Source organism: Luteibacter sp. TLI7-4A (assembly GCF_056754745.1).
The window spans coordinates 2218294-2332898 of record NZ_JBPGWO010000001.1 but is presented as its reverse complement, the minus strand read 5'-3'; the positions used below and the strand labels follow the sequence as shown (position 1 = coordinate 2332898).

The window sequence follows — 114605 nt, the reverse complement described above, 5'->3', positions numbered from 1 at the left end:
GGGCTTCGTCGCCGAGGGCACGGGCGTCGTGCTCAACGACGAAATGGACGACTTCGCCCTGGTCCCGGGCCAGCCCAATGCCTTCGGCCTGCGCGGCGCCCTGGCCAACGCTCCGGAGCCGGGCAAGCGCATGCTTTCGTCGATGTCGCCCAGCTTCGTCTTCGGTGCCGATCGCACCGCGGTGATCGGCTCACCGGGTGGCTCGACCATCATCACGCAGGTGCTCGAAGGTATCCTTGCCTTCATCGACGGCAAGAGCGCTTCCCAGATCACGGCGCAGAAGCGCTACCACCATCAATACCTGCCCGATCGCGTGGACGTGGAAGCGGGGGCGTTCGACGAGGCCACGGCCAAGGCGCTCACGGACATGGGCCACGTATTGAGGAACCGGTCGCCGTGGGGTTTCATGAACGTGGTCACCTGGGATCACCGGACCAACACGCTGGATGCCGCCACCGATCCGCGCCGTCCATCGGGCCTGGGCAAGGTCGGTGCGGTAAAATCCGTCCCATGAAGCTCTGGTCACTGATCGGCAATTCGCAAAAGCTCGACGGCGGCGCCATGTTCGGCAATGCGCCGCGCGCCATGTGGGCGCGCTGGATCGAGCCGGACGAACAGAACCGGATTCCGCTGGCCTGTCGTTGCCTGCTCGTCACCGGGCTGGACGGCCGCAACGTGCTCTTCGAGACGGGTATCGGCGCGTTCTTCGAGCCTGCGATGCGCGAGCGCTACGGCGTGGTGGAGGAGAGGCACGTGCTGCTCGACTCGCTCGCCGAGGCGGGCCTGGGCCATGAAGACATCGACGCGGTGGTGCTTTCGCACCTGCATTTCGACCACGCCGGCGGCTTGCTCGCCCCATGGGCGGAAGGCGAACCGGCACGGCTGCTGTTCCCGAACGCGCGCTTCCTCGTCGGGGCGGCGCATTGGGAACGCGCCAGGGACCCGCATCCGCGCGATCGCGCCTCTTTCGTTCCGGACATCGTCCGGTTGCTGGAAGAGAGCGGCCGGCTGGAACGGGTGGAAGAGGGCAAGCCATCTTCGCTGGGCGAGTCCGTGCGCTTCGAATTCTCCGAAGGACACACGCCGGGGCTGATGCTTGCCGAAGTGGGTGGCGTGGCGTTCTGCGCCGACCTCATTCCCGGGCGCGCCTGGGTGCACCTACCGGTGACGATGGGATACGACCGCTGGCCAGAGAAGCTCATCGACGAGAAAAAGGCCTTCCTCGACGACAAGATCGCGCGTGGCGTGAAGCTGTTCTTCACGCACGATCACGACTGCGCGCTGGCGAAGGTGGAGAAAGACGATAAGGGCCGCTACAGGGCGGCCGATACGCTTGGGCGACTGGCCGGGCTCGATGTCTAGGCGAGCAGGGGATGGGGGCAGGATGTCATCGAATTACGGGATGAACCAGACGGGGATGGCCTTGGGGACCCGGCTGGCCGGCGCCGTGTTGCTGCTGGCCGGCCTGGGCCTCGTCGCGTGGAACGAACGCCGCGTGATGGATTACACCGCCGCGCTGGCCCGGCACGGCTCGCCGGTGCTCGACCTCGGCGCGGAGGGGCGTCCGGCGTCCGGGCAATACGGTGCGCTCACCCGTGTCAGCGGCATGCCATTGATCGTCGAAGCACCACGCGACCCGGAATTCGACATCCGCGCGGAATCGCCGATCCTCATCCGCCACGTGGAGATGTTCCAGTGGCGCGAGATCACCGTGGGTGGCGCCTCCCACTACGAACTCGACTGGGTGGACCGCCCGGTCGACGCCACGAATTTCGCCAAGCCAGCCGGGCACGTGAATCCGGGCGCCTTTCCGATACAGGGCAGGCAATTCGAAGCGGGCGAGGTGAAGCTGGGTAACTTCAAGCTGTCCGAAACGATCCTGCGTGCGTTCCCGGGACGCGTGACCGTTCCGCCGGACGAGAAGAAGCTGCCGCCGAACCTCGCCGCCACCTTCCAGCGCGCCGGCGATGCGTTGGTCACGAGCGCCAAGCCGGCCAATCCCCGCCTGGGCGATCTGCGCGTCAGCTGGGAAGCGGTGCCTTTGCAACCCATGACCGTGCTGGCCCGCATCGACGGCGATAAGTTGGTGCCGGCCGCCAGCCGCGATGGCGACGATGGCTTCGACGTACAGGTGGGCGAGCGCAGCCTGCTCGACGTACTGCCCGCGCTGCCCGAACCGCCGGGCGCCGTCATGCTCGCGCGCGGGGGTTCTTTCGTGCTGGCGATACTCGGCTCGCTGCTGCTCGCTTGCACCAGCCGTCTACGTAACGACGTGCTGTTCGCCATCGGCATCGGTGCGGTGGTGGTATCCGCCGTCGCCGGCGTCATGTGGCTGGCTGGCGACGCGATGACGGCCAGCGTCTGGTTGCTGGTGGCCGTGCTGGGCGCGGGGCTCGCGATCTGGCGGGTTCAGGCCTCGGCTTCGACGGCCGCCGTGCCATCGGCGAAGGAGTAGACGTGGTCGGCCCAGTTCGCCGCCTCCACGTACATCGCCGCCATCGTATGCACGTGTTGCTCGCGTAGCGCCGTGTCGCTTTCCAGTTCGCCCTGTTCCCAATGGCGAATCTGGTCGAGGATCGGGGCGAACGGGCCGGTTCCTTCGAGCAGGGCCTCGCGGATCTCGATCGCCAGCGGCAGGTGTTCGAGCACGTAGGCCATGGACACGTTCATGAGCGTGTCCAGCAATGAGAACAAGCCGGCCGTGAAGGCCATTTCCTGCAGTTCGGGCTTGATGGCTCGCGCGAGCTTCTCGCACATGTGCGCGCGGATCAGGGCAAGGCGGAGCAATTCCGGCGGACGCTCGTCCATGCCCGATACGGCCATGGTGAAGATCCAGTTGCGCATGCGGTTGACGCCGAAGAACACCGCCGCCTGTTCCACCGACTTCAGCTGGCGGGGCAGGGCGAAGTACGCGGAGTTCACGCAACCCAGCAGCTTGTAGCTGAGGATGGCGTCGTCGCGGATGATCTTGCCGAGTTCGACGGGGCCGTTCTCGGGATCTTGCAACGCACCCATGAGGCGAAGCACGCCGAGCTTGCTCGGGCTGAGCCGTGGCATGTCGACGCGTTCCGGGCGGAGCAGGTACTTGCCCTGGAAACCGTCGACGTCCTGGTCGGCGTAGTCGACGAAGGTTTCGTGCGTATCGACGCCGGTGACGATCACCTTCACGCCGAACGCGTGCACGTAGTCCATGTGCGCGCGGGCGGCCACGGGGTGACGATGGTCCACCGCCACCTTCGCGAATTGTACGATGCGCAGCAAGGCATCGACGCCGGCCCGGTGTTCCGGATCGGCGGGCAGGTTGAAATCCTCGAGCATGAAGAGGCAGCCATGGCCTTTCAGTTCGCGGAGTTTCACCAGGAGTTGTTCGTCGGTGCCGACATCGGCGCTGATGCTGGCACCGAGCCGCGCGTTGTGGCGCAGGATATCGGCGTGCTGCAACAGCAGGTCGCGCGACATGTGCAGGAACGCGCGGTTGTCGCGAACGAGGCGCTTCAGGCTGCCGTCGGCGATCGCGCTGAGCGTCGCTTGTGTATGGGCGAGCGAGGCGGCGTCGATATCGCTGCCGATCGGCCGGGGGAAGAGCAGTTCATAAGCGAACAGGGACTGCTTCTTGTCCAGGATGGGCACACGGACGATGGGGAGGATACCGTCGTCGTTCACCGCTGCCGGCTGGGGATGTGCTGCCATTGCTTCCTTCTTGCGCCGTCTGGGTGAGCCTTGAGTGTCGCTGCTTCGTTCCGGTCAAACCTGTGCAAGGGTCGCGGAACGAAGATTCACTTTCGCCACGCCGTTGCGACCGTAGGTCGAGCCGACCGGCGATTCGCCGGAGATCAGGGCGAGTGCCTGGCGGACGTGGCCCATTCGCTGGGCGACGATACGGCCGTTCACTTCATTGAGCCGCCTGCATTCGCCCAGGCGCTCGAGGGTGTGCAGCCAACGCGGGTCGAGGAGGCTGTCGATGCCGGCCGCATCGCCCAGCTGGCGACGCTCCACGTCGAGTTTCTCGATCCGGTCGAGCAGCTTGCCTTTCGCCCGGCCGGCGGCTTCCAGCGCCTGCGGATCCGCCTGGCCAAGCGCCATGCGCTCTTCGACCAGGCTGGCATGCAGGGTGTCGACCTCACGGGCGAGGTCGCCCATGACCGCGACGAGCGCGGCATCGAAGTCGGGGCCGAGCGGGCCGGTCATGCCTTGCCACCATCCATCTGGCCTTCCAGCGCGAGGAACTTGCTGGCGATGGCCTGGGCGTCGGGCTTGTAGGTGCCATCGGCGAGGCGGGAGCGGATCTCGTCCACGCGCTTCGTGTCGATGTCGTCCCCGCGGCTCGCGGCGTCGAGCGCCTTGGCCGAATCCGTGATCTTGACGCTGTCGTCGCTCGGGCGCACCGAACCGGTGCCCTGGGTCGAACCGGCGGAACCGGCGGCCGGGTTCTGGGTGCGGAGCTGCACCTGCGGCTGCGGGGCCTGGAGGCCGGGTTTGATGGTCGTCGTCATGGGTGTATCCCTCGGATCATTTTTTCCGTCAGACCTTTATCGGCGGTCGGCGGGCGAACTTTAGCCGGCCCCGGGCCGTGAAGTGTGACCTGGTTCGGATTTCGTTCACGGCAGGACCGCGACCGTGCCGGGGCCGCTCACGATCGCATCGAGCACCTTGCCCGACGAGGCGTTGCGGACCTTGAGCCGCGCGCCGGTATCGCCGGCACCCATGGCCACGCCCTCGGCGTGGATCGTCACGCCATCGACGCTGGCTTCCATGCTGACGGCGTCTCCGATGCGCACGGCCTGGCGGCCGGCGAGCATGCCGGGGGTGAGCACGGTGCCCGCGCCGAGCGGCCGGGCCAGCGAACGGCCACCGATCTGCTCGAGGTCGGCCACGTAACCGTAGGCGAGCGTGGCGACGTCGCGTTCTTCGGCATGGACGTCGCCGGCACCGATGCCGTCACCGCGGGCGAGCGGCCTGCTGGTGACCAGCACGTTGGTGAGCATTTTCACCCGCACGGGCACGCGCACCGTCCAGCCGCCAGGAACGGGGCAACGGACCGTCACGCTGACCCGGGCGCCGAGGGGGCGATTGCCGGGCAGCGACGCGTCCAGCGGTGCGGTGCATTCGGCCAGGCGCAGCCGGCTGTCCAGGGTGCCGGCCTCGGCGATCATGCGGGCGCCGGGCAGGTTGCGATGCTGTTGCAGCCAATCGACGGCGGTGCCGCGTATCGCGTCCAGCGATTGGCCCGCTTCCGCGGACGGGGGAAGGACGACGAGCGCGGCGAAGGCGAGGCCGGTGGCGAGGACGCGATGGATCACGCGGCGCGTTCCGCCAGCGACGTGGAAAGGCCCTGGGCGATGGCGTCCAGCTCCTTCACGAGGCCCGGCAGCATGTGTCCGGCATCGGCGTGGCGGCCTTCGCCCAGGGTGATGGCGTACTGCGAAGCGAGGACGGAGAAACGCTCGCCGGCGGTGCGGATGGCATCGGCGGCATCGTCGGGCCGGCGCGCGCGGAACTGGTCGATGCAACGCATCATCGGCGTGGTGTCGAGCCAGCGGCGGTCGAGGCTGGACGGGTCGCGCGACGCGAGTTCGAGGGCATAGCGCAAGCCCTGGCTGGCTTCGCGGATCATCTGGCTGAGGCTGGCGGCATCGAGGTTGCCCTCGGTTTCCAGCTTCGCGAGGCTCAGGCGATGGGCGAGGACGGCGGCGCGTGCGGCCGCGTCGGCCTGGCGCCGCGCGTCGTTGCCGATACGGCCGAGCGAGCCTTGCGTGGCCTGGATCGCGGCGATGCGGCCTTGCAGCGCACCCATGCCTTCGCGTGCGGCCTCGAGGCTGCCGCGCGCCCCGCGCACGGCGTCGTCGACGCGTCCGAGCGAGGCCTGCATGCCGGCGATGCCGGACTGGGACTGGTCGAGGCGGCGCAGGCTGGTCTGCACGGCCTCGTCGAGATGCCCGGAGAATTCGCCCACCGCCTGGGTGACCTGGTCGATCTCGGCGGTCGCCTGCGTGGTTTTTTCCGCCAGTTGCTTCACTTCGTCGGCCACCACCGCGAAGCCACGACCGGCTTCACCGGCACGAGCCGCCTCGATCGCGGCGTTCAACGCGACGAGATTGGTCTGATGGGCGATGTCCTGCACCGCGGCCGTGAGCTTGCGGATGGCGGTGAAATAATCGGCGAACTGGGCATGGTTGCGGCTCATCCCCGACAAGGCGCTACGCAGCAGGCGCAGTTGGCCGTCGAGTTCGGCCGACGTGGTTTGTCCCTGGTTGCCGGCATCGGCCATCCCGGCGACGCCGGCATGGGCCTGGTCGATCGCCGTCGAAATCCTGGCGCTGGCCTCCGTCAATCGACCGGCGGTATCGCGCGCGCCTTCGACGGCGGTGCCGAGTTCCTGAAGGGTCGTGCCCAGCGCCTGGGCGTTGGTCAACACCATGCCCTGTTGCTCGATCGCCTGGATGGTCGTCGCCGCCGCGGTACGTGGCTCGGCGGGCTTGAGCAGGGCACCCAGCGCGCTCGCGGCCGCCGGATACTGGGCGGCGAGCGCCCGCACGCGCGCGGCGTCACCGCTGGCGGCGGCGTGGGCTAGGAGGCGGACGTGCTGGCTCCAGAGGAGGGTCATGATTTCGCTTTCGCTTTGTTCGGGTGGTCGCCTCACTACATCGGTAGGAAGGCCGGCTTCTTGAGCCAAGCAATCGTCGTGCCATGAGGCGCGCCTCAAGCTCGCCCGCCCCCGGCCGATACGTTTCGCGACATCTTCCGTAGACGCATGCGTACCCATGGCCCGACCGCTCCTCGATACCGTGGAAACCTTCACCCGCCTCGCGGGCCATAACCGCGTGGCGATGCTGCTGTTCCGGCTGGGCGACGGCCAGGCCTTCGGCATCAACGTGTTCAAGGTGCGCGAGGTGCTGCGCCGGCCACGGCTGGAGCGGATGCCCAGCATGCACGAGCTCGTCGCGGGCAGCTTCGACTACCGCGGCAGCACCATCCCGGTGGTCGATCTCGCCGCGGCCATGGGCTACCCATCGCTCGCCGCGGAGGACGGAGCGCATCTGATCGTGACCGAGTTCAACCGGTCGGTGCAGGGTTTCCTTGTCTCCGACGTGGACCGCATCGTCCACGTGGACGGCGGCAACCTGGCGGCGCCGCCCGCCGCGTTGGGCTACGGCCCACGTGTGAACGCGGTGACCCGGTTGGACGGCAACCTGATGGCGGTGGTCGACGTCGAGCAGGTGTTGGCCAGCGTCGATCCACGCGTGGCGGAATTGTCCGAACGCGTGCAGCAGGCCGCCCATGTGCAGCAGGCGTCGAATCGCCGCGTGCTGGTGGTGGACGACTCCCTCGTCGCCCGGACACAACTGGTCGAACTCTTCCGCAAGATGGACCTGGAGTGCGTGGTGGCCAAGGATGGCAGCGAAGGGCTCGACATGCTGCGCAGCCTGGCGATGGGGCCGGCCGCCGAGCGGATCGCCCTGGTGGTGTCCGACATCGAGATGCCGGCGATGGACGGGTACGCACTCACCCGCGCCATCCGCGAGGACACCCAGCTGCGTCACCTCAAGATCCTGCTGCACAGTTCCCTGAGCGGCGTGTTCAACGAGGCGATGGTGGAACGGGTCGGCGCCGATCGCTTCATCGCGAAGTTCCAGCCCGACGTGCTGGCTACCGCCGTGCTCGAGTTGTTGCCGGCCTGATGGCGGCCGGCGCCCTGTCAGCGATGTGACGCAGGCAGGCGCCGGAATTCCGACACGGCACCGCGCGGACCCGGCCACCCATCGTTGAAAACGGCGCCACGACGCCGTTTCACCCGCACCTTCCTCGCGTGGCACGCGAATTGCTCAACCCCTCGGGCCAAGGTCACGAGAGGGCAGAGCCCATGATCGACAAACCCGATGCGCTGTTCGGCGTTCACGCCCAGGCCCTTGGCCTGTGGCAGAGCCGTGCCGAGGTGATTTCCTCGAACCTCGCCAACGCCGATACCCCGGGCTTTCTCGCCCGCGATCTCGATTTTCGCAAGGTGATGGCCGCCGCCACCGGCGCCGTCGACGGCAACACCCTGCAGATGACCGCCACGGAGGCAGGACACATCGGCGGCAATCCCGCCATGGCCCTCGCCGATGCGCAGAAGCTCGCCTACCGCGTCGAGACCCAGCCGACGATGGACGGCAACACCGTCGATACCCAGGTGGAGCAGGCGCAGTTCGCCGCCAACGCCATCCACTACCAGGCGTCGCTCGGCTTCATCAACGGGCAGATCCACACCATGCGCCTCGCCATCACAGGGTCCAGTTCATGAGCCTGCTCAAGATCTTCGACGTCGCCGGTTCCGGCATGGCCGCGCAATCGGCGCGTCTCAACACCACGGCCAGCAACATGGCCAACGCGGACAGCCTCGCCAGCAGCGAAGCCGGAGCCTACCGGGCGAAGCAGCCGTTGTTCTCGGCGGTGCAGCGCCAGGTGAACGGGCAAATGGAAAACGAAGGCGTGCGCACGCTCGGCGTCACCGAAAGCCAGGCGCCGGTGCAGTCGCGCTTCGAGCCGTCCAACCCGCTCGCCGATGCCAATGGCTATGTGTATTCGAGCAACGTCAATCCGGTCGACGAGCTGGTCAACATGATCTCCGCGTCGCGCTCCTACCAGAACAACGTCGAAGTCATGAACAGCGCCAAGCAGCTCATGCAGAAGACGCTGGACCTCGGCAAGTAAGGATTCCCATGGCAGTCGATACCGTCAACGGCAGCTCAACGCCCACCACCCAGTCTTCCTCGGGCCAGCTTCAGCAGCAGACGCTGAGCCAGTCGGATTTCCTCAAGCTGATGGTCACCCAGATGACCAACCAGGACCCGACCAAGCCCATGGACTCCACCCAGATGGTGGCCCAGATGGCGCAGTTCTCCCAGGTGGCCGCCACGCAGGAACTTCAGCAGTCGTTCGACTCGCTGGCCACGAACCTCAGCGGCGACCAGTTCGTGCGTGCCGCGGCCCTGGTGGGCCAGGAGGTGCTGGTGCCGTCCACGGCCGGCAAGCTCACCGACGGCACGTTCGGCGGTGCCGTCAATGTCGGTACGTCGGGTACCTACGTGAACGTGCAGGTCAAGGATTCGGCCGGGAACGTCGTCCGCACGATATCGCTGGGCCAGCCCGACGCCGGCCTCGTCCCGTTCACCTGGGACGGCAAGTCCGACGACGGCACGCAGCTCGCCGATGGCGTCTACAAGATATCCGCTACTTCCGGCGGGACCGCGATCGATACCTTCGTTCGCGGCAAGGTGGAAGGCGTCGGCGCCTCGGGTACCGACGGAACCTACGTGCAGGTGGCCGGCTACGGCGGTGCCCTGCTCAGCCAGATCGCACAAATCCTGTAATTCCAGCGAGGAAACCCACCATGCCTTTCGACATCGCCCTCAGCGGCATCAACGCGGCGTCTTCCGACCTGGAAGTCACCGCCAACAACATCGCCAACGTGAACACGGTCGGCTTCAAGGGCTCGCGCGCCGAGTTTTCGCAGGTCTATTCCGTCGCTGGCGAGAACCTCTCGGCCACGGCCGCCGGCAGCGGCGTGCGCCTGACCAACATCGCCCAGCAGTTCGGCGACGGCAACGTCACCCAGACCGGCAACTCCTACGATTTCGCCCTCAGCGGCGCGGGTTTCTTCACGCTCCGTGACGGCGCGGGTTATTCGTACTCGCGCGCAGGCAACTTCCATCCCGACGAGAACGGCAACATCGTCAACGCCACGGGCCAGTTCGTGCAGGCCTACCCGCCGACCGCCGCGGGCGGCTTCGACATCAGCAGCCTCACCGACCTCAAGATCACCAACGGCTCCAGCCCGGCCAAGGCCAGCTCCGCCATCGGCCTCACGGCGAACCTGCCGTCCAACGCCACGGCGCCGACCGGCGGCGCGTTCGATCCGACGAACGACCAGACCTACAACAACCTGTCGACCTTCCAGGCCTACGATTCGCTCGGCGCCTCGCACACGGTCAACCTGTACTACGTGAAGGACGCGACCGCCGCGAACACGTGGAACGTGAGCATGACGGTGGACGGCACGCAGGTCGGCACCCCGCAGCAGATGGCCTTCAATTCGGGCGGCGCGCTGGTGCCGACCAACGGCGGCAAGCTGAACTTCGGCGCGGTATCGCCGAACCCGGGCGCCGCGCCGATGGACCTGACCATCGACATGAACAAGGTCACGCAGTTCGGCAATACCTTCGCCACCACGGCCGTGCTCAACGACGGTTACGCGGCCGGCACGTTCTCCAAGATCGACGTGGCGAAGGACGGCACCGTCTCGGCCATCTATTCCAATGGCGTGTCCACGCCGCTGGGCCAGCTGGCGATCGCCACCTTCGCGAACAACCAGGGCCTTCGCCAGCTCAACGACACCAACTGGGTGCCGTCGTCGGAATCGGGCCAGCCGATCCGTGGCGTCGCCAACTCCGGCGATGTCGGCACGATACAGGCCGGTTCGCTCGAATCGTCGAACACCGCCGACCTGACCGCCCAGCTGGTCAACATGATCAAGGCGCAGCGCAACTACCAGGCGAACGCGCAGGTGATCTCGACCGACGACAAGCTGACCCAGACCATCATCAACATCCGCAACTAAGCGCGCCCGCGCCCGACGGCTTCCGAGGACCACCATGGACCGCTCCGTATATGTCGCGATGACCGGCGCCACGCAGATCATGCGTGCGCAGGCCGAGGTGGCACACAACCTCGCGAACGCCAACACCGCTGGATTCAAGGCGGAGCTGTCGGCCTTCCAGAGCCTGCCCGTGCAGGGCGACGGCCTGCAGACCCGCGTCAACGGCGTGGCCCAGGGCACCGGTTGGGACATGACCGCGGGCAACCAGATGCAGACGGGCAACGACCTCGACATCGCGGTGCGGGGCGACGGCTGGATCGCGGTGCAGACGCCGGACGGCACGGAAGGCTACACCCGTGCGGGGAACCTGCGCATCGATGCCGACGGTTTGTTGACGGACATGCGTGGCAACGCCGTGCTTGGTGGTGGTGGCCCGATCACGATCCCGCAGGCTTCCAGTGTGAAGATCGGCTCCGACGGCACGATTTCGGTCGTGCCCCTCGGCGAAACCCCGGCCACCGTCGCCACCACCGACCGGATCAAGCTGGTCAACCCGGGCAACGACCAGTTGGCGTACGCCAGCGATGGCCTCATGCACATGAAGGACGGCACCCAGGCGCCTGCCGATGCCAACGTGCGTGTCGATGCCGGCGCGCTGGAATCCAGCAACGTCAATCCTTCCGGCGTGCTGGTGAAGATGATCTCGCTGTCCCGCGAGTTCGAAATGCAGGTCCGCTCGATCAAGACCGCCGACGACAACGCCCAGTCGGCATCGAAATTGCTACAGGTGGGGTAACCACCGCCGGGCGACGCAAAACCGTCGCCGGCATGTAAAGCGCCCGCGCGCAGGAGTCAACGATGTTCACGTCCCTCTGGATCGCCAAGACCGGCCTCGATGCGCAGCAGACGCGCATGGATGTCGTATCGAACAACCTGGCCAACACCAACACGACCGCGTTCAAGCGTTCGCGTGCCGAGTTCGAGGACCTGTCCTACCAGAACCGCGGCCAGGCCGGTGCGCAGACGACCGAACAGACCCAGTCCCCCACCGGCTTCATGCTCGGCACGGGCGTGCGCGTGGTCGGCACGCAGAAGATGTTCGAGCAGGGCGGCGTGCAGCAGTCGGACAATCCACTGGACATGCGCATCGAAGGCCGTGGCTTCCTGCAGGTGACCCTGCCCGACGGCACCGTCGGCTATACGCGGGACGGTGCGCTCAAGCAGGACCAGGACGGCCAGATCGTCACCAACGACGGCTACCCGCTGGAGCCTGCGATCACCATTCCCGCGAATGCGAAGACCATCAGCATCGGCACGGACGGCACGGTCAGCGTGACCACGGCCGCCAACGCCACGTCGCAGCAGATCGGCACGATCCAGCTCGCCGATTTCGTCAATCCGGCGGGCCTCGAACCGCGTGGCGACAACCTCTACCTGGAGACGGCCGCCAGCGGCGCGCCGCAGACGGGTACGGCAGGCCTCAACGGCCTCGGCACCATCGAACAGAACTCCCTGGAAACCTCGAACGTCAACGTGGTCGAGGAAATGGTGAACATGATCGAGACGCAGCGCGCCTACGAGATGAACTCGAAGGCGATCTCCGCGGCGGACCAGATGCTCCAGTTCATCTCCAACAAGACCTGAGAAACGTCATGAACCGTTCCCTCGTCCGCCTTCTCGTCGCCACCGTGCCGCTCGCAATGCTCGGCGGCTGCGCCATCGTCCCGCCCACGCCCAAGCCGATGTACACGGCGACGCTTCCCGTCGAGCCGGCGGCGCAGCCGCAGGCCACGGGTTCCATCTACGCCGACCAGCAGTCGATGGAACTGTTCGCCGACCCGCGTGCGCATCGCATCGGCGACATCCTGACCATCACCCTGGTCGAGTCCACGCAGGCCAGCAAGAAGGCCGCGACCAGCACGAACAAGAAGAACGGCAACACCATCTCGTCGCCGACCCTGCTCGGCCAGGGCCTGCGGATCGGTGGCAAGGCCGCCGACAGCTCCCTCTCCAGCAGCAACGCGTTCGCCGGCGACGGCTCCAGCGAGCAGAGCAACCAGCTAACCGGCGAGATCACCGTCACCGTGGCGCAGCGTCTTTCCAACGGCGCGTTGGTGGTTCGTGGCGAGAAGTGGCTGACGATCAACCAGGGCGAGGAACTGGTGCGTATCTCCGGCATCGTGCGTCCGCAGGACATCGGCAACGACAACATCGTCGCCTCCAGCCGCGTGGCCGACGCACGCATCGAGTACGTGGGCAAGGGCACGCTGGCCGATGCGAACACGCGTGGGTGGCTGTCGCGCTTCTTCGATTCGAAGTGGATGCCGTTCTGATGAAGACCGCGCATCGCCTCCGCATGCTCCTTCGCAGCGCCGCCGCCGTGCTGGCCCTGGGCATCGTGCTGCCCGTGCAGGCCGATCGCATCCGCGACCTCGTGCAGGTGGGCGGCGTGCGCAGCAACCAGTTGATCGGTTATGGGCTCGTCGTCGGCCTCGACGGCAGTGGCGACCAGACCAGCCAGGCACCGTTCACGACGCAGAGCCTGGAGAACATGCTGCAGCAGTTCGGCGTCAACGTGCCTTCCAACGTCCGTCCGCAGCTGAAGAACGCCGCGGCCGTGACGATCACGGCCGAACTGCCGCCGTTCGCCAAGCCCGGCCAGCGCATCGACGTGACGGTGGCCTCGATCGGCAACGCCAAGAGCATTCGCGGCGGCGAACTGCTGATGTCACCGCTGAAAGGCGCGGACGGCCAGGTGTATGCCATCGCCCAGGGCAGCGTCGTCGTGGGCGGCGTCAGTGCCCAGGGCAAGAGTGGCTCCAGCGTGCAGGTGAACATCTCCGCCAGCGGCCGTATTCCCGGTGGCGCGAGTATCGAGCGCAGCGTCGCCTCGTCCTTCGACAAGGGCGGCGACCTCATGCTCAACCTCAACACGGCCGACTTCACGACCGCCTCCCGCATCGCCCAGGCGGTGAACCAGAGCTTCGGCGCGGGTACGGCCAACGCCATCGATTCGGCTTCGGTCGCCGTGCGCGCGCCGCTGGACCCCTCGCAGCGCGTGTCGTGGCTGTCCACCATCCAGGCCCTGGAAGTGACCCCGGGCGACGCTCCGGCGCGGATCATCGTCAACTCGCGTACCGGCACGGTCGTGATCGGTTCCGACGTGAAGGTGGGCGCCGCCGCGGTCGCGCACGGTTCCATCCAGGTCACCATCAGCGAGCAACCGCAGGTCAGCCAGCCCGGCGCTTTCAGTCGTGGCCAGACCGCCGTGGTACCCAGCAGCCAGGTGGCGGTGAGCGAGGAAGGCGGTCACATGTTCAAGTTCGGCCCGGGCACCAGCCTGGATGCCATCGTGCGTGCCGTGAACCAGGTGGGTGCGTCGCCGAGTGACCTCATTTCGATCCTGCAGGCGCTGAAACAGTCCGGCGCGTTGCACGCGGAACTGGTGGTGATCTGATGGCCGCCGCCGTCGACACCCAGAGGCTCGGCACTTACACGGACATGTCCGCGTTCGCCGGACTGCGGTCGGCCGCGCAAAAGGATTCCAAGGCGGCCCTGCCGACCGTCGCCAGGCAGTTCGAGTCCATCTTCACCCAGATGATGCTGAAGTCCATGCGTGACGCCAGTGCCGCGATGGGTGACGACATCATGGGCTCGCAAGCGGTCGACGCCTATCGGGACATGTTCGATCACCAGTTGTCGCTCACGCTGTCGCAGGGCAGGGGCATCGGTATCGCCGACATGCTCATCCGCCAGCTGGGCGGCAGCCAGGTGAAGGACGCGTCCTCGAACGACCTGTTTGCCGGCGTCACCGGCGACGCCAGCACCGCCGCCGCCGTCTCGTCGCCTTCCGACCAGGACAGCGGCCTCATGGATTCGCTGGAGCGCATGCTCGGCCGTGCGGGGAAGGCCGTGGGCGATGGAGCGAACGCCGTGGCGGGCGCGGTCGGCAAGCTGTCCATCTCCGGTCCGGAGGACTTCGTGCAGAAGCTCGCGCCGCACGCCATCGAGGCGGCGAAGAAGCTCGGTGTCTCCGTGCGCGCGCTGCTGGCGCAAGCCGCCCTGGAAACGGGCTGGGGCAAGCATCTCCCGGCCCAGGGTGGCACCACCAGTTTCAACATGTTCGGCATCAAGGCGGGCAGCAGCTGGGATGGCAAGCGGGTGAACGTGCCGACGCTCGAATACGAGGACGGCGTGGCCGTGCGCCGGAAAGACAGCTTCCGCGCCTACGACTCGCCAGCCGACTCGTTCGAGGACTATGCCGACCTAGTCGCCAACAGTCCGCGCTATGCGGCGGCCGTGGGGCGTGGCGACGACGTGGCCGGCTTCGCGCATGCCCTCGTCAAGGGCGGCTACGCCACCGACCCGAGCTATGCGCAGAAGCTCACCGATATCGCCAACGGCCCGGTGATGAAGCAGGCGCTCGACGCGCTGAAGCACATCGCCGCGGACCTGTAAGACACGGGCCCATGAAAGACCACAAGGAATAACAGCGATGGCCGACCTGCTCTCCACCGGCGTCTCCGGGCTGCTTGCATCGCAAGTCGGCCTGTCCACCGTCGGCCACAACATCAGCAACGTCAACACGGCGGGCTATACCCGGCAGACGACCACGTTCAATGCGCGTGCGCCGCAGTACAACGGCGGCTACTACGTGGGGCAGGGCGCCGATGCGGTAAGCGTCCAGCGTGCCTATAGCCAGTTCCTCACCCAGTCGGTGTGGTCGGCGAATTCCGGCCAGAGCCGCGCCACGCAATATGCCAGCCTCACTGCTTCGGTGAACAACGCGGTCAGCGGCTCGGCCAACCTGCAGAGCGCGCTCGACGGCTTCTTCGGCGCGGTGAGCGACCTGGCCAACGCTCCGGTCGACACCGCGAGTCGCCAGGCCTTGATCGGCAAGGCGAGCACCCTGGTTTCCACGTTCCGCTCGCTGTCGTCGCAGTTCCAGCAGATCGACCAGCAGACCAACCAGGAAATCAGCAACTCGGTCGACAGCATCAACAGCCTGGCGCGAAGCATCGCCGACCTCAATGGACAGATCCAGAAAGCCTACGCGGGCGGCGCCGCGCCCAACGACCTGCTCGACGCGCGTGACCAGGCGATCTCGCAGCTGTCGCAGGTGGTGGGGGTGAACGTCACCCAGGGCAGCGACCACATGGTCACGGTGTCGGTCGGCAACGGCCAACCCCTGGTCAACGGCACCGATGCGACCAAGTTGAGCACCGCCGCCAACCCTTACGATTCATCGCGCATGGAGGTGGTCGGGCCGGGCGGCTCCGTCATCAGTGGCCAACTCGGTTCGGGATCGCTCGGCGCGACATTCGATTTCCGCACGAACGTGCTCGATCCGGCGCGCAACCAGCTCGGCCGTTCGGCCATCGCCCTCACCGACGCGTTCAACAAGCAGCACGCGCAGGGCATCGACCTCAACGGCGACGCGGGCGGGGACTTCTTCACCATCGGCGATCCGGCGGTGTTCAACAGCACGGGCAATACGGGCAACGCCCAGGTCACGGCGACCGTGACCGACGTGGGCAAGCTCGGCGGCGCCGACTACATCATGCGTTACAACGGAACCGGCTGGTCGGTGACGACGACGGCCGGTGTCACCGTGCCTTCGACGGGCACGGGTGCCGCGGGAGATCCCATCCTCATCGACGGGCTCGCGATCTCGGTGCCGAGCGGCACGCCACAGGCCGGTGACAGCTTCCAGATCCAGCCGACGCGCAACGCCGCGTCCACCATGAGCGTGGCGATCAGCGATACCAGCAAGATCGCCGCATCGGGTCCGTTGGCCGCGACCAAGGCTTCCGGCAATACCGGCAAGGCCACCCTGGGCGCCCTCACGGTCACCAATGTCGCCGATCCGGCGTTCAACACCCCGGTCGACATCGTCTTCACCTCACCGACCACGTACACCGTCAATGGCGGGGCTCCGCAAACCTATGCGGATGGAGACACCATCACCGGCAACGGGTGGACGCTCAAGCTTTCCGGTGTCCCTGCCGCTAACGATACGTTCACCGTGAAGCCGGCGGGTTCCGCCAGCGGTGACAACGGCAATGCGCTTGCGCTCGCGAACGTCGCCAACAAGGGCGTCCTCGACAACGGCGTCACCACGGTGGGCAAGTCCTATAGCCAGCTGATCGCCCAGGTGGGCACGGCGGGCGCGCAGGCGAACACCGCGCTCGACGCCCAGCAGAGCATCCTCGACCAGGCCATGGCATCGCAGCAGAGCCTTTCCGGAGTGAACATGGACGAAGAGGCGGCCAACCTCCTGCGGTTTCAGCAGGCCTATGCGGCATCCGCCCAGGTGATCAACGCGGCGAACACCATCTTCGACTCCCTTATGACCGCCGTGCGGGGCTGACGACCATGCGTATTTCCACTTCCTGGGGCCAGCAGCAAGCCGTCGACTCGATGCTCGACAGGCAGTACCAGATGTCGCAGACCCAGCTCGCGCTGGGCAACGGCAAGGCGATCCAGACACCCGCGGACAACCCCGCGGCCGCCGCGCGCGCCGTCGACACCAATTCCGCCAGTGCGCAGAACGACCAGTACACACGCAATATCCAATCGGCCACCACCCGCTTGTCCGTCGAAGAGCAGGCGCTTTCGTCGGCGGGCGATATCCTCGATCGCATTCGTTCGCTCACGCTGGAAGGCATGAATGGCACGCAGACGGACGAATCGAGGCAATCGATCGCGACGGAATTGCGACAGACACTGCAACAGCTGGTCGCGCTGGGCAATACGAAGGACGGGCAGGGCGAATACATCTTCGCGGGCAACCGTACCACCACCCAGCCCTTCACCATCGACGGCCTCGACGTGAGCTATGGCGGTGACCAGGGCCAGCGCATGGTCGCCGCGGCGGCGGGCCTGCAGGTCGCCACCGGCGACAACGGCGCCGATGTCTTCATGTCGATCCGCGGCGGCAACGGGACCTTCGTCACCAGCGCGGGTGCCACCAATACCGGCACGGCCGTGGTGGGCGCCACTTCGGTCACCGATGCGAGCGCCTGGGACGGCGGCAGCTACAGCATCACCTTCACCTCGCCCACCGACTACGAGATCCGCGACGTCAACGACCCCACCAATACGGTCATCTCCACGGGAACGTACACGGGCGATACCGGCACCATCGCTTTCAAGGGTGCGCAACTCAATGTCACAGGCAATCCCGCCACGGGCGACACCTTCGCCGTGGGCCCCTCGTCCTCGCAAGACGTCTTCTCCTCGGTGGCCGGCATCATCAACGCCTTCGAAGCACCGGGTGGCGGCGCGGCGATGAACAACCAGATCAACGCGCAGTTGCAGAACCTGGACCAGGCCGCCACCAGCTTCCTCGATACGCGCACGAAGATCGGTGCGCGCATGAACACGCTCGATCAGCAGACGCAGATCGGCGCGGACGTGAAGTTACAGTACGCCAGCACGCTCTCCGACCTGCAGGACCTCGATTACGCCAGCGCCATCAGCAAGTTCACCCAGCAGCAATCCGCGTTGGACGCCGCGCAGCAGTCGTACGTGAAGATGCAGAACCTGAGCTTGTTCAACTACCTCAAATAAGAAACGCGTCAATCCCGTTGAAGTGCATGGGAGGCGGCCGCGAGGCCGCCTTTTTTTTCTTGCATCGAGGCCTAAACCCGGGGCCGCACGTGCCGATAAGGAACCCTGACAGCGGCCGGCGAGGCGTCTTTGGCGGGTGCTGATCAAGAAAGTGGTTGACAGGTAGAAAAAGTTCTCAAGTTTCTTCCCGGCGTGCCGTAAACCTCTCTGAGGCGGAAGGCTTCCCTAACGGAACCCCGCCGGACTACGCCGCACAACCTCCGGCATTTCGGTTCCGCTTACAAAGGATCAATCCCATGGCTCTGACCATCAACACCAACATCATGTCGCTGAATGCTCAGCGTAACCTGAGCACCTCGCAGACGAAGCTGTCCTCGGCCATCGAGCGCCTGTCTTCCGGTATGCGCATCAACAGCGCGAAGGACGACGCCGCCGGCCTCGCCATCTCCACCCGCTTCACCACGCAGATCAACGGCCTGAACCGCGCCGTGCAGAACGCCAACGACGGCATCTCGCTGTCGCAGACGACCGAATCGGCGCTGGACGAAGTCACGAACAACCTGCAGCGCATCCGCGAACTGGCCGTCCAGTCGACCAACGCCTCCAACTCGGACAGCGACCGCGCCGCGCTCGACGCCGAAGTCCAGCAGCGCCTGGCGGAAGTCACGCGTATCGCCACGCAGACCAACTTCAACGGCATGAAGGTCCTCGACGGTTCGGCCAACTCGCTCAGCTTCCAGGTCGGTGCCAACGTCGGTGAAGTGATCACCGTCGGCCTGAACCAGGGCATGAAGGCCAACCAGGTCGGCCAGCTGGCCTCCGGTTCCGCCTCGCTGGCGTTCACGGCCACCGCCGCCTCGGGCGCCGTCACCACGGCCGGCCAGGCCCTGGCCACCGCCGACTTCTCGACCGTACCTGCCAACTTCACCGTCAACGGCACCGCGGTCAGCCTGACCACGGACCTGACGAACGCCGCTGGCGTCGCCGCCGAAATCAACACGCAGCTGGGCGCCGGCGCCACGGCCACGGCTTCGGTCAACGCCACGACCGGCCGCATCGAGTTCACCAGCACGGCCACGGGCAACACCGCGACGGCACCGGTCATCGGCGGCGCCAATGCGTCGATCTTCGGCACCACTTCTTCGACTGCTGGCGTCAGCATCGGCGACAAGACTCCGGTCACGCTCGCCGCCGGCGCGGTCACCCTGCAGGTCGGTGACAACGCCTCGTTCGACCTCGCCGGCACGTACAACTCGGCGCAGGACCTGGCCGACGCCATCAACGCCAAGTCGGGCCAGGGCATCAATGCCTACGTCGGTTCCGACGGCGCGGTGAAGTTCGCTTCGGCGAAGGCGATCACGGTGGGTGGCACGGCTCCGGCCGACGCTGGCCTGACCGCCGGTACGCTGGCGGTCTCCACGACCGACACCCTGGCCAACTCCTCGGTCAAGACGGTCGACGGCGCCAACCAGACGATCAACCGCATCGACGCGGCCCTGCAGTCGGTCTCGGACCTCCGTTCGGACCTCGGTGCAGTGCAGAACCGCTTCGAGTCGACGATCTCCAACCTGCAGAACATCTCGCAGAACCTGACCTCGTCCAAGTCCGCCATCACGGACGCCGACTTCGCCCAGGAAACGGCGAACATGTCCTCGGCCCAGATCCTGCAGCAGGCCGGCGTCTCGGTCCTCGCCCAGGCGAACCAGGCCCAGCAGATCGTCTCCAAGCTGCTCCAGTAACAGGCTTCAAACCGCCAGTCCCGGCCAAGGCCGGGATTGGCAGGGTAATTGCTTAGTTGTCGGCGGTTGGCACTCGAAAGGGAGCCAGCCGCCGACAAATTGGCGCCCAGGGCAGTGAGGCGTCCTCCAGGAGAGCTTCATGGCCACCAATCCCATCACCCTCGGTTCCAGTTCCATCGACGTCGCGAGCATCGTCACCAACCTGACGAACAACAAGCGCGCGGCGACGGACAGCTCCCTGGCTGCCCAGGTAAGCGCGAACACCACCCAGATTTCCGCGATCGGCAACTTCACCTCGTCGCTGACGAGCTTGCAGAACGCGATGAAGGCACTGACGGACGGTAGCGCGTTCACGACGCAGAAGACCTCCGTCGGTGACTCGACGATCCTTTCCGCCACCGCGGACGCGGATGCCCAGCCGAACACGTACAACATCGTCGTCGGCAAGCTGGCCACCTCGCAGAAAACCACCTCGACGGCCTTTGCCACCAGCAAGACCCAGGTGGGCACCGGCACGCTCACGATCGCCATCGGCGGAAAGTCGATGAGCCTGAACGTCGCATCCGGCGCGAATTCGCTGGAGAACATCCGCGATGCCATCAACAAGGCTTCGGACAATCCCGGCGTTACCGCCAGCATCGTCACGGGTACCGATGGCGCGCACCTCGTACTGACGTCCACCTCCACCGGCGCGGCCAACGCCTTCACGGTGAGTTCCAGCGGTGGTGACGGTAACCTGTCGCAGTTGAACTTCGATCCGTCGACGGATTCCGCGACGGTCAAGGCGCAGGACGCGGAGTTCACGATCGATGGTCTTCCTGCCACGAGCCCGTCGAACACCGTGGCCACCGCCATCGATGGCGTCACCCTCGCCTTGTCCAAGACGGGTACCAGCACTGTCACCATCGCCAACGACCCCACCGCGGTGTCCACGGCCATCACCTCCTTCGTCGCGGCCTACAACGCTTTCGTTTCCACCTACCAGACGCTGACCAAGTACGACGCGACCAACCAGCAGGTCGGCGCCCTCATCGGCGACGCCACGCTGAGCTCGATCAAGAGCCAGATCACCTCCCTGGTCGGCTCGCAGTCCACCGGCACCGGCGCCGGCCCGAAATCGCTCAGCGACCTCGGCGTGGCTTTCCAGATCGACGGCACGTTGAAGTTCGATTCGACCAAGCTGACCAAGGCGCTCGCGACCAATCCCAAGGAAACCCAGGGCCTGATCAGCGGCAGCGATGGCATCGCGTCCAAGCTGGACAAGCTGATCACCAGCTGGACCTCGTCCAGCGGCATCCTGACCCAGCGCACGGCCAACCTGAACAAGAAGGCCAAGGATCTCACCCAGCAGCAAACGGACTTCAACGTCACGATGAAGGCCTATTCCGACCGCCTGACCAAGCAGTACACGGCGCTCGACACGATGATGACCAAGCTCAGCAACACCAGCAGCTTCCTCCAGCAGCAGTTCGACGCGTTGACCACCAGCAAGAGCTGACGGCTTCTCCAGGAAAAGACTCATGGCACTCGGATATTCCCAGGGCGCAGGCGCCTACAAGCAGGTCCGTACGCAAGGCGGCATCGAAACCGCCGACCCGCACGGCCTTATCACCATGCTGATGGACGGTGCGCTGGAGAAGATCCGCTTCGCCCTCGGACACATGGTGACCGGGAATGTGGCCGGCAAAGGCGAGGCCATCTCGAAGGCCATCGAAATCGTCGGCGCGTTGCAGTCGGCCCTGAACCACGAGGTGAAGTCGCCGCTGGTGGGGCAACTGGATAGCCTGTACGACTACATGAGCCGCCGCCTCTTGCACGCCAACCTGCACGACGATGCGGACGCCCTGGACGAGGTGACTCGCCTGCTCGGGCAGATCCGCGAGAGCTGGATCGCGATTCCCGTCGAGGCCCGTCAACCCGCCGGAGTGGGCGCGTGACCGGCGTCGTCTGGTGCGACCTCGACCGCGCCCTTGGCCTGACCGAGGCCATGCATGCCGCGGCCAGCGAAGGACGTTGGGACGAGCTGGCGGAACTGGAGGCCGAGCGCGAGCCCGTCCTCAGGGGCGGCAGCATGCGTCCCGCGCCGGAAACCCTGGAGTCGTTGAAGTCCATCATGTTGCTCGACGGCCTCATCAAGGATCTCGTCTCCGTGGCCCGCGACGAGGTTTCCGTCGCGTGGGACGCTTCCCGCCGGGTACGCCGGGCCGTGGCCGCGTATAGTTCCTTCTGAGCGTTGATCTTCGGCAGGGGGTGGGGCGGATGAGCGGCGAAGACTGGCAGGCATTCTCCGATCGCGTCGCCTGGGACGCGGCGTTCCACGCCACTTGCGATGCCGTCGAGCGGCCGGACGCCGCCGCGCTGTCCCTCATCAACGACCGCAACGCCAGCGTCCTGGTCGCGGTGTCGGCGCTCATGGATCGTCGCAGCGATCCCGTCGAGGACGACAGTCCGCTTTCCCAGGAAGTGGCCCGGCTCGACGCCAAGCTCAATGTCCTGATGGAGATCGTGAACCGGCTCCTGCTTCCCCAGTCGGGCTTGCCGCCACGCATGCCGCTGCGTTTCAACGCGGCCGGTGCCGTACTGCCCTGGCACGGTTTGCCACCCGTAGGTCAGCCTGTCCTGCTCAAGATCCATTTCGACGTATGTCGCGCACTGCCTCTGGAACTCCCCGGCGTACGCCTGGCCGGCCCGCAGGACGGCAAGGGATTCATCGGTTTCGAGGGCTTGTCCGAAGCCGTGCGGGATGGCCTGGAGCGGCTGGTTTTCCGCCAGCACCGGCGGCAGATCGCCGAAGCACGGGCCCAGGCCCGCCCTGCGGAAGGCGCCGCGGACGCGATGTGACCTTTTACGTCACGTGACGTCCGAACGTCGCGTGGCGTCCCGCGTCACATTCGTGACGCCTATCGTCACGATTGACACCAGGCGCCCTCCCGCTCGTCCGGCAGTGATCGAAAGGGATTCCGCGTACATCCGGAAGGGTCGCGGTAGCACATGCATTTCAGCCGTCGTGCGCCGGATTTCCGACGTTGGCACGCTCTTTGATTGATACCTTGCAACGAGGTCGACGGAATTCCATCGCGGAACCGTTTCCAGACCTTCGACCACACGTCATGCGAGGTACTCCAGGTGAAGTCTTCCAATTTTCTCGTTGTCGAATCCGACACCGCCCGCGCCGACAGCATCGTTTCCGCGCTGGCCTTCCTCGGCTACCGTCCGGTGCTGGCCAAGCAGATGCAGTTGGCCGAAGCATCGGAAAACTGGCGCGGTGCCTATGTGGGCATGGTGGACGACGAGAACGAACTGGAAGGCTACCTTTCCTTGCTCGGGCGTGGCGGCCGCCAACTGCCGCTGCTGGTCGCGGCGGATTCCCCGCTGGCCACTTCGCTGATCGCCGATGACGTGCGCAGCCAGCACGTGGAACTGGTGGACATGCCGCTGCGTTACGAGCGCCTGTCCGAAGCCTTGCGCGCCCTGCAGTCGCGCATGGAACCGATGCCGTCCAGCCGCCGCTTCGTCGGCCAGTCCGGTCCGATGCAGCGCGTGAACGCGCTGATCCGCCAGGTCGCTCCATTCGATTCCAGCGTGCTGGTGCTGGGTGAGTCCGGCAGCGGCAAGGAGTTGGTCGCCCGCACCATCCACGATTGTTCGCCGCGCCGCGACAAGCCCTTCGTCGCCATCAACTGCGGTGCGATCCCCGCCGAGCTGCTCGAAAGCGAACTGTTCGGTCACGAGAAGGGCGCCTTCACCGGCGCGATCAGTACCCGCAAGGGCCGTTTCGAAATGGCCGAGGGCGGCACGCTCTTCCTGGACGAGATCGGCGACATGAGCCTGCCGATGCAGGTGAAGCTGCTGCGCGTGTTGCAGGAGCGCGTGTTCGAGCGGGTGGGCGGGAATCGTCCGCAGCGTTGCGACGTGCGCATCATCGCCGCCACCCACCGCGACCTCGAGGACGCCATCGAGCGCGGCGGCTTCCGCGAAGACCTCTTCTATCGCCTGAGCGTGTTCCCGCTGGAGATGCCGCCGTTGCGCCAGCGCCTCGAAGACCTGCCGGCACTGATCTCCGAATTCAACCAGCGCCTGGTCCATCGCGGGCTATCGTCGATCCGCTTCTCGCCGAGCGCCATGGGCGCCCTGTGCCGCTACGGCTGGCCGGGCAACGTGCGCGAATTGTCGAACCTGGTCGAGCGGATGGCCATCCTCATGCCGCACGGCGAAGTACGCGCGGCCGACCTTCCGGAGAAGTACCGGGGTGTCCTGCCGGTCGAGGAAGTATCGGGCGCGGCGCTCATCGCGATGATGGAAGCCGGGCCGGAAATCGCCGAGACCTTCGGCTATGCCGGCGAAGGCGACCCTTCGGTCCTGCCCCAGGGTGGCCTGGACCTCAAGGATCACCTTGCCGGCATCGAGATCGGCCTGATCCGCCAGGCGTTGAACTCCGCCAACGGCGTCGTCGCCCACGCGGCCAAGCTGCTCCGCGTCCAGCGCACCACGCTGGTCGAGAAGTTGCGTAAGTACGGCTTGTCCGAGACGGTCCAGGCCGGTTGATCCCTCGACGCTTGGCACAGGTCGTGCATCGGGTGACGCAAAGCCGATAACGCGTTGGAAAACCGTCATGACCACGATCGACGTCAACAGCCTCCTGCTCCAGATGCGCCGTATCAGTGCGCAGACCGAGATGCCCGCCCTGCGCGGCGTAGGCGAAGCCGCCCCAGCGGCGAAGGGTTCGTTCGGCGACTTGCTCAAGCAATCGATCGACGGCGTGGCGCAGAGCCAGGACAAAGCCAGAAAAATGGCGACGGCATTCGAGCGCGGCGATCCGGGCGTCGATCTCGCCCAGGTGATGATCCAGGGGCAGAAAGCCGATCTCTCGTTCCGCGCGATGACCGAAGTGCGCAACAAGATGGTCGATGCCTACAAAGAAATCATGAACATGTCGATCTGATTCGGCATGAGCGCAATGACAGGATTCGAGTCGAACCATGGCAGATAACGGCGTAGCCACCACGGACAGCCATAACGCGTCACGCATGGACTCGCTGAAGTCGCTGGCGCAGACGCCCGCGGCGCGGCAGATCTTCATGCTGGCCGGTATCGCCGGTGCCGTCGCCATCGGCATCGCCGCGGTGATGTGGTCGCGTGCGCCGAACTACGGGCTGCTCTACGGCGGCCTGGAGCAGAAGGATGCCGCTGCCGTCACCCAGGCGCTGCAGGCAGGCAACACGCCTTATACGCTGAGTTCGGACGGCAGCTCGATCTTCGTGCCTGCCGCCGATGTCGCCGGCGTCCGCCTCAAGCTCGCTGGCCAGGGACTGCCGCAGGGCAGCGCCGCCAGCGCCGTTCCGCAGGCCGATTCGCCGTTCGGCATGAGCGACATGGCAGAACGTTCGCGCTACCAGTCGCTGCTCGAGAACGACCTGTCCAATACGATCGCCGGCCTGCAATCCGTGCGCGCGGCGCGCGTGCACCTGGCCTTGCCCAAGCCGTCCGCCTTCATTCGCGACAACAAGCCGGCCAGCGCCTCGGTGGTCGTCACCTTGTATCCGGGCCGGCAACTCGACCAGGGCCAGGTGGCCGCCATCGTCCACCTCATCGCCGCCAGCGTGCCCGACCTCGATACTCGCCAGGTCTCGGTGATCGACCAGGGTGGCAACCTTCTCACCGTGAGCGATCCGGACAGCGCCTCGGCCATCGGCGACAGCCGGCTTCGCCTGTCCAATCGCATCGAGGCCACGTACACGCAGCGCGTCGAAGACCTGCTCACCCCGCTCGTGGGCGCGGGCAAGGTGCGCGCCCAGGTCTTCGCCGACCTCGACTTCTCGCAGACCGAGAAAGCCAGCGAGACCTTCAACCACGACAATCCGGCGCTGCGCAGCGAGCAGACCAACAGCGACACGCGCACCGAGCCGGCGAACAACGGCGGCGTACCGGGCGCGTTGAGCAACCAGCCGCCGAACACCGGCGCCAACGCGACGGCGGCCAATCCCGCCGCGGGTGCCGCCAAGCCCGGGACGCAGGCCGCAGCCACGCAGACCGCGCAGACGCCGACCCAGCAGACGCAGAGCGCCACGCGCAATTACGAACTCGACCGCACGGTAAGCCATGTCACCGATCCGGCGGGCAAGGTCGCGCGCCTCTCGGTCGCCGTGGTGGTCGACAACAAGCAGGTGCCCGACAAGGACGGCAAGACCAAGAGCGTGCCGTTCACGCCGGAGGAACTGTCGCGCCTGACCGAACTCACCAAGAACGCCGTGGGCTTCAGCACCGAGCGTGGCGACAGTGTCAGCGTGATCAACGAACCGTTCCATGGCGCCACCGCGGAAGAAGCGCCGGTCAGCGCGCCTTTCTGGGAGCGCCCGGGCATGCTCGACCTGATCAAGCAGGGCCTGGGCGTGATGATCGCGCTGCTGGTGGGGTTCTTCGTCCTGCGTCCGATCCTCAAGGGACTGTTGAAGCCCACCCCGCTGGCCATGAACAACGTCGCGCTGGCGGGACCGATGCCGAGTGTCTCGGTGATGGTCGATGACGACGACATGACGCCCGACCGTGTCAGCACATCCCACGCCCAACTCGGCTCGCCCGCGTTGCTGGCCTACGAACAGAAGGTGGGCCTTGCCAAGCGCATGGCCGCCGAAAATCCGAAACAGGTGGCGCAAGTCGTGAAGAGCTGGGTGTCCGACGATGGCGGCTGAACAGAAAGAGGCCCTGACGGGCGCGCAAAAAGCGGCGATCCTGCTTCTCACCCTGGGTGAGGAAGACGCGGCGTCCATCCTGAAACACCTCGGCGCGCGCGACGTGCAAGCCGTGGGCACGGCGATGGCCGCGTTGAAGAACGTGACCAAGGAACAGGTGGACCTGGTCCTCACGAAACTCCAGGAAGACGTCGGCCAGCACACGTCGATCGGCGTCGGTACCGAGGAGTACATCCGCCGCATCCTGGTCAACGCATTGGGCGAAAACAAGGCCGGCGGCCTCATCGACCGTATCCTCCTGGGCCGAAGCAGCAAGGGCCTGGAATCGCTGAAATGGATGGAAAGCCGGGCCATCGCCGAAATGATCGGCCAGGAGCATCCGCAGATCATCGCGCTGGTGCTGGCCCACCTCGAGTCCGACCAGGCGGCGGAAGTGATCGGTTACCTTCCCGTGCGCACGCGCAGCGACGTGGTGATGCGCATCGCCACGCTCGATGGCGTGCAGCCGCACGCCTTGAACGAACTGGACGAGATCATGGAGCGCCAGTTCTCGGGCAATTCGAACAAGCTAAAGTCGGCGAGCGTGGGCGGCCTCAAGGCGGCGGCCGATATCCTCAACGCGATGGAAACCTCGCGCGAAGCCGAGCTGATGGCCTCCATCCGCGGCATCGACTCGGGTCTGGGCGAACGCATCGAGGAACTGATGTTCGTGTTCGACGACCTCGCCGAACTGGACGACCGCAGCATGCAGACGCTGTTGCGCGAGGTTCCGTCGGCACGCCTCATCACCGCGCTCAAGGGCGCGGAATCGGCGATCCGTGAAAAGATCTTTTCCAACATGTCCAAGCGTGCCGCCGACATGCTGCGCGACGACCTCGAGGTCAAGGGTCCCGTGCGTCTTTCCGAGGTCGACGCGGCACAGAAGGAAGTACTGGCCACGGCGCGGCGTCTCGCTGACGCGGGCCAGATCAACCTTGCCGGCGGCGGCGAAGAATTCGTCTGATGAGCCTGACCTCCATCCTCGCACGCGAGCGCGTGGGCCAGTTCGAACGCTGGGAACTTCCCGTCGTCGGCGCGCCCGATGTGTCGAATGCGCGCGACGAAACGGCGGACGAAGGCCCGCAGCGGCCGACCGTCGCGGAGATAGAGGCGATAGAACGGCAGGCGCGCGAGGAAGGCTTCAATGCGGGCCTGAACGAAGGCCGCGCGATGGCGAAGCGCGAACTCGCCGCACAGGTGGCGCGACTCGACGCCTTGTTCGCGGCGGTGGAACGGCCGTTCGCCGAGCTGGATAGCGACGTGGCAGGCGACCTGGCCATGTTGGCCACGGTGATCGCCGAGCGCGTGCTGGGCTACGAGATAGCGACGCGGCCGGAAAAGATCCTCGACGTGGTGCGCCAGGCGGTCGATGCACTGCCGGCGGCCACGCGTCACCTGAAGATCCACCTGAACCCGGCCGACGCCGCCATCGTGCGCGAGCACCGCTCGTCGCTGGACCACGAAGGCACGGTGGTCGACGACCCGGCGCTGGAACGTGGCGACGTACGCCTCGAAAGCGAGCACTCGCGACTGGATGCCCGCGTGCGCACCCGTCTCGCTGCCGTGGTCGACAGCGTGCTGCAGGGGCAGGGCGATACCTCCATCGATGACGGGGCGGCCTCGCCGTGAGCACGGCCGACCACGTCGCCGCGCGCAACGCGCGTTGGCGCGAATCGCTGGCGGCCCAGCGTGCCAGCGCCGAGCACGTGCGTCCGTTGCAGGCCGAAGGCAAGCTGCGCCGTGTCGTCGGGCTGACGCTTGAGGCGGTGGGTTGCGAGGCGCCGGTCGGTGCCCGTTGCATGGTCGCGGGCGCCGACGGCAAGCAGCTGGAAACCGAGGTGGTCGGGTTTTCGGACGGACGCCTGTTATTGATGCCCACGGGCGAAATGCACGGCGTGTTGCCGAACGCGCGGGTCATCCCGGTGGCCTCGGTCTCGGGTATTCCGGTGGGCGATTCGCTGCTTGGCCGGGTGATCGGGCCGGATGGCGTTCCGCTGGACGGGCAGGGTCCCTTGCTCGCGCGCGAACGCGCGCCGTTGCGTCGCGATCCGATCAATCCCATGCTCCGCCAGCCGATCGACACCCCCCTGGATACCGGCGTGCGGGCGATCAACGCCCTGCTCACCGTGGGCCGCGGCCAACGCATCGGCCTGTTCGCCGGCTCGGGCGTCGGCAAGTCGACCTTGATGGGAATGATGACCCGCTTCACCAACGCCGATGTCGTCGTGGTGGGCCTGATCGGCGAACGCGGCCGCGAGGTGAAGGAGTTCGTCGACCATACGCTGGGCGAGGAAGGCCGCCGTCGCGCCGTCGTCGTCGCCGCACCGGCGGATGCCCCGCCGCTGTCGCGCCTGCGTGGCGCGCAGGTGGCCACCGCCGTCGCGGAGCACTTCCGCGACCAGGGCAAGCGCGTGCTGTTGCTCATGGATTCGCTCACCCGTTACGCCCAGGCGCAGCGTGAGATCGCGTTGGCCATCGGTGAGCCCCCGGCCACGAAAGGTTACCCGCCGTCGGTGTTCGCGATGTTGCCCGCACTGGTCGAGCGGGCAGGCAACGACGCGGAAGGGCGCGGCTCGATCACCGCGTTCTATACCGTGCTCACGGAGGGCGACGATTACCGCCACGATCCGATCGCCGATTCCGCGCGGGCCATCCTGGATGGCCACATCGTCTTGTCGCGCGACCTGGCCGAGGCCGGACACTATCCCGCGATCGATATCGAGGCATCGATCAGCCGCGTCATGCCCGCCGTGGTCGGCAAGGAGCACATGCGGTCGGCACAGCGCTTTCGCCAGGTGTATTCGGCGTATCGCCAGCAGCGTGACCTGATTGCCGTGGGCGCCTACCAGAAAGGTAGCGATCCGCGTACCGACGAAGCCATCGCGCTCTATCCGCGGCTTTCGGCCTTCCTGCAACAGGAGACCGAGGTGCCGGTGAACCTCCAGGAGGCCGAAGCAGGCCTCGCCGAAACCACGGAGGCCGGCTGATGGCCTCGCGCGCCGATCGCCTCCAGCCCGTCGTCGACCTGGCTACCGAGCGGGCCGAGGACGCCACGCGCGCACTGGCCGTGCAGCAGCACGCGCTCGCCGATGCGGAGCGCCAGTTGACGGAACTGCGTCGCTACAGGAACGAGTACGCCGAGATGCCCGATGGCATCGGCGTGAGCGCCTTGCTCAACCGGCAGCAATTCCTGCAGAAGATCGACATGGCCATCGTGCAGCAACTGGGTGAGGTGCAGCGCCGTGAACGCGCGCTCGAACGGGCGCGCCTGGATTGGACCGAGGCGCGTGGCCGTGCCAAGGCACTGGATTCGGTCACCACGAAATATCGCGAGCAGGAACGCAAGACGCAGGACCGCCGCGAGCAGGAACAGGCCGACGAACGCTCGCAATATCGACGCCAGCCACGTCCATCCACGCCGACCGATGTGAACGAGTAATCCGTATGAACAACGCCACGCTCACCCTCAACGTTTCCCGTCCCGCCGCCCCGGCCGTTCCACCGGCAGCCGGCCGTGACGCGGACGGTACGCCCCCGTCGAAGCGCTTCGATGCCGCGCTGGACGCCGCGCACGCCGGCGCGCGCGATTCGCACAAGCAGGCGAAGGAACCCGCGGCAAGTGACGATGCCGCACCGGTGGCGAAGGCCGCCACCGCGAAGGACGCCATGCGCGACACGGATGAACCGCCGGCGAAGAAGGACGACAAGCCCGCGGACGACGTGTCGATCGCCGCCACCATGCTGTCGCTGATCGGCGTGCCGCCGAAGGTGACCGACGTGGCGACGAAGGCGCTCGGTACGCTGAAGGATGGAGCGGCCGTCGCTGGCGAGGCGCTCGGTTCGGCCGCCGCATTGGCCGGTGCCTTGCCGGGAACGGAAGCGGCGATGGATGAAGCGGCCGCGCTGAAGGACGGCGCCCAGGCTCCGCTCGGTGCCGCCGCTCCGGCGGGCTCCTTCGGTGGCGGCGTGGCCGCCGCCATCGCCTCGCCGTTCGCTTCGCTGCTGGCGGCATCGGGCGATGCTCCGGCGGTGAAGGACGATGCTTCGCCGGGCTCCGATGCCGTCAGTCCCATGCCCCTCGCACATGCGCAAGGACTCGACCAGGGCGGCATGCCCGCCGTGCAGGTGCAGGCCACGCAGCAGGCCACCTCGCCGCAGTTCGCCCAGGAACTCGGCGAGCAGATCGCATGGATGGGCTCCGGTCAGGTCAAGGAGGCCCGGATCAAGCTTCACCCGGAAGAACTCGGCAGCATGGATGTACGTGTCAGCCTGGAGGGCGGCAAGGTCAACGTCGCGATCCTGGCGCAGCACCCGGCGGCGGTACACGCTGTCCAGCAGACACTGTCGCAGTTGGACAGCATGCTCGCCCATCACGGTCTTTCGCTGGGACAGGCCAATGTCGGCCAGCGCCAGGCGGAACACGGTGGCGAGAACGGGGGGCAGGGCACGGCGGGTCAGGCCAACGACACCGAGGCGATCGGTGTCGCCGCCACGGCGGTCACCTCGCGCGTTTCCCGCGGACTGGTCGATGAAGTCGCCTGACGCGCTGTCGACGTAAAGCCGACGAGCGTCAAATTGTCGACCTGATTATGAGGGGCGCCGCCCGGCGAATCGCACCACGGCGCCCTGTATCGGTTTGAAAGACGGCTCGTCCGGATGGCACGCCGTTTGCAACACCCGCATCATTGACGGTACGTCCCAGGGCGTCATCGTCACAGCATTCCGTATCGAGAGGTTTTTCACGCATGGCCGCAGCACCGAAAGAAGCCGAAGGGACTCCCAGCAAAAAGAAGAAGGGCAGCCTGCTCCTCATCGGCGCGCTCGTCGTCCTGGCCGCCGGTGGCGCCGGTGGCTGGTTCATGCTGAAAGGCGGCCATGGCAAGCCGGGTGAAGATGCCGCCGAGGCGGCCAGGTCGAAGCCGGCGGTCTATCTCCAGCTCGATCCCGCCTTCGTGGTCAACTTCCAGGACGAGGCGGCGCTGCGTTTCCTCCAGGTGGGCGTGAATGTGATGTCGCACGATCCGGAAGCGATCGCCGCCGCCAGGCAGGCCGACCCGGAGATCCGCAACGCGTTGCTGATGCTGTTCTCGGCCCAGGACATGAAGTCGCTGTCCGACGTGAAGGGCAAGCAGAAGCTCCAGGCCGCCGCACTGGCCGAGATCCAGCGCGTGCTGAAGGAAAAGATCGGGCGCCCGGGCGTGGACGCGGTCTATTTCACCAGCTTCATCATGCAGTGATGGGAACCTCGCGGCCATGACGGACATCCTTACCCAGGACGAAATCGATGCCCTCCTGGCGGGCGTGGAAGGCGGCGCGGTCGAGACCGAGGTCGATCTTCCGCCGCCCGGTGGCATCCTCGACTACGATTTCACCCAGCAGGATCGCATCGTCCGCGGTCGCCTGCCCACGCTGGAAATGGTCAACGACCGTTTCGCCCGCTACTTCCGCGCCAACCTGTTCAACGTGCTGCGCAAGTCGTGCGAAGTGTCGGTCCTTGGCGTGAGGATGACCAAGTTCAACGAGTACGTGCATTCGCTGGCGGTACCGAGCAACCTCAACCTCATTCGCATCAAGCCCCTGCGTGGCACCGCCCTGATGGTGTTCGAGCCGCGCCTGGTCTTCACCGTCATCGACAATTTCTTCGGCGGTGACGGCCGCTACCACGCCCGCATCGAGGGTCGCGACTTCACGCCGACCGAGAACCGGGTGATCCAGATCGTGCTCCAGGAGGCATTCGGCGCCATGGCCGAGGCCTGGGCACCGGTATTGAAGATGCACTTCGAGTTCCTGAATTCGGAGATCAACCCGCAGTTCGCCAATATCGTGAGCCCCACCGAGACGGTGGTGGTGTCGCGGTTCCATATCGAACTCGACGGCGGTGGCGGCGAAGTGCACCTGACCCTGCCGTATTCGATGGTCGAGCCGATTCGCGAGCTGCTCGACGCGGGCGTGCAGAGCGACCGCGCCGAACGCGACGACCGCTGGATCCAGAACCTGCACGAGGAACTCCTCGATGCGGAAGTGGAGGTCACCGCCATGCTGGCCGAGGCGCGCCTGACCATCGGCGACTTCCTGCACCTGCGCAAGGGCGACATCATTCCGATCAACCTGCCCGAGACGGCCACGGTGTTCGCCGAGGATGTACCCATCTTCCGTGGCCGCATGGCCAATTCCAGCGGCAACAAGGCGATCCAGTTCGAATCGCTGCTCCGCCGCACGGCCCCCCGTTCGACCACGGTCCCCACCCCGCCAACCACCGAACCGGCCTGACACCGTTGTGGGAGCCGCTTCAGCGGCAATCCGCCGGCAGGCGGCATACCCCTCATGCCGCCAATGGTCCGTCACGGTGACTAACTGCCGTCGAGCGTCAGCTTTCCGTCTGCCGCTACAGGTCACTCGCTTACCGCGGTCCCGACTTCACCACTAAGTACCTGATCCGTCTAGCCAACATCACCGTTCCACCGTCATCCACCGCATGGCACGCGGCTTGCTTCACAGGGCTTCGAACCCCTCTGTAACGCAAAACACTGGAACGACATGAACGCCACGCTCGACGAAATCGAAAACGCCAACGATGCCACGCTGGCCTCGTCCATCGGCCTCGGCAACGAAGTGAACCTCGACGTCATCCTCGACGTCCCGGTCACCATGGCCATGGAAGTGGGCCGGACCAAGATCAGCATCCGCAACCTGCTCCAGCTCAACCAGGGTTCCGTCGTGGAACTCGACCGCGCCGCCGGTGAACCGCTCGACGTGTTCGTCAACGGCACCCTCGTCGCCCATGGCGAAGTCGTCGTCATCAACGAGAAGTTCGGTATCCGGCTGACCGACGTTATCAGCCCGGCCGAGCGCGTCCGCAAGCTTCGGTGATTCCCATGCGCCGTACCGTCGCCGCCTTCGCCGGTGGCTTCCTTCCCTGCGCCCTGATGGCGTCCCCGGCCGCCGCCCCGGCGGTCGATTCGGGCGCGGAATGGCTCCGCGTGCTGGTCAGCCTGATCGGCGTCGTGGCGCTCATCTTCTTCGTCGGCTGGTTCGGCCGCCGCGCCCAGGCGCGCGTGCGCCCCGGTGGCCGGAAGATCCGTGTCGTCGAATCGATGCCGGTCGGGATCAAGGAAAAGGTCATGCTGCTCGAAGTCGGCGGTACGCAACTCCTGGTCGGGGCTTCCCCCACGGGCGGCCTGCGTACGTTGCACGTCCTGGCCACGCCGGTGCAGGACGATGCGCCTTCTTCGGCGACGCCGGTGGCGCGTGGTTTCCGTGACGTTCTTGCACAGTGGAAGCGCCCATGAAGACCGTGGCTATCGCGGACGGGGTCCGCGCCCACCGGGCAGGACGAGGGGCTGACGGGCGGTATTCCCACCGTGCCGGGCGGGCGCGACGTTGGTCGTGGCTGGCGGTGCTCTTCGTGTTGTTCGTGCCCGCCGTGGCGTTCGCCGCCGAGCCGCCGGGTATCCAGCTGCTGAACGTGCAGCCGGGCGCCAATGGCTCGCAGACCTGGTCGCTGTCGATCCAGATGCTGGCGCTGATGACGGCCTTGACCGCCTTGCCGGCCATCCTGCTGATGATGACCTCGTTCACCCGCATCATCATCGTGCTTGGGTTCCTTCGCCAGGCGCTGGGCACGAACAGCACGCCGCCCAACCAGGTGATCCTCGGCCTGTCGCTGTTCCTCACCCTGTTCGTGATGACGCCCGTCATCAACAAGGCCTACGACGCCGGGATCAAGCCGTACATGGACGGCCAGATGAACGTGCAGGAGGCACTGCCGCTCGCCGCCGCGCCGTTCCGTCATTTCATGCTCGAACAGACCCGCGACCCGGACCTGCAACTGTTCACCAGGCTCGCCGGTGAGCAGCCATACGCCGACAAGGATGCCGTCCCCTATCGCGTGGCGCTGCCGGCGTTCGTGACGAGCGAACTGAAGACGGCTTTCCAGATGGGTTTCCTGCTGTTCATCCCGTTCCTCATCATCGATCTCGTCGTCGCCTCCGTGCTGATGTCGATGGGCATGATGATGGTCTCGCCGATGATCATCTCGCTGCCCTTCAAGATCATGCTGTTCGTGCTGGTCGATGGTTGGACACTGCTGCTGGGGACGCTTGCGGGGAGCTTCTTCCCATGACGCCGGAAACGGTCATCGGCTTCGGCCAGCAGGCCCTGCACATCGCGATGCTGATCGGCGCGCCACTGCTGCTCACCGCGCTGGCGGTAGGCCTCCTCATCGGCATGATCCAGGCCGCCACGCAGATCAACGAACAGACGCTTAGCTTCATCCCGAAGCTCATCTCCATGGCGCTGGTGATGATCATCGCCGGGCCCTGGATGTTGCGCACCCTCGTGCAGTTCACGCGCACGCTGATCGAGAACCTTCCCCAGGCGGTGCGTTGATGCCGATCGACTTCGGCCAGCTCGAAGCATGGGTCGGAGGGGCGTCGTGGGCGCTTGCCCGCGTCTCGGGCCTCCTGCTCGTGGCGCCTGTGCTGAGCGCGACGATGATCCCGGTGCGCATCCGTCTCGGCCTGGCGCTTCTGCTGACCATGGTCCTGGCCCCCTTGGCACCGCTGGACATCCGGCCGATTTCCGCACAGGGCGTGGCCACGCTGGCGCAGCAGATCCTGGTGGGTGCTTCATTGGGCTTCGTCCTCAAGCTCGTGTTCGAGGCGGTGTCGTTCGGCGGCCAGCTCGTGTCGCAGGCGATGAGCCTGGGTTTCGCCGAGACGGTGAACCCGGGCGTCGGCGGCACCACGCCGGTGCTCAGCCAGTTCTACACGATGCTCGTGACCTTGCTGTTCCTGGTGATGAACGGCCACCTGCAGCTCGTTTCACTGCTGGCCGACAGCTTCCGCACGCTGCCGGTGGGCGAACAGGGCATCGGCGCGAACGGTATCTGGGGCGTGCTCACTTTCGCCAGCCATCTGTTCGGCGGCGCCGTGCGCGTGGCGCTGCCCGCGCTCACCGCGACGCTCGTGGTGAACCTCGGCTTCGGTGCGATCAGCCGTTCGGCACCCTCGATGAACCTCTTCGCGGTGGGCTTCCCCATCACGATCTGCCTCGGCCTCCTGGCCGTATGGCTTGCGCTGCGCGCCCTGCCGGGCGCGTTCGATTCGCTGCAGACGGCCGCATGGGACACCATGCGCCAGCTCATGGGGAGGTGACACGCCCATGAGCGAGACCGACAAGGAAGACCGCACCGAAGCGCCTAGTGAAAAGCGCCTTCGCGAAGCGCGCGAGAAGGGCGACCTGCCGCGTTCGCGCGATCTTTCCACCGCCGTGGTGGTGCTCGCGGGCGTGACGACGCTGATCGCCGCACGCGACCAGATGTCCGTGCACGCGGCCAATATCATGCACGTGGGCCTGCGCTACAGCCGCGACGACCTGTTCGCCAGCAATGGCGTATATCGCGCACTGGCCACGGCCGCCCTGGAAGGGTTCAAGCTGCTCGGTCCCGTGTTCGCCGTGACCGCGGTCGCCGCGGTCGCCGCGCCGGCCCTGATGGGCGGGTTGAATTTTTCCGCCCAGGCGCTCGCCCCGAAATTCGACCGGCTCGACCCGATCAAGGGATTTTCGCGCCTGGTCTCGGTGAACGGCCTGGTGGAGCTGGGCAAGTCGTTGCTCAAGCTCGTGCTGATCGGCGGCGCGCTGGTCTGGTTCCTGCTTCGCTCGACGAGGGACATGTACACGGTGGGCACCGGTCCCGTCAGCGTCGGCATCGCCCAGGCCTTCGCCATCTTCGGCCAGGCCTCGCTCGTCTTCGCCTGTGCGCTCGGTGCCATCGCGCTGGTCGATGCGCCGTGGCAGAAATTCAGTTTCACCAAGAAGATGAAGATGAGCAAGCAGGAAGTGAAGGACGAGCACAAGGAAAGCGAGGGCAGTCCCGAGCTGAAGTCGAAAATCCGTCAGATGCAGCACCAGATGGCGCGCCGGCGGATGATGGAAGACGTTCCCACGGCGGACGTCATCGTGACCAACCCGACCCACTTCGCCGTGGCCCTGAAATACGACGAGAACCGCATGGGAGCGCCCCGCGTGGTGGCCAAGGGCGTGGACGTGATCGCCCAGCAGATTCGCGATGTCGCGGGCGGGGCGAAGGTTCCGGTGGTGGAAGCACCGCCGTTGGCACGCGCCTTGTATCACACGACGGAAATCGGACGCGAGATCCCCGCGGCGCTGTACATCGCCGTGGCCCAGATCCTGGCCTACGTGTTCCGGCTGAAGCAGGCGATCGCCGTGGGCGATCTCCCGCCCGATCTACCCGAGCAGGACATCGATCCGGATTTGCTCGGCCCTTACCGCATGGATAACTGACGATGGCAGCTTCCTCCAACTTCATGGGCACGTTCCGGCAGATCGGCCGCCGTGGCGTCGCCGCGCCGGTGGCGATGCTGATCATGCTCGGCATGATGATGCTGCCCTTGCCGCCGTTCATGCTGGACTTGCTGTTCACCTTCAACATCGCGTTGTCGCTGGTGATCCTGTTGGCCACCATGTACGTCATGCGACCGCTGGAACTGGCGTCGTTTCCCACCGTGGTGCTGTTCGCCACCTTGCTCCGCCTGGCCCTGAACATCGCGTCCACGCGCGTGGTGCTGCTGCATGGCCACAATGGCCCGGGCGCCGCCGGCAAGGTGATCGAGGCCTTCGGCGAGTTCGTCATCGGGGGCAACTTCGCGGTCGGCTTCGTCGTGTTCGCCATCCTCACCATCATCAACTTCGTGGTGGTGACCAAGGGTGCGACGCGCGTGTCCGAGGTGACCGCCCGTTTCACCCTCGATGCCATGCCCGGCAAGCAGATGGCGATCGATGCCGACCTCAACGCCGGCCTGTTGACGCAGGAGCAGGCCCGCGAGCGGCGCCAGGAAGTGCGCGAGGAAGCGGACTTCTATGGTTCGATGGACGGTGCCTCGAAATTCGTCCGCGGCGACGCTACCGCCGGCATGCTGATCCTCGCGATCAACATCATCGGCGGCTTCTTCATCGGCATGTTGCAGCATGGCCTTTCCGCCGCCGAAGCCGCACGCACCTATACGCTGCTGACCATCGGCGACGGCCTGGTCGCACAGGTGCCGGGACTGATGCTCTCGATCGCCACCGCGGTGATCGTCACGCGCGTGTCGAAGTCCCAGGAAATGGGCAAGCACGTGATGGGGCAGCTGTTCGGCCAGCCGAAGGCGCTCGGCGTCGCGGCGGCCGTGCTGGGCACGATGGGCCTGATCCCGGGCATGCCGAACATCCCGTTCCTCATCCTGGCCGCGCTCGCGGGCTTCGCCGCGTGGAAGTTGAGCCAGGCCAAGCAGGAGCGCACCGCCGCCGCGGCCGGCACGGGGGCGCCCGGCACCGAACTCGCGCTGGACTCGGCGCCGCCGGCGGAACGCCTTGAGCTTTCGTGGGAAGACGTGGCCCAGGTGGACACGATCGGCCTCGAGGTCGGCTACAGGCTCATCCCGCTCGTGGACAAGGCCCAGGGCGGCGAACTGATGGCGCGGATCAAGTCCGTGCGCCGCAAGCTGTCGCAGGAACTCGGTTTCCTGGTTCCCTCGGTACACATCCGCGACAACCTGGACCTGCCCCCGCATGGCTATCGCATTTCCCTGATGGGCGTGCCGATGGGCGAGGCGGAGATCCACACCGAGCGCATGCTGGCGATCGATCCGGGCCGCGTGCACGGCACGATCAACGGCATCGCCACGCGCGATCCCGCCTTCGGCCTGGATGCCGTGTGGATCGAGCCGGGCATGCGCGAGCACGCGCAGACCCTGGGCTACACCGTGGTCGATCCGGCCACCGTGATCGCCACCCATCTTTCGCACATCCTGCAGAACCACGCCCACGAGCTCATCGGCCACCAGGACGTGCAGCAGTTGCTCGATCGTCTCGCCCAGCAGACACCCAAGCTCGTCGAAGACCTGGTGCCCAAGCGCCTGTCCCTGGGCGTCGTGGTCAAGGTCCTGCAGAACCTGCTCGCCGAGCGCGTGCCCATCCGCAACTTCCGGGGCATCGTCGAATCGCTGGCGGAGCATGCGGGCCAGAGCCAGGACCCCGGCGTCCTCGCCGCCGCGGTACGCGTCACCCTCGGTCGACAGATCGTGCAGGAGATCGCCGGCCTGGGTACGGAAGTGCCTGTCATTACTTTGGCGCCGGAGCTCGAACAGATCCTGCTGCAGTCCCTGCAAGGCGGCGGTCCCGCCGGCGCGGCGGTCGAGCCGGGTCTCGCGGATCGTCTCCAGCAGAGCGTCGCCGATGCGGCGCGCCGCCAGGAAGCGGCGGGTGAACCGGCCGTGCTGCTGGTGTCGCCGGCACTTCGTCCGTGGCTTTCGCGCTTCACCCGGCATGTGGCCCAAAACCTGCATGTACTTGCGTACAACGAGGTTCCGGACAACCGACGCGTCAAGCTGGTGACGGCCCTCGGGCGATAGGAACGAGACACCGCGCGGGGCATCGCCGCGTGGGCCGAACGAACGAAGACAGGATCGAACGCATGAAAATCAAACGATTCGTTGCTCCCGATATGCGCCAGGCCATGCGCCAGGTTCGCGACGAACAGGGTCCGGACGCCGTGATCCTGTCCACGCGCCGGCTGGACGACGGTATCGAGATCATCGCCGCGCTCGATTACGACGAAGCGCTGGTGCGCGAGGCCGGTTTCGGTTTCGACGCCCCGGCCCGCGAGGAAGCGCCGATCCGCGCCACGCGCGATGAAGCCGAGCGCGCCGCCCGCATCGACCAGGCCCGCGCCGCCACCGCCGCCGCGGTGGAGCGCGCGACGAAATCGGGCATGCCGCCTGCCACGAACGCGCCGCAGCGCCAGTCGAGCGCCGCGCTCGCCGCCAGCGTCGCCGACGTGGTCCGCGCCGCCACCGCCACGCCGGCCAACGATGCCGCCGTGAATGGCGTGCGCGCCGAGATCAACAACCTGCGCGAGATGCTCGAAGTGCAGCTCTCGACCCTTGCATGGAACCAGATGGACCGCGAGCAGCCGCTGCGTGCCCGCGTGCTGCGCGAGATGACCCGCCTGGGCATCGACGGCGACGTGGCACGCGCGCTGTGCGCGGAATTGCCCGCCGACATGAACGTCGAGCAGGCGCGCTACCTGCCGCTGGGCATGCTCTCGCGCAACATCCGCACCAGCGGACGGAATTTCGACACGGTCGGCGGCGGCACCACCGCCCTGGTCGGCACCACGGGCGTGGGCAAGACCACCACCATCGCCAAGCTCGCCGCCCGCGCCGTGCTGCGCCATGGGGCATCGAACGTCGCCTTGATCAGCGCCGACCAGTACCGCATCGGTGCCGGCGCGCAGCTGGAACATTACGGCCGCTTGCTCGGCGTGCGCGTGTTCAACGCCCACGACGCGACCAGCCTGCGCAACGTGCTGCTCCAGTTGCGCGGCAAGCACACCGTGCTGGTCGACACGGCCGGCCTCGCCGGCAACGACCCGAAGCTGCAGCAGCAGTTCGAGACACTGCGCGCCACGTCGGACGTGCGCGTGTGCCTGGTGCTCGCCGCCAATGCGCAGGCCCAGGCCATCGACAACGCGATCCGCGCTTACGCGCCGCTGGCGCCGCAGAGCGCGATCCTCACCAAGCTCGACGAGGCACCGCTGATCGGCGGCGCGCTCTCGGCCCTCATCCGCCACCGGATGCCGCTGGACTACACCACGGATGGGCAGCGCGTGCCCGAGGACATCGCCTCGGCCGATGCGCGCAAGCTGGTCTGCCTCGCGGCCCAGTTGCTCAAGCAGCGTAACGACGAACCGGACGACGCCCTGCTCGCCGAGCGCTTCGGCATCGCCGCGCCGGCCCTGGCCTGACCGCGCCCACCCTTTTCCCGGCAACCGCAAACACTTACGGCAGTGACTTCCTTCATGAGCACACACGTCGATTCCACCCAGGCCGCCGGACTCCACTGGCTGGCCGACCGCCGTCCCACCCGAAGCATCGCCGTCGCAGGCGGGAAGGGCGGCGTGGGCAAGACCACGGTGGCGGTCAATCTCGGCATGGCGCTCGCGATGGGCGGCCGTGACGTCGTCCTCCTCGACGCCGATCTCGCCATGGCGAACATCGACGTCCTTCTCGGCCTCCAGCCCACCCGTCACCTCGGCCACATGCTGGAGGGCGAGTGCGGCATCGAGGACCTGATCCTCCAGGCCGCCCACGGCCTGAAGGTCATTCCCGCCACGTCCGGCACGCGCCGGATGGCGCAGCTGCCGAACATCGAGCACGCGGCCGTGATCCGCGCCTTCGACGAATATCCGCTGCCACCGGAATACCTGATCGTCGACACCGCCGCCGGGATTTCCGACAGCGTATCGATGTTCGCCGCCGCCTCGGACGAGGTGGTGGTCGTGGTCTGCGACGAGCCCGCCTCCCTGACCGACGCCTATGCGCTGATCAAGGTCATGAGCCGCGAGTTCGACGTGAATCGTTTCCGCATCGTCGCCAACATGGTCCGGCACGCCCAGGAAGGCCGCCAGCTGTTCGAGAAGCTGTCCCGGGTGACAAACCGCTTCCTCGACGTGTCCCTGGATTTCATGGGCATGGTTCCGCACGACGAGTACCTGCGCCAGGCCATCCGCCGCCAGTCGGCGGTGGTCGACGCCTGGCCGAGCAGCCGATCGGCGGTCGGATTCAAGAATCTGGCCAGGTCGGTCGATACATGGGGTGAACCCGAACCCCGGGCACAGGGCCGCATCGGCTTTTTCGCCGAACGGTCCCATCTGGGGGAGGGCTGCCACTGTGAGCGTCGCGACCGAATATCTCGAGATCACGCGTATCCCGGCGGATCAACTAGTCAAGAACCACGCGCCGCTGGTGCGCCGGATCGCCTATCACCTGATGGGCCGGCTGCCGCCAAGCGTGGATGCGAACGACCTCATGCAGGCCGGGATGATCGGACTGCTCGAGGCGGCAAGGAATTATTCGCCGACTCGCGCGGCCAGCTTCGAAACCTATGCGGGCATCCGCATACGTGGCGCCATGCTGGACGAACTGCGCAAGACGGACTGGACCCCGCGCTCCGTCCACCGGAAGTTGCGCGAGGTCGCGGAGGTGACGAGGCAGATCGAGAACGAGACGGGTGGCGACGCCGAAGACGCGGAAGTGATGAAGCGGCTGGGCATCGACGCCATGGAGTACAACCAGATCCTGGCCGACGCGGCGAGCGCGCGGTTGCTGAGCCTCACGGCGCCGGAAGGCGACGAAGGCGCCGCGATCGACGTGGTCGACCCGGATGCCGCGGGCCCGGATGGATTGTTCGAGCAGCAAGGCCTGCGTGACGCGCTGGCGCAGTCCATCGACGGGCTGCCGGAGCGCGAGAAGCTGGTCATGTCGCTGTACTACGATGAAGAGCTCAACCTGAAGGAAATCGGTGCGGTGCTGGGGGTGAGCGAATCGCGGGTGTGCCAGATCCATGGCCAGGCCCTCATTCGACTCCGCGCACGCATGTCGGGTTGGAAAGACAAGCATTGACGAACGCGCGGTAGCAAGGCGGAGACGAGTTTTGGACAAGAACATGAAGATCCTCGTGGTGGACGATTTCTCCACCATGCGACGCATCGTGAGGAACCTCCTGGTGGAGTTGGGATTCACCAACACCCTCATCCAGGAGGCGGAGGACGGCAACGCGGCGCTCGCGCTCTTGCGCGCGCAGCCGTTCGACCTCGTCGTGACGGACTGGAACATGCCGAACATGACCGGCATCGACCTGCTCCGGGCGATCCGTGCCGACGCGGCGCTGAAGGCCATGCCTGTACTGATGGTCACGGCGGAGAACAACCGTGACCAGATCATCGCGGCGGCGCAGAGCGGCGTGAACGGCTATGTCGTCAAGCCATTCACGGCGGTCACGCTGAAGGAAAAACTCGACAAGATCTTCGAACGACTCGCCGCGGCCGCGGGCTAAGGAATGACGATGAATACCATGCTTTCCAGCGGCCACGATGTGGCTCCCGAACTGCGTGCACTGCTCGACGCCGACGACAGCGTCTCCTTCGAGCAGGCGCTCGACCAGCTGCTGCGTACCCGTGAGCAACACCTGTTCATGGCGCTCGGCCATCTCGCGCGCGACCTGCACGAGTCCGCCCGCCGCCTCGCCGCCGATATTTCGCACGACGGCGTGCCAGGCAACATGAGCGATGCGCGCAAGCACCTGCGCGACGTGCTCGAGATGAGTTCGCAGGCCGCGCACCGCACGCTCGATTTCAGCGAGAAGCTGCGCCCACAGGCACAGGCCCTCGCGCGCCAGGCGGACGAGGTGCTGGTGCTCGACCACGCCGACCCGGCCTTCGCCACCCACGCCACCGCGCTGGCCGTGCGCGTGGGCGATTTCGCGCAGAGCTGCGACATCGGCTTCGGCGAGATGGTGGAGGCACAGTCCTGGCAGGATCTCTCCGGCCAGCGCGTGGCCCAGGTTGAGGCTTTCATGGCCAAGGTCGAATCCTCCCTGGTGGAACTGGTTCGCCTGACCGGTTCGCTGGCGGGCGGTGCCGCGCCGGCCGCCGACAAGGTCAGCCAGGACGAAGTGGATCGCCTCCTCAGCGAGTTCGGGTTCTGAGCGCCGTATGAGCGTGGAGCTGGACAACGAGCTGCTCAACGTCTTCCTGATCGAGGCGCGGGAGTTGCTTGAGAGCCTGGGCGAACAGCTCGTGGATCTCGAGGCGTCGCCGAACGACATGGAACTGTTGAACGCGGTCTTCCGCGCGTTCCACACCGTGAAGGGCGGTGCGGGCTTCCTCGGCCTCAATCCGATGGTCGAGCTCTGCCACCGGGGCGAGGATCTCCTCAACGAGGCCCGCAATGGCTCGATCGTGCTCAACGCCGGCTTCATGGACGCGTTGCTGGAGTCGCTGGATCTCCTCAACGACATGATGCGCGCCGCCGACGGCGGCTTGCCGATCGAGGCGGCGCCCCGTTCGCTGCTCGACCGCCTGCTGATTCCGGGCCGTGCGGCCTCCGCGCCGCCGGTGGCCCTGGCCACGCCCGCCAGCGCGCCAGCCGCCGCTCCCGCGCAGGCGCGGCCGTACGACCCGATCGAAGACGAATTCGAAGCGATGCTCGACGCCGCGCGCAGCGACCGCGAGCCCGCTTCCGTGCCGTCGGGCACGATATCCGACGACGAGTTCGAGGCCCTGCTCGATTCGCTCTATGGCACGGGTGCCCCCGGTGCCGACGCGACGGCCGACACTCCATCCGTTTCCGACGTGGCCGCGCCTGCCGTCGCGGGTCCTGCACCGGTCGTGGCCCAGGCAGTCGCTTCGCCCGCCGACGGAAACGCGATCAGCGACGACGAATTCGAAGCCTTGCTCGACAGCCTCCATGGCACGGCGGCCCCGGGCGCCGCAGGTGGCCCCGCCATGGCGGGCTCGACGTCCTCCGCATCGGTCGCGCCGCCCGCCGCCTCGTCCAAGCCTGTCCCGGCAGCACCCGCCGCGCAGGTCGCGGCGAAGCCGGCCCCGGCGGCTGCCGAGAAACGCGGCGCCTCCACCGCCGACACCACGGTCCGCGTCGATACCCATCGCCTCGATGGCCTGGTCGATGCCGCGGGTGAGCTGGTACTCGTGCGCAATCGCCTCACCAGCCTCGCCCCGCGTGGCACGAACGACCCGATGGAACGTGCCATCGGCGAACTCGAGCGTGTGGCGGAAGACCTGCAGAACGCCGTGCTGCGCATGCGCATGCAGCCGGTAGGCAAGTTGTTCTCGCGTTTTCCGCGTATCGTCCGCGACCTCGCCCGGCAACTCGGCAAGGAAATCGAACTGGTCACCGAGGGCGAGGAAACCGATATCGACCGCACGGTGGTGGAGGCGCTTGCCGATCCGTTGGTGCACCTGCTACGCAACGCCGTGGACCATGGCATCGAGATGCCCGATGTCCGCGTCGGCGAAGGCAAGTCCCGCGCGGGCACCGTGCGCCTCGCGGCCGGGCAGTACGGCGACCGCATCGTCATCACCGTCACCGACGACGGCAAGGGCATGGACCCCGAGGTCCTGCGCCGCAAGGCGGTGGAGAAAGGCCTGATGGACGAGGACCAGGCCGCGCGCCTCGACGAGCGCGAGTGCTACGAGATCGTGTTCCGACCGGGTTTCTCCACCGCCAGCCAGGTCTCGGATATTTCCGGCCGCGGCGTCGGCATGGACGTGGTCAAGACCAAGATCGTCGAACTCGGTGGCACGCTGTCGATCGATTCACGCGTGGGCCATGGCAGCACCGTGCGCCTGTCGGTGCCATTGACGCTGGCCATCCTGCGCGTGTTGATGGTGCGCGTGGGTAATCGGCTGCTGTCACTGCCGCTATCCAACGTGGCCGAGGTATTCGAACTCGTTCCCGGCAAGGTCCAGGAGCTCGACGGCCGCATCGTCGCGGCGCATCGCCAGCGCGCGCTGCCGCTGGTCGATCTCGGCCGCTGGGCCGGTTCGGCGGGGAAGGGCGGCCACGTGGTCGTGGTGCAAATCGGCCACCAGACGCTCGGTTGCCTCGTCGACGAAGTGCTGGGCCGTGAAGACGTCATGGCCAAGCCGCTCGGGCCTTTCCTGAAGGATGTCCCGGGCGTGGCCGGCGCGACGATCACCGGCGACGGGCGGATCTCGCTCGTGCTCGACCTCGCCGGCCTTGCCGACGACAACGGGCAGGTGTTGCCTACACTGAGGATGGCGGTCTGACATGGATATCGTGAGCGTCGTCGGAACGATCCTGGCCTTCGTGGTCATCATCGTGGGTACCATCCTGAAGGGTTCTAGCCTCGATGCCCTGTGGAACCCGGCCGCGTTCGTCATCGTCTTCCTCGGCACGTTCGCCGCCCTGCTGGTGCAGACGCCCGGCGCCGTGCTGAAGCGCGCCTTGAGCATGTTGCCCTGGGTCTACCGTCCACCGGACATCGAATCGGAAAACCTCGTCAGCCGCATCGTCGGCTGGAGTGAAATCTCCCGCCGCACCGGCCTGCTCGGCCTGGAACCCGCGATCGAACGCGAGTCCGACCCCTTCATCCGCAAGGGGCTGCAGCTGTTGGTGGACGGCACCGAGCCGGACGCGATGCGTTCGGTGCTCGAAGTGGAAGTGCTCGCGCGCGAGCACACCGACATCGAGGCCGCCAAGGTATTCGAGAACGCCGGCGCGTATTCGCCGACCATGGGCATCATCGGCGCGGTGATGGGCCTGATGTCCGTGATGCAGAACCTCGCGGAGCCGAGCAAGCTGGGCCATGGCATCGCCGCGGCCTTCGTCGCGACGATCTACGGCATCGGCCTGGCCAACCTGCTGGCGTTGCCGATGGCATCGCGTCTGAAGGGCCTGGCCCGCCGCCGTTCGCAGATGCGCGAGATCCTGGTGGAAGGCCTCGTCTCGATCGCCCAGGGCGACAACCCCCGGCACATCGAGAGCAAGCTGCAGGGGTTCCTCTCGTGAAGCGGCGGCATCACGAAGAACACATCAATCACGAACGCTGGGCGATACCCTACGGCGACCTGATCACCTTGCTGCTCGCGCTGTTCGTGGTGATGTACGCCGTTTCCGCTGTGAACGAGACCAAGTTCCGAGTGATGGCGCAGTCGATCAACGAGGCGTTCAACGGTACCGGCAAGGTCATCGAACCGATTCGCGAAGCCACGCCAGCCGCCCAGGTGCCGTTGCCGAACCAGTCGCGCGCGCCCACGGCGGCGCCGATCGCCAAGATCGAGGTACCCATCCCGCCGCGCAACCTGCCACTTCCCGGCCACGAGGGCGCGGCGCCGGATCGCCAGGAAGCGGCGAGCATCAACACGGCCACGGCGGCCAACACGGCCATCGGCAAGACCGAGGCCGCAAGCCTCAGCCAGATCGCCGATGAAGTGCAGCGTGCGATGAAACCGCTGATCGACAAGAACATGGTCAGCGTGCGCAAGACCCCGGACTGGCTCGAGATCGAAGTGCGCACGGACATCCTGTTCCCCGTCGGCGTGGCGAAGTTGCAGGCGCCCGCGGAGGATGTGCTGCGCAAGCTCGCAGGCATCCTTTCGCCCTTTCCGAACGCCATGCGCGTGGAAGGCTATACGGACAACACCCCGATCGCGACGGCCACGTTTCCCTCCAACTGGGAGTTGTCGGCCGCCCGCGCGGCCACCGTGGCACGCCTGCTCACCACGACCGGCGTCGACCCGCATCGTGTCGGCATCATCGGCTGGGGCGAATTCCGGCCCACGGCCGACAACGCGACGGACGAGGGGCGCAATCGCAATCGCCGCGTACTGATCGTGGTCATGAGCGACAAGGCCGCGCCGGCGCGCTTCTACAGCGACGCCGACCGTGTCGATCTCTCCGCCGTGGAAGCCCGATGATGCGGGTCTGGGCCATATCCAACCAGAAAGGCGGCGTGGGCAAGACGACCACCACCGTCGCGCTGGGCAGCCTGATGGCGGAATCCGGCAGGCGTACGCTGCTGGTCGACATGGACCCGCATGCATCGCTGTCGGGATACATCGGTGTCGAGGGCGCGGCACATGGCAGCGTGTACGACCTCTTCGGCGTCGGTGGCAACCCCCTCCCCGTACGCACGCTGGTGCACGCGACACCATGGGATCGCCTCAGCGTGTTGCCCGCGTCGGCCGCGATGATCACCCTCGACCGGCAGATCGGCACGCGTCCCGGCATGGGTCTTGTCCTCACCCACGCGCTGGCCGAACTCGCGCCGGATTTCGACCACGTGCTGCTCGATTGCCCGCCGACGCTCGGCGTGTTGATGGTCAATGCGTTGGCGGCCAGCGACCGGCTGCTCGTGCCGACGCAGACCGAGGCGCTGGCACTCGCCGGCCTGGAGCGCATGCTGCGCAGCCTGTCGATGATCGAGCGCTCGCGTGGGAAGCCCATGCCGCGCACGATCGTGCCTACGCTCTACGATGCACGCACGCATGCCTCGCGGGCCTGCCTTGCACAGCTGCGCGAGCAGTACGGCGACGCCGTGAGCGAGGCCGTGATTCCGACCGACACGCAGATTCGTGAAGCCAGTGCCGCCGGCGTCCCCCTGGCGTCGTGGCCGGCGGCGCGGCGTGGCGGACTGGCCTACCGCCGGTTGCTCGACGAGTTGCTGGCGCTGCCGGTGTCGTCGATGACGGGAGCCGCCGCATGATGCGCGCCATACATGAAGCGGAGCAGATCGTCGCCGACTACCTGGCGGAGTTGCTGACACCGGCGCCTGCCAGCGCGGTGGCACCGGCGGGCGCGATCCAGGTCATGTCTTTCGAACCCTGGCGCGCCATGCCCGTTCCCGAGGCCGCGCGCGCGGGCGATCTTCGCTACCTGCTGTGCCTGGCCGCCGGCGTGAGGTTGGCCGTGCCCATGGTCGACGTCACCCATTTGCTGCCGATGCCGCCGCTCACCTCGCCGCATACCACGAACAACCCCATCTGCCTCGGCCGCTGGCGCCATCCTAGCGGCGAGGCACGCGTGGCCGATCTTGCCGCGATCCTCTCGCCCGACATGGCCGGTGCGGCGGCGACCACCCTGGTCATCCTGCGTGACCGTACCTGGGCACTCGCTTGCGTGGTCGACGAGGAGCCAGTCGAGCTTCACGCGGATGCGATCCAATGGCGCACGGGTGCCGCGACACGTCCGTGGCTGGCAGGCATGTCGCTCGAACCCAAATGTGGCGTGATAGGCACCACGGCACTGATCGAATGGCTGGAAAAGGAACTGGGCACATGACCGATACCCCCCGCGACGGGCGAGGCGCCTGGCTCGGATTTTCATTGAAGGGCCAGCGCTACGCGCTATCGCTCACCAGCGTGCGCGAAGTGATCCGCCCCGGCGACATCACGCCGGTGCCCGGTGCTCCGGACGATGTCCTGGGAATCGTCAACCTGCGCGGGCAGATCGTTCCCGTACTGGATGGCCGCCGCCGCTTCGGCCTCGATGGCGTCGCCGGCGCCGACGAGGAAGACGCGCAGCGTGTCATCGTCTTCGACGACGGCGGCACGGTGGTCGGCATGCGCATCGACGTCATCGGCGACATGCTCACCTTCAATCCCGACGAGATCGTTCCCCCGCCACCGGGCCGTGCCGAGCGCCGCGACGATCCCGTCAGCGGCGTGATCACCCGCGAGGACGGATTCATCGCCCTGGTCGACGTACAGAAGCTCTGCCGCGCCTGAACTCCTGACGGACGGGCAACCGGCAGAAACTCGAAGACATGTGGGAGCCGCTTCAGTGGCGATCCCGCGCCAGCGGGCACGCTTGCCGCGACCATCCATCGCCGCTACCGTGTAGCGCGAATCCACGGAGTCCTTCCCGCATGAACGCCGCCATCGGATACGTGCTGATCGCCTTGGCCATCCTCAACCTGGCTGGCCTGCTGTTCCTGTTTCGCCGTTTCGGCGCGGCACCGAGGGCGCCGAATCAGCAGGCCCCCGCTTCCATCGCAGAGGCAACGCAGCCCTCACCGGCAGCATCGTCCGAGCCGGCCATCCCCAGTGAAGCGCTCGCCAGCATGCTCCGCCGCCTCGAAAACCGGCTGGGCGACATCGAGGACCAGGTTCGCCGCGGCCCGACGGTGACGATGCCGAACGAGCCGGGCGGCAATACGGATCGCGCGCTTGCGCTGGCGCAGCGACTCGCCCGCCAAGGGGCATCCGCCAAGGACATCGCGGAGACCTGTGGTATTTCACTTACCGAAGCGGAGCTCCTGCATCGCCTTCATTCGGCGCGTTGACTGCCGATGACGGCACGACATGATTCCAGTCATGCCATGAAGTCGGTCAATCGGTAGAGAATGGGGTCGTAGCGGCACTATCGCTCCAACCGGTAATTGAAGCTCGCCCGGCTGAAATCCGTGGCGTTCTGCGCCTCGAAATTCCACTTGCGGCTGAACAGATAGCGCAGCGTGATGACCTGGCCAGGATCGAACAGTCCGACGCCGTAACTCAGGTACAGGCGCGGCGACAGGTACTTGCCGACGGTGAAGGCGGAGGTGCCACCAAGCGCGTCGTTGTTGCTGACGCCGATATCGTCGATACCGATCTTCGAGCCCACGCTCTTCGCCAACAGGTCGCCCGCCGCGGAGCCGAGCGCCTGGGCCGCGGCACCCACCATGTTGCCTTCGCCGCCCTTCACCTGTGACAGCGGCTTGCCGGTGACGAGATAGGAGAGGGCGTCGGACTGTTCCATCACCGGGTTCGAGAAGACGGTGAGGATGGGGCGACGCGCCGTACCCGAAACATAGAGGCCTACTTTCTGGCCGTCGTCGATGGTGGCGTTGGGATTCAACGTGCGCGCGGCGCGGATGTTGAGTCCGGGGTTGTCGATCGGCGTGCTGGCGAACAGCAGCTGGCCCTGTTCGATACGCAGGTCCTGCCCGTAGGCCTTGTAGGTGCCGTCCACGCCGATCTGGCCCTGGCCTGTCGTGGCACGGCCGGGGCGTTCGCGAACGTCGAGTTGACCGGTGATACGGCCGTCGATGCCAAAGCCGACGAGGTGCACCTTGTTGCCGAGGTCGACGCGGATATCGGCGGTGATCGGCGCGGATTCCTCCGCGGCCTCGCGTTGCTTGTCGTCGATCACGACGACGTCGGGCGAGGCCTTGGTCGCGCCGGCACCGGGCAGGCGCTCGACATCGACGTCCGCCATGTCGACGTTGAGCTTGCCGCTGACATTCATGCCCTTGGCATCCTGCACGACGGTCAGGTCGGGCGAGATGACGGCCTTCGCGGCGGGAATGTCCACGGCCGTGAACTTCGACCCCTCGATGCCCAGGCGCATCTGCGCACCGGTGCCGAGGGCCGCGTTGCCCTTGATCGACAAGGTGCCGTCGCCGGAACGGATCGTGCCGTCGACGAGGTAGTTCTTCGCATCGGTGGTGTCGATGCTGATCCGGCCGTCCTTGAGCTTGAGCCCCGCACTGGGCACTTCCGCGGCGAAACCGCCGACGATGGCCTGGCCGGTGATCGCGGGCGCCGCCACGGTGCCGCCGAGGTTGAAGTTGGCGTCCAGCGCGCCTTTCACCTCGGCGAGTTCGGCGGTGAACAGCTCGATGACGGAGAGATCCTTCAGGTGCAAGGCGACGGAACCGCCGAGCGCCTGCTGTGCCCCGCTGAGCGATACGTTGCCGTCGAGCGATCCACCGCCGTTCAACGAGGCACGCAAGGTCACGCGCTGGTTGTCGGGCGCGAGCTGGGCATTGGCGGAAAGGTTGTCGTAGACGAGCAGCGGACGGTCGTTTCGGTCGACATAGGCCACCGAGCCGTGTGCGGACGTGACATTCGCCTGTCCCGACAACGCGCCGGCCGCCGTGCGCCGGATGTTGCCGTCGCCTTCGATGATGCCCTCGGCCCGCATGGGGCTGTCCGAGGCCTCGGCCGCCGTCATCAACAACGCGAGGGGTACGCGGCGCAGGCGATAACTCGCATCGAGGTTGCCGGCCTTGTCCTGCCTGGCGGCGACGCAGAGGAGGGGATCGCCGGCGGTGAGGCAGAGGTCGCCCATGCTCGCCGCGCCGTCCTTCCAGGCCATCGCGCTGGGGCTTTGCAGGTGCCAGGGCGGCAACCCCTGGTAGTCGATGTTCAACGTGGACAGCGTGCCGTTCCAGGCGCCGTTCTTGAGCGATCCGGTGAGCAGCAGGTTGGCGGCGAGCGGCCGGCCCTTGGCGTCGACGCTGAGCTGGTGGCGTTCCTGGCTCCCCTGGGCGGCGACATCGACGCGGCTGAAGACCAGCCCTCCGCTGACCAGGCCCGTGCCGACGACGTCGAGCTTGCCGCCCGGCGTGCTGATATCCGGGATATCCGCGTCGACGGAAATCGCCTCGACCTTCTGGTCGGCGTAGACGATGGTGCTGCCGCGCAGCTTCGCCTTCACCGCCAGCTTCGGCAGGTTGCCCTTGGCCGAGACGTCGCCGGTGACCCTGCCACCCGCGTCGGGCAACCAGTCGCCTAGCGAGGCGATGGCGAGCTTCAACGTGGCGTCGTTGGCGGTGTCGCCCTTGGCGTCCAGGCGGATGGTGCTGCCGCCGGATGCGAGATCGAGGTTGCCGTTGATCACGTCGCCGGGCTTCAGCGTCAGCTTGCCGTCGCCACGCAGTGGACGCTTCCGGAGCGTGCCGTCGAGCTTGCGCAGTTCGAGCGAGCCCAGCGGCTTGTCGTGCTCCAGTCGCCCCTCGGTCGAGAGATCGAGATCCAGGGCGCCCGGCCACTCGGCGAGGACCTGGCCCGGATCGAAGCGATCGCCCTTGATGTCGAGCTTCCACGCCAGCGCCGGGCGCAGCGTGAGCGCGCCACTCGCGACGAGGCTGCCGGTACGCTGTTTCAGCTGCACGGCGTGGAGGGTCACCCGATCCGGCGTGCCGTCGACATCGAGGGTGAACTTGCCGATATGGGCGGGTGGCCCGATGTCGACATCGCCTTCCGCGCGATAAGACTCGGCGCTGCCCTTGAAGGTGAGCCGGCCGGTGCTGGCGAGGTCCTGGCCGGCGACGGTGGCGGGGACGAGCACGTCCTTCCAATCGAGGGCTAGGTCCGCCGACAGCGGTTGCGCGGCGAGCTCGACCGTCCCCCTCGCGGTGAGCGATCCCTTGACCTGGGGCGATGCGATCGTCAGTTCGTCGAGTGTCAGGCGCGTGTACTCGTGGTCGAACGCCGCCTTGACCGGCGCAAGTCGCACCCGGTAATCGCCGAGGTCGACGTCGCCCACAAGCCGGGCACTGTATCGATCGCCCGTTCCTTGCAGCGCCAGGCCGAGCGATGCCAGGCTGTCATCGCCGAGCAGTGGCTTGGGATCGAAGCGTGGCGCGTCGATCTTCGCCGTCCAGGCGTAATCGCCGCCTTGCACCAGGTCGGCATCGACCTGGGCCACGAAAGGCAGCCGCAGTTTCACGATCGCGTGGGCTTTTGCGCCATCGCTATGCGCCTCGATCCCTCCCGCATAGTCCACGTCGCCGACCTTCCATGCGAAGGAGGCCGTTCCATCGCCTTTGTAGCCATCGCCGACGGCGAGCGTGCCACCCAGGTCGGCCTGGCCATCGGGCGCGCGCAAGGCGAGGGACTTCAGCGCGATGCCGCTGGCGGTCCACGAGCCGGCGAGATCGAGCGAGTTGGACTCGAACAGGGGCTTGCCTTCCTGCGTGACACGCACATGGCCGACCGTCACCTTGTCCAGCACGATGTCCAGTGGTGGTTTCAGGGAGAACGGCTCCGGCGGCGTATCCGGTTCCGGTTCCGCGGGACCGAGCGCGACATCGATGCCATCGGCGCGCAACTCGTGGACATGGGCACGCTTGCGCAGCAAGGCGCCGATGGAAAAATCCAGATGTGCCGTGGCGACGCGAACGTCCATGCCCTTGCCATCGCGATAGCGAAGGCCGGAGATATCCAGCGGACCGGCGAGCCGGCCTTCGGCCTTCTCCACCGTGAGTGCGTTATCGGTGAATGCCTGGGCTCGGGCGAGGGCGAAACGAAGGCCGGATGCGCTGCCGACCAGCCACCACACGCCGAGCATGGTGGCCACGAGCAGGACACCCAGCGCGGCACCGATGCGGATCAACCATTTCATGCCGGTGCTCCTCACAGGTCGGGCCCGATGACGACATGCAGGTGAATGCCGTGTTCGTTCTTGTCGCCGACGGGGACGGCGATATCGGCGCGGATCATCCCGACGGGTGACAACCAGCGTACGCCGAGGCCTGCGCCGACGCGCGGGCTGTAATCGGTTCCCGTGAACGCGTTGCCCGCGTCGACGAAGGCGGCCATGCCCCAGTTGCGCGTGAAGTAATGCTCGACCTCGGTGCTGCCGACCAGCAGGCCCTCGCCACCGATCACGCGGTCGTAGGCGTTGCGCGGGCCGATGCTCTGGTAGTCGTAGCCGCGCACGGAGCGGTCGCCACCGGCGAAGAAGCGCAGCTGCGGGGGCAGGTCGCTGAAGTTGCTCGTCCACAGCTTGCCGGCGCTGCCGCGCAGGATCAGGCGGTTGCGGCCCCAGAACGTCTGGATCCATTTCACGTCGCCGATCACCTGCGAGAAGCTGGCATCCGACAGGAGCGGCCCCGCGGTGCTGCGCGCGGTGAGCGTGAGGGACCAGCCGCTGCGGACAAAGGTGGGGTTGTCGCCCTTCTTCCGGCTGAGCGTGATCTCGGGATACAGCAGGGTACTGCGGCCGCGTTCGAGCCCCTCGGCGTTGTCGCCTTCACCACCGCGCTTGCCGACGGTGAACGTGCCCGACAATGCGTTGATGCCGATGGTGCGCTGCCAGCCATGCCACAGGCGGGTTTCGTTCGCGACCAGTTGCAGCGTACGCGACTGCGAGGTGACGGTGTCGGCATCACGGAAGTTGGCGCCGAAGTTGAAGCTGCGCTGGTTGGGGCCGGGCATCGGGATCTGGTACAGCGTGGAAAGGGTCTTCAGGCGTTGCGCGAGCACCAGCTCGTTCTTCCACTTGTGTCCGCGATCGTTGATCCAACGCTTCTCGATGCCGCCGCGCAGGCCCGCGCCCGTGTCGGTACCGAAGAAGGGGCCTCCGGTGTAGATCGTCCGCTTGGCCGGCGCCAGTTCCACCGCGATGTCGATCGTGCCGTCCTTCGCGTTGTCGGTATCGGGTATGACGTTGACCACGGCGAAGTAGTCGGCGCCGTTCAGCGCTTGCTGCAGTTCGAGCAGCTGGTTCTGCGAGAAGTAGTCGCCGCTCTTGAAGGGCACGTAACGGTCGAGGAAGCCGTCGCGGAACTGCGAGTTCTTGAACACGATGTGGCCGTAGCGATAACGCCGGCCCGCGTCCCACTTGAGGTTCACCACGGCCGAATGTTCGGCGCGGTTCACTTCCACCTTGCGGGTGACGAGGCGTGCGTCGAGGAAGCCGGTGGCGGTGAGCGCGCCACTGACCGCATCGCGCGCACCGTCATAGGTACCGTCGTTGAGCGGCTTGTCCTTGAGGTTTTCCACCCCGCGCACGGCGCGGCGGATGGCCGGTATCTTCGCCGCGTCCTGATCGACCTCGACGTTTACCGCGGTCACCTGCACCGGCGTGCCGGTCACCACGTGCAAGGTCACCTGCCAGTCGTTGCCGACCTGCTTCAGGTCGCCGGTGGCCGTGGCCTCGTAGTAGCCATAGGGCCGCAGGGCCGCCTGGACTTCGTCAGGTGCTTTTTCGTAAAGCCGGCGCACCTGCGCCGCGGTGACGTCGCGCTTGGCGTACTGGCTCAGTTCGACACCGGCGACGACGGCGTTCCTGAGGTTCTCGTCGACTCCGTCGACGTTGAGCACGATCCCGGCATGGGCGATCGAGGGCATGAGGAACCACGGCAGAAGCAGCAGTCCATGGCGTCTGGTAAGGCGCATGAGCGTCCCGTCCGGTCGTGATCCAAGGCCGTGTGACACGGCCGCTAGCGGAGATGCATCCAGCACCCCCTGACGTCAGGTCTTGGCGTAACTTACCTCGCGAGACATGCAACGTCGATATGCAAACGTGAACGGCTGCCCGGCTTAACCCGCTTCATCGCCCGCGCGATGCGCGATCCAGGCACCCACCAGCGCCGATACATAAGGGATCGACTGTGCGCCGAGGATGAACATCCACAGGACGCTCTCGACGTAGCTGGTGCCGTAGTGCAAGCCCATGCCGATCACCGCCAGGAGCAGGGCGATGGCCATGAGGCCTTCCTCGCGTACCGGTGCGAAGGCCGCGAAGCTGCTGCCGCCCATGCGGCGGCTCTTCGCGGTGACGACGAAGGCCGTCTTTTCGCGCGTGAGGCCGTGCAGGATGCCGCGGGCGATGGCATGCGACAGGCCCATGCTGGCGACCGAGGCCATCAAGGTGTCGTACCAGCCGCATGGCACGCGCGCGCGATAGAGCACGATGCCGAAGATGGCCTTGGCGAAGAAGAAGCCGATCACGGGGATCAGGAACAGCTGCATCGGCAGGTTGAAGTATTCGGGCGCGTAGATCATGCCCGCGGTCCAGAGCAGGCCCATCATCGTGAAGACGAAGTGCAGGGCATCGGCGAACCAGCTGAACCAGCCGGTGAGGAAATGGAAGCGCTGGCCGGCCGAGAGCGGGCCCTTCCGGGTCATCCAGCTCCAGCGGCCCTTGAGGATCTGCATCGCGCCGAAGGCCCAGCGATAACGCTGGCTCTTGTATGCCTTGAAGTCGGCCGGCGTGAGGCCCTTGCCCATCAGTTCGTCGACGTAGACCAGTTCGTAGCCCGCATGCATCAGGCGCAGGCCGAGCTCGGCGTCCTCGCAGATGGTCCACTCGGACCATCCACCGGTGCCTTCCAGCGCGGAGCGGCGGACCATCGTCATGGTGCCGTGCTGGATGATCGCGTTGCGCTCGTTGCGATGGTGCATGCCGATGCGGAAGAAGCCGTCGTATTCCCAGGCCGTCATCCGGCGGAAACGATTCTTCTCGAAGTCGCGGTGCGCCTGCGGGCACTGCACCACGGCCACCTTCGAATCGTGGAAGTAGCCGGTGAGGGAGGCCAGCCAGTCCTCGCGCACGACGTAGTCGGCGTCGATCACGGCCACCACTTCGGCGCGCTCGTCCGTGGCGGTGAGGCCGAAGTTCAGCGCGCCCGCCTTGTAGCCCGGCCACGGCTCCAGGTGGAAGAAGCGGAACCTGGGCCCCAGCTTCTTGCAGTATTCCTCGACCGGCTGCCACACGGCAGGGTCCTTGGTGTTGTTGTCGAGGACGAGGACTTCGAAGTTCTCGTAGTTCAGCGCGGCCAGCGAATCGAGCGTGATCTGCACCATCTCCGGCGGCTCGTTGTGGCAGGCCAGGTGGATGGAGACGAACGGCTGCTTCTCCACCGGGTCGTGCGGCAGCATGCCGGCGTGACGTACCCAGCTGCGCCGCCACAGCACTTCGGTGAACTCGAAGCCGTTGATCAGCAGGATGCCCAGGATCGCGATCTGCGCGGGGAACAGCAGGATCAGCATCGCCCAGTCGAACGGGCTGAGGTAGAAATTGAAGGGCAGGGTGGCCGACCAGACGATCAGGCCGCAGGCGAGCTGGATCAGCGCCATGAAGAAGAGGCGGCCCATCAGCTTGAAGCGGTTGAAGCGGATGCCGAACCAGAGCATCGGGAAGAAGGCCAGGACGGATGCGGCCAGCGCCTTCCACGGCCAGCCCACGTCCTCGGTGACGGGACCGGTGAAGGGGAACTTCAGCTGGCGGTCGGCGTTGAACATGCCCCAGTACGCGCCGGTGCGCCCTTCGCCGAGGTTTTCCTTCCAGGGCTGGTCGATGGCCTCGAGAACGTAATAGTCGTCGATGCCGTCGGCTTTCGCGGCGTTGAAGAAGGTACGCAGGAAGATCGCCTCGTTGGAGACGCTCGGGTACGCGTACTTGTAGCGATCGCCGTTGGAAGGCCAGCCGATCTCGCCGATGACGATGTGCTTGCCCGGGAACTGCGCGCGCAGGGCCTTGTAGCTTTCAATGGAATCGGTGACGCCGGCGCGTGCCTCGATACCGTTCCAATAGGGGAACAGGTGGACGGTGATGAAGTCGACGTGGTCGACCAGCTCCGGGTTCTGCAGCCAGATGTGGAACGGCTCGGCTACGGAGACCGGCTGGCGCACGGCGGCGCGCACGCGGTCGAGGTAGGACATGACCTGCTCGGGCTTGAGGTCGCCGCGGAAGAGCACCTCGTTGCCGACGATCACCCGGCTCACGGTCTTCGGAAAGCGGTGGGCCTGCGCGATCAGGGCTTCGATCTCGCGCTCGTTGTTCTCGAGGCGGGCATCGATCAGCGCGCCGGCCATCACGTCGAGGCCTTCCTTGTCCGCCAGCCGTATGACCTGGGGGTTTTCCAGCATCGAGTAGGTACGGATGCGTGGCGAGTAGCGCTTGATCAGGCGCAGGTCCGCATCGATTTCCGGATCCGTGGAGACATCGCCCTTGATCGGGTTCTGGTAACGCTGGTACGCGGTGAACGCGAAGCCGGGAATGGGACCATGCCAGTCACTGGGACCGTTGGGCAGGTTGGCGACGAGCCACAGCCCGAAATTCAGGGCCGCCACGAGGATCGCGAGGATCAGCGCGGCAAGGATGGGGTGGCTTCGTTCGGTCGTGGTGGCAGCGCTCAAAACAATCCCCGGACCGGCTGGCCCCCGAGTGGTATCAGTGAGGTAACCCGGGGAGCTTAACGAACGGTGCGTGGCGGCTCAACGCATGGCGGGCCGACCGGTCAGGCTGAACTCAGAGTAGGGGTCCGCGGCGGAAGCGTGACCAACGGAGTGGAGCGGTCTGAAATGGGGCAAAACCTCAAGACGGAAGCGGCCCGGGAAGCGGCCTTGATGGGAAGCAGGGTCCTGGTGGGAAGCGGCCTTGGCCGCGATGGGCCTTGCCGGGAAGCCTATCGCGCGCGAGCGCGCTTCCCACCCCGATACCCACCCATCCCATCCGGGCTTACTTCAGCAGCGAGCGCAGCATCCAGGCGGTCTTCTCGTGGTCTTTCAGGCGGCCGGTGACCATGTCGGCCGTGCCTTCGTCACCCACGGCCTCGGCGGCCTTGATGGTGTCGCGCGAGGTGGCGGCGGCGATCTCGTGGCCATCCACCAGCTGGGCGACCATGTCCTTCCACTCCGGTACGCCGGCCTCTTCCTTGATCGAGGTGAGCTTGGAGAACTGGCTGTAGGAGCCCGGGGCGAAGACATCGAGGATGCGGATGCGCTCCGCGACCTCGTCCGCGGCCAGCCACAGGGCGTTGTACTGGACCTCGAACATGGCGTGCAGGCTGTTGAACTGGGGGCCCGTGACGTTCCAGTGGAAGTTGTGGGTCTTCAGATAGAGCGAGTAAGTGTCCGCCAGGAGCTTTGAAAGCTGCTTGGCGACCGCTTCGCGGTCCTTCTTGGCGATACCGATATCGATGGCCATGTGGCGACTCTCCTTGGGGTTTCTTCGATCGTTGGAGCGAAATCTTAACGGCCTCCCAGGTGCACGTGAAATGAAACCTTCCGATGCCGCCGATAGGCCCACGCTATCATTGGCGTTCCCATGAGCACCTCCACACGTCCCGTACGACCTCCTTCCCCCGACCCGCGCCTGCGAGAACTGCGCGACGCGCTGGCGCAGGTGACCAGCCGCGACTTCGGCCGCCTGCTCGGCCGTTGGCGCGCGCTGTCGCGCAAGCCCGATCCAGCCAGGGTCGAGGCGCTGGCGACCGATATCGCGAATTCGACAGCCCGCCGGGCCGCCCGGGCGGCCTCCAAGCCGCCGATCACGGTGGATGCCTCGCTACCGATCGCCGCACGCGCCGACGACATCGTCACGTTGATCCGCGAGCACCAGGTGGTGGTGATCGCGGGCGAGACCGGCTCGGGCAAGACCACCCAGTTGCCGAAGCTGTGCCTCGCCGCCGGTCGTGGCGAGGCTGGGCTGATCGGCTGCACGCAGCCTCGCCGCCTCGCCGCCCGTTCGGTGGCCGTGCGCGTGGCCGAGGAACTGGGTACGCCGATCGGTGACAAGGTGGGCTTCCAGGTCCGCTTCACGGAAAAGGTCTCCGACCAGGCCCTGGTCAAGTTCATGACCGACGGCATCCTGCTCGCCGAGACGCAGTCCGACCCCTGGTTGTCCGCCTACGACACCATCATCATCGACGAGGCGCACGAGCGCAGCCTCAACATCGATTTCCTGCTCGGTTACCTCAAGCGCCTCGCCGCGCGCCGGCCCGAGCTGAAGATCATCGTCACCTCGGCGACGATCGACACGGAACGTTTCGCGGCGCATTTCAGCGACGCGCCGATCGTGACGGTCGAGGGACGCACGTATCCTGTGGAGGTCCGCTACCGTCCGCCGGGTGAGCGCGGCGAGGGCAACATCTCGCAGCAGATCGCCGATGCGATGGACGAGATCACCCGGGAAGACCCACGCGGCGACGTGCTGGTGTTCCTTCCCGGCGAACGTGAAATCCGCGACACGCACCTGTTGCTGTCGCGCAAGCAGTATCGGGAGACCGAGGTACTGGCGCTGTACGCGAGGTTGTCGGCGAACGAGCAGGATCGCGTGTTCCGGCCGGGAACGAAGCGGCGCATCGTGCTGGCCACCAACGTGGCGGAAACCTCGCTCACTGTGCCACGCATCCGCTATGTCGTCGATTCGGGCACGGCTCGCGTGAAACGCTACAGCCAGCGCGGCCAACTCGAGCGCCTGCACGTCGAACCGATCTCGCAAGCCGCGGCCAACCAGCGCAAGGGCCGCTGTGGACGCGTCGGCCCCGGCATCTGCTACCGCCTGTACGACGAGGCGGAGTTCGTCCTTCGGCCCGAATACACCGATCCCGAGTTGCTGCGTTCCTCGCTTGCCAACGTCATCCTGCGCATGCTCGCGCTCGACCTGGGCGAGGTGGAGGATTTTCCGTTCCTCGACGCACCCGATCCGCGCGTCGTGGCGGATGGCTACCGTCGCCTCGCGGAGATCGGAGCCATCGACGACGACCGCCGCCTGACCGAGGTGGGACGCACCGTGGCGCGCCTGCCGATCGACGTCCAGCTGGCGCGGATGCTGGTCGAGGCGCGACGCCTGGGCTGCTTCGCCGAGATCACGACCATCGTGGCGTTCCTGAGCATTCAAGACCCGCGCGAACGACCGCCGGAGGCGCGTGGGCAGGCCGACGCGGCGCATGCGCAGTTCGCCGATCCAAAGTCGGACTTCGTCGGCGTGCTGAACCTGTGGAAGGGTTATCTCGACAACGCCGAGGAACTCACCTCGTCCAAGCTGCGCGACTGGTGCTCCCGGCACTTCCTGAGTTTCATGCGCATGCGCGAATGGCGGGAGCTGCATCGGCAACTGGTGCTGGTCATCCGCGACCTCGGCTGGTCGACCGCGACGGCGCGAGCCGAGTCCACTTCGTCGGAAGAATCCAGCTCGATGGGAGCGGACCCTGTCCGCGATGGAGGTCGCCGCTCCGCCCGAATCGCGGACAGGGTCCGCTCCCACCAGGCTGGCAAGCCTGAAAAGGGAAAAGTTGCACCCGCGTCGCCCCCCCAGGGTGACGCCCTGTTCGAAGCCGTCCATCGCAGCCTGCTCGCCGGCATGCCCACCCAGGTCGGGCACAAGGACGAGAAGGGCGTGTTCCGCGGCACGCGCGAGCGACGTTTCCAGGTCTTTCCGGGGTCGGCCCTGGCCAAGGCTCCCCCGGCCTGGGTATTCGCCGCGCAGATCATCGATATCGGTGGCCGCATCTGGGCCATGATGTGCGCACGCATCGACCCCGCGTGGGTCGAGACACAAGCGGCGCATCTGGTCAGGGCCACCGCGCGCGATGCCCACTGGTCGCGCAAGCGCGGCACCGTGATCGCGTACGAACAGGTCACCCTGTTCGGCCTGGTCCTGGTCGAGCGCCGGCCGGTGACCTTCCACAGGCAGGATCCGCGGCTGGCCCACGAGATCTTCGTGCGCGAGGCGCTCGTGCGCGCGGACATCGACAGCCGCGCCGATTTCGTCCGTGCCAACGCGCGCGTGCTGGAACAGGCCCACGACATCGAGGCGAAGCAGCGCCGCGCCGGCCTGTTGCGCGCGGACGAGGCGCTGGCCGCCTTCTTCGACGGCAAACTGCCGGAGGAGATCGCCGATGCGTGGGCGCTGGACGCCTGGTATCGCAAGGCCTCGCCAGGCGAGCAGGCGGCGTTGCGCTGGACCCTCGCCGACGTGATGGACCATGGCGCCGGCCTCGACCCGAAGGCTTTTCCGGCTTCGCTCGACATCGGCCAGCATCGCTACCGTCTCGAATACCGTTTCGTGCCGGGCGATCCCGCCGACGGCGTCACCATCCAGGTGCCGTTGGCCTTCCTCAACGCCTTGCCGGCGGCACGGGGCGAATGGCTGGTGGGTGGACTCCTGGCCGACAAGGTAGCGGAGCTCATTCGTTCCTTGCCCAAGGCGCTGCGCCGCAACTTCGTTCCCGCACCCGATTTCGCGCGTGCCTTCGCCGAAGCGGAGGGCCCTCGCGACGAGCCACTGGCCAGGGGCTTGGCGGCCTTCCTCAAGCGCACCACGGGCGTGGAGGTGGATGCCGCCGCGTTCTCCGCTGCCGAACTGCCTCCGCACCTGCTCATGCGCTACCGGGTGCACGACGAGGATGGGCGCACGGTGGCCGAAGGACGCGACCTGGGCGAGATTCGTGCGCGCTGGGAAAGCAAGGCTCGCGAAGCCTTCTCGCGCAAGACCGACGTCGAACTGACCCGCGAGGATATCGTCGCCTGGGATTTCGAGTCGATCCCGCGGGAGGTTCGCTCAGAGGCGGGCCTGAAGGCCTACCCCGCGCTCGTCGACCTGGGCGAGGCCGTGGCCCTGCGCGTGTTCGAACGCGCGGACGAGGCCGCGGAGGCGCATCTGGCCGGCGTGGAACGATTGCTCCGGCAGGCGCTCGCGCCCGAGTTCAAGCGTGCGCGGCGGCAGCTGCCCATCGCCAACGCGTTGTCGTTGAAGTACGCCCCCCTGGGCAGCATCGACGGCTTGCGCGAGGACCTGGTCGAAGGGGGATTCGAGGATCTCATCGCGGACCGCCGGCTGGATGCGCGAACACAGGGGGAGTTCGAGGCCTTGCGCGTGGAGCTGGGGCGCGAGCTGTTCGGCGCGGCCATGGCGCGGCAGAAGATGGCCGAGCCGATCATCGAGGCACAGGCCGAACTCAAGCCATGGATGGACCCGCCATTGATGGGTTTCGCGAAGGCCAGTTACGACGACCTGCGCGAACAACTGGCGGCCTTGCTGCAGCCGGGATTCCTCCGCGAGTTGCCACTGGCACGGCTGGCTCATTACCCGCGCTACCTCAAGGCCATGCGGTTGCGCGGCGAGCGCCTTCGCCAGGACCCGGCGCGCGACCAGTCGCGTATGCTGCAGGTGCTGCCGTACTGGCGTGCGCTGCTCAATGCGGGTGGGACCGCGTTGAACGACGGGACCTGGGACGAACTGCGCTGGTTGCTGGAGGAATGGCGGGTCTCGTTGTTCGCCCAGGAATTGAAGACGGCGGAACCGGTGTCGGCCAAGCGGCTGGCACGCGCGCTGGAAACCGCACAGGCCGCCACACGATGAGGAACCCTGAGGACAGGCGATGAGCGACACCCGCGCCCCCGAGGTGAAAGCCAACGCGATGCCGCTGACCGAGCGCGCGCGCGAGGCTTGCGCAGCGCTGCCCGCGTCGGCCCGAGCCGAGGGCGAGACGGTGGTCGAGCTGCTCCGCCAACTGGGATGCGACGACGAGACCTGCGCGTCGGCGTTGTGGTTCTCGCTGCTCAAGGCCAACCCGGACGCCGCCGGCGAAGCGGCGAAGCATTGGGCGCCGACGCTGCGCCGCCTTGTCGATGGACAGGGCGAAGCGGAGAAGGTCTGGGCGCTGCACGCGCAACGCGGGCCGGCGAGCGGTGCCGAGGGGCTGCGCCGGTTGCTCCTCGCGATCATCCGCGACCTGCGCGTCGTCTTCGTCCTGCTGGCACGCCAATTGGCGGCGATGCGCACCGCCATGGCCTTGCCCGACCACGAGCGGCGCGAACTGGCCCAGCTCACCTCGGACATCCACGCCCCGCTGGCCAACCGCCTGGGTATCTGGCAGCTGAAATGGGAGTTGGAAGACCTCGCCTTCCGCTATCTCGAACCGGACACCTACCGGCGTATCGCGCGACTGCTCGACGAGCGCCGCGCCGACCGCGAGCACTTCATCGCTGAGAGCCTGGCGCAGTTGCGCGCGGTATTGGACGGTGCCGGTATCAAGGCCGACCTGGCAGGGCGCCCGAAGCACATCTTCTCGATCTGGAAGAAGATGAAGAAGAAGGGGCTCGAGTTCTCGGACCTCTACGACATCCGCGCGGTGCGCATCCTGGTCGACAGCGTGGCCGACTGCTATGCCGCGCTCGGGCTCGTGCACAGCCTGTGGCCGCACTTGCCCGGTGAGTTCGACGACTACGTCGCGCGTCCGAAGGGCAATGGTTATCGCTCCCTGCATACCGCCGTGCTCGGTCCCGAGGGCAAGACGCTCGAGGTGCAGATCCGTACGTACGAGATGCATCGGGCCAACGAACTCGGCGTGGCCGCCCACTGGCGCTACAAGGAAGGCGGCAGCGCCGATTCCGAGTTCGAGGCGAAGATCGCCTGGATGCGCAAGCTGCTCGAGCCCCGTGGCGAGGACGAGGCCGAACTGGCCGCCGGATTCGAAACCGAGTTGATGGAAGACCGCGTGTACGTGCTTTCGCCCAAGGGCGAGGTCATCGACATGCCACGCGGCGCGACCGTGCTCGATTTCGCGTATCACATCCATACCGAGGTGGGTCACCGTTGCCGCGGCGCGAAGGTCAACGGCCGCATCGTGCCCCTGACTACCCAGCCGCGCAGCGGCGACCGGGTGGAAATCCTCACGACGAAGGTATCCGAGCCCAGCCGCGACTGGCTCTCCGTGCACCACGGTTACCTCAACACCTCGCGTGCGAAGGAGAAGGTGCGCGCGTGGTTCCGTCGCGAGGCGCACGAGGCGAACATCCTGGCTGGCAAGGCGAACCTGGAAAAGGAGTTGCGCCGCCTCGCCCTGGACGACGTCGACCTGTCGAAGCTGGCGGCGCATTTCCGCCTGAAGAACGTGGAGGAACTGTACGTCACGGTGGCCTTGGGCGAGGTGACGCTCGGCCAGGTCGCGCGTTCGTTGCAGGAGCCCGTCGAGGCGGAGATCACGCAGTCGGGCAATCCGGTCGCTTCCCGCGGCGCGCAGCATGACCGTGGTGCCTTGTCGATCGAGGGCGTGGGCAATTTGCTGACCACGCTGGCGCGCTGCTGCCAGCCGCTGCCGGGAGACCCGGTGCGCGGTTTCATCACCCGTGGCCGCGGCGTATCGGTACACCGTGCGGATTGCGCGTCGCTGGCCCGGTTGGCGCGGCGCAACCCTGAGCGTGTGATCGACGTGAGCTGGGGCCGGGTCGACGTGCAGAACTACGAAGTCGACGTGGAACTGCGTGGCTACGATCGCAAGGGTCTGCAAAAGGATGTCGCCACGACGATCAACAACGTGGGGCCGCACATCGTGGCGTCTTCCAGCCGCGTGCACGTACGCACGGGCGAGGTCGAGATGCGCTTCACGCTACGCGTGAAGGATTACGAGCAGCTGTCGACCTTGCTGGGCCGGTTGGGGGCGTTGGCGAACGTGACGGATGCACGGCGGTTGGGGGGCCGGTGAGGTTTCGCGAGCACCCATCGCCGACAGGGTCGACTCCCACCGGGCGGGGCCTGCGCTGCCGGGCCGGTGGGAGCCGACCCTGTCGGCGATAGGGGCGGCCCTCAGCCTCCCAGCAGCAACCGCGTACCCCAATCCGAAAGCGGCTGGGCGATGAGGATGCGCGCCAGGAACAACCCCAGCAGCACCGCCGTGGGCGAGAAATCCAGTCCGCCGATGGTCAGCTTGCCGCGGAACGGCCGCACCAGGGGCTCCGCCAGGCTCGACACCAGTCGTGCCACCGGGTGGTAGCGGTCGGTCGAGAGCATGCTCATCAGCGACCACACGAACACCAGGACGATCCAGGTCAGCAGGAAGAAGTCGAGGGTCTCGGCCACGCCCGCCACCAGGATGCCCAGCGGCGCCGGGGCGATTCCGGCCAGGGCGACGATCAACACCACCTTCAGGCATTCCAGCACGAGCACGATGGCCAGCGCGGCGGTGTTGATCCTGCGCACGGGTGGCAGCACCTTGCGCAGCGGGCGCACCACGGGATTGGTGAAGCGATAGAGGAACTGGCAGATGGGATTGTGGAAGTCCGCCCGGTGCGCCTCGGCCAGCAGTCGCAGGACGAACAGGGTGACGAGGGCGCCGAAGGCGAACTGGAGGATCAGGGCGCCTGCGTTGGTCAGGTAGTTCACGTCTTCGATTCCATGTCTTCTGAAAGTTCGATGCCACGGCGCCGCGCCGCGTCGACCGCGCGCGCCACGATGGCGGGGAAATGGTCGGCCTGGAAACTCTCCAGCGCCGCCTGGGTGGTGCCGTTGGGCGAGGTGACGCGCTGGCGCAGGGTGGCGGCGCTTTCGCCGCTTTCGATCAGCATGCGGCCGGCGCCCAGCGCGGTCTGCGCTGCCAGCGCACGCGCCGTTTCGCGGGAGAGCCCCTGGGAAAACGCGGCGTTTTCCAGTGCTTCCACCAGCAAGAAGAAATACGCGGGGCCGGAGCCCGAAAGGGCGGTGACGATGTCCAGCTGGTCTTCGTCGGGCACCCACACGGTCAGGCCGGCGGCATCGAGCACGTGCTGTGCCTCGGCCCGCTGCGGGGCGCTCACGCGCGCGTTGGCGAACAACGCCGTGGCCCCGGCGCCGATCATGGCCGGGGTGTTGGGCATGCAGCGGACGACGGGCAGGGCGGCGTCGAGCCAGCGTTCGATCTGCTGGATGCGGATGCCGGCGGCGATGGAGATCACCACCGGGCGATACTTCTGCACCACGGCGCGCAGGTTGCGGCACACCTCGGCCATCATCTGCGGCTTTACCGCCAGTACGAGGATCGAGGCGCCTTCGGCGGCATCGCGGTTATCGGTGTAGGTGGCCACGCCATATTCGCGGGACAACTCGTGCAGGGCCTCCGCACGGGGCTCGGCCACGGCGATTCCACCGGGCTGGGCGCCGTGGCGGATCATTCCGGCGATCAACGCGGTGGCCATGTTGCCGCCGCCGATGAAGGCGATCCGATTCATGGGGGTATTCGCTCCGTTGGCGACGAGGTTCACATACACCGAAGCATATACGGTGCCGCGCCTTGCCGCCGACCCCCGGGCATGGTTACCTATGCCCACCAAGATAGGGGACCTCAATGGATATCGCCGAACTCCTTGCCTTCTCAGTGAAGAACAAGGCCTCCGACCTGCACCTTTCCGCGGGTCTTCCGCCGATGATCCGTGTCGACGGCGACGTCCGGCGAATCAACATCCCGGCGCTGGAGCACAAGCAGGTCCATTCGCTGATCTACGACATCATGTCGGACAAGCAGCGCCGCGACTATGAGGAATTCCTCGAAGTCGACTTCTCCTTCGAGATTCCCGGCCTGGCCCGTTTCCGCGTCAACGCCTTCAATCACAACCGCGGCGCGGGCGGCGTGTTCCGTACCATTCCTTCCGAGGTGCTCACCCTGGAAGACCTCGGCGCGCCGAAGATCTTCCGTGAGCTGATCGAGCAGCCCCAGGGGCTGATCCTGGTCACCGGCCCCACGGGCTCGGGCAAGTCGACGACGCTGGCGGCCATGGTCGACCACGTCAACAAGAACGAATACGGCCATATCCTCACCGTCGAGGACCCGATCGAATTCGTGCACACCTCGCAGAAGTGCCTGATCAACCAGCGCGAAGTGCACCGCGATACGCACGGATTCAACGAGGCCTTGCGTTCGGCACTGCGCGAGGATCCCGACTACATCCTGGTGGGCGAATTGCGCGACCTGGAGACCATCCGCCTGGCGCTGACCGCCGCGGAGACCGGCCATTTGGTCTTCGGTACGCTGCACACGTCCTCGGCGGCCAAGACCATCGACCGCATCATCGACGTGTTCCCCGCGGGCGAGAAACCCATGGTTCGCTCGATGTTGTCCGAGTCGCTGCGCGCGGTCATCTCGCAGTCCCTGCTGAAGAAGGTCGGCGGGGGGCGCATCGCGGCCCACGAGATCATGGTGGGCATCCCGGCCATCCGTAACCTCATCCGCGAGGACAAGGTGGCCCAGATGTACTCGTCCATCCAGACCGGCCAGCAATACGGCATGCAGACCCTGGACCAGAACCTCGCGGACCTGGTCAAGCGCGGACTCGTCACGCGCCAGGAAGCCTCGACCTATGCGAAGAACAAGGAAGGCTTCCGCTAGAGCGCCCTCCCTTCATCGGATGGGCCGTCCATCGGGAGGGCCCTCCATCGGGTGGGAAGCGGCCTGGGCCGCGATCAGGGCTTGCGGCAAGCACCCATCGCGCGCCAGCGCGCTTCCCACCAAGTCTTCTTCCCACCAAGCCCGCATTCCACCCAAGGGTCGAAGCCTTTAGCGTGAGGGCCGTCTCTGCAGGGTCCGAGTCACGGGTATATGATCGCCCACAGGGGCGCCGGCCCGGTCCGGCAATGGGAATACCAGGCCATGAGCGACTTCGATTTCACCTCCTTCCTCAAGCTGATGGTGCACAAGCAGGCCTCCGACCTGTTCATCACCGCCGGCGTCGCGCCTTCCATGAAGGTGCAGGGACGCATCGTCCCGATCACCCAGAGTCCCCTCTCCGCGCAGCAGTCGCGCGACATGGTGCTCAACGTGATGACCCCGGCCCAGCGCGAGGAGTTCGAGAAAACGCACGAGTGCCAGTTCGCGATCAGCGCGTCCGGCATCGGCCGTTTTCGCGTCTCCTGCTTCTACCAGCGCAACTGCGTGGGCATGGTCTTGCGCCGGATCGAATCGAAAATCCCGACGCCCGAGGAACTCAACCTCCCGCCGGTCATCAAGCAACTGGCGATGACCAAGCGCGGCATCATCATCTTCGTCGGCGGCACGGGTACGGGTAAGTCGACCTCGCTCGCGTCGATGATCGGCTATCGCAACCAGAATTCGACCGGCCACATCATCACCATCGAGGACCCGATCGAGTACGTGCACAAGCACGAGGGTTGCATCATCACGCAGCGCGAACTGGGCATCGACACCGACAGCTGGGAAAACGCCCTGAAGAACACGCTGCGCCAGGCGCCCGACGTGATCATGATCGGCGAAGTGCGTACGCGCGAGACGATGGAACACGCGATCAACTTCTCGGAAACGGGCCACCTGTGCCTGTGCACGCTGCATGCGAACAACGCCAACCAGGCGCTCGACCGCATCCTGCACTTCTTCCCCGAGGACCGTCGCCAGCAGCTCTTCATGGACCTTTCGTTGAACCTGAAGGGCATCGTCGCCCAGCAGCTCATCCCGACGCCCGACGGCAAGGCCCGTCGCGTCGCGGTGGAAGTGCTGCTCGGTACGCCGCTGGCGCAGGATTACATCCGCCAGGGCGAGGTACACAAGCTCAAGGAACTCATGCGCGATTCCAACCAGTTGGGCATGCGCACCTTCGACCAGAGCCTGGTCGAGCTCTATCACGCCGGCGAGATCTCGTACGAGGACGCATTGCGCCACGCCGACAGTTCCAACGAAGTGCGCCTGCGCATCAAGCTCGCCCAGGGTGGTGACGCGCATACCCTGTCGCAGGGCCTGGAAGGGGTCGAGATCGACAAGAGCAACGATCGCAATACCTTCGGTGGCATGCTGCACCGCTGAACGCCGAGGCGCCGGAGCGTTTCTTCCCGGAGCGTTTCTTCGAGGAAGGTCGCGTCAGGCGGCGTCCGGGAGCGCGATGATGATGATAAAGAGAGGGAGCCTTGCGGCTCCCTCTTCGTTTTCAGCGATGTCGCGTGGTTACTTCGCCGCGCTGGAGGAAACGGTCAGGCCGCTGGCATCGACGCTCTTCACGCCCTTGATGCCCTTGGCGATCTTCTCGGCGTGGCTCTTTTCCTTCGCCGTGGCGACCGTGCCGGTCAGGGTGACGACGCCGTCGCTGGTGCTCACCGAGATATCGCTGCCCTTCACGCTCTTGTTGGCGGCGAACTCGGATTTGACCTTCGTGGTGATCCACGTGTCGTCGGCCTTGCCGGCGACGGTCTGGTTGTCGCCCTTCGAGGAAGCCGCGGCGGAGTCCTGGGCATACACCTGCGTGAACGGGACCGCGCCGAGACCAGCAACGAGGGCGGCGGCGAACAGGGCCTTACGGAGGGTGACATGGTTCATTGGTGACTCCTTCATCTCGCACTGAATGGGGCTGGCGATGGCGCCACGCACTGTGGCTGCCGGTTCGCGGGGCCTATGGAAACAGCGCATCCGTGAACGATTCGTGCCGGGGAAATCGGGGCGTTCAGGTTAAGAAAGTTCCGCACCATCGGCTTGTCGGGAGCTCTGGTGGGAGCCGACCCTGTCGGCGATGGGTGCTTGCCGTAACCTGGCCCGCTGCCGCGGGATCGCCGACAGGGTCGGCTCCCACAATGGGGTTTTCGTGTGAAACACCCGACCGCTTCCCTCGCCGCACCAGCCCAACGCGATGGCGAAGCCGAGCCGAACGAAGCCCAGACACGCGCGAAGAATCAAAAAAAGCGCCCCACCAGGGGGCGCTCGTTTCTTGCTCGGTGACGATCGCTTACTTGTATTCGACGGCGCCCGAGATCACCAGGCCCTTCTCATCCATGTGCGCTTCGCCGCCTACCTGCACGATGCGCGCGGCCTGCGCTTTCATCGCGTCGAACTGGACCTTGGAGCGCTGGGCGGCCGCGGTCTGCGTCGCCTGGTCGTCCGGAGCGCCATCCGCGCCGGAGGCGTCGTCCATCGCCTTGGCATAGGCGGTCGCTTTCTCGGCCATCACATCGACCCATGCGCGATACATATCGCCATTGAGGTGCAGGCGGTTGAGCCGGCCGGCATCGCCGATCGGACCCATCAGCATGTCGTCGAGCTTGGCGTCCTCGCCTTCGCCCAGGCCCACCACGATCGCCTGTCCGTTCATCGCCGCCCAGCCCGGCATGCCGAGCATGCTGCCGATGTTCGGCGGCAGCGGTGCGGGCTTGCCGTCGCCGGCGAGCTTGAAGTCGCCACCGAGCATCGCCTGGCCCATCGCCAGGAGGCCGGCGGGGTTGCGCGTGGCAAGCAGGACTCGACCGGTGAAGGTCGGCATCTGCTGACCCGCCGCGGCCGGCTTGAACGAATCCAGCACGATGCGCACGCCCCGGATGTCGCCGAACGGGGGAATCGCCGCCTGCTGCATGGTCGAGCCGAGCTTGGCGAAACTGTCGTTCATGTTGACGAAGGCGGGGCATTCGAACGGCTTGGCCGCCACGGCCTCGGACTGCGCGGTGAAGAACGTGCGGATCTGCTCGACGGGCAGCGCGAGGCTGATGTCGAACGGTGCGCTGGCGTCCTTGCCCAGGCCCGGCAATTCCACCTTCAGGCCCGAGAAAGCCTTGGCGATGTCGTCGGCCAGCGCCACGTCCACACGCTGCTCCTGATGGTGCAGGTCCAGTCGCGTGTAGCCGAAGCTGAGCGACGGCACGCGCGCCGCGATGCGCGAGGCTTCGGCCTGGCAACTCGGCGGCAGTTCGGGCACGGGCTCACCGGTCTTGGCGGACTGATGCTTGAGGAACGCGGAGAACAGGGGATCCTTGCCCGCGGCCACCAGCGGCAACAGGCGGACGAGGTCGACCTGGCCGACCGCGTAGTCCTTGTATCCCTTGTCCTTGGCGAGGTCGGCGAGGCGGCCATCGTCCTGCAGGCTCTTTTCCGGGCGATCGACGCCCAGCGCCTGGCGGACCAGCGGCTGCGCGGCATCGGCGGGGAGCAGGGAGACGACGGCCTGCTTGCCCACGGTCGCGATCACCAGCTGAACGCCGGAATCGGACAGGGTCACGTGGCGATAGGCCTGGCCACCCGCGTCGGCGGTGTCCAGCTTCTTGCCGTAGGCGGTTTCGAGGCGGCCCACGAAGGCCTCCCAGGCGGACGGATCGGCCAACGCCACGCGCGCCACGGGGCTGAGCCCGAGGCCATAGATGGCCGAGCCGGTCTTCACGTCCAGGCCCATGTTCTTCAGCGCCGCCTCGGCGGTCTTGCCGTCGAACTCGGCGGCGAAGGCCTTGAGCAGGCGGGCACCTTCGGCGTTGCCCTTGGTTTCGAGGTCCTGCGCGACGGATTTCATCTGCGCGACCTGGGTCGGCAGTTCGTTATTGGCCTGCGAAATCATGGCCTCGTAGGCATCGTCGTCGAGCTTGTCGAGGTTCGACAGCACGTAGGGTGTGTCGGCCGGCACGAAGGCCAGCGGGGCGTCCTTGTCCTTGTGGCCGCAGGCCGCCAGCAGCACGCTGGCGACGCCGAGCGCGATGAGTCGCTTCGTCGGTCGCATTCTGTATCCCGTTGTTTGGTTGGTCCCTTGGTACGGCCATTATGCCGGAACCACGCCGCCGCCACGCGCCCTCACGGCAGGAGAGGCGCAAATTCCTACGGGCCTATCGGCCCATGACCTCGGCCAGCACCGCCATCCGCACGAATACGCCGTTGCCGACCTGCTCGAGGATGCGCGACTGCGCCCCGTCGGCGACCTCCGGGGCGATCTCGATCCCGCGGTTGATCGGGCCCGGGTGCATGACCAGGCAGCCCTTGGCGGCGAGGGCGAGGCGCCGGGTATCGAGGCCGAAACGTTCGAAATAGGCGGCTTCGTCGGGCAGGTCGGTCGAGGCCATGCGCTCCTTCTGCAGGCGCAGCATGATGATGACGTTCGCTCCTTCGATGGCTTCGTCGAAGTCCTCGTGGTAGGTGACGTTGTCCAGCTCGCCCTCGGTGGGCAGCAGCGAGGACGGCCCGACGAGGCGTATCTCCTTCGCGCCCAGGGCCGTGAAGGCATGCACGTCCGATCGCGCCACGCGTGAATGGCGCACGTCGCCGCAGATGGCGATGCGCAGCTTGCGGAAGTCCGGGTGATGGTTGCGGATGGTCAGCGCGTCGAGCAGGCCCTGGGTGGGATGGGCACGGTTGCCGTCGCCGGCATTGACCACGGCGACCCCGCTCATCGCGTGGCGGACCAGCGACTCCGGCGTGCCCGATTCCTTGTGCCGGACGATGATCGTGTCCAGGTGCATGGCTTCGAGCGTATGCAGCGTGTCGAACAACTCTTCGCCCTTGGCGGTCGACGAGAAGCCGATGTCGAAGTTGATCACGTCGGCACCGAGGCGGCGTGCGGCGAGTTCGAACGACGTGCGCGTACGCGTGGAAGGCTCGAAGAAGAGGTTGAGCACCGTGCGGCCGGCGAGCAGGTCGAGCTTTCGCGTTCCGTGCGCGGTGGCTTCGCGCATGCTGTTGGCGCGGTCGAGGATGCGCTCGATGTTTTCGCGCGGCATGTTCTCGAGGGTGGTCAGGTGGCGCAGGCGTTGTGTCATGACGTCCCCAAGGTGGTTATAAGGTAGGACTCGAGAATGACCGCCGCCGCCTCGGCATCGATCGACTTCGCGTCCGAACGTTTGCGGGTGCCCGCGGCGCGGCCGGCGGCGAAGCGCCGGGCGGCCTCCTGCGAACTCATGCGTTCGTCGGCGAACGCCACCGGGAGGGCGTACCGCTGGCCGATGCGTTCGGCGAAGCGCCGTGCCGTGCGGGTCATCGGTTGCTCCTTGCCGTCGTTGTCGAGCGGCAGCCCCACGACCAGTTCCGCCGGCAACCACTCGCGACGCAAGGTGTCCAGCGCATGCCAGTCGGGCTCGCCATCGCGGACGGGCACGGCCGCCAACGCACGGGCGGTGCCGGTCAGGCGATTGCCGACGGCGACACCCACGATCTTCGTTCCGACATCGAAGCCGAACAGGCAGCTCATCGTGCCCCTGGCTCAGGCGTGACCGGCGTAGCCGGCCAACTGGGAGGGGTCCTGCACTCCAAGCTTGCGTGCGGCGGCGACCCAGCGTTCGTCGATGGGGGTGTCGAAGATGATGTGTTCGTCCGCGCGCGTGGTGAGCCACGCGTTGTCCATCACTTCCTGCTCGAGTTGCCCGGCGTCCCAGCCGGCGTAGCCGAGCGTGACGACGGCGCGGCGCGGGCCTTCGCCCGCGGCCATGGCCACGAGGATGTCGCGCGACGTGGTGACCGACCAGTCGTCGTTCACGCGATAGCTGGAATCCCAGTTGCCCGGTTCGCGGTGGAGGACGAAGCCGCGTTCCTGCTGGACGGGGCCGCCGATGAGGACGGGGTAGTCGGCGATCTCCGGGTCGTCGCACTGGAGTTTCATCTGGGCGAGGACGTCGCCCAGGCGGTACTCGGATATCTGGTTGATCAACAGGCCGACCGCGCCGTCTTCGCCATGCTGGCAGAGGAAGGCGACCCCGCGCGCGAAGGGCGGCTCGGCCAGCGTGGGCATGGCGATGAGGAATTGCCCCGCGAAGGTATTGGCGATCGTCATGGCTGCATTGTAGCCGTTACGAACATGAGCCGTGTGCGAATGTTCAGTGCGTCGCGCTTACCGTGTGCGCACGATCACAAGGAGATGGCATCGTGCGAAAAGTAATGTTTATCAAGGGTTTTGTGCTGATTTCCGCCGGCTTCGCCGGGGTTGCGCCGGCCTCCGCGCCGGGCGCCTGGAAGGACTACGACCAACGGCTGACCAGCGCCTGCATCGCGGCCAGCGGCCTGAAGGATGCGAAGCCGGTGGGCGCTCCGATCCGGTACGACGACCGGGTGCCGGTCACGGCGCTGGTGCTGGCCGGGCGTTACCCACAGAAGCACATGAACAACCGGCCGGGGCGGGAGTTGTGCGTGTGGGATCGGAAGGCGGGGAAGGCGTATGTGAGCGAGGCGGACCAGTTGTTGCCGGCACGTTGAATCGCCGACAGGGTCGGCTCCCACACGTCATCGGGAAACCCGCCCAACCCGGCGGGAGTCCGCCCATCTGGCGGGAACCCACCTACCCGGCGGAAGCCTACCTATCTGGCGGGGACCTACCTATCTGGTGGGAGCCGACCCTGTCGGCGATGGCTCGCAACCCCTGTGGGAGCCGACTTCGTCGGCGACGGCTCAGTAGTTGCGCAACACATTCCCCGGCAGGAACTGCCAGGTACGCGTGATATACAACTCGTCCACCCGGGCCTTGTCCGAAGGCAGGGCGGGGAAGGGCGCGGCGAGGCGGACGATACGCTGGGCGGCGTCGTCGAGCAGCTTCTGCCCGGAACTCTTGATCACATCCATGCTCTTGATCGATCCATCGCGGTTCAGGCCCACGGTGAGCACCAGTTCGCCATGCAGCCCCTGGCGCCGCGCCTCGTCGGGATAGTTGAGGTTGCCCACGCGTTCCACGCGGCCGACCCAACCCTTCATGTAGGCGGCGTAGGCATACTCGCGCGTGTTCGAGGAGATGAACTTCTTCTTCGGGCGCTTCGCGTACGCCTGCGACTGGTCGCGGACCTCGGCCGCCAGCTTCGCCATTTCCAGCTTGCGCTGCGCCTCGTCGTCGGAGACGGGCAGGGGCCGTTCCTTTTGCTCGGTCTGTTCACGCTTGGTATCGACCGCGAAAGCCGTCTCGCCCGAGGTGGTGAGGAGTGGGTCCGGCGTGGCCTCGCGTGGCATAGGCGCACGGGCCTCGGTGGGTTCGGCCGCATCGCCGGGGTTGCGCGTGGGCAAGGGGCCGGATGCGCGTTCCGACGGGCGGGCGGCCTTGTCCCGGTCGCCACCGCCCGAATTATTGGCCTGGGCGAGGAAGTCCGCCTTGTCCGGCGCTTCCTGGTTGGCGACGTCCACAAGGGTGACATCGAGCGTGGGCACGCTCGGTCTGGGCTTCTCCGCCTCGAAGGTGATGCCGAGGATGACGACACCGTGCAACAGCAGCGAGAACAGCAGGGTCGCGCCGAACAGATCGGCGCCGGTGGTGCGGGTCGTCATCGGGCCTCGATCGCGTCGAACATCAGCCCGGCGATGTTAATGCCGAAGCGGGCGTCCAGTTCGCGCACGCCTGTCGGAGATGTGACGTTGATCTCGGTCAGGTAGTCGCCGATCACGTCCAGGCCGACGAAGCGGAGCCCCCGGCGGACCAGTTCCGGGCCGACCTGGGCGGCGATCCAGCGGTCGCGGTCGGACAGGGGGATCCCCTCGCCCTTGCCCCCGGCGGCCAGGTTGCCGCGGAACTCGTCACCCTGGGGGATGCGGGCCAGCGCGTAGGGCACCGGCTCGCCGTCGATCAGCAGGATGCGTTTGTCGCCGGCGGTGATCTCGGGGATGTATTTCTGCGCGATGGCGAAATGGCGGGCGCCGTCCAGCAGGGTCTCGAGCATGGAGTTGAGGTTGCTGTCGCCGGCCTTGACGCGGAATATGCCGCGCCCGCCCATGCCGTCCAGCGGCTTCAGCACGGCCTCGCCATGGCGGGCGACGAACTGCTTCAGTTCGTCCCGGTCGCGCGAGACCAGGGTCGGCACGATGCACTGCGGAAAGTCCAGGGCGAACAGCTTCTCGTTGCAGTCGCGCAGCGAACGTGGGTCGTTCACCACCTTGCAGCCCGCCCGCTGGGCACGTTCCAGCACCATGGTGTCGTAGACGAACTGGGGGTCGACCGGCGGATCCTTGCGGGCCAGGACGATGTCGACCTCGCCCAGCGGACGCCACACCGGTTCACCGAGGGTGAACCAGCCGGAGGGATCCTCCTTCACGGTGAGCGGGCGCAGGCGTGCCCATGCCTCGCCATCGCGCAGGGCGAGGTCGCCCTGTTCCATGTAAAGCAGGGCGTGCCCACGGCGGGAGGCCTCCAGCAGCATGGCGAAGGTGGTGTCCTTGGCGATCTTGATGGCGCGGATGGGGTCCATCAGGACGGCGACGGAGAGCGGCATGGAGATGTCCCGGTAGGCAGGAAAGGTGCCAAGTCTAGTCAAGGCGGGCAGAATTGGGGCGAATTCGGCAGGCGGAACTTTTCCTTTAAGAACAATTCATCTTGACGGCGCCCCGGCCAACCATTAAACAGCGGACGGGAGGAACGCCGAAGAGCGGACCGCTGGAGCCATGGGTTCCGGACATCGACCTGGCGCACGGAATAGTCGGCACGAAACCGGCTATCCTGCGACGGGATTTGCGGTTTTTTTGCGTGGCACGGGGGCGCAGTGAACGAAAACGGACGTGGTAACGACCTGACCGGGTTGCGGGTCATGGTCATCGACGATTCGAAAACCATCCGACGCACGGCCGAGACCCTGCTGAAGAAGGAAGGCTGCGACGTACTCACCGCGGTCGACGGTTTCGAGGCCCTGGCCAAGATTTCCGACCAGAAGCCGAACATCATCTTCGTCGACATCATGATGCCGCGCCTGGATGGCTACCAGACCTGCGCACTGATCAAGAACAACGCCCAGTTCCGCGGCACGCCGGTGATCATGCTGTCCTCCAAGGACGGCCTGTTCGACAAGGCCCGTGGCCGCATCGTGGGCGCGGAGCAGTACCTCACCAAGCCGTTCACCCGCGACGAGCTACTCGGCGCGATCCATCGGTACGCGAAGGCGAACTGACCGAACACCACCGCTAGACGACGTCCAGGGGGACGTGTGGCAAACATTCTCATCATCGACGACTCGCCCACCGACGTCCGCGTGTTCACCACGCTGCTCGAGAAGGCGGGTTTCTCCGTTTCCAGCGTCGACAACGCCGAGGCCGGCCTCGATCGCATCCGTGCGAACAAGCCCGACCTGGTGATCATGGACGTGATCATGCCGGGCATGAACGGTTTCCAGGCCACCCGTACGCTGAGCCGGGACCCGGCGACGGCGGACGTGCCTGTGGTGATGATCACGACCAAGTCCATGGAAACCGACAGGGTGTGGGGCCTGCGCCAGGGCGCCAAGGCGTTCATCACCAAGCCGGTGAACGAAAAGGAGCTGCTCTCGACCATCGCCAGCCTCCTGCCGAACAAGACGCATTGAGGGCGCCATGAGCGAGAACGCCTCCCTTACGCCTTTCGAACTCCTCGCCCGCTACGAGAGGGCGTGTCTCGCCCACTCGGCGGACGCGCCCGAGCGCGTGGACACCCTGGGCCTGTGGCGAGGCATCGGTTTTCGCGTGGGCCGCCGCGCCTTCGTCAGCGGCATCGAGGAAATCAACGAATTGCTGGCCGTGCCGCCGCTGACCAACGTGCCCGGTACGCAGCCGTGGCTGATGGGCGTGGCCAACGTGCGTGGCAACCTGGTGCCGGCGATCGATCTTGGCCGGTTCCTGTTCGATGAACGCACGCCGTCGTCGGAGCGCACGCGCTTGCTGCTCGTGCGCCAGCATGGCGGCACGGTGGGTCTGCTGGTGGATGAAGTGTTCGGCCAGCGTACGATGGACGAGACGCAGCGGGGCACGGGCGAGGAAGAGCACGATCCGCGGCTGGCGCGCTTCGTCGCGGAGAACGTGCAACTGGGTGAGCAGAGCTTCGGCTTGTTCAGCATGAGCCGGCTGGTTCGTGCGCCGGATTTCAGGCAGGCGGCGTTGTAAGGCGCCTCATTGGGGGAGGGGGACGGCCGGGTGGCTGGCCCCTGACAGGATAGGTGGAGACGGCATGGCCGGCTTCGCGATGGGAACGGAGGGGCGGTCAGCGCGACCGCTTCGTCTTGCCGGCGGCCTCGTCGAGGCGCCGGTGGCTAGCTTTGCCAGGTTTGGGTGAGGTGGATATGAGCACGACAGCAGGCGGCGCAGGCCGGGAACGCGGGTACACGATCGTCATCGTGTTCCTTCTCCTGGCGATCGGTTTGGCGTCGGTCGACTTCTGGTGGCTGAACAACAAGAACGGCGAGGACCGCGAGGCCATCGCGCTGACAACCCAGGTGCAGGTGCTTTCGCAGCAGACCGCGAAGTACGCACTGGAGGCGTCGGACGGCAATCGCGATTCGTTCCGTGAGTTGTCGGCCACGCGAAACACGATCGATTCGGCCGTGCAGCGCCTGGTCAAGGGCGACGACAAGACCGGCATGCCGGCCTATGCCGACGCCAGCGCCAACGCCGCGCCCGCCGGTCGCGCGATCGGCGCGCTGGCCAACGCCTGGCACCAGCTCGACGCGGACATCGGCAAGATCCTTTCCAACAAGGACCTCGTGCTGTCCTCGGGCGAACGCGCCGATCTGTTCTCCAAGCAGATGCCGCTGTTGAACGCGCGCACCGACGAAGTGTTGAACATCGTCCAGCAGAAGAACGCCTCGGTGGAGCAGACCTTCACCATCGCGCGCTGGATGCTGATGGCCGACCGCATGATCCGCCGCGTGCAGGAGATCCTGCAGGGTGGCGACGGTGCCCAGTCGGCGGCGGATGGCCTTTCCCGCGACGCGCAGCTCTACGGCGCGGTGTTGAAGGGCCTCATCGACGGCAATCCGGACGGCGGCGTGCGTGCCATCAGCGACGCCAACGCGCGCAAGATCCTCGAAGGCATGCAGACCTCCTGGACGGAACTGGTCGATCCAGTCGGCCAGCTGGTCACCGCCTCGCCGAACCTGCAGGACGTGAAGCGCGCCGGCAACCAGGCTTCCCTCGATTCCCAGACGGTGCTGCTCCGCGCCAACGAATCGGCCGAGCAGATCGCCAAGCTGCCGCTGACCCGCCTGTTCCCGAACGTGTGGTGGGGCCTGCTCGGCGCCATCGGCGCCGTGCTGTTCGCCCTGCTGCTGGTCTACAACCTGGTGCGCGACCAGCGCCGCCGCTTCGAGACCACTTCCGACCTGAACCAGCGTAACCAGACCGCGATCATGCGCTTGCTGGACGAGATGGGCACGCTCGCCGAAGGCGACCTGACCATCAAGGCCACCGTCACCGAGGACATCACGGGCGCCATCGCGGACGCCATGAACTCCGCCGTCGACGAGATGCGCAACCTCGTCACCACCATCAACGAGACCGCGGTGCGTGTCTCCGCGGCGGCGCAGGAGACCCAGGCCACCGCCATGCACCTCGCCGACGCGGCGGAGCAACAGGCGCAGCAGATCACCTCGGCCACCTCCGCGATCAACCAGATCGCCACCTCGATGGATACGGTGTCGAAGGATTCGGCCGAATCGGCCGACGTGGCCCAGCGCTCGGTGCAGATCGCCTCGCGCGGCGCGGAAGTGGTGCGCGAGACCATCCAGGGCATGGACTCCATTCGCGACCAGATCCAGGAGACGTCCAAGCGCATCAAGCGCCTGGGTGAGTCGTCGCAGGAAATCGGCTCGATCGTGGAACTCATCAACGACATCGCCGAGCAGACCAACATCCTCGCCCTGAACGCGGCCATCCAGGCGGCATCGGCCGGCGAGGCGGGCCGCGGCTTCGCGGTGGTCGCGGACGAAGTGCAGCGCCTCGCCGAACGTTCGGCGAGCGCGACCAAGCGAATCGAGACCCTGGTCCAGACCATTCAGTCCGATACCAACGAAGCGGTGAGCTCGATGGAACAGACCACCGCCGAGGTGGTCGCGGGCGCACGACTGGCCGAGGACGCGGGCACGGCGCTGGGTGACATCGAGCGCGTGTCGAACGACCTCTCGGCGCTGATTCAGAACATCTCCGCGGCGGCCCGCCAGCAGTCCGCGGCGGCCACCGACACCTCGGCGACGATGAACGTCATCCAGGAGATCACCTCGCAGACATCGCTGGGTGCCAGCCAGACCGCCGAGTCCATCGGAAACCTGGCCCAGCTCGCGAACGACCTGCGCCTGTCCGTCGCGAACTTCAAGCTGCCGGGCTAATGCAGTGAGACTCCAAGACCATACCGATTTCACCACGCTGCACTGGGTCAAGGCCGAGCTCGACGACGCCTTGTCCAAGGCACGCCAGGCCCTCGAATCCTACGTCGAGGACTCGCGCGACGCCTATGTCATGCACACCTGCGCGGCGGACCTGCACCAGGTCCACGGCACGTTGCGTATGGTCGAGCTCTATGGCGCCGCGATGGTCGTCGGCGAAATGGAGCAGCTGGTCGCCGCGCTGATCGACAACCGCGTCGTCCACCGCGACGACGCCTATGCCGCGCTGATGCGCGGCATGATGCAGATGCCCGATTACCTGGAGCGTTTGCAGAGCGGTCACCGCGACGTGCCCATCGTGCTGTTGCCGCTGCTCAACGACCTGCGCGAAAGCCGGGGCGAGCAGTCGCTGCACGAGTCCGCCCTGTTCACGCCCAACCTCGACACCATGCTTCCGGCGACGGCGCCCGGCGCCGCCCATCCGGGCGTGGCCGAGGCCCATCGCGCCGAACTGGGCGACCTGCGCGTGAGGTTCCAGCAGCAGTTGCTGGCCTGGTTCCGCGGGCAGGGCAACGAACGCCAATTGCTGGGCATGCGCGCGACGCTCGACAGCCTCGCCGCGCGTTGCTACACGATCGCCGGGCGGCGCCTGTGGTGGATCGCCGCCGGCGTGCTGGAGGGCCTGGAGCGCGGCGTGTTGCGCGCCCACGAAAAAGACGTGCGCCAGCTCATCGGTCGCGTCGACCGCTCCATTCGCGAGCTCGTCGACGGCGGCGAGGAAGCGCTGCAGAACGGCGATTCCGACGAACTCGCGCGCAAGCTCCTGTATTACGTCGCCCAGGCCAAGCCGGGCAGCGAGCGTATCGAGGAACTGCGCCAGACCTACCGTCTCGATGGCCTGCTGCCGCAGGCCGCCGAGCTCGAACACGCCCGTGGCTCGATGTCCGGCCACAACCGTGCCCTGCTCGACACCGTGTCGGCGGCGATCAAGGACGACCTGCTGCGGGTGAAGGAAGCGCTCGACCTGTTCCTGCGCCGTCCCGATGGCGACCCGGCCCAATTGGGCTTGCAGACCGACGTACTCGATCGCGTGGGCGACACGCTGGGCATGCTCGCGCTGGGCGTGCCGCGCCGTGTCGTGGGTGAGCAGCGCCGCATCCTCGGCGAGATCGCCACGGGAGCGCGCGCGCCGGACGAGGAATCGTTGCTCGACGTCGCCGGCGCGCTTCTCTATGTCGAAGCGTCGCTGGACGACCATATCGAACGCCTGGGCGCGGAGGGCGAACATCCCTCGTCGTCGAGCGACCTCGGCCCGGCACCGCTGCCGCGCAGCGAGGCGCGGCACATCCTGGCCACGCTCATGCGTGAAGCCACCGCGAATACGTCCAAGGTGAAGGACGCGATCGTCGGGTTCGTCGAATCGTCGTGGGACCACGAACAACTCGCTGGCGCGCCCGAATTGATGGCCGAGATCGGCGGTGCGATGCGCATGCTCGGCGCGGCGCGTCCGGCCGAGCTGGCCGACGGCATCGGCTTGTTCATCCATCGTGAGTTGCTTGGCGACCGCCGCGTGCCGAACGGTACCCAGATGGATCGCCTGGCCGATGCGCTGGCCGCGCTCGAGTACTACCTCGAAGCCGCGCGCGAGCACCGTGGCGGACTGGAACACATCCTCGACGTGACCCAGCAAAGCCTGGCCGAACTCGGTTACTGGCCGGTGCCGGTGGACGGCGAGGGCAACGAGGCGCTCGGCGAGGGTGCGCTCGAAGAGATCGAGGCGGCGGCCATCGAGCATATCGCCGTGCCGTCGACCAGCGTCGATGCAGGCGAGACGGTATCCAGCTTCGCCGACAGCTTCGATCTCGTCGACGAGCCGCCCACCGACGAAGAGATCGCCACGGCGTCCCGCGATGCCGGCGCCGTGCCGGTGCCTGCCGCGGCCGTTGGCGAGGAAGACTGGATCGAGATCGAGGAAGAGGTCGAGCAGGACGTCGGCGGTCACGGCATGGCCGAGTTCGCCGGCTTCCAGATCACCGTGGATGGCATCGACGACGAGATTCGCGAGATCTTCCTCGAAGAAACCGATGAGGAAATCGCCAATCTCCGCGCCGGCCTGGGCCACTGGTTGACCGACCCCGAACGCAGCGATGCGCTGGTGCCCATCCGCCGTTCGTTCCATACGCTGAAGGGTTCGGGCCGTCTCGTCGGCGCACGCCTGCTGGGCGAGTTCGCCTGGAAGGTCGAGAACATGCTCAACCGCGTGCTCGACGGTTCGATCGGGCCGCATGAAGGCGTGCAGGCGCTCGTGCGTCATGCCGTCGAGGCATTGCCGCAACTCAAGGCCGCGCTCGAGGGCGATGCCACGCCAGGCGCGCCGATCGCGGCGATCATGGAAACCGCGGACCGCCTGGCCATGGGCGACGTCGCCTTCGTCGAGGACGTCGCACGCAGTTCCATCCACCGCGTTCGCAGCAAGGTCAAGCGCCGCGTGCCGCGCGACACCATCGCCGCGGTGCCCACGGCGGGTTTCGCCGCCTATGGCCAGGTGCCGGCGCCGGTGGAAGACAGCGCTGCATCGGTGGAGGCCGCGTTCAGCGACGAGCACGCCTATGTCGCGCCGCCGCTGCCGCCCGTGGATTCGGTCCTGCTGGACATCCTGCGTACCGAAGTGGCGCAGTATCTCAACGTGATTCGCGCCAACCTGGCCCGCGCCGGCGATGGCGAGCTTCATGTGGACGACGCCCTGCTGCGGGCCGTGCATACGCTGCACGGTGCGATCGGCATGGTCGACATCCCCGTGCTGATCCAGGTGCTCGCGCCGCTGGAGGGCCTGGTCAAGCGCGTGCGCGCCACGGGCCTGCCGTTGAGCAAGGAAGGCGTCGATGCGCTGACCGACACCGCCGACCTGGTCGATCACGTGATGGAACAGTTCGACGCGCCCGATCCGCGCGTGCCGGACGTGGCATCGCTGGCCGCGCGCATCGTCGCCCTGCGCGACGAGCAACCGGAAGCGACGGTCGCGCACATCCTGTACGAGCCCGATCCGCTGCCGCTCGATGACGAACTCGCCGAAGATGAATCGCCCGTCGACGCGGGCTCCGTCGAGGCGTCCGCGGAAACGGCGGAAGCCTATCTGCCGGAGCAGGCGGAAGCCACGACCGTTCCGTCGCTCGACGAGGCGTTGATCGCCGACGAGATCGCGGAAGAAGAAGGCGAGCTTCCCGGGATCGAGCTGGCGCCGGTCGAACCGGTCGGTGGTGGCGACGACTTCACCGCCGAACTGCTGGCTTCGCTGGAGAGCTTCGAAAACTTCGAGATCGACAAGCCGGAAGGCGAGGTCAAGCCGATTCTGGCCTTCGACGCCGAGGAAGACGCCGCGTGGCGTGCGCTGGTGGGCGAGGAGTCGGCCGAGCCATCGCTGCCGCAGCCGATGACGCATGACGGCGACGTGTTGCATACGGACGATGGGCTGGTCGAACCGATCGTCGTCGAGGAAGAGATCGACGAGACGGTGTCGGAGGAGGAGGGGTTCGTTGCGGACGAACTGCTCGCTCCGCAGGAATCGCCGACAGGGTCGGCTCCCACCGCGCCTGCCGAAGCCGAGCTCCCCATCGAGCCTGCCGCCGAAGTCGAGTTGCCCAGCGAGACCGCCGGGCCCGAGGGCGTGTTCGAGCCGGTGGTCATCGAGGACCAGTCGCACGAGGCGCTGGCCGAGCCGGTGCATACGCCGGCCGACGAGCCGGTGGCGGCGCTGGTGCCGGAGCTGTCGCCTTATGCCGATATCGATCCCGACTTGCTCGAGGTTTTCATCGAGGAAGGGCGCGAGATCCTGGATCATGCCGATGCCGCGCTGGCGTCGTGGCGTGCCGAGCCGGAACAGGCCGAGCACGTGACCGCGCTGCAACGTGACCTGCATACCTTGAAGGGCAGTGCGCGCATGGCCGGCATGGCCGCGGTCGGCGACCTGTCCCACGCGATGGAAGCGCTGCTCGACGCGGTGGCCGGTGGCCAGCGCGAGAGCGACCGTCCCGCCATCGAGGCGACCGAGGCCGGCTTCGACCGCCTGCATGGCATGATCCAGAGCATCGCCCTGGGCAAGCCGATCGCCTTGACCGACGCGGATATCGAACCGTTCGCACGGCTTGCCGGCGCACCGATCGCACCCGACACCGTCACGGCCGAGACGTACCGCGAGGAACGCGAAGCCGCGATCGTCGAATACGCGCCGGTACTCCCCGAACCGATCCACGAGCCGGAGCCGACGCACGCGATCGAACGCGATCTGCCCGAACTCCTGCCCGAATTCGAGGAAGAGGAACTCCAGCGTGCCTCGCAGGAGCAGATCCGCGTCCGAGCCGACATGCTCGACACGCTGGTCAACCACGCGGGCGAGGTCTCGATCTACCGTTCGCGCCTGGAACAGCAGACGGCGAGCTTCCGTTCGGCGCTCACCGAGCACGAGCAGACGGTCAGCCGACTGCGAAGCCAGCTGCGCATGCTCGAGATCGAGACCGAGGCGCAGATCATCGCGCGTTATCACCAGGAGCATCGCGACACGGGCGTGGCGGCCTTCGATCCGCTCGAGCTCGACCGCTTCTCGCAGTTGCAGCAGTACTCGCGCGCACTGGCCGAGTCGGTATCCGACCTCGTGTCGTTGCAGACGATCCTCGACGAGTTGACCCGCCAGTCCGAGAACCTCCTGCTCCAGCAGCAGCGGGTGAACGCGGAATTGCAGGAAGGCCTCATGCAGACGCGCATGTTGCCGTTCGACGCGATGGTGCCGAACCTGCGCCGTACGCTGCGCCAGGCCGCCTCGGACGTGGGCAAGCGCGCGCAGCTTGTGGTGGAGGGTGCCAACGGCGAAATGGACCGCAACATGCTCGACCGCATCAAGGCGCCGTTCGAGCACATGTTGCGCAATGCCGTCGCGCACGGCATCGAACTGCCGGAGGCACGCGAGGCCGCGGGCAAGAACCCCGAAGGCACGGTACGCATCCAGGTGGCCCGCGAAGCCACCGAAGTGGTGGTGCGGCTTTCCGACGACGGTGCCGGCATGGATCGCGACGCGATCAGGGCCAAGGCGATCGAGCGTGGCCTGCTGCGCCCGGACGCCCGTGTATCCGACGACCAGATCTTCCAGCTCACCCAGGTTCCCGGTTTCTCCACGGCCGAGAAGGTCACCCAGGTGGCCGGCCGCGGCGTGGGCATGGACGTGGTCGCCAACGAGATCAAGCAGCTCGGCGGTACCCTCGGCATCGAGTCGCAGAAGGGCATGGGCACCACCTTCGTCATGCGCCTGCCGTTCACCCTCGCGGTGACCCAGGCCCTGATCGTGCGTATCGGCGAAACCAACTTCGCCATCCCGATGACGTCGGTGCATGGCGTGGCACGCGTGGCGCCGAACGAACTGGCCCACCGCATGGCCGACGACCAGCCCAGCTTCGAATACGTGGGTGAGGACTACGGCATCCACGACCTGCCGCAGTTGCTCGGCCTGCACGTCGTCTCGACACCGGACGAAGGCGACATTCCGCTCCTGCTCGCGCGGTCGGGCGACCTGCGCGCCGCGATCCGTGTCGATGCCGTGCTCGGTTCGCGCGAAATCGTGGTCAAGCCGGTCGGCCCGCAGGTGAGTTCGGTGCCGGGCATCCTCGGCGCGACGATCATGGGCGACGGTTCGGTGCTGATGATTCTCGACCTCGCGCCGCTGGTTCGCCACGGCGTGGCGCGCCGCGCGTTCGAAGCCGAGGCCCTGGTGCCGCACGCACCGCGCGCGCAGGACGAAGTACGCGTGAAGCCGCTGGTGATGGTGGTCGACGATTCGATCACCATGCGCAAGGTGACCGGCCGTGTGCTCGAGCGCCACGAGTTCGAGGTGATGACGGCGAAGGATGGCGTGGACGCGCTCGAAAAACTGAACGAGCGCGTGCCCGACCTCATGCTGCTCGACATCGAGATGCCGCGCATGGACGGTTATGAACTGGCGACGCAGATGAAGGCGGACGAACGTCTCGCGGGGGTGCCGATCATCATGATCACGTCGCGTACCGGCGACAAGCACCGCCAGCGTGCCTTCGATATCGGCGTGGATCGCTATATCGGCAAGCCATACCAGGAGAACGACCTCATCGTGCAGATCAACGACGTGCTCGGAGCCCATCATGGTTGATCGCGAGTCGCGGGTCGCGTTGTTGTTCGACGATGGGAGCCTATCCGCCCACCTGCGCGACGCGCTCGTCGAGCAGGGTGCACGGATCGTCTACGAATCGGACCTCGGTTCGTTCGCGCCCGCCGAACTGGTCGGATCATCGGCGAACGTCGTGGTCGTCGATCTGGACGACCCCAGCGATGCCGACCTGGATCGTCTCTACGACACGGTGGAAGGCGGGTATCCGCGCCTCGTCTTCAACGACGCGGATGTCAGCCGCAAGCTGGAAGGCTGGGACCGCGCCCGCTGGGCACGCCATCTCGCCGCCAAGCTCGTCGGCGAAATGGCCCAGGACCCGCCGCGCCCCGAAGATGCGCGCGAGATCGAGCCACGCGTAACCGCCATGGCCGGCGTCGCCGCGCCCGTCGAGGTCGTGCTCGACGAGCCGCTCGTGGACGACCTGGCGATCACCGGCAGTCATGGCTATGCGGAAACGCGGATGGCCGAGCCCGATGTGGCTACGGCCATCCCGCCCTACGCGGCCGGCATCGCCGATGAATTCACCGACGAACTGACTTTCTCCACGCCTTTGTCCGATGCCGACGCGGAAGACATGGATGCCGATCCGGCCGACCTCGCGGCGGAACTCGAAGCGCTGCTCGCCGATACCGACGGTGCCTCGCTCGACGAGTCCGATGGTCTCGATAGCCTGCCTTCCACGCCTGTGGAGCTGACCGAACTGGCGTCGCTCGACCTGTCCGGCTTCGAAGTGATCGAGGAAACACCGGCCCCGGTCCCCGCGCCCGAGAACGGATTCGATGCCGGCCGTTTCAGCCTCGAATCCATGGACGAGGCGTCGCCGGCGACGGTCGGGGAAACGCCCGCGCCCTTGCAGATCGAAGGGCGCGCGACCGAGTACGTGCCGCCGCCGGTGCCGGAGTGGGACCTCGTCGACCACGACACCATCGTGGCCGAGCCGGTGGCACGCGTCGCGGCGGCCGACTTCGGCATCGAAACCATCAGCGCCGCCGAATACCTTGCACAGGATGTCGTCGACGACGGCTCGCATGGGATCGAAGCGGGCTTCACCCTCGAACTGGTGTCGATGGAAGAAGCGGTGGCCCCGTCCACCGACGGACAGTTCTCCCATGAAATGTTCCTCGAGGCGGCGCCGCGCGCCGTGCGCCGGGTGATCGCGCTGGGCGGCGCGAAGGAAAGCGAAGCTTCGATCGCGGCCTTCCTTGCCGCGCTACCCGAGCGCCTTCCCGGGGTCTTGCTCGTGGTGGCGCACCACGACGGCGATTCCCAGGCGTTCGCTTCGCGCCTGGGTCGCGCGCATGTCGCCGGCGCTCGTCCGTACACCGCGCATGGCGAATGCCTCGTCGTGCCGCGCGGTTCGCACGTGCAGATCCGCCGCGACGGTAGCGTCACCGTACGCGAAGATGGCAGCGCGGCCAACGCGGCGGGGCCTTCGATCGACGGCATCCTCAGCACCATCGCCGGTGGCTTCGGCGCCGATGCGCTGGCGATCGTCTTCGCCGGGCGCGGCAACGATGCCGTCGCCGGTGCGCAAGCGGTATACGACGCCGGTGGCCGCGTATGGGTCGAAACCGTGCCGCCGGAGGACGAGGCGGGCCACATGGTCGCCGGCATTCGCGAAGAACGCGTGGCGGGCTATGCCGGCGATGTGCACGCGCTGGCGCAGAAACTGATCGAGGAATTCCCATGAGCGAGCCGTTACCGCGCGAAATCCGCTGCGTCCTGATTCCCAGCGGTGGCGTCCGCTTGCTGTTGCCCAACGCGGCGGTGGCCGAAGTGATCACCCTCGCGGGCGTGGAGCCGGTCGCGGATGCGCCGGCATGGCTGCTCGGCCGTATCGCGTGGCGTGGCTGGAGCATCCCGCTGGTGAATTTCGACCATGTGGCGAGCCTTGCCGACGATGCACCGCCCCAGGCGTCGCGCGTGGCCGTGCTCAAGGCCGTCGGCCATCGCCCGGACATGCCTTACATCGCGGTGCTCACGCACGGTTTCCCGCGCCTGACCACGCTCAACGCGGAACTGCTGCTGCCCACGCACGACGGGCATGAGCTGCCGTTCGGCGTACGCGCCCGCGTGCTGGTGCGCGACGACACGGCCGTGATTCCGGACCTGGAGCAGCTGGAAGAAACCCTGTCGGAAATGCTGGCGGAAGCCTGAGTCGTTCGGCCACTGCGAGGGCAGGGTCGAGCTCCTGCGCGACTTGTGCTGCTTCTGGTCGGCGGCTTTCTTGAGAAATCGAGTGTGACGTGGTTCTCACTCACACCGAATCCGGCCACTTTTTCAGACTAGTCTGATTTTTCCACAAGCTCTCGACCTCTAGCCTTCCTGCATCTCGTTGCAGGAAGCGCCCCATGGCACGGCAAATCGCGGCCCTTTCGGTCGCGCGCATCACATTGCGCGCGCAGTTTTCCCACCTAATTTGTCTCCTCCTCGTCCTGGCGATCCTCTCGCCATGGACAACGGCGAACGCCCTTGCAGTCGAGCCCGATTTTCCGGGTTTCGACGATGGGTTCTCCGTCCCGGCACGATATGTGGACCCGTCAGGCGAGCCCTATCAGTACGTCACGGAAGACGAGCTACTGCACGTGCTGGACGTGGCGATACGCCTGTACTGCGAAGCCTTGACCGTGCAACCGGGTGACCCACGGCCTACGTGCGGCCCTGGCAAGATCACCCGCCGGGAGATCTTTGGCGAGAACCTCGTTACGAGTTACCGCGTATTGGATGCCCCGGTCCTCATCGTTCGTGAAGGCCAGCCGACCGAAACGGTGCGGCCGAAGTTCGACATAGCGATTGTGCAGTCATGTCCTTCAGGCGCGATGCTCAATACGGGGCCAACGGAATTCTTGGAAAATCGCGCTCGGCGGTCGGGCGAAACACCGGCCACCTGCCGCTCGCCGACGATGCCGATCACGGAAAAACAACTTGGCCTGCCGGAGTCGGAAAGCAATACCTCCAATACCTGCCCATTGGACGACAGCCCGATGGCCGGCAATCCGATCAACGCGCTGACCCGAAGCAAGATCGAGATCGTGACCGACTTCGAGAGTGCCGGCGCGCCGGCACTGACCTTTCGTCGGTACTACAACAGTGGCGTATCGAAAGACTCGCCGCATTATCCTCTCTCACTTGACCGACGGCCCGAGCTGGCGCATCTAGGCGCGTATTGGCGTCACAGTTTTGACCGGCAGATTCTTCATCGGCGTGTCTATCACAATGGTGCTTACACGACCGCTCTGCATATGGTCCACGAGGACGGCAAGGAAATCCGCTTCCTCAAAACGGGAGATGGATATGCAGCCGACGCGGACGAGGCCGGAACCTTGGTCGTGCGAGACAGCGACGCGATTTATACGGCGGCTGATGGCAGCGTTGAACACTACAACGCCGACGGCCGGATGGATACGCGTACGGATCTCAATGGCAACACCACCCGGCTCGACTATGCGAACGGCCTGCTTTCCGTCGTGACCGACGCGAACGGGAGAACACTCGTCTTCGACTATGACGATGACGAACGCATCCGGCGAGTGACCCTGCCTGACGGCGCCGTCGTGATTTATGCGTATGGAGAGGGAATCGCTAAAGGCAGAGAGGCCGATCTGATCAGCGCGACCTTTCCCGACGGGCATGTGACACGCTATCACTACGATGAAAGCGACAAGACCGACCGTTTCGACCACCGCTTGACAGGCATCGACGGGGGTGACGGAAGGCGTTTCGCCACGTTTACCTATCACCGCGGCGAGGTTCGGTCCGATCATGGCGAAGGTCTTGAATGGACTCAGGTCACTCCAGTGCCGGCCTCAGCTGACAGTGCCACGATATCCAGCAAGGCCGGTCGCTCGACGACCCTTCGATACGCGACAAGTCAAGGTGCGATCCGTATCACGAATCGTAATGACATCGGCAGCGGCAAGACCCAGTTCATCCGCAACGAGACCGGTCAGGTCACTGAACGAATCAATGGCGCAGGTACGACGACGTCGTACGAATACGACCCGGTCCGTCAGCTCGAGGTCCGCCGGGTCGAGGCCAAGGACACCCCGCTGGAGCGGACAACCATCACGCAATGGCATCCGACCTTGCGCTTGCCCGTCCGAATCGATCAGCCGAGCCGCTGGAGTACCTACAGCTACGACGCCAAGGGGAACCTGCTCGAGGAGCACGAAGGAGGTACGGCAGACGCGAACGATCCCGACTCACCTGCGTGGCCCGGCGTGCGGATCAGTCGGTACGGCTACGACACGGCTGGCCGCCTCACGTTCGCCGATGGGCCGCGAGACGATGTGGACGACACCACGCACTTCGACTACTTCACGCACGATGCGGACACCTGCGCGAGCACGCCGGGTGTCTGTGCCTGGCGCAAGGGCGACCTGCGCACGGTGACCAACGCCTTGGGTCATGCCACCACCACGCTGGCCTACGACGGGGCAGGCCGTGTACTGGCGCAGACGGATGCCAACGGTATCCACACCGATCGTGCCTACGATGGTATCGGCCGTCCAACGTCGGTTACCGTGAGGGCCAGAGCGGACGGTAGACCTTCGCCTGCGGACGCCGCCACGCGACTTGTCTATGACGCGAATGGGCAAGTGAAGGAGCAGACCGATGCCGACGACGTCAAGATCACCTATGAATACGACGCCGCGCATCGCTTGATTGCCACGGTCGATGCGGTGGGAAACAGGCATGAGATGACGCTCGACAATCAGGGTTTGCCGAAGGTCGAAAATTTTAAGAATCCGTCCGGGACGATAGAACGAACGGTAAAGCGTTACTTCAACAACCAAGGGCAGGTGTGGCTCGAGGAAGACTCCCGCGGCAAGGGAACGCGATACACCTATGATGACGATGGTCGATTGACGCGTGCGGAGTTCGTCCTCAACAACGAAGTTCGACAGTACGACCTTCTCGGCCGTCATATCCTTACGGACCTCCAATTTGGCAAAGCGATCACTCGAACGACATACGACAGCATTGATGGCGTGCGCAGTGTCACTGATCCGAAGGGCCTTACCACCGGTTACCTGCAGAATGGGCTGGGAGATTGCCTTTGGCAGGGTAGTCCGGACACCGCCGAGTCGACCTTCGCCCACAATGCTTCCGGCCAAACGACCGAGTTGACGACGGCGGAAAAACGTACGCGAGAAACCACGCACGATGCCCTCGGACGTCCCACGACAATCCGCTTTGGCGATGGCAGTACACACAGCTACGCGTACGACGTGGCGCCACCTTCGTGTCCGGCGGAAGAGCGGGTCGCAAAGGGGAAGTTGTCGCATATTGTTGACGCTAGCGGCAGCACGGATTACTGCCACGACTTTCTCGGCCGCGTTACCCAGAAGATCCAGCAGACCGGGAGCACATCGCTCCGGTTGCGCTACGGCCACACTCCGGCTGGGCGAGCGAGTTCGGTTACGTATCCCGATGGCACGGTTGCCAGCTATCGGCGCGACGCCGCCGGGCAGGCAATAGGCATCGACCTCGATATCCCGGGCCGAACTCGCGACAGCGTTGAGGATGTACGCTGGACATCCGACGGACGGCTCGTCGGTTGGCAGGCGGGTAAGCGCAGCGTAACTCGTACGTACGACCTCGACGGACGGACCACCCAGGTCAAGGATGGGGACGTCCAAGGAATAGCCATCGATTTCACCTACGAAGACCATGGCTGGGTCGATACGTTGGCGACACCCGCTGGGCAGAACAAGTACTACTACGATGCGGCGGGGCGAGTAACGTTTGCATCGGGCGTCGATTCTCTGTCTTATTACTATGACAACGTCGGCAATAGAACCCGTGCCGTATCAAATGACTATACCTATAAGGACAGAACCCACCACCTGATACAGATAGGAGGGCAAGCGAGAACCTACGACGCCGATGGCAACACGCTCTCGCTGGGCAATCGTGAACTCGTTTACGACGCCGAAGGTCGCCTGTCGCAAGCCAAGGTCCGCGGCATCGTGGAGATGAACTACCGTCACAACGCGCTGGGTGAGCGCGTAGAGCGCTTCGTTGCCGGCGAGCGCACCATCATGCTCTACGATGAAGCCGGCCATTGGCTCGGTGACTACGCAGCCGACGGCAAGCCGCTGAGGCAGATCATCTGGCTTGAAGACTGGCCGGTCGCGCTGGTCGAAGGTGGCCAGCTTTACGATATCCAGCCCGATCATCTCGGCACGCCGCGTGTCCTGGTCAATCGCGACACGAATACGGTCATCTGGACGTGGTCGATCCTCGGCGAGCCGTTCGGAGCCGACAAGCCCAACGAAGATCCGGACAAGGACGGTAAGGCCTTCATCTTCGACATGCGCTTTCCCGGCCAGCGCTATGACGCGGCTACCGGCCTCCATTACAACTACCAGCGCGACTACGATCCGAAGACGGGCCGTTACGTGCAGAGCGACCCGTCGGGCCTGCAAGGCGGCATCAGCACCTATGCCTACGCTAACGGCAATCCGTTACTCCTGTTCGACCCCACCGGCTACGCTGCCACGGATGCCCCGGGTAATTTCGAAAGCCTGATTCCGGTTTGGGGCTCAGGCCGGCAGGCGGTCAATGACTGGTCCGAGGGACGGTACCTGTCGTCGGCGTTCAATGCGGGCATGGCGGTTACTGACATAATCCCAGCCAAGGCGCTCTATACAGCAGGGTGCAAGGGGGTTGTCAGAGCCGTCAAGAGTAGCTCTATGGTGGCTCGTGAAGGCACTGGTTTCCTGGGGCGCGCAGGCTATGAACTCAAGAACGCCGCATATCAGGCGCGACGCAACAGTCCGGCACGCATCAACGGAAGAGAATTTTCCGGTCATGCGCTCGATCAGATGCAAAACAGAGGGGTGCCTCCATCTGTCGTTGACCACGTGTTGCGTACAGGAGCCGAATACACAACAAGGCCTGGAACAAAGGGTTTTTACGATGCAGTGAATAATTTGCGCGTAGTTGTGAATTCGGACAGCGGACGCATAATAACCGTCATCAGAGGAACGCCATGACGACTGGACCGAGCCACTTTACGGGTGCACTAATGTTAGCGATCCGAGAGATCCTTCTTAGGGAGTGGGATCCGATTGGAGTTCAAGGCTTTGATGAGGCGAAAGACGAGTACGACGGATATGTGCCGGATATTTACAATCTGTTGATATCTGGCGGTCAGTTAGACGACCTCGTCGACTTCCTACTGTGGGCGGAGGTCACCTACATGGGCTTGACTGCAGACGAAGCGCGCACTCGTCGCGTTGCCGTCACTTTGATTGACCTGCGCACCAAGATGCTCAGCAAAGATAGTGATGAGGCATGAACTATAGACTCCACGTTGCGCTGGACGGAGCAGACGCTCATTTTTCAGAAAGAGCGGCGCAACTCGTCGACGCCGAGGTCGGTGGCATTGTCCTCGAATCCACTTTGCGTGATGTGAAATGCGTCGATGACGTCTATCGAGCAATTTCACTGGCTATGAGCTTTCCGGAGTTCTTCAATGAAGACTTGGATGCGCGTGGCCCCAATCTTGATGCCCTATACGACTTTATGTCGGACATGAGTTGGCTGCCCGCGCATTCGTACGTACTTGTCCTCAATGAATCACTATCGGCGTGGAAAATGTTCCCGCTTGAGATGGGGCGATTGACTAATGCTTGGCTCCACGCGGCGTCCTTTTTTCGGCGAACGCAGTCCGCGCCATTCAAGCTCTTCTTCAGAATGAATTAGTGGCATGACGTGACCTACAACATCAGCTTGAGCGATGGTGCGGACGTGCATTTCTCATCCTCACCCTTCGTTGTGGAGAGTGAGATATCGCCGATCATCGTCCGCGAGGAGTCTCTATCGGGTTGCACAGACATCCGTAGCGTATACCGCGTTGTGGCCAAGGCTCTTGAGTTTCCCGACTACTTCGGTGAGAACCTGGATGCTCTGTACGATTGCCTCACTGACATGGGCTGGCTGGAAGCGGCAGCTTATGTTGTCGTGCTATCCGACGCTGGGTCGGTCTGGTCAAGGATGCCCCTGTCGATGGGAAGGATGGTAAACACCTGGTTGGACGCGTCGCGTTCTTGGCAGGAAGAGGGCGTCTATCTAAAGCTGGCCTTTCGGTTGACCGATAAAGACGGGATCCAAGGGCTTACCGGTTATGCACGAAAGATAATCGCCGCCTCAGCGCGCCAAGTCACGACAAGCTCCCCTCGCCGACAGGGTCGGCTCCCACCTCAAGCGGCTCCCACAAAGCCGCCGTGGGGCTTGACGCGTAAGTGAGAATCATTATCATCAACTCCGCACCCTCAACCGCGGAGTCCCGATCATGCTGCTTCGAACGCTCCCCCTTTCCGACAACGGCGGCCGCGAAAAGGTCGTCCCGCTTCGTGCCGCGCCGACGGCTACCCGCCGCATCGAGAGCACGAACCTGCTCGACGGTTCGCGTGAGCTCGTCATCGAGCACCAGGGCAGCGAATACCACCTGCGCCTGACCCGCAACGACAAACTCATCCTCACCAAGTAAACGCACCTTCTCCCCGACGCCAAGCCACGCGGATTCTCCCCGGACCGCCCAGCCAGGCATCCCTCGACCGCTTCGTCATCGGGAGACGCCATGTTCGGCTGGCTCGCATCCTTCGGCGTGCAATCGCGCGCCCGTTCCACCGCCACCACGCGCTGGCTCACGCTCGCGCCACGAACGCTGTTCGAGGGGCTGGGCCAGCTCGGCGGCGTGCTCTTCCTCGCCCCGCGCGACGCCTCCTGTAGCGGCCAGGCAGAACCTCGCGGCTGTCTCGTGGAGTCCGCCGACCTGGCTCCCTTGCTGGCCACGCATCACGTGGGCCTTACCTGCGCCGTTACCGCGGAAGGTCCACGCGAATGGATGGACTGCGTAAGCGGGAGGGGCCACGTCCTGGCGCGCATCTACCTGCTTCCCGACACCGACTATCTCGCGTGGGACGGCTTGTTCGCGGATGCATTGCCCATCGACGAGCCCGTGCATCGTGCACCGGACCGTGAATGGTTGCGCGCCTCGCGTGCCCGCATCCTGTGTTTCACCCGCCGCCGGCTGGCCGGCTTCACCGTGCTTGGCGCCTGCGATGCACCCATTTCCTCCCTGGGCAGGGGTGTCGCACGCGACATCGCGGTATCCGAATCGGTGGGCATCGCCGTCTGAGTGGCGTGTCCCCCGTCTGGGCCTGTCCGCGGCCCGGGTGTCCGGACATTCTGTCCGCGGACACATGTCTTTCGATCACGAGGCGTTCTAAGTCGCTGATCGATTGACGGATTATGGCTTGGCACGCTGCTTGCTCGATATCCCCGCAAGCAGCCAGGGAAGCCACCATGATCCGCGATACCTCCGCCCAGGACCGTCTCGTCGAAGTCCGTCCGAACCATCGCCGCAAGCTCGTCTATGCCGCGGCCGGCCTGGCGGCGATCGTCGCCATCGTGCTGGCGGTGCCCCGGATGGCCACGATGTTCTCGGCGGACTCCTCGGTCAGCGCCTCGCGCCTGTCCTTCGGTACCGTGACCCGTGGCCCCTTCGTCCGCGACATCGCGGCGGAAGGCAAGGTGGTCGCGGCGGTGAGCCCCACGATGTACGCCGCTTCGGCCGGTGCCGTGGTGCTGAAGGTGCACGCGGGCGACGTGGTGAAGAAGGATCAGTTGCTGGCCGTGATCACCAGCCCCGAACTGACCAGCAAGCTCGCCCAGGAGAAGTCCGCGGCGGATGCCATGGAAGTCGAGTTCCTTCGCGCCCAGATCGACGCGAAGAAGAAACGCTCCGAATTGCAGAAGGCCTTCGACAACGCCACCATCGACCAGACCGCCGCCGAGCGCGACCTCAAGCGCTACCAGACGGCCTTCGACAAGGGCGCCGTGCCGGTCGCCGATGTCGACAAGGCGAAGTCCACCCTGGACAAGGCGGCCGTGACCGCGAAGCACGCCCAGTCCGACCTCGCGATGGACAACGACAGCCTCACCTTCGACGTGCAGGCGAAGAAGCTCGCCCACGATCGCCAGGTGCTGCTGGTCAAGGACCTGGAACGCCAGGTGGAAGACCTCAACGTGAAGTCGCCGGTCGACGGCCAGGTGGGCCAGTTGTTCATCGCCGAGCGCGCGACCGTGGCCAAGGACGCCCAGCTGCTCAGCGTCATCGACCTTTCCGCGCTGGAAGTGGAAATGAAGGTGCCCGAGAGCTTTGCACGCGACCTCGCCATCGGCATGCCGGGGGAGATCTCCGGCAACGGCAAGACGTGGAACGGCAAGGTCAGCGCCGTGTCGCCGGAAGTGGTCAACGGCGAAGTCGCCGCCCGACTGCGCTTCGATGGCGAGACCCCGCAACAGCTGCGCCAGAGCCAGCGTCTTTCGGTGCGCATCCTGCTCGACAGGCGTGACAACGTACTCACCGTGCAGCGCGGTTCCTTCGTCGACGAAAGCGCGGGACGCTATGCCTTCGTGGTCAACGACGGCATGGCCGATCGCCGTGACATCCGTGTCGGTGCGAGCAGCATCGACAAGGTCGAGATACTCGACGGCCTGAAGGAGGGCGACAAGATCGTCATCTCCGGCGCCGACACCTTCGGCGACGCCAAGCACGTCGCCATCAGCCGCTAACAGAGGGAAAACCCATGCTCAAGATGACCCATCTCGCCAAGGTCTACCGCACGGAAGTCGTCGAGACCTACGCCTTGCGCGACTTCAACATCGACGTGAAGGAAGGCGAGTTCGTCGCCGTGACGGGCCCCTCCGGCTCGGGCAAGACCACCTTCCTCACCATCGCGGGCTTGCTGGAAACCTTCACCGGCGGCCAGTACCACCTCGACGGCGTCGAAGTGAGCCAGCTCGACGACAATGCCCGTTCGCGCATCCGCAACGAGAAGATCGGTTTCATCTTCCAGGCATTCAACCTGATCCCCGACCTGAACGTGTTCGACAACGTGGAAGTGCCCTTGCGCTATCGCGGCATGAAGTCGGCCGAGCGCAAGCAACGGATCATGGACGCGCTGGAACGCGTGGGCCTGGCCTCCCGCGCCAAGCATTATCCGGCGGAACTGTCGGGCGGCCAGCAGCAGCGCGTGGCCATCGCACGCGCCCTTGCCGGTTCGCCGCGCCTGCTCCTGGCGGACGAACCGACCGGCAACCTGGATACGCAGATGGCTCGCGGCGTGATGGAACTGCTGGAGGAGATCCATCGCGAGGGCGCCACCATCGTGATGGTCACGCACGATCCGGAACTCGCCGCCCGTGCGCAGCGCAACGTGCACGTGATCGACGGCCAGGTGGTGGACCTCGCGGAAGAACCGCGCTTCCACGCCCATGCCCACGTCGCCAATTCCTGATCCAGCGTCCGCCGTTCCGGGGGGAGTCCCATGTTCAGCTACTACCTGCAACTCGGCCTGCGCAGCCTGCGCCGCAACCCGGTGCTCACCGCCCTGATGGTGATGGCGATCGGCTTCGGCGTCGCCGCGTCCATGACCACGTATTCGGTGTTCCGCGCCACGGCGCGCGACCCGATCCCGCAGAAATCCAGCGTGCTCTTCAATACGCAGGTGGACGCGTTCGGCCCGGAGAACACCGAGAAGGGCGAACCGCCCGCGTCACTGAACTATAAGGACGCGACGGCCTTGCTCCGTGCGCACAAGGCGAAACGCCAGACGATCATCTATCCCGTGAGCGTCTCGATCATTCCCGACGATCCAGCGCGCTTGCCTACCCGCCAAAGTGCTTATGCCGCGGGTTCGGACTTCTTTCCGATGTTCGACGTACCCTTCATCCAGGGTGGCGGTTGGACGCCGGAGGACGACGAGAAGCATGCCAGCGTCGCCGTCATCACGAAGTCCGCGAACGACAAGATCTTCAACGGCGCCCAGAGTGTCGGCAGGCAGATCAACCTCGACGGCCGCCTGTTCAGGATCACCGGCGTCATCCAGGATTGGGCGCCGCAGCCGCTGTTCTTCGACGTGCCCAACACGGGTGGTTTCGACGAAGGCGCATCGGTCTACATCCCGTTCAATCGCGCGGTCGACTTGCAGATGGCCACGAACGGCAATAACAACTGCGTGGCCGAACCGGCGGAGGGCTGGGCCAACTACCTGCAGTCGGAATGCGTCTGGCTGTCGCTGTGGAGCGAGCTGCCGACGAAGGCCGATGTCGACGCCTATCGCAGCTATGTGACGGGGTACGCCGCCGAGCAGCAGCGCGCGGGCCGTTTTCGCTGGGCACCGAACGTGAGGGTCCGCGATGTCATGGACTGGCTCGATGTGCAGCGCGTGGTGCCACCGGAATCGCAGGTGTCCCTTGTCGTGTCACTCGGCTTCCTGGTCATCTGCCTGGTCAACACGGTGGGCCTGTTGCTGGCGAAGTTCATGCGTCGCGCTCCCGAGATCGGCGTACGCCGTGCGCTCGGTGCGTCGCGCAAGGACATCTATGCGCAGTTCCTCATCGAGGCTGGCACGATCGGCGTCGCCGGCGGCATCCTCGGGCTGTTGTTGACGGGTCTGGGGGTGCTTGGTGTCGGCCTGGTCTTCCCCGAACCGATCGCGCGCCTGGCGACACTGGACCCGGTCCTGATCCTGCTGACGCTCGTCGTCGCGATCGTGGCCTCCGTCGTCGCCGCCTTCTATCCCACGTGGCGCGCCGCACAGGTGCAGCCTGCCTGGCAGCTGAAATCCAACTGAGGACATGATCATGCAGATCAAGCCCATTCTCGCCGCGCTGCGCCGGCACAAGGCAGGCACGATCCTCATCGCCTTGCAGATCGCCCTGACCCTCGCCATCGTGTGCAACGCGCTGTTCATCGTCCACGAGCGCGTCGACCGGGTGAATCGAATCACGGGCCTGGACGAATCGAACCTGATCGCGGTGCAGAACCGCTACGTCGGCTCGCCTCCGAACTTCGTGCCGCTGATAAAGACCGACGTGCAGGCGCTGCGTTCGATCCCGGGCGTCGAGTCGGCCTATGCGACCAACGCCTATCCCCTCCGCCAGGGTGGTTGGTCGACGGGTATCCAGACCAAGCCGGACGGCACGAAGGACGGTTTGCCCACCGCCCTGTATTTCAGCGACGAGCAGACGCTGAAGACGTTGGGCGTGCGCCTGATCGCCGGACGCAACTTCAATCCTGGCGAGATCGTCACCGTGCAGCCGCAGCAGACGCCTGCGCCGCCGCAGGTCATCGTGACCAAGGCCATCGTCGACAAGCTCTTCCCGAAAGGTGACGGGCTGGGCAAGACGATCTATCTGTCGAAGGGCAAGCCGTCCACGATCATCGGCATCGTCGAGAAGCTGACCGTGCCGTGGACCGACTACGATCATATGGACAACGTGACGATCATGCCGGTGATCTTCAACAGCGGGTACCAGCATTTCCTGGTGCGTACCCGTCCGGGTGAGCAGGATGCCGTCTTCAAGGCCATTTCCAAGACCTTGTACGGGATCAACCGCATGCGTGTCCTGCCCGAGAAATCAGGCGTGCGCACGTACGACAAGATCCGCAGCCGCGCCTACGAGGCCGATCGTGGCATGGCCATCCTCATGAGCGTGGTCTGCGGCGTATTGCTGGCGATCACCGCCGCCGGCATCGTCGGCCTGTCCAGCTTCTGGGTCGGCCAGCGGCGCAAGCAGATCGGCGTGCGCCGTGCGCTGGGCGCAAGGCGCAGCGATATCCTCAGTTACTTCATGACGGAGAATTTCCTGATCGCGCTGGCGGGAGTCGTGTTGGGCGTCGTCCTGGCGGTGGGCCTCAGCCAGTGGATGTTCACGCACTTCGAAATGAAACGGTTGTCCTTCACCTACGTGTTGGTCGGTGTCATCGTGCTGCTTGGTCTCGGCCAGGTCGCGGTGTTCGCGCCGGCGCTGCGTGCGTCGAAGGTGTCGCCGGTGGAAGCCACGCGCAGCGTCTGATACTGGGAAATCCGATGTTCGGTTATTACCTGGAGCTCGCCTTGCGCAGTCTCCGGCGGAGCAGGGCGCTCACGGCGCTCATGATTATCGCCATCGCCCTGGGGATCGGGGCGAGCATGACGACCCTGACGGTACTGCACGTGCTGTCGGGGGATCCGCTGCCGGGACGCAGCGGATCGATCTTCATGCCTCGGCTCGATCCGCGCGGCCTGAGGGGCTTCGACCTCTCGACGGACTTGCCTGCCCAGGTGACCTGGACGGATGGCATGAACCTGCTGCATGCCCGGCGCGCGCACCGGCAGGTATTGATGACCGGTGGCGCCGTGCCGATCCAGCCGGACGATCCGTCGATCGATCCTTTTTTTGTCTCGGCCCGCTACACCAGCGCGGACTTCTTCGGCATGTTCGATACGCCGTTCCGCTACGGACAAGCGTGGAGCGCTGCCGAGGACGAACAACGCGCGCATATCGCGGTGATCGGCGCCGAACTGAACGACCGGCTCTTCCACGGTGAAAACAGCGTCGGCAGGATGATCCATGCGAATGGCGCGGACCTTCGCATCGTCGGTGTCCTGAAACCATGGAGGCCCGTACCGCACTTCTATGACCTGAACACCACCTCCTATGGTGCGGCGGAACAGGTGTTCGTGCCCTTGACCACCTCGCGGGCGATGCGGATGACCCGTAACGGCGGCGTCGAATGCTGGGGCATGGGGTCCGGCGACGAAGAGCACATGGAGTCGGCGAGCTGCGTGTGGTTGCAGCTGTGGGTGGAACTGGACGATGCCGCCGCCATCGCTTCCTATCGCACTTTCCTGGATGGCTATGCGCGTGAGCAGGTCGCGTCGGGCCGATACGATCGTCCCGCGCGTGCCGAACTCACCGACGTCATGCACCTCCTCGACGAGAAAGGAGTCGTTCCCGATGACGTCCGTCTGCAGGTGTGGCTCTCGCTCGGCTTCTTCGTCGTTTGCCTGGTCAACACCGTGGGCCTGATGCTGGCGAAGTTCATGCGCCGGGCGGGCGAGGTGAGCGTGCGCCGTGCGTTGGGTGCGTCGCGGCGCAGCGTGTTCGCGCAACTGCTGACCGAGGCTGGCATCGTGGGGTTGGCCGGTGGTTTCGGAGGCCTGGCGGTGGCCTTGCTCGGGCTCGCGATCGTGCGCATGCAACCGGGTCCCTCGGCGGAACTGGCCCACCTCGACCTGACCATGCTGGCCGCGACCTTCCTCGTCTCGCTGCTCGCCGCGCTCGCCGCGGGCCTGCTGCCGGCGTGGCGCGCATGCCGGATTCCCCCGGCGCTGCAATTGAAGAGCCAATGATGCGCATGGATATCGGACCCATCCTTTCGACGCTCGGCCGGCATAAGCTCACGGCGACGCTGATCGTCCTGCAGATCGCATTGACGTGCGCGATCCTCTGCAACGCGACTTTCCTGATCGGTGACCGGCTACGCTGGATGCAAACATCCAGCGGGATCGACGATGACCGCATCGTTCGCCTGATGGTCTCCGACATCGGCCCGCGCACCGACACGCACGCCCGGATCGAGGCGGACCTCGCGGCGCTACGTGCCGTCCCGGGCGTGGAAGCGGCGACCGTGACCAACTCCCTGCCGTTCGGCCCCTCCTCGTGGAACACCCCGGTGAGACTCACGCGCGACCAGTCGATGCCGTCCGCGGAAGCCGGCGCGTATTACGGTGAAGCGGCGGCCGAAACGCTGGGCCTTCGCCTCGTCGCCGGACGCTTCATCCGTCCCGACGAGTACACCTGGGTGGACGATCACGCCGGGAAGCAGGTGCGGGGAAGCCCGGTGGTCGTGTTGACACAGGCGCTCGCCCAGCGCCTGTTCCCCGGCCAATCGGCTATCGGCCGGAGCATCTTCATCGGCGACGAGGAATTCCACATCGTGGGCATCGTCGAACGGCTGGCCCGGGCCGGCGACCAGAACCGGGCGGGTGTATACGAAACCCTGTTGCTGCCCTGGCGCATGGTCACCACCTACGGCGGCGGCTTCACGGTCCGCACCCGTCCTGGCGAAGCGGGCAGGGTGCTGCAAGCCGCGGCGGCGGCACTGAAAGCGGTGGACCCGCGCCGTGTCATCGTCGAGAAGCGACTTTACACAGAGGTACGCGACCGTTACTTCGCCACGGACCGCGCGACGACCGTGCTGCTCGTCGGTGTATGCGTGGCCTTGCTCGTCGTCACGGCGCTGGGCATCGTCGGGCTGGCCAGTTTCTGGGTGGCCCAGCGCCGTCGCCAGATCGGCATCCGCCGCGCCCTGGGCGCGAGCCGCGCCGATGTGCTGCGTTATTTCCAGACGGAAAACCTGCTTCTTACCAGCATGGGCATCGTCCTGGGCATGGTGCTGGCCTATGCGATCAACCTGCTGCTCATGCGCGAGTACGAACTCCCGCGCCTTCCGCTCGGTTACCTTCCCGTGGGGGCGGTGGCGCTCTGGCTGCTGGGCCAGGCCGCCGTCCTCGCCCCGGCCCGGCGGGCGGCATCCGTGCCCCCGGTGGTGGCCACCCGTGGATAGAATGGAAAAGAGTGCCGGCGGGGACGCAACCTTTTCGCCGGGAGAGGCATCCATGGCTGCATGCGAAGGGACCAGATGCGCTGCGTATTGATCATCGACGACAACCCCGCCGTGGGCGAGGCGCTTTCGCTTGCGCTCAGCCTGCGCGAAATCCGCCCGCTGGTGGCCCTCACGCCCGACGACGGGTTGGCCGTGCTGGCGCGCGAACGCGTGGATGTCGTCATCCAGGACATGAACTTCACCGCGGATACCACCTCGGGCGAGGAAGGCGTGGCGCTGTTCAAGGCGATCCGCGCCCGTCATGCCGATCTCCCGGTGATCCTGCTCACCGCCTGGACCCACCTGGAGGTCGCTGTCGAACTGGTGAAGGCCGGCGCCGCGGATTACCTGGCCAAGCCATGGGACGACACCAAGCTTCTCGCCACGGTGGAGAATCTGCTCGAACTGTCCGAGTCGACCCGCGAAGTGACCCGTGCGCGGGTGGAGCGCCGCCGCCGCCGCGAAGCGCTGGAAAGCCTCTACGAACTCGATGGCCTGGTCTTCGCTTCCGAAGCGATGAGCCGCACCATCGAGCTGGCCTGCCAGGTCGCGCGTTCGGACGTGCCGGTACTCATCACTGGCCCGAACGGCGCGGGCAAGGAACGCATCGCGGCCATCGTGCACGCCAATTCCGCGGTACGCCGTGGTCCGTTCGTGGCGGTGAACTGCGGTGCGTTGCCGGGCGAGTTGATCGAGGCCGAGTTGTTCGGTGCCGAGGCGGGCGCGTACACCGGCGCGAACAAGGCTCGCGAAGGCCGTTTCGAGATGGCCGATGGCGGTACCTTGTTCCTCGACGAGATCGGCAACCTGCCGCTGCCGGGCCAGATGAAATTGCTGCGCGTGCTCGAGACCGGCCAGTTCGAACGGTTGGGCTCGGGACGCACGCGACACGCCAAGGTTCGCGTGGTGAGCGCCACGAATGCGGACCTGAAGGCGATGATCGCAGCCGGTACCTTCCGCGAAGACCTCTACTACCGGCTCAACGTGATCGACGTGAACCTGCCGCCGCTGTCGGAACGCAGCGACGACATTCTTCCGCTCGCTGAATTCTTCCTCGACGGGCGGGCCACGCTGAGCGAGGATGCCCGGGAAGCGTTGCTGGCCCACACCTGGCCGGGCAACGTGCGCGAATTGAAGAACGCCATCGCGCGTGCGGCGCTGCTGGCCGCGGACGGCAGGATCGAGCCGGTCCACCTCAATCTTCCACCACCGGCGGCCGCCGCCAGCCGCAACCTCGACGAGCCCAGCCGCGAATCGGTCGAGGCGGCGCTGGCCTCGGCGGGCGGAGTGGTCAGCCGTGCCGCGAGCACCCTGGGGCTTTCACGACAGGCGCTTTACCGGCGCATGGAGCGCTACGGGCTGGCGGTCTGATACGTTCGCCTGCATGAAGACCCTCTCGCTCGAAGGACGCATGACCCTCGTCGTGGCCGGTTCGGCCATCGTCGGCGCGCTGGTCTTCGCAGGCGTGTCGATCTGGCCGTTCCCGCAAGTGCTGGCCTGGATACGTGCCGTGCCGGACAAGGCGGGCAAGCTGCCGGCGGTCCCCCCCATCGAGACGTTCGACGGCGGTACGGCGCTGATCATCTGCCTGCTGGTGCTCCTGCCGCTGTCGGCCTGGGTGGCGCATGCGCTCGTGGAACCGTTGCGGCGCCTCATGCGCGCGCTGGAAAGCGCGGTGGCAAGCTACCGCGACGGCGACTTCAGCATGTCCATCGGTACCTCCCGGCGCGACGAGTTGGGCGACCTGATCCGCATGCACAACGCGCTGGGCCAGACCCTGCGCGACCAGCGCCAACACCTCGTCCAGCGCGAGCTGTTGCTCGACACGGTGGTGCAGAACACGCCGGTGGCGCTGGTCCTCACCGACCCGAGCGGAAAGGTCACCTACGCGAACATCGCGGCGCGGCACCTGTTCAACGAGGGACGCGCGCTCGCGGGCCTGGATTTCGACACCGTGCTGGCGGCGATGCCGGAGAGCCTGCGTGAAGCGGCGGCCGGTGGCGAGGACGCCTTGTTCTCGGTCGAGATGGACGGCAGCGAGGAAACCTTCCACCTGTCCCAGCGTGGCTTTCGCCTGCAGGGGCGTCCGCACCGCCTGCAGCTCTATCGCCGCATGACGCGCGAGTTGTCGCGCCAGGAAGTGCACACCTGGAAGCGGGTGATACGGGTGATCAGCCATGAACTCAATAACTCGCTGGCGCCGATCTCGTCGTTGTCGCATTCGGGTGCCGAGCTGGCTCGCCGTGGCGACCTGGCGCGATTACCCGGGGTGTTCGCCTCGATCGGCGACCGTGCGAAACACCTGCACAGTTTCATTGCCGGCTACGCCAGTTTCGCCAAGTTGCCGGCGCCGCAATCCCGGCCTGTCCCGTGGGTTCCCTTCCTCGACGCGCTGGCGCTGCATGCGCAATTCCGCCTTGTCTCGCCGCCACCCGATCAGCCCGGCTGGTTCGACCCGACCCAGGTGGAGCAGGTTCTCATCAACCTGATCAAGAACGCTCACGAGGCGGGTGGGGATGCCACGGAGGTGTCCGTCGCCGTGCACCAGGTCGGGCGCGACACGCTGATCGAAGTGGCCGACCGTGGCCCGGGCATGAGCGAGACGGTGCTCGCCCAGGCCTTGCTGCCGTTCTATTCCACCAAGCGTTCGGGTACCGGCCTCGGCCTGGCCCTGGCCCGCGAAATTTCGGAAGCCCATGGCGGGCGCATCGCCCTGGCCAATCGCGAGGGTGGTGGCCTGCGCGTCACCCTGGTGTTGCCCGCCGGTTCGCCCTGAGGCGCTTCGCCTATACTCCCGGGACATACCGGGATAGGGAGAGACAAGGCCATGGGAAATATCGTCGTCGCGCTGGTCGTGGTGGTCGTCGCCATCATCGTGCTGGCCAAGCTCATTCGTATCGTGCCGCAAGGCTACGAGTGGACGGTGGAGATGTTCGGCAAGTACACGGGCACGCTCACCCCGGGCCTGCACTTCCTCATCCCGTTCGTCTACGCGATCGGGCGCAAGATGAACATGATGGAGCAGGTGCTGGAGGTCCCCTCGCAGGACGTCATCACCAAGGACAACGCCGTGGTCCGCGTGGATGGCGTGGTGTTCTACCAGGTGCTCGACGCCGCCAAGGCGGCCTATGAAGTGGCGAACCTGGAAATGGCGGCGCTTGCGCTGATCATGACCAATATCCGCACCGTGCTCGGCTCGATGGACCTCGACGAAAGCCTCAGCCAGCGCGACGCGATCAACGCCAAGTTGCTGGGCGTGATCGACGAGGCCACGCACCCGTGGGGCGTCAAGGTGACGCGTATCGAGATCAAGGACATTTCGCCCCCGCGCGACCTGGTGGACGCCATGGCGCGGCAGATGAAAGCCGAGCGCGAGAAGCGCGCGAACATCCTCGACGCGGAGGGTTTTCGCCAGGCGGCCATCCTCAAGGCCGAGGGCGAGAAGCAGTCGGCGATCCTCGAGGCCGAGGGAAAGAAGGAAGCGGCATTCCGCGAGGCGGAAGCACGCGAGCGTCTCGCCGAGGCCGAAGCCAAGGCCACCACGATGGTTTCGCAGGCCATCGCCAGCGGCGACGTGAACGCCTTGAACTACTTCGTCGCCAACAACTACGTCGAGGCGCTGAAGGAAATGGCCAAGTCGCCCAACCAGAAGACCCTGCTGCTGCCCATGGAGACCACGGGCATCCTCGGCTCGCTGGCAGGTATCGCGGAGCTCGCACGCGACTCGCTCGCCTCGCAGCAGCGCGCGCCGGCGGAGGCCTCCAACCGCACACCGCCGCTACCGCGCTGATCGCCATGGACCAGATCGCCGTGCATTACCTCTGGTGGATCGTCGCGCTGCTCCTGATCGGTGGCGAGGTGATCCTGCCGGGTTACTTCATGTTGTGGATCGGTATCGCCGCCGCGGCGATGGGCGTGGTGTTGTTGCTGCTTCCCGGGATGGGCGCGCTGGCCCAGGCGGTGCTGTTCGTGGCGTTCGCCTTCGTCTCCTGCTTCGTCTACTGGAAGGTGGTCAGGCCGCGGCTGGAGCGGATTCCCGCAGGCAACGAGCGGCTCAATCGCCGGGGCGAGCAGTTGCTCGGACAGCGCTACACGCTGTGCGAGCCGATCGTGCAGGGCCGTGGCAAGGCCAGGGTGGGCGATGGCATGTGGCTGGTCACCGGCCCGGACCTGCCCCTCGGCGCCACGGTGGAGGTGATCGGGATCGACGGCACGACCTTGCGCGTGAAGGCGGTGGATGTTGGCTGATGCCACGCCGCTGACCGTGCCGGTGGGTTTCGCCACCACCGCGATCAACACCCGCATCGCCTTTCTCACCGAACTGGCGCGGCGGCTGCACCAGTACGGCACCACGGCACCTCGCCTGGAGACCGCCATCAGCCGCTCGGCGCAACGGCTGGGTTTGTCGGCCGAGGTATGGTCCAGCCCTACCGCGATCATCGTTTCCTTCGCCGACCTGGGGCAGGGCGAGGAAAGCGTCGCCCAGGTCACCCAGGTCATGCGGCTTCCGCCAGGTGACGTGAATCTCGGGCGCCTCTGCGAGGCCGACCGCATCGCCGACGCGGTGATCGATGGGCAGATGGAACTGCGCGAAGGATTCCATCTGCTGCGCAAGCTCGGCGCGCCGGAAACCTTCCGTGCCGAGCTCGGCGTGATTGCCAGCTATGGCCTGTGTGCCGCCAGCGTCGTGGCCTTGCTGCTGCATAGCGCGTGGCCCGACCTGGTCACGGCCGGCGTGATCGGCGTGATCATCGGTCTCATCACCGTCGCCTCCGGCAGCCGTCCGCGGCTGGCCGCGGCGAGCGAAGCCATCAGTGCCATGGTGGCCACGATCATCGCGACCGTCGTCAGTGCCTACATCGTGCCGCTGGCGTTGAAGTCGGTGATCCTGGGCAGCCTGATCGTCCTGCTGCCGGGCATGGCACTGACGACGGCGGTACGTGAGATTTCCAGCCAGCATCTGGTGGCCGGGGTCGCGCGCATGGGCGGCGCGGTCGCCACCCTGCTCAAGCTCACGTTCGGCACCGTCGCGGCCAGCCAGTTATGCGAAGCGTTCGGCATCGAACCCCGCAATTACGCGCTGCCACCTCTGCCGGGCTGGGCGGACTGGCCGTCGCTGATCCTGGGCGCGTTTTCGTTCGCCATCCTTTTCCGTGCCGCCCGGCGCGACTGGTTGGTGGTGATGGGGGCTGTGGTGCTGGGCTATCTCGCCACGCGATGGGGCGGCAGTATTTCCGGATCCCTGCCGGGAGCGCCGTTCGGCGTTTTCGTGGGCGGCCTGCTGCTGGGCTCGCTGAGCAATGTGTACGCGCGTTACGCGCAGCAACCGGGAGCGGTGGTCCGCGAACCGGGGATCATCCTGCTGGTGCCGGGATCGGTCAGCTTCCGCAGCGTGTCGTACCTGCTGGACCGCGACGCCTCGCTCGGCATGGACACCGGCCTGCTCGGCGTCACGCTGCTCGTCTCGCTGGTAGCCGGCCTGCTGTTCGGCGACCTCATCGTGGCCCCCCGCCGCTCACTCTGAGAGGCGGGGCGGCTGCACGGGTCATCAGCTTGCGTATTGCGCTACGCCATTGCCGAACGACCAGTTTTCCTTCTTCACTTCCACCAGGCTCACGAAGACGTCGCCAGGCTTCACGCCGGGCGCCTTGCCGAGGTTCTCGGCGATCGCCTTGTACAGTGCCTTCTTCTGCTCGAGCGTACGCGTGTCGTTGAAGGTGATCTGTACGATCACGATATCGTCGCTGCGCTCGATGCCGAGGTAATGGGCGTCGTACACGAGGCCTTCGGTGTCATGTTCGGCGATGACCTGGAAACGGTCGTCAGCCGGCACGCCGATACCGACGAGGGCATCGTGGACGGCATTGCCCAGGGCGGTGCGGTAAGCGGCATCCTTGCCGCGGCGCAGATCGATTCGAACGAGAGGCATGTGCGGCTCCTGGCGTTGAACGTGGGTTAGACCAGCAGATCCTTTTCCTTCTTGCCGGCCTTCAGCGCCTCGTTGAACCAACGCGGGCGCTTGCCACGGCCCGACCAGGTCTGGGTGGGATCGGCGGGATTGCGGTACTTGGCGGCCACGGTGGTACCGGCACGCTTCGATTTGGGCGCGCGTGCGCCGAACACGTCGTCGAAGGTGAAACCTTCGGCCCTGATAAGCGCGTTGATTTTCTCGCGCAGCTTGCTGACCTTTTCCTTGCGCAGTTCGTTCTGGCGAACCTGTGCCTTGGTGATCAACTCGTTGAGCTGGTTGTGATTGAGGCTCTTGATATCGACGGCCATGGGCATCTCCGGGTTATTGCCTGATTAAGGGTTTCGCATGGGGCCATTGGCCCTTCTTGATAATGCGAACACCGGAATTGTGACCCAATTGGCGAGATAATGGCAGTACGACCGGGGATGTGTCGGCTAATAGGAAGCGATTATCGGATTAGCCTTACAGCGGCAGACGTGTGGGAGCCGACCTTGTCGGCGATCCCGCGGCAGCGGGCCAGGTTACGGCAAGCACTCGTCGCCGCTGAAGCGGCTCCCACAAGAGCATCGAGTAAACCGGTTAGGAATAGACATGGGTGGGAGCGGCTTGCACCAAGCCTGATACAGGGGCTCCGGTGTCGGAGCCCCTGGCGAATTTCATGGCATCAGCCGAGCAGGGCAATCAGTTCCTCGCGGGTGACATTGCGGGCTTCGCTGTCGGTGCGCGCGCGGTATTCGAAGGTGCCGGCTTCCAGGCCGCGGCCGCTCACCACCACCCGGTGCGGCACGCCGATGAGTTCCATATCGGCGAACATCGGGCCCGGACGCAGGCCGCGGTCGTCGAGGACGGTTTCGATGCCGGCCTGAGACAATTGCTGATAGATCGACTCGGCGGCTTCCGTCACGGTCGCGTCGTTCTTCGGGTTGATCACGCAGACGGCCACGCGCCAGGGCGCCATGGCCTCGGGCAGGATCATGCCGGCGTCGTCGTGGCGCTGCTCGATGGCGGCGGCCACGATGCGGCTGACGCCGATGCCATAGCAGCCCATGTACATCGTGCGCATCTTGCCTTGCTCGTCGAGCACGCCGGCGCCCATGGCCTCGGCGTATTTCTGCCCGAGCTGGAAGATGTGGCCGACCTCGATGCCACGGCCAAGGCGGATCGTGCCCTTGCCATCCGGCGAGGCATCGCCATCGACGACCTTGCGGAGGTCGGCGACACGGTTGATCCGTGCGTCGCGCTGCCAGTTGGCGCCGGTGTAATGCGTGCCGTCCTGGTTGCCGCCGCAAACGAAGTCGGCGAGTACCGCCGCGCTGCGGTCGACGATGACCGGGATCGACGCGGGTAGCCCCACCGGCCCGATGAAGCCGGGACGCGTGCCCGTGGCGGCGACGATTTCCGCTTCACTGGCCAATTCGGATTCATCCGGCAGTTCGGGGAGGTGGGCGGCCTTCACCTCGTTGAGTTCGTGGTCGCCACGCACGCACAGGGCGACGAGGCCCTCGCGGCCGCGAACGAGGATGGTCTTCACCACCTGCGATGCGGGAACGCCGAGGAAGGCCGTGATCTCCTCGACCGTGCGTTCCTTCGGTGTATCGACACGGGTGAGTTCCGCCGACGGGGCGGGACGCTCGGTGGAAGGCGCGACGGCTTCGGCCAGCTCGATGTTGGCCGCGTAGCTGGACGCATCGGAGAAGGCGAGGGCGTCCTCGCCCGAATCGGCGAGCACCTGGAACTCATGGCTGGCACTGCCGCCGATCGCGCCGGTGTCGGCGTCCACCGCGCGGAATTCCAGGCCGAGGCGAGTGAAGATGCGCGAATACGCCTCGTACATCACCTTGTAGGTTTCGCCGAGCGATTCCTGGGTCAGATGGAAGGAATACGCATCCTTCATGAGGAACTCGCGCGCACGCATCACGCCGAAGCGCGGGCGGATCTCGTCGCGGAACTTGGTCTGGATCTGGAAGAAATTGAGCGGAAGCTGCTTGTAGCTCTTCAGCTCGTTACGCGCGAAGTCGGTGATGACCTCTTCGTGCGTGGGGCCGTAGCAGAATTCCTGTTCCTTGCGGTCCTTGATCTTCAGCAACTGGCCGCCGAACTTTTCCCAACGGCCGGTCTCTTCCCAGAGTTCGCGTGGCTGCACGGAGGGCATCAGCATCTCGACGGCGCCCGCGCGGACCATTTCCTCGCGGACGACTTTTTCCACCTTGCGCAGCACGCGCAGGCCCAGCGGCGACCAGGTATACAGGCCCGAGGCGAGCTTGCGGATCATGCCCGCGCGAAGCATCAGCTGGTGGCTGACGACTTCCGCGTCGGCGGGGACTTCCTTGACGGTGGCGAGGTGGAACTGGCTGAGGCGCATCTGCAAGCGATCCCGACGGCAAAGCCGGGATTATAGGGGGTTTCCAGCGTGCCGCCGCTTCAGCTTTGGCAGTAAAGCGTCATCTGTGCCTGGGCGGTCTTGATCTGGCTCTGCCGCGTGGCGTCGTCCACCTGCTTCATGCCGCCCTTGCCGTCGTCCATGGTGACGACCTTCTCGTTGTTGAGGATGTCGAGGTTCTTGCGCAACTGATCGCAGAGCTTTTGCCGATTGGCCGGCGTGTCGTCGGCACTGGCCGGCGCCTTCGTGCCACTCGCGGCGGTCGCGGCCGTGGCGCTCGCCGCAGGGGCGGGAGCAGGGGCTTCGGCGGTGCCCGAGGTCTTGATCTTCTGGTATTTCATGCCCCCCGGCGGGGGCGCGTCGGCGTAGTGGGTGACGCCCTGGGCATCCTTCCACTTGTAAGCCTGGGCCAGGGCCAGGGGACAGACCGACACGAGGAGTGCGAGAGCTAGGCAACGGCGCATGTGGGTTTCCGGCTGGCTGGATGAATGGCGCAAACAAGTATCACCCGGCGTGGGGGTGCGCAAGCGACGTGGGTCGCGGTTCCCGTCAACGGGCCCGGGACACCCCTTCGCCGGTGCCGGACTGACGCTTCACGGCGCCTGGGATACACTGTCGGCCCATGTCACGGAATGGCCCATGAGCGATCCGACCCAAGTCCGGGGGCCGCGTCACCGCGGTATCTACCTGCTTCCGAACCTGTTCACGACGGGCGCCATGTTCGCCGGTTTCTACGCGATCGTGTCCGCGATCAACGGGCACTACGGCGTGGCCGCCCTGGCCGTCTTCGTGGCAGGCATCCTCGACGGGATGGATGGCCGCGTGGCGCGCATGACCAACTCGCAGAGCGAATTCGGCGTGCAATACGACTCCCTCTCGGACCTGGTCAGCTTCGGCCTCGCGCCGGCACTGGTCATGTACACGTGGGCGTTGTCGTCGCTGGTGGCCTACGGCCCCGTCTGGGGCAAGATCGGCTGGGCCGCGGCCTTCATCTACGCGGTCTGCGCCGCGTTGCGCCTGGCCCGCTTCAACACCCAGGTCGGCGTTGCCGACAAGCGATATTTCCAGGGCCTGGCCAGTCCCGCGGCCGCGGGGCTGTGCATGTCCTTTGTCTGGACGATGGAAAAGTTCGACATCCCGGGCCCGTCCGTGGCGTTCTTCGCCATGCCGCTGGCGGTGGTCGCCGGGCTGCTCATGGTCAGCAACGTGCGGTACTACAGCTTCAAGGCCTGGCCCAAGGGCGATCGCGTTCCCTTCATCTGGCTGATCGCCGCGGTGCTGATCGTGGTGCTGCTGTTGATCGACACGGCTCGCGTGCTGTTCGCCGTGGCGGTGATCTACACGGTGTCCGGACCGGTGATGACACTGTGGGGCCGCGCCGCGCACCGCCGGCGCACGCGTCGCCAAGCCAAGGCTTCGGAGTAAGCGCGATGTCCGCCGTGCCCGAACGCCGCGAACGCTTGCTCAAGGTGATGGGCGTGACGCCCTGGCGCCTGCGGTTCGGCGAGGCGTCGTCCGGATCGGCCGTCCAGCCCGCCAATGACGGGCCGGTGCCGGCAGGCGACCGCGTGTCGTGCGTGGTCATCCTCCCGGCCGGGGCGAGCGAACGCGAATTGGACCTGCTGGGCCGTGCGCTGCGCGCCTTCGGTCCGGTGACGGCACGCGCCGCACGGCTCGAGGTGGGTGAACGCGGATTGGGCGATGTGCCCGCGGCGTCGGCGTACCTCGTCTTCGGCGAGGCGCAGGCCCGTGCCCTGGGTCATGGCCTCCCGGCCTCGGTGATGAGCGCGGCGCACATCGTGCTGGTGGATACACCGGCGGCGATCGTCGCCGACGCGGCTGCGAAGCGCCGGCTCTGGAATGGCTTGCGTGCCCTTGGACGTGCCCTGCGCGGAGCCTGAACCCATGGTCGCCGTGGCTCGTCCCTCCACCGAAGTACGCGCGATGCGCCGCGAGGACCTCGACGCCGTCGTGGCGATCGAGCACGCGTCGTACGAGTTTCCCTGGAGCGCGGGTATCTTCCGCGACTGCATGCAGGCGGGACACAACTGCTGGGTAATCGTCCATGAGGGCGATATCGCCGGCTACGGCATCCTTTCCGTGGCCGCGGGCGAAGCCCATGTGCTGAACGTGTGCATCGCCGCCGCCCAACGCGGTCTCGGTTACGGGCGGCGGATGATGCGCCGGCTGATCGATCTCGCCCGATGGTATGGCGCGGAGCGGATCTTCCTCGAGGTGCGGCCGTCGAATCCCGTGGCGAAGGATCTCTATGACTCGCTGGGCTTCGCCGAGATCGGGAGGCGGCCCTCGTATTACCCCGCGAGAGGGGGGCGAGAGGATGCGATCGTGATGGCGTTGGATATGTCGCCGGAAGAGTGAGGTAGACGGGATCGCGGCCCAGGCCGCTTCCCACCCCCTCTAGCAACGAATCGCGGCCTGGGCCGCGATCCCGGTCGCCTCATTCCCGCAAACAACCCACGACTCACCCCTCCCGCAACAACGCCATCGGCGAGGTCCGCAACACCCGGCGCGTGCCGAACAACCCGATCGCCATCACCACCAGCGCCGCGAGCGCGGCGGCGCCTGCCAGCGGCCACAGCGGCGGCACGAAATGTTCGATGCGGAAGACGGCCTTGCCCAGCCATATGCCCGCCCCGGTCGCACCCAGCGCGGCAGTGAGGCCGGCGACCAGTCCCAGCAAGGCGAATTCGCAGGCCGCCGCGGCACGCAACTGGGCGCGCGTGGCGCCGAGCGTGCGCAACAGGGCGGCTTCCTTGCGACGTTCCTGGGCACTGGCGGCCAGCGCCGCCGCGAGCACCAGCGCGCCGGCGAGCAGGCTGAACCCGAGTACCCAGCGGACCGCGCTGCCGACCCGGTCGACGATTTCGCGCACGCGATCGAGCAAGGCATCGACGTCGATCAGGCTCAGGTTGCCGTACTCACGCGAAACCTTGGCCAGTTCGTCGGCATGGCCGCGCGGTAGGTAGAAACTGGTGAGCCACGTATGCGGCAGTTCGCCGGCATGCGCCGGGTCCAGCAGCAGGAAGAAGTTGACCCGGAACGAACTCCAGTCCACCTTGCGCACGCTGCCCACGCGCGCATCCAGGGTGCCTTCTCCCACTTCGAAGCTCAGCGTGTCGCCCAGCTTCAGGTGGAAACGGTCGCGCCACGACGTGTCGACGGATACCTCCGCCCGCTCGGGCGAAGGACCTGGCCAGCGGCCTTCCACCACCTCGTTCGACGGTGGCAGCTCCGCACTCCACGACAGGCGCAGTTGGCGGTCCGCCGAATCCTTCGCCTCGCCATCCGCGAAGGCGATGCTGTCGATCGGCTTGCCGTTGATCGCGGTGAGCTTGCCCACCGCGAGCGGCATCATGTTGGTCCGCGTGGCGCCCATGCGATCCAGTGCCCGTGCGAATTCCTCGCGCTGATCGTCTTGCAGGTTCAGGGCGAACCAGTTCGGCGTATCCGCGGGAAGTTCGCGGCGCCATCCATCCAGCAACGACGGCGCGATCACGGCGAGCAGGAGCAACGCGCAAAGCCCGAGCGAAAGCGCCGTGGCCTGGACGAGCGAAAGGCCCCGGCGCCGGGCGAGGGCCGCCAGGCCGAGCCGCAGTGCCGGATGCGCGCCGGGAGCCACGCGCCGCGCTATCACCAGCAACAGCGCCGAGAGCAACGCCGCGACGAGAGCCACGCCCGCCAGGCTGGCGGCCAGGATGCCGGCCAGCTTGGCGGAGTCGCTCTGCACCCAGACCAGCGCGACGGCCGTGACGAGCGGCACGAGGTACAGCGCGTCGAAACGGCGCACGCGCCGCTGCATGGATTCGCGAAACACCGCCACGGGAGGCACTTCAGCCAGGCGTACGAGGGGAGGCAAGG

General features: G+C 66.2%; 103 protein-coding genes and 1 pseudogene (2 of these 104 only partly in view). 81 read left to right on the top strand and 23 right to left on the bottom strand.

The window, feature by feature from the left end; translation table 11 throughout:
- The 3 genes in view from ggt to ACR9Y6_RS10275 are tightly spaced (at most 22 nt apart) and all read left to right on the top strand, a layout consistent with a single transcriptional unit that may run on beyond the window.
- Positions 1 to 514, top strand: the final stretch of a protein-coding gene (ggt, locus tag ACR9Y6_RS10285; RefSeq protein ID WP_481281189.1) for a gamma-glutamyltransferase. It extends 1202 nt beyond the left edge of the window; the window shows 514 of its 1716 coding nt (coding positions 1203-1716); its start codon lies off the left edge, out of view; its stop codon occupies positions 512 to 514.
- The gene (locus tag ACR9Y6_RS10280) at positions 511 to 1362 is read left to right on the top strand and encodes an MBL fold metallo-hydrolase (protein ID WP_481281188.1); all 852 of its coding nucleotides are present in this window, start codon (positions 511 to 513) and stop codon (positions 1360 to 1362) included. The genes ggt and ACR9Y6_RS10280 overlap by 4 nt, the downstream gene beginning before the upstream one ends.
- A gap of 22 nt (positions 1363 to 1384) precedes the next feature.
- Positions 1385 to 2455 (top strand): TMEM43 family protein, encoded by a 1071-nt coding sequence (locus ACR9Y6_RS10275; RefSeq protein WP_481281187.1) that lies wholly within the window; start codon positions 1385 to 1387, stop codon positions 2453 to 2455.
- Here ACR9Y6_RS10275 and ACR9Y6_RS10270 read toward each other — a convergent pair.
- From ACR9Y6_RS10270 to ACR9Y6_RS10250, 5 genes are all read right to left on the bottom strand, one after another.
- Positions 2410 to 3690, bottom strand: coding sequence for an EAL and HDOD domain-containing protein (locus ACR9Y6_RS10270; protein ID WP_481281186.1), 1281 nt, complete (start codon positions 3688 to 3690; stop codon positions 2410 to 2412). The genes ACR9Y6_RS10275 and ACR9Y6_RS10270 overlap by 46 nt on opposite strands.
- A gap of 54 nt (positions 3691 to 3744) precedes the next feature.
- Positions 3745 to 4188, bottom strand: a complete 444-nt coding sequence (locus tag ACR9Y6_RS10265) for a flagella synthesis protein FlgN (protein WP_481281185.1) — start codon at positions 4186 to 4188, stop codon at positions 3745 to 3747.
- Positions 4185 to 4493, bottom strand: a complete 309-nt coding sequence (gene flgM, locus ACR9Y6_RS10260; protein ID WP_481281184.1) for a flagellar biosynthesis anti-sigma factor FlgM — start codon at positions 4491 to 4493, stop codon at positions 4185 to 4187. The genes ACR9Y6_RS10265 and flgM overlap by 4 nt, the downstream gene beginning before the upstream one ends.
- A gap of 105 nt (positions 4494 to 4598) precedes the next feature.
- Positions 4599 to 5300 (bottom strand): flagellar basal body P-ring formation chaperone FlgA, encoded by a 702-nt coding sequence (gene flgA / locus ACR9Y6_RS10255; protein WP_481281183.1) that lies wholly within the window; start codon positions 5298 to 5300, stop codon positions 4599 to 4601.
- The gene (locus tag ACR9Y6_RS10250; RefSeq protein ID WP_481281182.1) at positions 5297 to 6604 is read right to left on the bottom strand and encodes a methyl-accepting chemotaxis protein; all 1308 of its coding nucleotides are present in this window, start codon (positions 6602 to 6604) and stop codon (positions 5297 to 5299) included. Before ACR9Y6_RS10250 ends, flgA begins: the two co-directional genes overlap by 4 nt.
- Positions 6605 to 6761: 157 nt before the next feature.
- Here ACR9Y6_RS10250 and ACR9Y6_RS10245 point away from each other — a divergent pair, with 157 nt between their 5' ends.
- The 46 genes and pseudogenes from ACR9Y6_RS10245 (at position 6762) to ACR9Y6_RS10020 (ending at position 49283) form a co-directional block, all read left to right on the top strand.
- Positions 6762 to 7679 carry a chemotaxis protein gene (locus ACR9Y6_RS10245; RefSeq protein WP_481281181.1) on the top strand — a complete coding sequence of 306 codons (918 nt, stop codon included), beginning with the start codon at positions 6762 to 6764 and terminating at the stop codon, positions 7677 to 7679.
- Between the two features lie 182 nt (positions 7680 to 7861).
- Positions 7862 to 8281 (top strand): flagellar basal body rod protein FlgB, encoded by a 420-nt coding sequence (flgB, locus tag ACR9Y6_RS10240; protein WP_481281180.1) that lies wholly within the window; start codon positions 7862 to 7864, stop codon positions 8279 to 8281.
- On the top strand, positions 8278 to 8691 hold the full coding sequence (gene flgC, locus ACR9Y6_RS10235; protein ID WP_306851719.1) for a flagellar basal body rod protein FlgC: 414 nt from the start codon (positions 8278 to 8280) through the stop codon (positions 8689 to 8691). Before flgB ends, flgC begins: the two co-directional genes overlap by 4 nt.
- Before the next feature lie 8 nt (positions 8692 to 8699).
- Entirely contained in the window at positions 8700 to 9350 is a 651-nt protein-coding gene (locus ACR9Y6_RS10230) for a flagellar hook assembly protein FlgD (RefSeq protein WP_481281179.1), read from the top strand.
- 20 nt (positions 9351 to 9370) lie between these two features.
- Positions 9371 to 10597, top strand: coding sequence for a flagellar hook protein FlgE (gene flgE / locus ACR9Y6_RS10225; protein ID WP_481281178.1), 1227 nt, complete (start codon positions 9371 to 9373; stop codon positions 10595 to 10597).
- Between the two features lie 34 nt (positions 10598 to 10631).
- A complete protein-coding gene (flgF, locus tag ACR9Y6_RS10220; protein WP_481281177.1) occupies positions 10632 to 11372 on the top strand; it encodes a flagellar basal-body rod protein FlgF in 741 nt (246 codons plus the stop codon).
- Between the two features lie 62 nt (positions 11373 to 11434).
- Positions 11435 to 12220: a flagellar basal-body rod protein FlgG gene (gene flgG / locus ACR9Y6_RS10215; RefSeq protein WP_481281176.1), complete on the top strand. Its 786-nt coding sequence runs from the start codon at positions 11435 to 11437 to the stop codon at positions 12218 to 12220.
- Positions 12221 to 12228: 8 nt separating this feature from the next.
- A complete protein-coding gene (flgH, locus tag ACR9Y6_RS10210; RefSeq protein ID WP_481281175.1) occupies positions 12229 to 12909 on the top strand; it encodes a flagellar basal body L-ring protein FlgH in 681 nt (226 codons plus the stop codon).
- Between the two features lie 23 nt (positions 12910 to 12932).
- The gene (locus ACR9Y6_RS10205; protein WP_481282716.1) at positions 12933 to 14033 is read left to right on the top strand and encodes a flagellar basal body P-ring protein FlgI; all 1101 of its coding nucleotides are present in this window, start codon (positions 12933 to 12935) and stop codon (positions 14031 to 14033) included.
- Positions 14033 to 15034: a flagellar assembly peptidoglycan hydrolase FlgJ gene (gene flgJ, locus ACR9Y6_RS10200; protein ID WP_481281174.1), complete on the top strand. Its 1002-nt coding sequence runs from the start codon at positions 14033 to 14035 to the stop codon at positions 15032 to 15034. The genes ACR9Y6_RS10205 and flgJ overlap by 1 nt, the downstream gene beginning before the upstream one ends.
- A 37-nt stretch (positions 15035 to 15071) precedes the next feature.
- The gene (gene flgK / locus ACR9Y6_RS10195; protein WP_481281173.1) at positions 15072 to 16946 is read left to right on the top strand and encodes a flagellar hook-associated protein FlgK; all 1875 of its coding nucleotides are present in this window, start codon (positions 15072 to 15074) and stop codon (positions 16944 to 16946) included.
- A gap of 5 nt (positions 16947 to 16951) precedes the next feature.
- Positions 16952 to 18148, top strand: coding sequence for a flagellar hook-associated protein FlgL (flgL, locus tag ACR9Y6_RS10190; RefSeq protein ID WP_481281172.1), 1197 nt, complete (start codon positions 16952 to 16954; stop codon positions 18146 to 18148).
- A gap of 296 nt (positions 18149 to 18444) precedes the next feature.
- Positions 18445 to 19887, top strand: a complete 1443-nt coding sequence (locus ACR9Y6_RS10185) for a flagellin N-terminal helical domain-containing protein (protein ID WP_481281171.1) — start codon at positions 18445 to 18447, stop codon at positions 19885 to 19887.
- 139 nt (positions 19888 to 20026) lie between these two features.
- Positions 20027 to 21385, top strand: coding sequence for a flagellar filament capping protein FliD (fliD, locus tag ACR9Y6_RS10180; RefSeq protein ID WP_481281170.1), 1359 nt, complete (start codon positions 20027 to 20029; stop codon positions 21383 to 21385).
- A 22-nt stretch (positions 21386 to 21407) separates the two neighbouring features.
- The gene (gene fliS, locus ACR9Y6_RS10175) at positions 21408 to 21824 is read left to right on the top strand and encodes a flagellar export chaperone FliS (RefSeq protein ID WP_481281169.1); all 417 of its coding nucleotides are present in this window, start codon (positions 21408 to 21410) and stop codon (positions 21822 to 21824) included.
- Complete coding sequence (gene fliT, locus ACR9Y6_RS10170) at positions 21821 to 22117, top strand: flagellar protein FliT (RefSeq protein WP_481281168.1); 297 nt, start codon at positions 21821 to 21823, stop codon at positions 22115 to 22117. The genes fliS and fliT overlap by 4 nt, the downstream gene beginning before the upstream one ends.
- Before the next feature lie 29 nt (positions 22118 to 22146).
- Positions 22147 to 22728, top strand: a complete 582-nt coding sequence (locus tag ACR9Y6_RS10165; protein ID WP_481281167.1) for a PilZ domain-containing protein — start codon at positions 22147 to 22149, stop codon at positions 22726 to 22728.
- A 285-nt stretch (positions 22729 to 23013) separates the two neighbouring features.
- Complete coding sequence (locus ACR9Y6_RS10160; RefSeq protein ID WP_481281166.1) at positions 23014 to 24432, top strand: sigma-54 dependent transcriptional regulator; 1419 nt, start codon at positions 23014 to 23016, stop codon at positions 24430 to 24432.
- Positions 24433 to 24499: 67 nt separating this feature from the next.
- A complete protein-coding gene (fliE, locus tag ACR9Y6_RS10155; protein WP_371022155.1) occupies positions 24500 to 24829 on the top strand; it encodes a flagellar hook-basal body complex protein FliE in 330 nt (109 codons plus the stop codon).
- Positions 24830 to 24866: 37 nt separating this feature from the next.
- The gene (fliF, locus tag ACR9Y6_RS10150; protein WP_481281165.1) at positions 24867 to 26576 is read left to right on the top strand and encodes a flagellar basal-body MS-ring/collar protein FliF; all 1710 of its coding nucleotides are present in this window, start codon (positions 24867 to 24869) and stop codon (positions 26574 to 26576) included.
- Between the two features lie 13 nt (positions 26577 to 26589).
- Positions 26590 to 27579: a flagellar motor switch protein FliG gene (gene fliG, locus ACR9Y6_RS10145; RefSeq protein ID WP_306852171.1), complete on the top strand. Its 990-nt coding sequence runs from the start codon at positions 26590 to 26592 to the stop codon at positions 27577 to 27579.
- Positions 27579 to 28244, top strand: a complete 666-nt coding sequence (locus ACR9Y6_RS10140) for a flagellar assembly protein FliH (RefSeq protein ID WP_481281164.1) — start codon at positions 27579 to 27581, stop codon at positions 28242 to 28244. The genes fliG and ACR9Y6_RS10140 overlap by 1 nt, the downstream gene beginning before the upstream one ends.
- On the top strand, positions 28241 to 29602 hold the full coding sequence (fliI, locus tag ACR9Y6_RS10135; protein WP_481281163.1) for a flagellar protein export ATPase FliI: 1362 nt from the start codon (positions 28241 to 28243) through the stop codon (positions 29600 to 29602). Before ACR9Y6_RS10140 ends, fliI begins: the two co-directional genes overlap by 4 nt.
- A complete protein-coding gene (gene fliJ, locus ACR9Y6_RS10130; RefSeq protein ID WP_481281162.1) occupies positions 29602 to 30054 on the top strand; it encodes a flagellar export protein FliJ in 453 nt (150 codons plus the stop codon). Before fliI ends, fliJ begins: the two co-directional genes overlap by 1 nt.
- A 5-nt stretch (positions 30055 to 30059) precedes the next feature.
- Positions 30060 to 31157: a flagellar hook-length control protein FliK gene (locus tag ACR9Y6_RS10125; protein ID WP_481281161.1), complete on the top strand. Its 1098-nt coding sequence runs from the start codon at positions 30060 to 30062 to the stop codon at positions 31155 to 31157.
- Between the two features lie 203 nt (positions 31158 to 31360).
- The gene (locus ACR9Y6_RS10120) at positions 31361 to 31852 is read left to right on the top strand and encodes a flagellar basal body-associated FliL family protein (RefSeq protein WP_481281160.1); all 492 of its coding nucleotides are present in this window, start codon (positions 31361 to 31363) and stop codon (positions 31850 to 31852) included.
- Positions 31853 to 31868: 16 nt separating this feature from the next.
- The gene (gene fliM / locus ACR9Y6_RS10115; RefSeq protein WP_481281159.1) at positions 31869 to 32885 is read left to right on the top strand and encodes a flagellar motor switch protein FliM; all 1017 of its coding nucleotides are present in this window, start codon (positions 31869 to 31871) and stop codon (positions 32883 to 32885) included.
- 267 nt (positions 32886 to 33152) lie between these two features.
- Positions 33153 to 33485, top strand: coding sequence for a flagellar motor switch protein FliN (gene fliN, locus ACR9Y6_RS10110; RefSeq protein WP_306851677.1), 333 nt, complete (start codon positions 33153 to 33155; stop codon positions 33483 to 33485).
- Positions 33486 to 33490: 5 nt separating this feature from the next.
- Positions 33491 to 33904, top strand: a complete 414-nt coding sequence (fliO, locus tag ACR9Y6_RS10105; protein WP_481281158.1) for a flagellar biosynthetic protein FliO — start codon at positions 33491 to 33493, stop codon at positions 33902 to 33904.
- Positions 33901 to 34737 carry a flagellar type III secretion system pore protein FliP gene (gene fliP, locus ACR9Y6_RS10100; RefSeq protein WP_481281157.1) on the top strand — a complete coding sequence of 279 codons (837 nt, stop codon included), beginning with the start codon at positions 33901 to 33903 and terminating at the stop codon, positions 34735 to 34737. The genes fliO and fliP overlap by 4 nt, the downstream gene beginning before the upstream one ends.
- Positions 34734 to 35003, top strand: a complete 270-nt coding sequence (fliQ, locus tag ACR9Y6_RS10095; protein ID WP_306851675.1) for a flagellar biosynthesis protein FliQ — start codon at positions 34734 to 34736, stop codon at positions 35001 to 35003. The genes fliP and fliQ overlap by 4 nt, the downstream gene beginning before the upstream one ends.
- A complete protein-coding gene (gene fliR, locus ACR9Y6_RS10090; protein ID WP_481281156.1) occupies positions 35003 to 35770 on the top strand; it encodes a flagellar biosynthetic protein FliR in 768 nt (255 codons plus the stop codon). Before fliQ ends, fliR begins: the two co-directional genes overlap by 1 nt.
- A gap of 7 nt (positions 35771 to 35777) precedes the next feature.
- Positions 35778 to 36920 (top strand): flagellar biosynthesis protein FlhB, encoded by a 1143-nt coding sequence (flhB, locus tag ACR9Y6_RS10085; RefSeq protein WP_481281155.1) that lies wholly within the window; start codon positions 35778 to 35780, stop codon positions 36918 to 36920.
- Between the two features lie 2 nt (positions 36921 to 36922).
- Complete coding sequence (gene flhA / locus ACR9Y6_RS10080; RefSeq protein ID WP_481281154.1) at positions 36923 to 39028, top strand: flagellar biosynthesis protein FlhA; 2106 nt, start codon at positions 36923 to 36925, stop codon at positions 39026 to 39028.
- A gap of 62 nt (positions 39029 to 39090) precedes the next feature.
- Entirely contained in the window at positions 39091 to 40422 is a 1332-nt protein-coding gene (gene flhF, locus ACR9Y6_RS10075) for a flagellar biosynthesis GTPase FlhF (RefSeq protein ID WP_481281153.1), read from the top strand.
- Between the two features lie 54 nt (positions 40423 to 40476).
- Positions 40477 to 41181 (top strand): annotated as a pseudogene (locus tag ACR9Y6_RS10070) (P-loop NTPase); the annotation flags it as partial.
- Between the two features lie 166 nt (positions 41182 to 41347).
- A complete protein-coding gene (locus tag ACR9Y6_RS10065; RefSeq protein ID WP_371022139.1) occupies positions 41348 to 42079 on the top strand; it encodes an RNA polymerase sigma factor FliA in 732 nt (243 codons plus the stop codon).
- A 31-nt stretch (positions 42080 to 42110) separates the two neighbouring features.
- Positions 42111 to 42512, top strand: a complete 402-nt coding sequence (gene cheY / locus ACR9Y6_RS10060; protein WP_306851668.1) for a chemotaxis response regulator CheY — start codon at positions 42111 to 42113, stop codon at positions 42510 to 42512.
- A 9-nt stretch (positions 42513 to 42521) separates the two neighbouring features.
- Positions 42522 to 43163: a protein phosphatase CheZ gene (locus tag ACR9Y6_RS10055; RefSeq protein WP_481281152.1), complete on the top strand. Its 642-nt coding sequence runs from the start codon at positions 42522 to 42524 to the stop codon at positions 43161 to 43163.
- 7 nt (positions 43164 to 43170) lie between these two features.
- Positions 43171 to 45267: a chemotaxis protein CheA gene (locus tag ACR9Y6_RS10050; protein WP_481281151.1), complete on the top strand. Its 2097-nt coding sequence runs from the start codon at positions 43171 to 43173 to the stop codon at positions 45265 to 45267.
- Position 45268: 1 nt separating this feature from the next.
- Positions 45269 to 46009: a flagellar motor protein gene (locus tag ACR9Y6_RS10045; RefSeq protein ID WP_306851662.1), complete on the top strand. Its 741-nt coding sequence runs from the start codon at positions 45269 to 45271 to the stop codon at positions 46007 to 46009.
- Entirely contained in the window at positions 46006 to 46917 is a 912-nt protein-coding gene (gene motD / locus ACR9Y6_RS10040; protein WP_481281150.1) for a flagellar motor protein MotD, read from the top strand. Before ACR9Y6_RS10045 ends, motD begins: the two co-directional genes overlap by 4 nt.
- Positions 46914 to 47705, top strand: coding sequence for a ParA family protein (locus ACR9Y6_RS10035; RefSeq protein ID WP_481281149.1), 792 nt, complete (start codon positions 46914 to 46916; stop codon positions 47703 to 47705). The genes motD and ACR9Y6_RS10035 overlap by 4 nt, the downstream gene beginning before the upstream one ends.
- On the top strand, positions 47702 to 48280 hold the full coding sequence (locus ACR9Y6_RS10030) for a hypothetical protein (RefSeq protein ID WP_481281148.1): 579 nt from the start codon (positions 47702 to 47704) through the stop codon (positions 48278 to 48280). The genes ACR9Y6_RS10035 and ACR9Y6_RS10030 overlap by 4 nt, the downstream gene beginning before the upstream one ends.
- Positions 48277 to 48726, top strand: a complete 450-nt coding sequence (locus tag ACR9Y6_RS10025) for a chemotaxis protein CheW (RefSeq protein WP_481281147.1) — start codon at positions 48277 to 48279, stop codon at positions 48724 to 48726. The genes ACR9Y6_RS10030 and ACR9Y6_RS10025 overlap by 4 nt, the downstream gene beginning before the upstream one ends.
- 140 nt (positions 48727 to 48866) lie before the next feature.
- Positions 48867 to 49283 (top strand): DUF2802 domain-containing protein, encoded by a 417-nt coding sequence (locus ACR9Y6_RS10020; RefSeq protein ID WP_481281146.1) that lies wholly within the window; start codon positions 48867 to 48869, stop codon positions 49281 to 49283.
- Positions 49284 to 49360: 77 nt separating this feature from the next.
- On the opposite strand, the gene ACR9Y6_RS10015 is transcribed toward ACR9Y6_RS10020, so the two are convergent.
- The 4 genes from ACR9Y6_RS10015 to ACR9Y6_RS10000 form a co-directional block, all read right to left on the bottom strand.
- The gene (locus tag ACR9Y6_RS10015) at positions 49361 to 53110 is read right to left on the bottom strand and encodes a translocation/assembly module TamB domain-containing protein (RefSeq protein ID WP_481281145.1); all 3750 of its coding nucleotides are present in this window, start codon (positions 53108 to 53110) and stop codon (positions 49361 to 49363) included.
- 11 nt (positions 53111 to 53121) lie between these two features.
- Positions 53122 to 54888 carry an autotransporter assembly complex protein TamA gene (locus tag ACR9Y6_RS10010; protein ID WP_481281144.1) on the bottom strand — a complete coding sequence of 589 codons (1767 nt, stop codon included), beginning with the start codon at positions 54886 to 54888 and terminating at the stop codon, positions 53122 to 53124.
- A gap of 144 nt (positions 54889 to 55032) precedes the next feature.
- Positions 55033 to 57633, bottom strand: coding sequence for a glycosyltransferase (locus ACR9Y6_RS10005; RefSeq protein ID WP_481281143.1), 2601 nt, complete (start codon positions 57631 to 57633; stop codon positions 55033 to 55035).
- A gap of 322 nt (positions 57634 to 57955) precedes the next feature.
- Positions 57956 to 58423 (bottom strand): Dps family protein, encoded by a 468-nt coding sequence (locus ACR9Y6_RS10000; protein WP_481281142.1) that lies wholly within the window; start codon positions 58421 to 58423, stop codon positions 57956 to 57958.
- Between the two features lie 120 nt (positions 58424 to 58543).
- On the opposite strand from ACR9Y6_RS10000, the gene hrpA reads away from it, so the two are divergent.
- Together hrpA and ACR9Y6_RS09990 are read left to right on the top strand one after the other, a co-directional pair.
- Entirely contained in the window at positions 58544 to 62581 is a 4038-nt protein-coding gene (gene hrpA, locus ACR9Y6_RS09995) for an ATP-dependent RNA helicase HrpA (protein ID WP_481281141.1), read from the top strand.
- A 19-nt stretch (positions 62582 to 62600) separates the two neighbouring features.
- Positions 62601 to 64706: a RelA/SpoT family protein gene (locus ACR9Y6_RS09990; RefSeq protein WP_481281140.1), complete on the top strand. Its 2106-nt coding sequence runs from the start codon at positions 62601 to 62603 to the stop codon at positions 64704 to 64706.
- Positions 64707 to 64807: 101 nt separating this feature from the next.
- Here the strand turns inward: ACR9Y6_RS09990 and ACR9Y6_RS09985 are convergent, their stop codons facing one another.
- Entirely contained in the window at positions 64808 to 65383 is a 576-nt protein-coding gene (locus ACR9Y6_RS09985; RefSeq protein ID WP_306851640.1) for a YggT family protein, read from the bottom strand.
- Entirely contained in the window at positions 65380 to 66204 is an 825-nt protein-coding gene (proC, locus tag ACR9Y6_RS09980) for a pyrroline-5-carboxylate reductase (RefSeq protein WP_481281139.1), read from the bottom strand. Before proC ends, ACR9Y6_RS09985 begins: the two co-directional genes overlap by 4 nt.
- A gap of 116 nt (positions 66205 to 66320) precedes the next feature.
- On the opposite strand from proC, the gene ACR9Y6_RS09975 reads away from it, so the two are divergent.
- Both ACR9Y6_RS09975 and ACR9Y6_RS09970 read left to right on the top strand, forming a co-directional pair.
- The gene (locus ACR9Y6_RS09975) at positions 66321 to 67358 is read left to right on the top strand and encodes a type IV pilus twitching motility protein PilT (protein ID WP_306851636.1); all 1038 of its coding nucleotides are present in this window, start codon (positions 66321 to 66323) and stop codon (positions 67356 to 67358) included.
- 261 nt (positions 67359 to 67619) lie between these two features.
- A complete protein-coding gene (locus tag ACR9Y6_RS09970) occupies positions 67620 to 68783 on the top strand; it encodes a PilT/PilU family type 4a pilus ATPase (protein ID WP_371022121.1) in 1164 nt (387 codons plus the stop codon).
- A gap of 138 nt (positions 68784 to 68921) precedes the next feature.
- On the opposite strand, the gene ACR9Y6_RS09965 is transcribed toward ACR9Y6_RS09970, so the two are convergent.
- From ACR9Y6_RS09965 to ACR9Y6_RS09945, 5 genes are all read right to left on the bottom strand, one after another.
- Entirely contained in the window at positions 68922 to 69290 is a 369-nt protein-coding gene (locus ACR9Y6_RS09965) for a BON domain-containing protein (RefSeq protein ID WP_481281138.1), read from the bottom strand.
- Between the two features lie 403 nt (positions 69291 to 69693).
- Positions 69694 to 71442, bottom strand: a complete 1749-nt coding sequence (locus ACR9Y6_RS09960) for a hypothetical protein (RefSeq protein WP_481281137.1) — start codon at positions 71440 to 71442, stop codon at positions 69694 to 69696.
- Between the two features lie 103 nt (positions 71443 to 71545).
- Positions 71546 to 72472 (bottom strand): aspartate carbamoyltransferase catalytic subunit, encoded by a 927-nt coding sequence (locus ACR9Y6_RS09955; RefSeq protein WP_481281136.1) that lies wholly within the window; start codon positions 72470 to 72472, stop codon positions 71546 to 71548.
- Positions 72469 to 72900: a Holliday junction resolvase RuvX gene (gene ruvX, locus ACR9Y6_RS09950; protein WP_481281135.1), complete on the bottom strand. Its 432-nt coding sequence runs from the start codon at positions 72898 to 72900 to the stop codon at positions 72469 to 72471. Before ruvX ends, ACR9Y6_RS09955 begins: the two co-directional genes overlap by 4 nt.
- Before the next feature lie 12 nt (positions 72901 to 72912).
- Positions 72913 to 73479, bottom strand: a complete 567-nt coding sequence (locus ACR9Y6_RS09945; RefSeq protein WP_306851623.1) for a YqgE/AlgH family protein — start codon at positions 73477 to 73479, stop codon at positions 72913 to 72915.
- A gap of 92 nt (positions 73480 to 73571) precedes the next feature.
- On the opposite strand from ACR9Y6_RS09945, the gene ACR9Y6_RS09940 reads away from it, so the two are divergent.
- Positions 73572 to 73898, top strand: a complete 327-nt coding sequence (locus ACR9Y6_RS09940; RefSeq protein ID WP_481281134.1) for a hypothetical protein — start codon at positions 73572 to 73574, stop codon at positions 73896 to 73898.
- A 192-nt stretch (positions 73899 to 74090) separates the two neighbouring features.
- On the opposite strand, the gene ACR9Y6_RS09935 is transcribed toward ACR9Y6_RS09940, so the two are convergent.
- Entirely contained in the window at positions 74091 to 74951 is an 861-nt protein-coding gene (locus ACR9Y6_RS09935; protein WP_481281133.1) for a cell envelope integrity TolA family protein, read from the bottom strand.
- Positions 74948 to 75889, bottom strand: coding sequence for a glutathione synthase (gshB, locus tag ACR9Y6_RS09930; RefSeq protein ID WP_481281132.1), 942 nt, complete (start codon positions 75887 to 75889; stop codon positions 74948 to 74950). Before gshB ends, ACR9Y6_RS09935 begins: the two co-directional genes overlap by 4 nt.
- Before the next feature lie 312 nt (positions 75890 to 76201).
- Here gshB and pilG point away from each other — a divergent pair, with 312 nt between their 5' ends.
- The 24 genes from pilG (at position 76202) to ACR9Y6_RS09810 (ending at position 107899) form a co-directional block, all read left to right on the top strand.
- The gene (gene pilG, locus ACR9Y6_RS09925; RefSeq protein WP_371022263.1) at positions 76202 to 76558 is read left to right on the top strand and encodes a twitching motility response regulator PilG; all 357 of its coding nucleotides are present in this window, start codon (positions 76202 to 76204) and stop codon (positions 76556 to 76558) included.
- 36 nt (positions 76559 to 76594) lie between these two features.
- Positions 76595 to 76969, top strand: a complete 375-nt coding sequence (locus tag ACR9Y6_RS09920) for a response regulator (RefSeq protein WP_306851614.1) — start codon at positions 76595 to 76597, stop codon at positions 76967 to 76969.
- 7 nt (positions 76970 to 76976) lie between these two features.
- Entirely contained in the window at positions 76977 to 77522 is a 546-nt protein-coding gene (locus ACR9Y6_RS09915; protein WP_481281131.1) for a chemotaxis protein CheW, read from the top strand.
- Between the two features lie 176 nt (positions 77523 to 77698).
- Positions 77699 to 79738: a methyl-accepting chemotaxis protein gene (locus tag ACR9Y6_RS09910; protein WP_371022111.1), complete on the top strand. Its 2040-nt coding sequence runs from the start codon at positions 77699 to 77701 to the stop codon at positions 79736 to 79738.
- Positions 79739 to 79742: 4 nt separating this feature from the next.
- Positions 79743 to 85904: an Hpt domain-containing protein gene (locus ACR9Y6_RS09905; protein WP_481281130.1), complete on the top strand. Its 6162-nt coding sequence runs from the start codon at positions 79743 to 79745 to the stop codon at positions 85902 to 85904.
- Complete coding sequence (locus ACR9Y6_RS09900; RefSeq protein WP_481281129.1) at positions 85897 to 87612, top strand: chemotaxis protein CheB; 1716 nt, start codon at positions 85897 to 85899, stop codon at positions 87610 to 87612. Before ACR9Y6_RS09905 ends, ACR9Y6_RS09900 begins: the two co-directional genes overlap by 8 nt.
- Entirely contained in the window at positions 87609 to 88079 is a 471-nt protein-coding gene (locus tag ACR9Y6_RS09895; RefSeq protein ID WP_448096859.1) for a chemotaxis protein CheW, read from the top strand. The genes ACR9Y6_RS09900 and ACR9Y6_RS09895 overlap by 4 nt, the downstream gene beginning before the upstream one ends.
- A 194-nt stretch (positions 88080 to 88273) precedes the next feature.
- Positions 88274 to 92923 (top strand): RHS repeat-associated core domain-containing protein, encoded by a 4650-nt coding sequence (locus ACR9Y6_RS09890; protein WP_481281128.1) that lies wholly within the window; start codon positions 88274 to 88276, stop codon positions 92921 to 92923.
- Positions 92920 to 93228, top strand: a complete 309-nt coding sequence (locus ACR9Y6_RS09885; RefSeq protein ID WP_481281127.1) for a hypothetical protein — start codon at positions 92920 to 92922, stop codon at positions 93226 to 93228. Before ACR9Y6_RS09890 ends, ACR9Y6_RS09885 begins: the two co-directional genes overlap by 4 nt.
- On the top strand, positions 93225 to 93635 hold the full coding sequence (locus ACR9Y6_RS09880) for a barstar family protein (protein ID WP_481281126.1): 411 nt from the start codon (positions 93225 to 93227) through the stop codon (positions 93633 to 93635). The genes ACR9Y6_RS09885 and ACR9Y6_RS09880 overlap by 4 nt, the downstream gene beginning before the upstream one ends.
- A 9-nt stretch (positions 93636 to 93644) precedes the next feature.
- On the top strand, positions 93645 to 94178 hold the full coding sequence (locus ACR9Y6_RS09875; RefSeq protein ID WP_481281125.1) for a barstar family protein: 534 nt from the start codon (positions 93645 to 93647) through the stop codon (positions 94176 to 94178).
- A gap of 46 nt (positions 94179 to 94224) precedes the next feature.
- On the top strand, positions 94225 to 94422 hold the full coding sequence (gene hemP, locus ACR9Y6_RS09870) for a hemin uptake protein HemP (RefSeq protein ID WP_481281124.1): 198 nt from the start codon (positions 94225 to 94227) through the stop codon (positions 94420 to 94422).
- 90 nt (positions 94423 to 94512) lie between these two features.
- Positions 94513 to 95073 carry a hypothetical protein gene (locus ACR9Y6_RS09865; RefSeq protein ID WP_481281123.1) on the top strand — a complete coding sequence of 187 codons (561 nt, stop codon included), beginning with the start codon at positions 94513 to 94515 and terminating at the stop codon, positions 95071 to 95073.
- Positions 95074 to 95240: 167 nt separating this feature from the next.
- Positions 95241 to 96512 carry an efflux RND transporter periplasmic adaptor subunit gene (locus ACR9Y6_RS09860; RefSeq protein WP_481281122.1) on the top strand — a complete coding sequence of 424 codons (1272 nt, stop codon included), beginning with the start codon at positions 95241 to 95243 and terminating at the stop codon, positions 96510 to 96512.
- 14 nt (positions 96513 to 96526) lie between these two features.
- Positions 96527 to 97237, top strand: a complete 711-nt coding sequence (locus ACR9Y6_RS09855) for an ABC transporter ATP-binding protein (RefSeq protein WP_481281121.1) — start codon at positions 96527 to 96529, stop codon at positions 97235 to 97237.
- A 30-nt stretch (positions 97238 to 97267) separates the two neighbouring features.
- Positions 97268 to 98575 carry an ABC transporter permease gene (locus ACR9Y6_RS09850; protein ID WP_481281120.1) on the top strand — a complete coding sequence of 436 codons (1308 nt, stop codon included), beginning with the start codon at positions 97268 to 97270 and terminating at the stop codon, positions 98573 to 98575.
- Between the two features lie 10 nt (positions 98576 to 98585).
- Entirely contained in the window at positions 98586 to 99800 is a 1215-nt protein-coding gene (locus tag ACR9Y6_RS09845) for an ABC transporter permease (protein WP_481281119.1), read from the top strand.
- A gap of 14 nt (positions 99801 to 99814) precedes the next feature.
- Positions 99815 to 101119: an ABC transporter permease gene (locus tag ACR9Y6_RS09840; protein WP_481281118.1), complete on the top strand. Its 1305-nt coding sequence runs from the start codon at positions 99815 to 99817 to the stop codon at positions 101117 to 101119.
- Positions 101120 to 101124: 5 nt separating this feature from the next.
- Positions 101125 to 102336, top strand: coding sequence for an ABC transporter permease (locus tag ACR9Y6_RS09835; protein ID WP_481281117.1), 1212 nt, complete (start codon positions 101125 to 101127; stop codon positions 102334 to 102336).
- Between the two features lie 75 nt (positions 102337 to 102411).
- Positions 102412 to 103746: a sigma-54-dependent transcriptional regulator gene (locus ACR9Y6_RS09830; RefSeq protein WP_481281116.1), complete on the top strand. Its 1335-nt coding sequence runs from the start codon at positions 102412 to 102414 to the stop codon at positions 103744 to 103746.
- Between the two features lie 13 nt (positions 103747 to 103759).
- A complete protein-coding gene (locus ACR9Y6_RS09825) occupies positions 103760 to 105151 on the top strand; it encodes a sensor histidine kinase (RefSeq protein WP_481281115.1) in 1392 nt (463 codons plus the stop codon).
- Between the two features lie 51 nt (positions 105152 to 105202).
- Positions 105203 to 106165 carry an SPFH domain-containing protein gene (locus ACR9Y6_RS09820; RefSeq protein ID WP_481281114.1) on the top strand — a complete coding sequence of 321 codons (963 nt, stop codon included), beginning with the start codon at positions 105203 to 105205 and terminating at the stop codon, positions 106163 to 106165.
- Between the two features lie 5 nt (positions 106166 to 106170).
- Positions 106171 to 106623, top strand: a complete 453-nt coding sequence (locus tag ACR9Y6_RS09815; RefSeq protein WP_481281113.1) for an NfeD family protein — start codon at positions 106171 to 106173, stop codon at positions 106621 to 106623.
- Positions 106613 to 107899 carry a threonine/serine exporter family protein gene (locus ACR9Y6_RS09810; RefSeq protein ID WP_371022096.1) on the top strand — a complete coding sequence of 429 codons (1287 nt, stop codon included), beginning with the start codon at positions 106613 to 106615 and terminating at the stop codon, positions 107897 to 107899. The genes ACR9Y6_RS09815 and ACR9Y6_RS09810 overlap by 11 nt, the downstream gene beginning before the upstream one ends.
- A 24-nt stretch (positions 107900 to 107923) precedes the next feature.
- Here the strand turns inward: ACR9Y6_RS09810 and ACR9Y6_RS09805 are convergent, their stop codons facing one another.
- The 4 genes from ACR9Y6_RS09805 to ACR9Y6_RS09790 form a co-directional block, all read right to left on the bottom strand.
- A complete protein-coding gene (locus ACR9Y6_RS09805; RefSeq protein ID WP_426287113.1) occupies positions 107924 to 108304 on the bottom strand; it encodes a tautomerase family protein in 381 nt (126 codons plus the stop codon).
- Between the two features lie 26 nt (positions 108305 to 108330).
- Complete coding sequence (locus ACR9Y6_RS09800) at positions 108331 to 108654, bottom strand: H-NS histone family protein (protein WP_481281112.1); 324 nt, start codon at positions 108652 to 108654, stop codon at positions 108331 to 108333.
- Between the two features lie 356 nt (positions 108655 to 109010).
- Positions 109011 to 110708 (bottom strand): proline--tRNA ligase, encoded by a 1698-nt coding sequence (locus ACR9Y6_RS09795; RefSeq protein WP_481281111.1) that lies wholly within the window; start codon positions 110706 to 110708, stop codon positions 109011 to 109013.
- 59 nt (positions 110709 to 110767) lie between these two features.
- Positions 110768 to 111190 carry a DUF4124 domain-containing protein gene (locus tag ACR9Y6_RS09790; RefSeq protein WP_481281110.1) on the bottom strand — a complete coding sequence of 141 codons (423 nt, stop codon included), beginning with the start codon at positions 111188 to 111190 and terminating at the stop codon, positions 110768 to 110770.
- 175 nt (positions 111191 to 111365) lie between these two features.
- Between ACR9Y6_RS09790 and pssA the strand changes: the two genes are divergently transcribed.
- From pssA to rimI, 3 genes are read left to right on the top strand one after another with little or no spacing between them, the layout of a single operon-like run.
- Positions 111366 to 112151 (top strand): CDP-diacylglycerol--serine O-phosphatidyltransferase, encoded by a 786-nt coding sequence (pssA, locus tag ACR9Y6_RS09785; protein ID WP_481281109.1) that lies wholly within the window; start codon positions 111366 to 111368, stop codon positions 112149 to 112151.
- A gap of 5 nt (positions 112152 to 112156) precedes the next feature.
- A complete protein-coding gene (locus tag ACR9Y6_RS09780) occupies positions 112157 to 112627 on the top strand; it encodes a hypothetical protein (RefSeq protein WP_481281108.1) in 471 nt (156 codons plus the stop codon).
- Positions 112628 to 112631: 4 nt separating this feature from the next.
- Positions 112632 to 113105 (top strand): ribosomal protein S18-alanine N-acetyltransferase, encoded by a 474-nt coding sequence (gene rimI / locus ACR9Y6_RS09775; protein ID WP_481281107.1) that lies wholly within the window; start codon positions 112632 to 112634, stop codon positions 113103 to 113105.
- 103 nt (positions 113106 to 113208) lie between these two features.
- On the opposite strand, the gene ACR9Y6_RS09770 is transcribed toward rimI, so the two are convergent.
- Positions 113209 to 114605, bottom strand: partial view of an ABC transporter permease gene (locus tag ACR9Y6_RS09770; RefSeq protein WP_481281106.1) — the 3' portion only. 1087 nt of this gene lie beyond the right edge of the window; only the last 1397 of its 2484 coding nucleotides appear in the window; the start codon falls outside the window, past its right edge; the stop codon is at positions 113209 to 113211.

Excerpts from the sequence above, each read along its gene's own strand:
- ACR9Y6_RS10280 (WP_481281188.1), top strand. The coding sequence starts at position 511 with ATGAAGCTCTGGTCACTGATCGGCAATTCGCAAAAGCTCGACGGCGGC.
- ACR9Y6_RS10275 (WP_481281187.1), top strand. The coding sequence starts at position 1,385 with ATGTCATCGAATTACGGGATGAACCAGACGGGGATGGCCTTGGGGACC.
- ACR9Y6_RS10270 (WP_481281186.1), bottom strand. The coding sequence starts at position 3,690 with ATGGCAGCACATCCCCAGCCGGCAGCGGTGAACGACGACGGTATCCTC.
- ACR9Y6_RS10265 (WP_481281185.1), bottom strand. The coding sequence starts at position 4,188 with ATGACCGGCCCGCTCGGCCCCGACTTCGATGCCGCGCTCGTCGCGGTC.
- flgM (WP_481281184.1), bottom strand. The coding sequence starts at position 4,493 with ATGACGACGACCATCAAACCCGGCCTCCAGGCCCCGCAGCCGCAGGTG.
- ACR9Y6_RS10250 (WP_481281182.1), bottom strand. The coding sequence starts at position 6,604 with ATGACCCTCCTCTGGAGCCAGCACGTCCGCCTCCTAGCCCACGCCGCC.
- ACR9Y6_RS10245 (WP_481281181.1), top strand. The coding sequence starts at position 6,762 with ATGGCCCGACCGCTCCTCGATACCGTGGAAACCTTCACCCGCCTCGCG.
- flgB (WP_481281180.1), top strand. The coding sequence starts at position 7,862 with ATGATCGACAAACCCGATGCGCTGTTCGGCGTTCACGCCCAGGCCCTT.
- flgC (WP_306851719.1), top strand. The coding sequence starts at position 8,278 with ATGAGCCTGCTCAAGATCTTCGACGTCGCCGGTTCCGGCATGGCCGCG.
- ACR9Y6_RS10230 (WP_481281179.1), top strand. The coding sequence starts at position 8,700 with ATGGCAGTCGATACCGTCAACGGCAGCTCAACGCCCACCACCCAGTCT.
- flgE (WP_481281178.1), top strand. The coding sequence starts at position 9,371 with ATGCCTTTCGACATCGCCCTCAGCGGCATCAACGCGGCGTCTTCCGAC.
- flgF (WP_481281177.1), top strand. The coding sequence starts at position 10,632 with ATGGACCGCTCCGTATATGTCGCGATGACCGGCGCCACGCAGATCATG.
- flgG (WP_481281176.1), top strand. The coding sequence starts at position 11,435 with ATGTTCACGTCCCTCTGGATCGCCAAGACCGGCCTCGATGCGCAGCAG.
- flgH (WP_481281175.1), top strand. The coding sequence starts at position 12,229 with ATGAACCGTTCCCTCGTCCGCCTTCTCGTCGCCACCGTGCCGCTCGCA.
- ACR9Y6_RS10205 (WP_481282716.1), top strand. The coding sequence starts at position 12,933 with ATGCTCCTTCGCAGCGCCGCCGCCGTGCTGGCCCTGGGCATCGTGCTG.
- flgJ (WP_481281174.1), top strand. The coding sequence starts at position 14,033 with ATGGCCGCCGCCGTCGACACCCAGAGGCTCGGCACTTACACGGACATG.
- flgK (WP_481281173.1), top strand. The coding sequence starts at position 15,072 with ATGGCCGACCTGCTCTCCACCGGCGTCTCCGGGCTGCTTGCATCGCAA.
- flgL (WP_481281172.1), top strand. The coding sequence starts at position 16,952 with ATGCGTATTTCCACTTCCTGGGGCCAGCAGCAAGCCGTCGACTCGATG.
- ACR9Y6_RS10185 (WP_481281171.1), top strand. The coding sequence starts at position 18,445 with ATGGCTCTGACCATCAACACCAACATCATGTCGCTGAATGCTCAGCGT.
- fliD (WP_481281170.1), top strand. The coding sequence starts at position 20,027 with ATGGCCACCAATCCCATCACCCTCGGTTCCAGTTCCATCGACGTCGCG.
- fliS (WP_481281169.1), top strand. The coding sequence starts at position 21,408 with ATGGCACTCGGATATTCCCAGGGCGCAGGCGCCTACAAGCAGGTCCGT.
- ACR9Y6_RS10165 (WP_481281167.1), top strand. The coding sequence starts at position 22,147 with ATGAGCGGCGAAGACTGGCAGGCATTCTCCGATCGCGTCGCCTGGGAC.
- fliE (WP_371022155.1), top strand. The coding sequence starts at position 24,500 with ATGACCACGATCGACGTCAACAGCCTCCTGCTCCAGATGCGCCGTATC.
- fliF (WP_481281165.1), top strand. The coding sequence starts at position 24,867 with ATGGCAGATAACGGCGTAGCCACCACGGACAGCCATAACGCGTCACGC.
- ACR9Y6_RS10140 (WP_481281164.1), top strand. The coding sequence starts at position 27,579 with ATGAGCCTGACCTCCATCCTCGCACGCGAGCGCGTGGGCCAGTTCGAA.
- fliJ (WP_481281162.1), top strand. The coding sequence starts at position 29,602 with ATGGCCTCGCGCGCCGATCGCCTCCAGCCCGTCGTCGACCTGGCTACC.
- ACR9Y6_RS10125 (WP_481281161.1), top strand. The coding sequence starts at position 30,060 with ATGAACAACGCCACGCTCACCCTCAACGTTTCCCGTCCCGCCGCCCCG.
- ACR9Y6_RS10120 (WP_481281160.1), top strand. The coding sequence starts at position 31,361 with ATGGCCGCAGCACCGAAAGAAGCCGAAGGGACTCCCAGCAAAAAGAAG.
- fliM (WP_481281159.1), top strand. The coding sequence starts at position 31,869 with ATGACGGACATCCTTACCCAGGACGAAATCGATGCCCTCCTGGCGGGC.
- fliN (WP_306851677.1), top strand. The coding sequence starts at position 33,153 with ATGAACGCCACGCTCGACGAAATCGAAAACGCCAACGATGCCACGCTG.
- fliO (WP_481281158.1), top strand. The coding sequence starts at position 33,491 with ATGCGCCGTACCGTCGCCGCCTTCGCCGGTGGCTTCCTTCCCTGCGCC.
- fliP (WP_481281157.1), top strand. The coding sequence starts at position 33,901 with ATGAAGACCGTGGCTATCGCGGACGGGGTCCGCGCCCACCGGGCAGGA.
- fliQ (WP_306851675.1), top strand. The coding sequence starts at position 34,734 with ATGACGCCGGAAACGGTCATCGGCTTCGGCCAGCAGGCCCTGCACATC.
- fliR (WP_481281156.1), top strand. The coding sequence starts at position 35,003 with ATGCCGATCGACTTCGGCCAGCTCGAAGCATGGGTCGGAGGGGCGTCG.
- flhB (WP_481281155.1), top strand. The coding sequence starts at position 35,778 with ATGAGCGAGACCGACAAGGAAGACCGCACCGAAGCGCCTAGTGAAAAG.
- flhA (WP_481281154.1), top strand. The coding sequence starts at position 36,923 with ATGGCAGCTTCCTCCAACTTCATGGGCACGTTCCGGCAGATCGGCCGC.
- flhF (WP_481281153.1), top strand. The coding sequence starts at position 39,091 with ATGAAAATCAAACGATTCGTTGCTCCCGATATGCGCCAGGCCATGCGC.
- ACR9Y6_RS10055 (WP_481281152.1), top strand. The coding sequence starts at position 42,522 with ATGAATACCATGCTTTCCAGCGGCCACGATGTGGCTCCCGAACTGCGT.
- ACR9Y6_RS10050 (WP_481281151.1), top strand. The coding sequence starts at position 43,171 with ATGAGCGTGGAGCTGGACAACGAGCTGCTCAACGTCTTCCTGATCGAG.
- ACR9Y6_RS10045 (WP_306851662.1), top strand. The coding sequence starts at position 45,269 with ATGGATATCGTGAGCGTCGTCGGAACGATCCTGGCCTTCGTGGTCATC.
- ACR9Y6_RS10035 (WP_481281149.1), top strand. The coding sequence starts at position 46,914 with ATGATGCGGGTCTGGGCCATATCCAACCAGAAAGGCGGCGTGGGCAAG.
- ACR9Y6_RS10030 (WP_481281148.1), top strand. The coding sequence starts at position 47,702 with ATGATGCGCGCCATACATGAAGCGGAGCAGATCGTCGCCGACTACCTG.
- ACR9Y6_RS10025 (WP_481281147.1), top strand. The coding sequence starts at position 48,277 with ATGACCGATACCCCCCGCGACGGGCGAGGCGCCTGGCTCGGATTTTCA.
- ACR9Y6_RS10020 (WP_481281146.1), top strand. The coding sequence starts at position 48,867 with ATGAACGCCGCCATCGGATACGTGCTGATCGCCTTGGCCATCCTCAAC.
- ACR9Y6_RS10015 (WP_481281145.1), bottom strand. The coding sequence starts at position 53,110 with ATGAAATGGTTGATCCGCATCGGTGCCGCGCTGGGTGTCCTGCTCGTG.
- ACR9Y6_RS10010 (WP_481281144.1), bottom strand. The coding sequence starts at position 54,888 with ATGCGCCTTACCAGACGCCATGGACTGCTGCTTCTGCCGTGGTTCCTC.
- ACR9Y6_RS10000 (WP_481281142.1), bottom strand. The coding sequence starts at position 58,423 with ATGGCCATCGATATCGGTATCGCCAAGAAGGACCGCGAAGCGGTCGCC.
- hrpA (WP_481281141.1), top strand. The coding sequence starts at position 58,544 with ATGAGCACCTCCACACGTCCCGTACGACCTCCTTCCCCCGACCCGCGC.
- ACR9Y6_RS09990 (WP_481281140.1), top strand. The coding sequence starts at position 62,601 with ATGAGCGACACCCGCGCCCCCGAGGTGAAAGCCAACGCGATGCCGCTG.
- proC (WP_481281139.1), bottom strand. The coding sequence starts at position 66,204 with ATGAATCGGATCGCCTTCATCGGCGGCGGCAACATGGCCACCGCGTTG.
- ACR9Y6_RS09975 (WP_306851636.1), top strand. The coding sequence starts at position 66,321 with ATGGATATCGCCGAACTCCTTGCCTTCTCAGTGAAGAACAAGGCCTCC.
- ACR9Y6_RS09970 (WP_371022121.1), top strand. The coding sequence starts at position 67,620 with ATGAGCGACTTCGATTTCACCTCCTTCCTCAAGCTGATGGTGCACAAG.
- ACR9Y6_RS09965 (WP_481281138.1), bottom strand. The coding sequence starts at position 69,290 with ATGAACCATGTCACCCTCCGTAAGGCCCTGTTCGCCGCCGCCCTCGTT.
- ACR9Y6_RS09960 (WP_481281137.1), bottom strand. The coding sequence starts at position 71,442 with ATGCGACCGACGAAGCGACTCATCGCGCTCGGCGTCGCCAGCGTGCTG.
- ACR9Y6_RS09955 (WP_481281136.1), bottom strand. The coding sequence starts at position 72,472 with ATGACACAACGCCTGCGCCACCTGACCACCCTCGAGAACATGCCGCGC.
- ruvX (WP_481281135.1), bottom strand. The coding sequence starts at position 72,900 with ATGAGCTGCCTGTTCGGCTTCGATGTCGGAACGAAGATCGTGGGTGTC.
- ACR9Y6_RS09945 (WP_306851623.1), bottom strand. The coding sequence starts at position 73,479 with ATGACGATCGCCAATACCTTCGCGGGGCAATTCCTCATCGCCATGCCC.
- ACR9Y6_RS09935 (WP_481281133.1), bottom strand. The coding sequence starts at position 74,951 with ATGACGACCCGCACCACCGGCGCCGATCTGTTCGGCGCGACCCTGCTG.
- gshB (WP_481281132.1), bottom strand. The coding sequence starts at position 75,889 with ATGCCGCTCTCCGTCGCCGTCCTGATGGACCCCATCCGCGCCATCAAG.
- pilG (WP_371022263.1), top strand. The coding sequence starts at position 76,202 with ATGGTCATCGACGATTCGAAAACCATCCGACGCACGGCCGAGACCCTG.
- ACR9Y6_RS09915 (WP_481281131.1), top strand. The coding sequence starts at position 76,977 with ATGAGCGAGAACGCCTCCCTTACGCCTTTCGAACTCCTCGCCCGCTAC.
- ACR9Y6_RS09910 (WP_371022111.1), top strand. The coding sequence starts at position 77,699 with ATGAGCACGACAGCAGGCGGCGCAGGCCGGGAACGCGGGTACACGATC.
- ACR9Y6_RS09900 (WP_481281129.1), top strand. The coding sequence starts at position 85,897 with ATGGTTGATCGCGAGTCGCGGGTCGCGTTGTTGTTCGACGATGGGAGC.
- ACR9Y6_RS09895 (WP_448096859.1), top strand. The coding sequence starts at position 87,609 with ATGAGCGAGCCGTTACCGCGCGAAATCCGCTGCGTCCTGATTCCCAGC.
- ACR9Y6_RS09890 (WP_481281128.1), top strand. The coding sequence starts at position 88,274 with ATGGCACGGCAAATCGCGGCCCTTTCGGTCGCGCGCATCACATTGCGC.
- ACR9Y6_RS09885 (WP_481281127.1), top strand. The coding sequence starts at position 92,920 with ATGACGACTGGACCGAGCCACTTTACGGGTGCACTAATGTTAGCGATC.
- ACR9Y6_RS09880 (WP_481281126.1), top strand. The coding sequence starts at position 93,225 with ATGAACTATAGACTCCACGTTGCGCTGGACGGAGCAGACGCTCATTTT.
- hemP (WP_481281124.1), top strand. The coding sequence starts at position 94,225 with ATGCTGCTTCGAACGCTCCCCCTTTCCGACAACGGCGGCCGCGAAAAG.
- ACR9Y6_RS09865 (WP_481281123.1), top strand. The coding sequence starts at position 94,513 with ATGTTCGGCTGGCTCGCATCCTTCGGCGTGCAATCGCGCGCCCGTTCC.
- ACR9Y6_RS09860 (WP_481281122.1), top strand. The coding sequence starts at position 95,241 with ATGATCCGCGATACCTCCGCCCAGGACCGTCTCGTCGAAGTCCGTCCG.
- ACR9Y6_RS09855 (WP_481281121.1), top strand. The coding sequence starts at position 96,527 with ATGCTCAAGATGACCCATCTCGCCAAGGTCTACCGCACGGAAGTCGTC.
- ACR9Y6_RS09850 (WP_481281120.1), top strand. The coding sequence starts at position 97,268 with ATGTTCAGCTACTACCTGCAACTCGGCCTGCGCAGCCTGCGCCGCAAC.
- ACR9Y6_RS09845 (WP_481281119.1), top strand. The coding sequence starts at position 98,586 with ATGCAGATCAAGCCCATTCTCGCCGCGCTGCGCCGGCACAAGGCAGGC.
- ACR9Y6_RS09840 (WP_481281118.1), top strand. The coding sequence starts at position 99,815 with ATGTTCGGTTATTACCTGGAGCTCGCCTTGCGCAGTCTCCGGCGGAGC.
- ACR9Y6_RS09835 (WP_481281117.1), top strand. The coding sequence starts at position 101,125 with ATGGATATCGGACCCATCCTTTCGACGCTCGGCCGGCATAAGCTCACG.
- ACR9Y6_RS09830 (WP_481281116.1), top strand. The coding sequence starts at position 102,412 with ATGCGCTGCGTATTGATCATCGACGACAACCCCGCCGTGGGCGAGGCG.
- ACR9Y6_RS09825 (WP_481281115.1), top strand. The coding sequence starts at position 103,760 with ATGAAGACCCTCTCGCTCGAAGGACGCATGACCCTCGTCGTGGCCGGT.
- ACR9Y6_RS09820 (WP_481281114.1), top strand. The coding sequence starts at position 105,203 with ATGGGAAATATCGTCGTCGCGCTGGTCGTGGTGGTCGTCGCCATCATC.
- ACR9Y6_RS09815 (WP_481281113.1), top strand. The coding sequence starts at position 106,171 with ATGGACCAGATCGCCGTGCATTACCTCTGGTGGATCGTCGCGCTGCTC.
- ACR9Y6_RS09810 (WP_371022096.1), top strand. The coding sequence starts at position 106,613 with ATGTTGGCTGATGCCACGCCGCTGACCGTGCCGGTGGGTTTCGCCACC.
- ACR9Y6_RS09805 (WP_426287113.1), bottom strand. The coding sequence starts at position 108,304 with ATGCCTCTCGTTCGAATCGATCTGCGCCGCGGCAAGGATGCCGCTTAC.
- ACR9Y6_RS09800 (WP_481281112.1), bottom strand. The coding sequence starts at position 108,654 with ATGGCCGTCGATATCAAGAGCCTCAATCACAACCAGCTCAACGAGTTG.
- ACR9Y6_RS09795 (WP_481281111.1), bottom strand. The coding sequence starts at position 110,708 with ATGCGCCTCAGCCAGTTCCACCTCGCCACCGTCAAGGAAGTCCCCGCC.
- ACR9Y6_RS09790 (WP_481281110.1), bottom strand. The coding sequence starts at position 111,190 with ATGCGCCGTTGCCTAGCTCTCGCACTCCTCGTGTCGGTCTGTCCCCTG.
- pssA (WP_481281109.1), top strand. The coding sequence starts at position 111,366 with ATGAGCGATCCGACCCAAGTCCGGGGGCCGCGTCACCGCGGTATCTAC.
- ACR9Y6_RS09780 (WP_481281108.1), top strand. The coding sequence starts at position 112,157 with ATGTCCGCCGTGCCCGAACGCCGCGAACGCTTGCTCAAGGTGATGGGC.
- rimI (WP_481281107.1), top strand. The coding sequence starts at position 112,632 with ATGGTCGCCGTGGCTCGTCCCTCCACCGAAGTACGCGCGATGCGCCGC.